Annotated in this window: 105 protein-coding genes, 2 pseudogenes and 1 other annotated feature (1 of these 108 running past the window's edge); of the genes and pseudogenes, 72 read left to right on the top strand and 35 right to left on the bottom strand. The window is 58.0% G+C overall.

Going from position 1 to position 115,343, the window contains the following annotated elements:
- The 5 genes from upp to J3353_RS01575 form a co-directional block, all read right to left on the bottom strand.
- Positions 1–168: the beginning of a uracil phosphoribosyltransferase gene (gene upp / locus J3353_RS01595; RefSeq protein ID WP_035393712.1), read on the bottom strand. 459 nt of this gene lie to the left of the window's left edge; 168 of the gene's 627 nt are visible here — the first part of the coding sequence; its start codon is at positions 166–168; its stop codon lies beyond the left edge, outside the window.
- A gap of 22 nt (positions 169–190) precedes the next feature.
- On the bottom strand, positions 191–637 hold the full coding sequence (rpiB, locus tag J3353_RS01590) for a ribose 5-phosphate isomerase B (RefSeq protein WP_005931511.1): 447 nt from the start codon (positions 635–637) through the stop codon (positions 191–193).
- 8 nt (positions 638–645) lie between these two features.
- Positions 646–1,377, bottom strand: a complete 732-nt coding sequence (gene tsaB / locus J3353_RS01585) for a tRNA (adenosine(37)-N6)-threonylcarbamoyltransferase complex dimerization subunit type 1 TsaB (protein ID WP_005931509.1) — start codon at positions 1,375–1,377, stop codon at positions 646–648.
- Positions 1,374–1,799, bottom strand: coding sequence for a tRNA (adenosine(37)-N6)-threonylcarbamoyltransferase complex ATPase subunit type 1 TsaE (gene tsaE, locus J3353_RS01580; RefSeq protein ID WP_156075920.1), 426 nt, complete (start codon positions 1,797–1,799; stop codon positions 1,374–1,376). The genes tsaB and tsaE overlap by 4 nt, the downstream gene beginning before the upstream one ends.
- A 139-nt stretch (positions 1,800–1,938) precedes the next feature.
- Positions 1,939–3,141, bottom strand: a complete 1,203-nt coding sequence (locus tag J3353_RS01575) for a hypothetical protein (protein WP_207683952.1) — start codon at positions 3,139–3,141, stop codon at positions 1,939–1,941.
- Positions 3,142–3,415: 274 nt separating this feature from the next.
- Here J3353_RS01575 and J3353_RS01570 point away from each other — a divergent pair, with 274 nt between their 5' ends.
- Complete coding sequence (locus J3353_RS01570) at positions 3,416–4,633, top strand: FtsW/RodA/SpoVE family cell cycle protein (protein ID WP_242700807.1); 1,218 nt, start codon at positions 3,416–3,418, stop codon at positions 4,631–4,633.
- A 58-nt stretch (positions 4,634–4,691) separates the two neighbouring features.
- On the opposite strand, the gene J3353_RS01565 is transcribed toward J3353_RS01570, so the two are convergent.
- Positions 4,692–5,807 carry a hypothetical protein gene (locus tag J3353_RS01565; protein ID WP_207683951.1) on the bottom strand — a complete coding sequence of 372 codons (1,116 nt, stop codon included), beginning with the start codon at positions 5,805–5,807 and terminating at the stop codon, positions 4,692–4,694.
- Between the two features lie 325 nt (positions 5,808–6,132).
- Between J3353_RS01565 and J3353_RS01560 the strand changes: the two genes are divergently transcribed.
- From J3353_RS01560 to J3353_RS01545, 4 genes are all read left to right on the top strand, one after another.
- Positions 6,133–7,014, top strand: coding sequence for a YitT family protein (locus J3353_RS01560; protein ID WP_156060574.1), 882 nt, complete (start codon positions 6,133–6,135; stop codon positions 7,012–7,014).
- A gap of 10 nt (positions 7,015–7,024) precedes the next feature.
- Complete coding sequence (locus J3353_RS01555) at positions 7,025–7,960, top strand: GTP-binding protein (RefSeq protein WP_207683950.1); 936 nt, start codon at positions 7,025–7,027, stop codon at positions 7,958–7,960.
- A gap of 131 nt (positions 7,961–8,091) precedes the next feature.
- Positions 8,092–8,553 carry a CidA/LrgA family protein gene (locus tag J3353_RS01550; protein ID WP_117504552.1) on the top strand — a complete coding sequence of 154 codons (462 nt, stop codon included), beginning with the start codon at positions 8,092–8,094 and terminating at the stop codon, positions 8,551–8,553.
- Positions 8,534–9,241 carry an LrgB family protein gene (locus J3353_RS01545; RefSeq protein WP_097773511.1) on the top strand — a complete coding sequence of 236 codons (708 nt, stop codon included), beginning with the start codon at positions 8,534–8,536 and terminating at the stop codon, positions 9,239–9,241. Before J3353_RS01550 ends, J3353_RS01545 begins: the two co-directional genes overlap by 20 nt.
- A gap of 55 nt (positions 9,242–9,296) precedes the next feature.
- Here the strand turns inward: J3353_RS01545 and J3353_RS01540 are convergent, their stop codons facing one another.
- From J3353_RS01540 to uxaC, 3 genes are all read right to left on the bottom strand, one after another.
- Positions 9,297–10,649: an MATE family efflux transporter gene (locus tag J3353_RS01540; RefSeq protein ID WP_207683949.1), complete on the bottom strand. Its 1,353-nt coding sequence runs from the start codon at positions 10,647–10,649 to the stop codon at positions 9,297–9,299.
- A gap of 107 nt (positions 10,650–10,756) precedes the next feature.
- Positions 10,757–11,482, bottom strand: coding sequence for a biosynthetic peptidoglycan transglycosylase (locus tag J3353_RS01535; protein WP_207683948.1), 726 nt, complete (start codon positions 11,480–11,482; stop codon positions 10,757–10,759).
- Positions 11,483–11,647: 165 nt separating this feature from the next.
- Entirely contained in the window at positions 11,648–13,081 is a 1,434-nt protein-coding gene (gene uxaC, locus J3353_RS01530) for a glucuronate isomerase (RefSeq protein WP_207683947.1), read from the bottom strand.
- Between the two features lie 317 nt (positions 13,082–13,398).
- On the opposite strand from uxaC, the gene J3353_RS01525 reads away from it, so the two are divergent.
- The 3 genes from J3353_RS01525 to J3353_RS01515 all read left to right on the top strand — a co-directional run bounded on the left by J3353_RS01525 (position 13,399) and on the right by J3353_RS01515 (position 17,448).
- A complete protein-coding gene (locus J3353_RS01525; RefSeq protein ID WP_156064005.1) occupies positions 13,399–14,913 on the top strand; it encodes a tagaturonate reductase in 1,515 nt (504 codons plus the stop codon).
- Between the two features lie 86 nt (positions 14,914–14,999).
- The gene (locus J3353_RS01520) at positions 15,000–16,490 is read left to right on the top strand and encodes a UxaA family hydrolase (RefSeq protein WP_097773515.1); all 1,491 of its coding nucleotides are present in this window, start codon (positions 15,000–15,002) and stop codon (positions 16,488–16,490) included.
- Positions 16,491–16,566: 76 nt separating this feature from the next.
- Complete coding sequence (locus J3353_RS01515; RefSeq protein WP_117475961.1) at positions 16,567–17,448, top strand: aldose epimerase; 882 nt, start codon at positions 16,567–16,569, stop codon at positions 17,446–17,448.
- 101 nt (positions 17,449–17,549) lie between these two features.
- Here the strand turns inward: J3353_RS01515 and J3353_RS01510 are convergent, their stop codons facing one another.
- From J3353_RS01510 to J3353_RS01485, 6 genes are all read right to left on the bottom strand, one after another.
- Positions 17,550–18,041 (bottom strand): cytochrome C, encoded by a 492-nt coding sequence (locus tag J3353_RS01510; protein WP_207683946.1) that lies wholly within the window; start codon positions 18,039–18,041, stop codon positions 17,550–17,552.
- A gap of 245 nt (positions 18,042–18,286) precedes the next feature.
- Positions 18,287–19,087 carry a gluconate 5-dehydrogenase gene (locus J3353_RS01505; RefSeq protein WP_156060602.1) on the bottom strand — a complete coding sequence of 267 codons (801 nt, stop codon included), beginning with the start codon at positions 19,085–19,087 and terminating at the stop codon, positions 18,287–18,289.
- A 62-nt stretch (positions 19,088–19,149) separates the two neighbouring features.
- A complete protein-coding gene (kduI, locus tag J3353_RS01500) occupies positions 19,150–19,998 on the bottom strand; it encodes a 5-dehydro-4-deoxy-D-glucuronate isomerase (RefSeq protein WP_005931438.1) in 849 nt (282 codons plus the stop codon).
- A 26-nt stretch (positions 19,999–20,024) separates the two neighbouring features.
- Complete coding sequence (locus J3353_RS01495) at positions 20,025–21,050, bottom strand: sugar kinase (RefSeq protein WP_098924630.1); 1,026 nt, start codon at positions 21,048–21,050, stop codon at positions 20,025–20,027.
- 93 nt (positions 21,051–21,143) lie between these two features.
- On the bottom strand, positions 21,144–22,106 hold the full coding sequence (gene eda, locus J3353_RS01490) for a bifunctional 4-hydroxy-2-oxoglutarate aldolase/2-dehydro-3-deoxy-phosphogluconate aldolase (protein WP_097770432.1): 963 nt from the start codon (positions 22,104–22,106) through the stop codon (positions 21,144–21,146).
- Between the two features lie 174 nt (positions 22,107–22,280).
- Positions 22,281–23,186 (bottom strand): Cof-type HAD-IIB family hydrolase, encoded by a 906-nt coding sequence (locus J3353_RS01485; protein WP_207683945.1) that lies wholly within the window; start codon positions 23,184–23,186, stop codon positions 22,281–22,283.
- 192 nt (positions 23,187–23,378) lie between these two features.
- Here J3353_RS01485 and J3353_RS01480 point away from each other — a divergent pair, with 192 nt between their 5' ends.
- From J3353_RS01480 to J3353_RS01440, 9 genes and pseudogenes are all read left to right on the top strand, one after another.
- Positions 23,379–24,023, top strand: a complete 645-nt coding sequence (locus J3353_RS01480; RefSeq protein WP_207683944.1) for a phosphatase PAP2 family protein — start codon at positions 23,379–23,381, stop codon at positions 24,021–24,023.
- A 137-nt stretch (positions 24,024–24,160) separates the two neighbouring features.
- Positions 24,161–24,847 carry a GntR family transcriptional regulator gene (locus J3353_RS01475; protein WP_097773519.1) on the top strand — a complete coding sequence of 229 codons (687 nt, stop codon included), beginning with the start codon at positions 24,161–24,163 and terminating at the stop codon, positions 24,845–24,847.
- A gap of 226 nt (positions 24,848–25,073) precedes the next feature.
- Positions 25,074–26,174, top strand: a complete 1,101-nt coding sequence (gene uxuA, locus J3353_RS01470) for a mannonate dehydratase (protein WP_005931401.1) — start codon at positions 25,074–25,076, stop codon at positions 26,172–26,174.
- Between the two features lie 8 nt (positions 26,175–26,182).
- Positions 26,183–27,769 (top strand): mannitol dehydrogenase family protein, encoded by a 1,587-nt coding sequence (locus tag J3353_RS01465; RefSeq protein WP_207683943.1) that lies wholly within the window; start codon positions 26,183–26,185, stop codon positions 27,767–27,769.
- A gap of 161 nt (positions 27,770–27,930) precedes the next feature.
- Entirely contained in the window at positions 27,931–28,860 is a 930-nt protein-coding gene (locus tag J3353_RS01460) for an ROK family protein (protein WP_242700805.1), read from the top strand.
- A 28-nt stretch (positions 28,861–28,888) separates the two neighbouring features.
- Positions 28,889–29,020, top strand: a pseudogene (locus tag J3353_RS01455) (DUF4160 domain-containing protein); the annotation flags it as partial.
- Between the two features lie 14 nt (positions 29,021–29,034).
- Positions 29,035–29,331, top strand: a complete 297-nt coding sequence (locus tag J3353_RS01450; RefSeq protein WP_005931388.1) for a DUF2442 domain-containing protein — start codon at positions 29,035–29,037, stop codon at positions 29,329–29,331.
- Between the two features lie 130 nt (positions 29,332–29,461).
- Positions 29,462–29,938: a DUF4430 domain-containing protein gene (locus J3353_RS01445; protein ID WP_156060610.1), complete on the top strand. Its 477-nt coding sequence runs from the start codon at positions 29,462–29,464 to the stop codon at positions 29,936–29,938.
- On the top strand, positions 29,922–30,449 hold the full coding sequence (locus J3353_RS01440; RefSeq protein ID WP_242700804.1) for a hypothetical protein: 528 nt from the start codon (positions 29,922–29,924) through the stop codon (positions 30,447–30,449). The genes J3353_RS01445 and J3353_RS01440 overlap by 17 nt, the downstream gene beginning before the upstream one ends.
- Before the next feature lie 255 nt (positions 30,450–30,704).
- On the opposite strand, the gene eno is transcribed toward J3353_RS01440, so the two are convergent.
- Positions 30,705–32,003 carry a phosphopyruvate hydratase gene (gene eno / locus J3353_RS01435; RefSeq protein WP_156060612.1) on the bottom strand — a complete coding sequence of 433 codons (1,299 nt, stop codon included), beginning with the start codon at positions 32,001–32,003 and terminating at the stop codon, positions 30,705–30,707.
- Positions 32,004–32,280: 277 nt separating this feature from the next.
- Here eno and J3353_RS01430 point away from each other — a divergent pair, with 277 nt between their 5' ends.
- The 6 genes from J3353_RS01430 to J3353_RS01405 all read left to right on the top strand — a co-directional run bounded on the left by J3353_RS01430 (position 32,281) and on the right by J3353_RS01405 (position 38,676).
- Positions 32,281–33,624 (top strand): MATE family efflux transporter, encoded by a 1,344-nt coding sequence (locus tag J3353_RS01430; RefSeq protein ID WP_207683942.1) that lies wholly within the window; start codon positions 32,281–32,283, stop codon positions 33,622–33,624.
- Positions 33,625–33,889: 265 nt separating this feature from the next.
- Positions 33,890–35,092 carry an ABC transporter substrate-binding protein gene (locus J3353_RS01425; protein ID WP_156065601.1) on the top strand — a complete coding sequence of 401 codons (1,203 nt, stop codon included), beginning with the start codon at positions 33,890–33,892 and terminating at the stop codon, positions 35,090–35,092.
- Positions 35,093–35,220: 128 nt separating this feature from the next.
- Entirely contained in the window at positions 35,221–36,099 is an 879-nt protein-coding gene (locus J3353_RS01420) for a branched-chain amino acid ABC transporter permease (RefSeq protein ID WP_005931363.1), read from the top strand.
- Positions 36,100–36,112: 13 nt separating this feature from the next.
- Positions 36,113–37,126 carry a branched-chain amino acid ABC transporter permease gene (locus J3353_RS01415; RefSeq protein WP_005931359.1) on the top strand — a complete coding sequence of 338 codons (1,014 nt, stop codon included), beginning with the start codon at positions 36,113–36,115 and terminating at the stop codon, positions 37,124–37,126.
- On the top strand, positions 37,119–37,958 hold the full coding sequence (locus J3353_RS01410; protein WP_097770421.1) for an ABC transporter ATP-binding protein: 840 nt from the start codon (positions 37,119–37,121) through the stop codon (positions 37,956–37,958). The genes J3353_RS01415 and J3353_RS01410 overlap by 8 nt, the downstream gene beginning before the upstream one ends.
- A 16-nt stretch (positions 37,959–37,974) precedes the next feature.
- Positions 37,975–38,676 (top strand): ABC transporter ATP-binding protein, encoded by a 702-nt coding sequence (locus J3353_RS01405; RefSeq protein WP_117504925.1) that lies wholly within the window; start codon positions 37,975–37,977, stop codon positions 38,674–38,676.
- A gap of 91 nt (positions 38,677–38,767) precedes the next feature.
- Here J3353_RS01405 and J3353_RS01400 read toward each other — a convergent pair whose 3' ends face one another.
- The 4 genes from J3353_RS01400 to J3353_RS01385 all read right to left on the bottom strand — a co-directional run bounded on the left by J3353_RS01400 (position 38,768) and on the right by J3353_RS01385 (position 43,947).
- Complete coding sequence (locus J3353_RS01400; RefSeq protein WP_207683941.1) at positions 38,768–42,037, bottom strand: FtsX-like permease family protein; 3,270 nt, start codon at positions 42,035–42,037, stop codon at positions 38,768–38,770.
- Positions 42,038–42,042: 5 nt separating this feature from the next.
- On the bottom strand, positions 42,043–42,747 hold the full coding sequence (locus tag J3353_RS01395; RefSeq protein WP_005931348.1) for an ABC transporter ATP-binding protein: 705 nt from the start codon (positions 42,745–42,747) through the stop codon (positions 42,043–42,045).
- 97 nt (positions 42,748–42,844) lie between these two features.
- Entirely contained in the window at positions 42,845–43,429 is a 585-nt protein-coding gene (locus J3353_RS01390; RefSeq protein ID WP_207683940.1) for a uridine kinase, read from the bottom strand.
- On the bottom strand, positions 43,426–43,947 hold the full coding sequence (locus J3353_RS01385; protein WP_207683939.1) for a GNAT family N-acetyltransferase: 522 nt from the start codon (positions 43,945–43,947) through the stop codon (positions 43,426–43,428). Before J3353_RS01385 ends, J3353_RS01390 begins: the two co-directional genes overlap by 4 nt.
- A gap of 665 nt (positions 43,948–44,612) precedes the next feature.
- Here J3353_RS01385 and J3353_RS01380 point away from each other — a divergent pair.
- The 8 genes from J3353_RS01380 (at position 44,613) to J3353_RS01345 (ending at position 52,451) form a co-directional block, all read left to right on the top strand.
- Entirely contained in the window at positions 44,613–45,191 is a 579-nt protein-coding gene (locus J3353_RS01380) for a DUF3793 family protein (protein ID WP_098924643.1), read from the top strand.
- Positions 45,192–45,595: 404 nt separating this feature from the next.
- Positions 45,596–45,811 (top strand): FeoA family protein, encoded by a 216-nt coding sequence (locus tag J3353_RS01375; protein WP_005931323.1) that lies wholly within the window; start codon positions 45,596–45,598, stop codon positions 45,809–45,811.
- Between the two features lie 79 nt (positions 45,812–45,890).
- Positions 45,891–46,112 (top strand): FeoA family protein, encoded by a 222-nt coding sequence (locus J3353_RS01370; protein ID WP_005931321.1) that lies wholly within the window; start codon positions 45,891–45,893, stop codon positions 46,110–46,112.
- A 25-nt stretch (positions 46,113–46,137) separates the two neighbouring features.
- The gene (feoB, locus tag J3353_RS01365) at positions 46,138–48,327 is read left to right on the top strand and encodes a ferrous iron transport protein B (protein WP_207683938.1); all 2,190 of its coding nucleotides are present in this window, start codon (positions 46,138–46,140) and stop codon (positions 48,325–48,327) included.
- Between the two features lie 34 nt (positions 48,328–48,361).
- Entirely contained in the window at positions 48,362–48,532 is a 171-nt protein-coding gene (locus tag J3353_RS01360; protein WP_005931317.1) for a FeoB-associated Cys-rich membrane protein, read from the top strand.
- 123 nt (positions 48,533–48,655) lie between these two features.
- Positions 48,656–49,054 (top strand): metal-dependent transcriptional regulator, encoded by a 399-nt coding sequence (locus J3353_RS01355; RefSeq protein ID WP_207683937.1) that lies wholly within the window; start codon positions 48,656–48,658, stop codon positions 49,052–49,054.
- A complete protein-coding gene (locus tag J3353_RS01350) occupies positions 49,051–50,784 on the top strand; it encodes an ATP-binding cassette domain-containing protein (protein WP_207683936.1) in 1,734 nt (577 codons plus the stop codon). The genes J3353_RS01355 and J3353_RS01350 overlap by 4 nt, the downstream gene beginning before the upstream one ends.
- Positions 50,781–52,451, top strand: coding sequence for an amino acid ABC transporter ATP-binding/permease protein (locus J3353_RS01345; RefSeq protein WP_207683935.1), 1,671 nt, complete (start codon positions 50,781–50,783; stop codon positions 52,449–52,451). The genes J3353_RS01350 and J3353_RS01345 overlap by 4 nt, the downstream gene beginning before the upstream one ends.
- A gap of 70 nt (positions 52,452–52,521) precedes the next feature.
- Here J3353_RS01345 and J3353_RS01340 read toward each other — a convergent pair whose 3' ends face one another.
- The gene (locus J3353_RS01340; RefSeq protein ID WP_097770415.1) at positions 52,522–53,367 is read right to left on the bottom strand and encodes a DegV family protein; all 846 of its coding nucleotides are present in this window, start codon (positions 53,365–53,367) and stop codon (positions 52,522–52,524) included.
- Between the two features lie 326 nt (positions 53,368–53,693).
- Between J3353_RS01340 and murC the strand changes: the two genes are divergently transcribed.
- The 14 genes from murC to J3353_RS01270 all read left to right on the top strand — a co-directional run bounded on the left by murC (position 53,694) and on the right by J3353_RS01270 (position 70,739).
- Positions 53,694–55,073: a UDP-N-acetylmuramate--L-alanine ligase gene (gene murC / locus J3353_RS01335; protein WP_035393696.1), complete on the top strand. Its 1,380-nt coding sequence runs from the start codon at positions 53,694–53,696 to the stop codon at positions 55,071–55,073.
- A 270-nt stretch (positions 55,074–55,343) separates the two neighbouring features.
- Positions 55,344–56,141, top strand: a complete 798-nt coding sequence (locus tag J3353_RS01330) for a zinc dependent phospholipase C family protein (protein ID WP_005931300.1) — start codon at positions 55,344–55,346, stop codon at positions 56,139–56,141.
- 5 nt (positions 56,142–56,146) lie between these two features.
- Positions 56,147–57,397, top strand: coding sequence for an MFS transporter (locus J3353_RS01325; protein ID WP_207683934.1), 1,251 nt, complete (start codon positions 56,147–56,149; stop codon positions 57,395–57,397).
- 308 nt (positions 57,398–57,705) lie between these two features.
- Entirely contained in the window at positions 57,706–60,459 is a 2,754-nt protein-coding gene (locus J3353_RS01320; RefSeq protein WP_242700803.1) for an insulinase family protein, read from the top strand.
- A gap of 313 nt (positions 60,460–60,772) precedes the next feature.
- Positions 60,773–61,057, top strand: coding sequence for a chemotaxis protein (locus J3353_RS01315; protein WP_207683932.1), 285 nt, complete (start codon positions 60,773–60,775; stop codon positions 61,055–61,057).
- On the top strand, positions 61,054–62,487 hold the full coding sequence (locus J3353_RS01310; RefSeq protein ID WP_156058448.1) for a phage terminase large subunit: 1,434 nt from the start codon (positions 61,054–61,056) through the stop codon (positions 62,485–62,487). Before J3353_RS01315 ends, J3353_RS01310 begins: the two co-directional genes overlap by 4 nt.
- 275 nt (positions 62,488–62,762) lie before the next feature.
- Positions 62,763–64,499 carry a hypothetical protein gene (locus J3353_RS01305; RefSeq protein ID WP_207683931.1) on the top strand — a complete coding sequence of 579 codons (1,737 nt, stop codon included), beginning with the start codon at positions 62,763–62,765 and terminating at the stop codon, positions 64,497–64,499.
- 98 nt (positions 64,500–64,597) lie between these two features.
- A complete protein-coding gene (locus J3353_RS01300; protein ID WP_207683930.1) occupies positions 64,598–65,551 on the top strand; it encodes a ribosomal-processing cysteine protease Prp in 954 nt (317 codons plus the stop codon).
- Positions 65,552–65,649: 98 nt separating this feature from the next.
- A complete protein-coding gene (locus J3353_RS01295) occupies positions 65,650–66,648 on the top strand; it encodes a N4-gp56 family major capsid protein (RefSeq protein ID WP_082210765.1) in 999 nt (332 codons plus the stop codon).
- A 134-nt stretch (positions 66,649–66,782) separates the two neighbouring features.
- Positions 66,783–66,995 (top strand): hypothetical protein, encoded by a 213-nt coding sequence (locus tag J3353_RS01290; protein WP_097770405.1) that lies wholly within the window; start codon positions 66,783–66,785, stop codon positions 66,993–66,995.
- 4 nt (positions 66,996–66,999) lie between these two features.
- The gene (locus J3353_RS01285; protein ID WP_207683929.1) at positions 67,000–67,383 is read left to right on the top strand and encodes a hypothetical protein; all 384 of its coding nucleotides are present in this window, start codon (positions 67,000–67,002) and stop codon (positions 67,381–67,383) included.
- 15 nt (positions 67,384–67,398) lie between these two features.
- Positions 67,399–69,270: a hypothetical protein gene (locus J3353_RS01280; RefSeq protein WP_207683928.1), complete on the top strand. Its 1,872-nt coding sequence runs from the start codon at positions 67,399–67,401 to the stop codon at positions 69,268–69,270.
- Positions 69,271–69,273: 3 nt separating this feature from the next.
- On the top strand, positions 69,274–69,477 hold the full coding sequence (locus J3353_RS01275; protein WP_005931258.1) for a hypothetical protein: 204 nt from the start codon (positions 69,274–69,276) through the stop codon (positions 69,475–69,477).
- On the top strand, positions 69,474–70,739 hold the full coding sequence (locus tag J3353_RS01270; protein WP_207683927.1) for a cell envelope biogenesis protein TolA: 1,266 nt from the start codon (positions 69,474–69,476) through the stop codon (positions 70,737–70,739). The genes J3353_RS01275 and J3353_RS01270 overlap by 4 nt, the downstream gene beginning before the upstream one ends.
- A 41-nt stretch (positions 70,740–70,780) precedes the next feature.
- Here J3353_RS01270 and J3353_RS01265 read toward each other — a convergent pair whose 3' ends face one another.
- The 3 genes from J3353_RS01265 to J3353_RS01255 are packed head-to-tail and all read right to left on the bottom strand — an operon-like array spanning position 70,781 to position 73,197.
- A complete protein-coding gene (locus tag J3353_RS01265) occupies positions 70,781–71,515 on the bottom strand; it encodes an ABC transporter permease (RefSeq protein WP_207683926.1) in 735 nt (244 codons plus the stop codon).
- Between the two features lie 4 nt (positions 71,516–71,519).
- Positions 71,520–72,269, bottom strand: coding sequence for an ABC transporter permease (locus J3353_RS01260; RefSeq protein WP_207683925.1), 750 nt, complete (start codon positions 72,267–72,269; stop codon positions 71,520–71,522).
- A 1-nt stretch (position 72,270) separates the two neighbouring features.
- Positions 72,271–73,197: an ABC transporter ATP-binding protein gene (locus J3353_RS01255; protein ID WP_120021016.1), complete on the bottom strand. Its 927-nt coding sequence runs from the start codon at positions 73,195–73,197 to the stop codon at positions 72,271–72,273.
- 165 nt (positions 73,198–73,362) lie between these two features.
- Here J3353_RS01255 and J3353_RS01250 point away from each other — a divergent pair.
- The 6 genes and pseudogenes from J3353_RS01250 to J3353_RS01225 all read left to right on the top strand — a co-directional run bounded on the left by J3353_RS01250 (position 73,363) and on the right by J3353_RS01225 (position 80,248).
- Positions 73,363–74,120, top strand: a pseudogene (locus J3353_RS01250) (response regulator transcription factor).
- Positions 74,117–75,481, top strand: coding sequence for a sensor histidine kinase KdpD (locus J3353_RS01245; RefSeq protein ID WP_207683924.1), 1,365 nt, complete (start codon positions 74,117–74,119; stop codon positions 75,479–75,481). The pseudogene J3353_RS01250 and the gene J3353_RS01245 overlap by 4 nt, the downstream one beginning before the upstream one ends.
- 88 nt (positions 75,482–75,569) lie before the next feature.
- Positions 75,570–76,511, top strand: a complete 942-nt coding sequence (locus tag J3353_RS01240) for an AEC family transporter (protein ID WP_207683923.1) — start codon at positions 75,570–75,572, stop codon at positions 76,509–76,511.
- 173 nt (positions 76,512–76,684) lie between these two features.
- Positions 76,685–76,879, top strand: a complete 195-nt coding sequence (locus J3353_RS01235; RefSeq protein ID WP_005931230.1) for a DUF3873 family protein — start codon at positions 76,685–76,687, stop codon at positions 76,877–76,879.
- A 72-nt stretch (positions 76,880–76,951) separates the two neighbouring features.
- Positions 76,952–79,552: a peptidoglycan-binding protein gene (locus tag J3353_RS01230; protein WP_207683922.1), complete on the top strand. Its 2,601-nt coding sequence runs from the start codon at positions 76,952–76,954 to the stop codon at positions 79,550–79,552.
- 3 nt (positions 79,553–79,555) lie between these two features.
- Positions 79,556–80,248, top strand: a complete 693-nt coding sequence (locus J3353_RS01225; protein ID WP_117504622.1) for a peptidoglycan-binding protein — start codon at positions 79,556–79,558, stop codon at positions 80,246–80,248.
- 50 nt (positions 80,249–80,298) lie between these two features.
- On the opposite strand, the gene J3353_RS01220 is transcribed toward J3353_RS01225, so the two are convergent.
- Positions 80,299–81,639 carry a D-alanyl-D-alanine carboxypeptidase family protein gene (locus tag J3353_RS01220; protein WP_207683921.1) on the bottom strand — a complete coding sequence of 447 codons (1,341 nt, stop codon included), beginning with the start codon at positions 81,637–81,639 and terminating at the stop codon, positions 80,299–80,301.
- Between the two features lie 160 nt (positions 81,640–81,799).
- Between J3353_RS01220 and J3353_RS01215 the strand changes: the two genes are divergently transcribed.
- Positions 81,800–82,483 carry a metallophosphoesterase gene (locus tag J3353_RS01215; RefSeq protein ID WP_207683920.1) on the top strand — a complete coding sequence of 228 codons (684 nt, stop codon included), beginning with the start codon at positions 81,800–81,802 and terminating at the stop codon, positions 82,481–82,483.
- A 147-nt stretch (positions 82,484–82,630) separates the two neighbouring features.
- On the opposite strand, the gene J3353_RS01210 is transcribed toward J3353_RS01215, so the two are convergent.
- From J3353_RS01210 to J3353_RS01190, 5 genes are all read right to left on the bottom strand, one after another.
- Positions 82,631–85,330: a leucine-rich repeat domain-containing protein gene (locus J3353_RS01210; protein ID WP_207683919.1), complete on the bottom strand. Its 2,700-nt coding sequence runs from the start codon at positions 85,328–85,330 to the stop codon at positions 82,631–82,633.
- A 403-nt stretch (positions 85,331–85,733) separates the two neighbouring features.
- The gene (gene argS / locus J3353_RS01205) at positions 85,734–87,548 is read right to left on the bottom strand and encodes an arginine--tRNA ligase (RefSeq protein WP_117476006.1); all 1,815 of its coding nucleotides are present in this window, start codon (positions 87,546–87,548) and stop codon (positions 85,734–85,736) included.
- Between the two features lie 162 nt (positions 87,549–87,710).
- Positions 87,711–88,184: a DUF1934 domain-containing protein gene (locus tag J3353_RS01200; RefSeq protein ID WP_370569143.1), complete on the bottom strand. Its 474-nt coding sequence runs from the start codon at positions 88,182–88,184 to the stop codon at positions 87,711–87,713.
- A 19-nt stretch (positions 88,185–88,203) separates the two neighbouring features.
- Positions 88,204–89,028: a glutamate racemase gene (gene murI, locus J3353_RS01195; protein WP_207683918.1), complete on the bottom strand. Its 825-nt coding sequence runs from the start codon at positions 89,026–89,028 to the stop codon at positions 88,204–88,206.
- Positions 89,021–90,115 (bottom strand): D-alanine--D-alanine ligase family protein, encoded by a 1,095-nt coding sequence (locus J3353_RS01190; RefSeq protein WP_207683977.1) that lies wholly within the window; start codon positions 90,113–90,115, stop codon positions 89,021–89,023. Before J3353_RS01190 ends, murI begins: the two co-directional genes overlap by 8 nt.
- Positions 90,116–90,421: 306 nt before the next feature.
- Between J3353_RS01190 and rpmG the strand changes: the two genes are divergently transcribed.
- From rpmG to rplL, 7 genes are all read left to right on the top strand, one after another.
- On the top strand, positions 90,422–90,571 hold the full coding sequence (gene rpmG, locus J3353_RS01185) for a 50S ribosomal protein L33 (RefSeq protein WP_005920501.1): 150 nt from the start codon (positions 90,422–90,424) through the stop codon (positions 90,569–90,571).
- Positions 90,572–90,587: 16 nt separating this feature from the next.
- The gene (gene secE / locus J3353_RS01180) at positions 90,588–90,827 is read left to right on the top strand and encodes a preprotein translocase subunit SecE (protein ID WP_005931188.1); all 240 of its coding nucleotides are present in this window, start codon (positions 90,588–90,590) and stop codon (positions 90,825–90,827) included.
- Positions 90,828–90,855: 28 nt separating this feature from the next.
- Positions 90,856–91,386: a transcription termination/antitermination protein NusG gene (gene nusG / locus J3353_RS01175; RefSeq protein WP_005931184.1), complete on the top strand. Its 531-nt coding sequence runs from the start codon at positions 90,856–90,858 to the stop codon at positions 91,384–91,386.
- Between the two features lie 133 nt (positions 91,387–91,519).
- Complete coding sequence (gene rplK, locus J3353_RS01170; protein ID WP_005931181.1) at positions 91,520–91,945, top strand: 50S ribosomal protein L11; 426 nt, start codon at positions 91,520–91,522, stop codon at positions 91,943–91,945.
- A 57-nt stretch (positions 91,946–92,002) separates the two neighbouring features.
- Positions 92,003–92,695 carry a 50S ribosomal protein L1 gene (rplA, locus tag J3353_RS01165; RefSeq protein WP_005931176.1) on the top strand — a complete coding sequence of 231 codons (693 nt, stop codon included), beginning with the start codon at positions 92,003–92,005 and terminating at the stop codon, positions 92,693–92,695.
- A 95-nt stretch (positions 92,696–92,790) separates the two neighbouring features.
- Positions 92,791–92,930 (top strand) — a sequence feature (ribosomal protein L10 leader region).
- 37 nt (positions 92,931–92,967) lie between these two features.
- Positions 92,968–93,483, top strand: a complete 516-nt coding sequence (gene rplJ / locus J3353_RS01160) for a 50S ribosomal protein L10 (RefSeq protein WP_005931168.1) — start codon at positions 92,968–92,970, stop codon at positions 93,481–93,483.
- Between the two features lie 70 nt (positions 93,484–93,553).
- Positions 93,554–93,928, top strand: a complete 375-nt coding sequence (rplL, locus tag J3353_RS01155) for a 50S ribosomal protein L7/L12 (protein WP_005931165.1) — start codon at positions 93,554–93,556, stop codon at positions 93,926–93,928.
- 169 nt (positions 93,929–94,097) lie between these two features.
- Here the strand turns inward: rplL and tsaD are convergent, their stop codons facing one another.
- The 3 genes from tsaD to J3353_RS01140 form a co-directional block, all read right to left on the bottom strand.
- Positions 94,098–95,105 (bottom strand): tRNA (adenosine(37)-N6)-threonylcarbamoyltransferase complex transferase subunit TsaD, encoded by a 1,008-nt coding sequence (gene tsaD, locus J3353_RS01150; RefSeq protein ID WP_005931163.1) that lies wholly within the window; start codon positions 95,103–95,105, stop codon positions 94,098–94,100.
- A 3-nt stretch (positions 95,106–95,108) separates the two neighbouring features.
- The gene (gene polA, locus J3353_RS01145; RefSeq protein ID WP_207683917.1) at positions 95,109–97,667 is read right to left on the bottom strand and encodes a DNA polymerase I; all 2,559 of its coding nucleotides are present in this window, start codon (positions 97,665–97,667) and stop codon (positions 95,109–95,111) included.
- A gap of 121 nt (positions 97,668–97,788) precedes the next feature.
- Positions 97,789–97,977 carry a ferredoxin gene (locus tag J3353_RS01140; RefSeq protein WP_005931159.1) on the bottom strand — a complete coding sequence of 63 codons (189 nt, stop codon included), beginning with the start codon at positions 97,975–97,977 and terminating at the stop codon, positions 97,789–97,791.
- 156 nt (positions 97,978–98,133) lie between these two features.
- Here J3353_RS01140 and J3353_RS01135 point away from each other — a divergent pair, with 156 nt between their 5' ends.
- Positions 98,134–98,475, top strand: coding sequence for an arsenate reductase family protein (locus J3353_RS01135; RefSeq protein WP_207683916.1), 342 nt, complete (start codon positions 98,134–98,136; stop codon positions 98,473–98,475).
- 114 nt (positions 98,476–98,589) lie between these two features.
- Positions 98,590–99,486, top strand: a complete 897-nt coding sequence (locus tag J3353_RS01130; RefSeq protein ID WP_207683915.1) for an Ice-structuring protein — start codon at positions 98,590–98,592, stop codon at positions 99,484–99,486.
- A 78-nt stretch (positions 99,487–99,564) separates the two neighbouring features.
- Here J3353_RS01130 and J3353_RS01125 read toward each other — a convergent pair whose 3' ends face one another.
- Positions 99,565–100,563 (bottom strand): glycosyltransferase family 2 protein, encoded by a 999-nt coding sequence (locus J3353_RS01125; protein ID WP_154276689.1) that lies wholly within the window; start codon positions 100,561–100,563, stop codon positions 99,565–99,567.
- Positions 100,564–100,852: 289 nt separating this feature from the next.
- Here J3353_RS01125 and J3353_RS01120 point away from each other — a divergent pair, with 289 nt between their 5' ends.
- A complete protein-coding gene (locus J3353_RS01120) occupies positions 100,853–101,551 on the top strand; it encodes a hypothetical protein (protein WP_197037321.1) in 699 nt (232 codons plus the stop codon).
- A gap of 197 nt (positions 101,552–101,748) precedes the next feature.
- Here the strand turns inward: J3353_RS01120 and J3353_RS01115 are convergent, their stop codons facing one another.
- Positions 101,749–102,768, bottom strand: a complete 1,020-nt coding sequence (locus J3353_RS01115; protein WP_207683914.1) for a SpoIID/LytB domain-containing protein — start codon at positions 102,766–102,768, stop codon at positions 101,749–101,751.
- Positions 102,769–102,952: 184 nt separating this feature from the next.
- Between J3353_RS01115 and J3353_RS01110 the strand changes: the two genes are divergently transcribed.
- The 10 genes from J3353_RS01110 to J3353_RS01065 all read left to right on the top strand — a co-directional run.
- Entirely contained in the window at positions 102,953–104,323 is a 1,371-nt protein-coding gene (locus tag J3353_RS01110; RefSeq protein WP_156058427.1) for a citrate synthase, read from the top strand.
- Positions 104,323–105,129 (top strand): hypothetical protein, encoded by an 807-nt coding sequence (locus J3353_RS01105; protein ID WP_207683913.1) that lies wholly within the window; start codon positions 104,323–104,325, stop codon positions 105,127–105,129. The genes J3353_RS01110 and J3353_RS01105 overlap by 1 nt, the downstream gene beginning before the upstream one ends.
- Positions 105,130–105,304: 175 nt before the next feature.
- Complete coding sequence (gene gap / locus J3353_RS01100) at positions 105,305–106,336, top strand: type I glyceraldehyde-3-phosphate dehydrogenase (RefSeq protein WP_097770377.1); 1,032 nt, start codon at positions 105,305–105,307, stop codon at positions 106,334–106,336.
- Between the two features lie 179 nt (positions 106,337–106,515).
- Positions 106,516–106,803, top strand: coding sequence for a tyrosine-type recombinase/integrase (locus J3353_RS01095; protein ID WP_207683912.1), 288 nt, complete (start codon positions 106,516–106,518; stop codon positions 106,801–106,803).
- Between the two features lie 346 nt (positions 106,804–107,149).
- Positions 107,150–108,304: a site-specific integrase gene (locus J3353_RS01090; protein ID WP_207683911.1), complete on the top strand. Its 1,155-nt coding sequence runs from the start codon at positions 107,150–107,152 to the stop codon at positions 108,302–108,304.
- Positions 108,305–108,374: 70 nt separating this feature from the next.
- Complete coding sequence (locus J3353_RS01085) at positions 108,375–110,690, top strand: Helicase associated domain protein (RefSeq protein ID WP_255536229.1); 2,316 nt, start codon at positions 108,375–108,377, stop codon at positions 110,688–110,690.
- Positions 110,671–112,032, top strand: a complete 1,362-nt coding sequence (locus tag J3353_RS01080; RefSeq protein ID WP_207683909.1) for a sugar transferase — start codon at positions 110,671–110,673, stop codon at positions 112,030–112,032. The genes J3353_RS01085 and J3353_RS01080 overlap by 20 nt, the downstream gene beginning before the upstream one ends.
- Positions 112,029–112,850 (top strand): glycosyltransferase, encoded by an 822-nt coding sequence (locus J3353_RS01075; RefSeq protein WP_207683908.1) that lies wholly within the window; start codon positions 112,029–112,031, stop codon positions 112,848–112,850. Before J3353_RS01080 ends, J3353_RS01075 begins: the two co-directional genes overlap by 4 nt.
- 577 nt (positions 112,851–113,427) lie before the next feature.
- Entirely contained in the window at positions 113,428–114,372 is a 945-nt protein-coding gene (locus J3353_RS01070; RefSeq protein WP_207683907.1) for a glycosyltransferase family 2 protein, read from the top strand.
- The coding region (locus tag J3353_RS01065; RefSeq protein ID WP_207683906.1) for an O-antigen ligase at positions 114,365–115,343 on the top strand (979 nt) is incomplete at its 3' end. The genes J3353_RS01070 and J3353_RS01065, both read left to right, overlap by 8 nt.

The following is a 115,343-nucleotide window of genomic DNA, read 5'->3' as shown; positions in this document are numbered from 1 at the left end:
GGTCTCGATCTCGACCTCCTCCATGGGCAGGTCACGGGTGGCCTCGTAGCACAGCAGGGTTGCGATCTCGCCGACCAGATCACGGAACTCCTTGGTACCGGTCTGCTTGTTGCGCAGGATGCTCAGCTTGTGCTGCAGCAGGGGATGCTCAACGATCATAGGGGTCATAAATACACGCTCCTTTTTATGTTTATCGGGTTTCGATTGCCATCAGTTTTGCAATGCGCTTTTCGTGGCGGCCGCCCTCAAACGGGGTGTTCAGGAACAGATCCACCAGCTGGCAGGCAAGGCCGGGGCCGACAACGCGGCCGCCCATGCACAGGGCGTTGGCATCGTTGTGGCGGCGGGTGTACTCGCAGCTGAAGCTGTCGGAGCAGCAGCAGGCGCGGATGCCCTTGACCTTGTTGGCGGCCATGCTGATGCCGACACCGGTGCCGCAGAACAGCAGGGCTTTGTCGCACTGGCCGCTGACCACAGCGTCACAGGCAGGCAGTGCCATATCGGGGTAATCCACGCTGGCAGTGCTGTGGGTGCCAAAGTCGATATACTCCAGCCCCAGCTCGTCCAGATGAGCCTTGACGGCTTCCTTCAGTTCAAAACCGCCATGGTCGGCGGCAAGCGCAATGGGTTTTGCCATGAGAAATTTCAATCCTTTCCGTTTTCCGTATCGTTGTTCCGGGCAGCGGCCTCGGCAGCAAGGCGTTCGGCGCGTTCCCGCTCGGCCTGGCTCAGACGGTGATAGTCCGGCAGCAGGGCCTCGGGCAGAACGGCTTCGCCCCGCTGGGCCATCTGCTTGGCCACCAGGGCCACGGCAGCGGCCCTGCCGCCCCGCAGCTCCGGCGGAACAGTGAGCACGCCCGGAACATTGCTGTATTTATTATAGCACAGAGATGCGCCATCACCAACAAAAAACAGGGGCTTTTTGCAATTTTCTACAAATTGGGCAAGATCGGCCACAGCCCGGGCATCATCATCCAGCAGGCGGGTGTGGGTGGCCAGGTCAAACGCAGCGCTGTACACCTGGGCACGGCGGGCATCCAGTGCGCAGAGCACGGTGCCCTCGCCGGTGTGGGCAGCGGCCAGCGCTTCCAGTGTGGAGACCGGAGCGCAGAGGGTCTCGCGGGGGAAGGCCAGCCCCTTGACGGCGGCCAGCCCGATGCGCAGGCCGGTAAAGCTGCCGGGGCCTGCGTTCACACCGAACAGGTCGATGTCTGCACAGGTCAGGCCGCACAGCTTCAGGCAGTGATCCACCAGCGGCATCAGGGTCTCGCTGTGGGTCATGCCGCCGTCCAGATAGCACTCGTACTTCAGGCGGTCGTCCTGCAGCAGGGCCACGCCCAGTGTTTTACCGGCGGTGTCTACGGCTAAGATATTCATACGCTGACCCCCTCGATGGTGATGCGGCGGGTGGTGTCATCCACCCGGTCGATGTTGATGTAGATCGGGTCTTCCGGGGCCAGCAGGTCGGCGAAGTTTTCGCTCCACTCAGCGGCCACAATGGCACCCTGATCCAGATAATCGTAGAAACCGGCGGCGCACAGGTCGTTCTCGGTAGAAATGCGGTAGAGGTCGAAGTGGGCCAGCGGACGGGGGCCGCGGTAATAGTTGACGATGGCAAAGGTGGGGCTGCTGACCGGGTCGGTGCAGCCCAGCCCCTCGGCCAGGCCCTCACAAAAGGCGGTCTTGCCCGCGCCCAGACCGCCGGTGAAGGCGATCAAGGCCCCGTCCGGCAGCACTGCCGCCAGCTTCCGGCCCAGCGCAACGGTCTCTTCTCTGGAATGTGTAATATATTCAGACATACAATGCTCCTTTATCTTGAAGCTTGAACTTTCCCGTTTTGCCAGCTGTCTGCGAAGCAGACTGAGAGGTAAATCAAAAGGGATGACAGAAGCTTCTGCCATCCCCCAGTATAATATAAATCGAGCAAAAGTGCAACGCTCAAGCGGCCTGCTGTACTTCCTGCGGGGCAGATGCCGCGTTCGGTTCGATCAGCCGGACCCCAACATCACCGAACAGCAGCGGGTAAGCTGCCGCCGCATGGGGGCGCTTGCCGCCCTGTGCATTGTACCAGACCAGATCATCCGCGCCATAGGTATCCATGGAATGCTGAACGGATTCCTGCAGGGTCTGGCCCAGGATCAGGTGGTTGACGGTATCCCACAGCATACTGCGGGAATACACGGTGTAGACGTTGTTCACATAGCCTGCCACTGCTTTGGCACCACCGGCCAGCAGGGCATCGGCCATGGAGGTATCCAGACTGCCGCTCACGCCAAGGAACTCACAGGTCTCGGAGAGCACTACGGTATCCTTGAGCTGGCCGCCCCGGTATGCCGCCCGGAAAAAGCTGGGCGTGATGCAGTACAGGCCGTTGATCTTGATGACCCGGTGGGTCAGCAGATCGATGCCGTAGTAGAGGTCCTTATAGAAATCCGATTCCTCCGTCAGCAGGATGACCGGCTCGGTACGGGTCTGCTTGAACAGAAAACCGGAGGTGTAGGTGTAGTAGGAGCCGTGGGCGCTGAGGATGCACAGCCCGTAATCGTTCATCCGTTTCAGGTCAGAGACGGTGACTGTGCTATCGATTCGGGTGTGCAGGCCCATCGCGGTCCAGAAGCCCTTCATATAGGAGTAGTACGGGTAGCGGGAGCTGTTCACGGTGTTGTCAAAGGCGTAGTAGATCATGGCGCTGCCCAGATCACCCTGCGGGGCGTTGGACATTTCGTGCAGGTCCACAGCGGGCAGTTCGGAGAGGGCGAAGGGAGTATTTTCCTCGTCCGGGTCCTCCACCAGAACGCCGCCCAGCGCGCCGCAGCTGTAGGCAAAGCTGACCATGCCGTTTTCTTCGTCCACATGGAGAGAGCGCGCCAAAACAAGCCCTTCCTCGGCCAGCTGCTGCAGCTGTGCCACGGCGGCATCCAGCCGCTGGGCACGGGTCATCTCAGCGTAAGCGTCGCTGCCGGTCAGGGCGGTCACGGCGCTGTCGGCCTGCTGCATCTCCTGAGCATCGGCAGTGGTCAGCGTGGTCTGGGCCACGCTGTCGGCTGCCTGTGCGGCAAAGGCAGAAGCAGGGAAGAGTGCGGAAATAAAAACAGCCAGTGCGCAGAGCGCGCACAGAAAGCGATGAGAGTTTGTTTTCATCTTGGAAGTTCCTCCGGAAAAATCCTGCCGAAAAGCAGGTCTCCAGCTTCCATTTTAGAAGGTGGAGGGGGCTTTGTCAAGGCTGCGGCCAATATTTTGCAGAGTTGTCACAGGATGAAAAGATCTGTGGAAAAAACTCCCGCAATCTTGCGCAAAAAAGGGCGGTGCGGTATACTGATATTACATAATGGAGCAGTTTACGCCCTCTCCGGCATTGCGGACGAGCGAAGCAGACCTGAGCGGGCGATCCAATGAAAGAAAGAGGTGTTTTCGGTTGGAAAACATTCGGCGTTACTTCAGGCGCACTGATAAAACTTACCTGCTGCTGTGCATCTTCAGCAGCGTGATGGCAGTGACAGCGCTTTCGAGCTGGGCAGCCAAGCAGGGCAATGGCTTTGCCGTGGATGAGATCACAGGCCAGATCACCGGGCTGGGCGATTACCGCCGGGCGGCGGTGCAGGCGGGTGCAGCCCTCATCGGGCTGGTCATTGCGGTGCTGCTGTCCAATATCGATTACCGCAGCCTGGTGAAGGTGTGGCCGGTGCACGTGGCCCTGACCTGGGGCATGGTGCTGCCCACGCTGGTGCTGCGCAATGTGAGCATCGGCCCGCTGACCATCGGCTATAACGCGGGTGATACCGACAACTATTCCTGGTACAAGCTGGGGGGCTTTACCCTGCAGCCCACAGAGCTGGCCAAGATCAGCTTTATCCTGACCTTTGCCATGCACCTGAACAATGTGCGGACCCGGCTCAACGAGCCGAAGGAGTTGGGCAAGCTGCTGCTGCATCTGGCAGTGCCCATCCTCATCATCCATGTTCAGGGCGATGACGGCACCGCCATCATCTATGCCATCATCGGCTGCTGCATGATGTTTGCGGCGGGCCTGAGCTGGAAGTATATCCTGGGGGCGGTCTCGGCGGCGGCAGTGGCTATGGCGACGGCGTTCGCCTTTTTCAGCGATAAGATCGGCAAGGGATACCAGTGGTACCGTATCCTTGCTGTCATCGATCCTGATAACAAGACCGGCTGGGCCCCCAGCGAGACCATCTGGAAGAACATCATCTACCAGCAGCAGCGCGGCGAGATCGCGCTGGGCTCGGGCGGCATCTTTGGCAATGGGCTGTTTGGCGGCAGTTATTACAGCGTGCCCAACGCCCACAACGATTTCATCCTGAGCTGGATCGGCAACGCGGCGGGCTTTGTGGGCTGCTGTGTGGTGCTGGGCGTGCTCTTCGCACTGGTCATCAAGACTTTCCTCACCGGTGCCCGCAGCGAGGATCTGCTGGGCACCTTCATCTGCGCCGGCATCGGCGGCGCTCTGATGGCCCAGATCGCCGTGAACGTGGGCATGAACCTGCGCGTCCTGCCCGTGATCGGTGTCACCCTGCCGTTCTATTCGGCGGGCGGCAGCTCGGTGCTGATGCTGTACATCTGTGTGGGCCTGGTGCTCTCGGTCTACACCCACAACACAAAAAAGCTGTTCGGCTGAGCCGGAACAGAACGCGGCCCCGGAGAGAAGGAAAACTCTCCGGGGCCGCTTTTGCGTGTCAGCCAAGGGTGTTGCGCAGCTTGTTGGCAAGCCGTTTCAGCAGATCTGCTTCCGTGTAAGCCCGCAGGTATTCCACATCCAGCGCACTGCCCTCCGAAGCAGGGGTGTTCTGAATGTTCAGAAAACGCAGGTCAGGAGAATGGGCAAGGATCTGTTTGCAGAACTTTGTGGTGACCCTGGTGTGATTTGTCAGGTTCAGACAGACCAGATCGGGCAGCTGGGACAGGGGCGAATAATCAATTTCTTTGTAAAGCCCGCTTTGCCCGACCCCGAGGCCGAGATCAAGAACGGCAAGATTGGTCTGAGCCAGCGGCTCCAGACTGGGAACTGCTGTGCCGGAGCTGAGGGAAAGCGACCGCAGTGCAGGGAGTTTGGTGACCGGTTCCAGCGAAACGATCCTGTCGTTTGAAGAGAGGATCAGCGATTCCAACTGGTCCAGACCTTCCAGAGGTGTCAGGTCGAGGGTGCCGCATTCGGTCAGGGAGAGTTGTTTCAGCTGGGACAGGTGAGAAAGCGGTTCCAACGTTTCGGGCCGTGCCCCGTTCACGCTGAAGCGTTCGAGATGGGACATGGTTTCAATCCCAGAAAAATCAGTGAATGCCTGATTGGCCGTCGGCGAGGTAGAATAGGAAAAGGCTTGCAGGCCGTCGAAATACTGCAGATCGTGCAGAGAGGCCAGCGCAGGAAGCGGACTTTCTTTTCCGACTGCCGATATCTCCTGTTCCAGCGTGGCATCTCCCTGCTGGGCGGTCACGGTCACGATGGTGATCGTGACCGAATCGCCCTCAAACATGGTTCGTTCGGTAATAGTCAGCGTGTTGAGATTCCAGACATCGCTGCGGCTGATGGTGCCCTCCGGGCAGTTCAACAGGAGCCGGACAGCGGCTTCCATTCCGGTATCTTCCCAGACAATAGGGGTGTCCTCGCCGTGTTTGATTTCTATGGTGGAAAGCGGTGTTTCCAGCGAAGCAAGATATTCTTTCAGAGCGGTATCATATTCCGTTTGAGGGTTGGAAATGGTGGATGCTTTGGAAAGCGAAAGGTAGTCAGAACAGCCGCAAAACAGGAACACACAGGCAGTGATGAGAGCAAAGATGTGAGAGCGGCTTTTCATACCGTTCCCTCCTTTCATGGAAACGAACAATGCGGAATGAGAGCCATTGCACTCTCTTTCGGTTTTGGAGAAAAATACCATACCATTCTGATTTTATTGTAATGGACGATGGGAGGTGCGTCAAGAAAAGAAGGAACAGTTTCCGATGGGAGAACCGCTGAAATTTGAGGGAGAATTTTGGTGGAGTTGACAGTTTTCACCCGCAAAGGACGGCGTGTGTGGAATTTGCCCTTGACCCCGGGGCGTTCCGTGTTACAATATTTCCGGTACAGCCTGTCTGTTTGGGCTGCGGAACACAAAAAAGGAGTATTGAACGGTAAATTTTATGGATACGAACGCGGAATCTTCCATGCAGAACAAGGTCATTGAATATGTCAAGCAGTATGCAATGATCACGCTGAGCATTTCCATCATGTCGGTGGGTGTGTACTTTTTCAAATTTCCCAACAACTTCGTCTTTGGCGGCGTGACCGGTATGGCGGCGCTGGCGGCCAAGCTCACCCCGCTGTCGGCTTCGGCCTTTTCCTCGGCGGCCAACATGATCCTGCTGGGGGTGGGCCTGATCTTTCTGGGCAAAAAGTTTGCCATGACCACCGGCTATGCCACTGTGGTCATGTCGCTGGAGCTGATGGTGCTGGAAAAGATCTGCCCCTTGCGCGGCCCCTTGAGCGACCAGCCCATGCTCGACCTGCTGTTTGCCATTGCCCTGCCGGCCATTGCGTCGGCTCTGCTGTTCAATGTGGGCGCTTCCTCCGGCGGCACGGATGTCATTGCCCTCATTGTGGAAAAGTATACCCACATCCACAACGTGGCAGTGGCGCTGTTCCTGACTGACCTGTTCATGGTCATTGCGGCCTGCTTTGTGTTCGACCTGTACACCGCCCTCTATTCCTTCGTGGGTCTGACCGTGAAATCGCTGGTCATTGATGCCGTGCTGGAAAAGATCAAGATGTGCAAGGCCATCCTCATCGTCTGCGACGACAGGAAGCCGATCTGTGATTTTGTCATGCGCAAGCTGGTGCGCGGCGCAACCTATACGCCCTGCTTCGGCGCATATACCGACAAGCCTCACTACATCATCTACACCACCCTGACCCGCCGCGAGGCCGACCAGCTGCAGGATTTTATCCACAAACAGCACTTGAACGCCTTCATGTCCATGCTGAGCACCACTGAGGTGTTCGGCAAGGGCTTCAACCACGCATAAGGAGGAACGTATGGTACAGGTTGATCTCATCACCGGTTTTCTGGGTGCGGGCAAGACAACGTTCCTGCGCAGATATGTTGCGTATCTGACCGCACAGGGGCATCGTGTCTGCATTCTGGAAAATGACTTTGGCGCTGTGAATGTGGATGCCATGCTGGTGCAGGATCTGCTGGGGGAACGCTGCGAGATCGAGACCATCAGCGGCGGGTGTGATTGTGATACCCACCAGCGCCGGATGCGCACCAAGCTCATCTCAATGGCTATGCGCGGGTTCGACCGGGTGGTGGTGGAGCCCAGCGGCATTTTTGATGTGGACGAGTTTTTTGATGTTCTGCGGGATGAGCCGCTGGATCGGTGGTATACACTGGGCAATGTGTTTGCCGTTGTGGATGCCCTGCTGCCCGAGAAGCTTTCCCCGCAGGCAGAGTACATTCTGGCATCGGAAGCCGCCAGCGCCGGACGCATCCTGCTCTCCCGCAGTCAGCTGGCCACCCAGGCCCAGCGGGAAAGCGCCATCGACCACCTGAAGCGTGCCCTTGCGGCCTGCAAGTGCAGCCGCACCCTGACGGAAGAAGATTTTCTGATCAAGGACTGGGCCGACCTGGAGGATGCGGATCTTGCGGCGCTGGATGCCTGTGGCTATCAGCATGCCGACTGCGAAAAGCTCTGCTTTGATGCGCACGATGCATTCGGTTCGGCGTATTTCCTCGAGCTGGGCCTGCCCTGGCAGCAGCTGGAAGCACGCATTCCCAGCCTGTTCACGGATGCCGCCTGCGGCCGGGTGCTGCGGGTCAAGGGCTTTGTGCAGGATGCCGCCGGCTGGGTGGAGCTGAATGCCACCGCCGACGGCCTGACCGCGGCCCCCATTCCGGCAGGGCAGGAGGTGCTCATCGTCATCGGCGAAGGGCTGGACAAGGAACGGATCGAAGCTGTTTTGCGGAACTGAGGGAGTGTGCGGGAAACACAGAAAAACACCGCTTTGCGGTGCATCGGCCCGGCAGATCGCGGCACGTGGGTGTGCGCTTTCTGCCGGGCCCTTTTCTTTTCCACAGTTTTTCCGGCAAAATATAACAATCCTTGTCAGATATTGCTGTTGCGCCCCCGGAGGTTTTGGACTATAATTTTGACTTAGCTGTTAGACAAGGGGGATTTTTTACGAATTATCTGTTTCAATTTGCGCGTATCCTCGCGTTTTGCTTTCTGGGGGAAGTATGTCATGCCGTACTGCCGCTGCCGGTTCCGGCCAGTGTGTACGGGCTTGTGCTGCTGCTGCTGGCCCTGAACTTCCGGCTGATCCAGCTGGAGGATGTAAAAGAGGTGGGCGTGTTCCTCACTGGTATCTTCCCGCTGCTCTTTGTGCCCGCCGCCGCAGGCGTGATGGAGCTGTGGGCGGAGATGGGGGAGATGCTGCTGCCCATCATCATCGCCATCATCCCGGTCACGGTTCTGGTCATGGTGACCGCCGGAAAGACCACCCAGGCTCTGACCAGCCGCAAAAAGAACAAGGAGACTGCTGCCAATGATGGAATTGCTGAATGAGTTCCTTTCGGGCTCTGTTGCCTGGGGTGTGCTGCTGACACTGGCCGCCTTTGCACTGGGAGCCCTCGTGAACAGAGTGACCGGAAAGGCGTTTTTTAACCCGTTGCTGCTGGGTGCGATCTTTGTGATCGTTTTCCTGTCGGTATGCGGTATCCCCTATGCCGACTACAAGGTCAGCGCCGCCCCGGTGAACTACCTGCTGCTGCCCGCCACCGTGGCGCTGGCCATTCCGCTGTATGAAAAGCTCGACCTGCTCAAGGCAAACGCCGCCGCCATCATTGCGGGCATCTCGGTGGGCACGCTGGTCAGCCTGGGCAGCGCGCTGGCACTGGCGCTGGCGCTGCACCTGACCCAGGAGCAGTACGCCACCCTGCTGCCCAAATCCGTGACCACTGCCATCAGCATGGATGTAGCTGCAGAGCTGGGCGGCATTGCGGCCCTGACCGGTGCCATCGTCATCCTGACGGGCATCGTGGGCAACCTGCTGGCCGAGACGGTCTGCAAGGCGTTTCACATCACAGACCCCATTGCCAAGGGTGTGGGCATTGGCACCTCGGCCCATGCCGTGGGCACCAGCAAGGCCCTGCAGATGGGTGAGGTGGAAGGTGCCATGAGCGGCCTGTCCATCGCCGTGGCCGGTGTGCTGACCGCAGTGCTCTGCCCGGTGTTCGTGAACCTTATTGATTGATTGCATAAAAACACCCCTCTCCATCCGTGCATCAGCACAGCGGAGAGGGGTATTTTTATGCGTTCTCTTTTTTCAGAACTCTGGTCACCATGAACACACAGTAGAGCAGTGCCAGACCCCAGGCAATGGGGTTGGCAATGCAGATGCCGAAGTAGCCCAGACTATGAACGGCCAGCCAGCCGCAGAGCGCGCGGCCGATGAGCTCGCCCACACCGGAGATAACGGCCTGCACACTGTATCCCAGACCCTGCAGGGTGTTGCGGAAGACCATCAGCAGGCCGTTGATGCAGAACAGCACGCTGATCACGGTCAGGTATTCCACAGCACCGGAAGTCACGGCAGGGTCGGCATCGCCCAGAACAAGGCCCACGGCCCAGCCCTTGACGAAGAAGAGCACCACCCAGGCAGCCGCGCAGTAGCACAGCTGGAGGATGCAGCCATCCCGGATGCCCTGCCTGACGCGGTCAGTGCGGTGGGCACCGTGGTTCTGGCCGACATAAGTTGCCATAGCCGTGCCCACGCTTGCCATGGGCACGGTGAACATCTGGCGAATCTTCTCACCGGCGGTCTGGGCGGCCACGGCGGTGCTGCCCAGCAGGTTGATGGCATCCTGCATGATGAAGGCACCGATGGCAGAAACGGAATACTCAAAGCCCATCGGAAGGCCGATATAGGCCAGCCGCCCGCAGTGCCCCGCCGAGAGGACACAGTTTTCCCGGGTGAAATGGATGCCCTCCACCCGGGTGAAGAACCACCAGGTGCAAAGCAGGCCGCTGAACAGCTGGCTGACAACGGTGGCGATGGCTGCGCCCTCCACGCCCATACCCAGCGGTACGATGAACAGCCAGTCCAGCCCGATGTTCAGGAAACTGGAGATTAGCAGGAAATAGAATGGGTGCTGGGAATCGCCCAGACTGTTCAGGACGGTGGAGGTGTAGTTGAACAGCACCGTGGCCGGAATGCCGAGGAAGATGATGCGGATGTAGGCCACCGCGTCCGGGAACAGCTCGGCCGGGGTGTGGATGAGCTGCAGCAGCGGGGCAGCAGTGAGGGTGGTGACGATGGTGAACACCACGCTCAGGACCACGCAGAGGACCGCGCCGTTGAACAGATACTTGTGCATATCCTCGCTGTCCCTTGCACCAAAGCTCTGGGCCACCGGGATGCCAAAGCCCGTGCAGGAACCCAGCACAAAGCCTAAAATGAGAAAATTCAGAGAGTAGGTGGTGCCCACCGCGCCCAGTGCATCGGTGCCCAGACAGCGCCCCACAATGACGGTGTCCACAAAGCTGTACAACTGCTGGAACAGGGTGCCCAGCACCAGTGGCAGGGCGAATTTCAAAATCTGGGTCAGCGGCCTGCCCACCGTGAGGTCGGTGGTGCCGGAACCCTTTTTGGTTTTTTCCATAAGTTTTACATGCTCCCTCCGGGTTTGATCTGCTATTAAGATACCACGGCAGCCGCCTCCGGTGTTAGCATTATTTTATGGAAAACCCGGATAAATTCTGTTTTTTCTCACCAAAGGGGCAGGGCACTGACTTCATCCCGGAGCTCCAGTGCCTGGGTGTGGGTCAGCTTTTTGGCGCGCTCCATCCGCTCCACCACCACAAGGGCGCGCCTGCGGGCCAGCTCCCCGTTGGCGGCGTAGACCGAGGGCGCGTTGGGCAGGCCGGCCAGTACCACACACTCGGCGCGGGTCAGCTCCCGGGTAGGTTTGCCAAAGTAGCCCTGCGCAGCCTGTGCCACGCCGGACCACTGGTTGCCGAAGTAGCAGCTGCCTGCGTACATCTCAAAGATCTGCTGTTTGGAGTAGTAATCCTCGATGTCCCTGGCGGCAAACATCTCCGCTGCCTTGCGGGCCATCTGCTTTTCCTGGGTGAACAGCTCGTTCTTGGCCAGCTGCTGGGTCAGGGTGCTGCCGCCCTCGGCCAGAGAGCGGGTGCGCAGGTCGGCCCAGAGCGCCCGGACAATGGCCGCCGGGTCGATGCCGTGGTGCCTTTCAAACCGGCTGTCCTCCACGGAAATGACCGCATCGATATAGGTCTGGGGCAGCTGGTCACAGCTGGCAAAGCCGGGCCGGGAGCTGATCTCATCATAGAGGCTGGCAATGGGCTTTTGCGCCGCTGTGGCGCGGTAGAGCCGCCAGCCCTGCACGCCCAGTGTTCCACCAATGACCACCAATACAAACAGCGCCGCCAGCAGCAGGCAGCTGAGCAGCCGCTTTACAAAACGTTTCAGCATCTTCACGTTCCCCTTCGGTTTTGATTCAACGTTATCCTACCCGATTTGACGACAGAATGCAAGTTACATTTTTGTGAATACGGCCGCACAAGAAAAAAGCGCCCTGCCGGGGCAAACCGGCAGAGCGCTTTTACAAGTTATGGAAAGGGGATGCAGAGGCGCTGCTTACAGAGCGAAGTAACGCTTTGCATTGTCGAAGCAGATGCCCTTGACGATCTTCTCCAGAGCCTTCTCATCGTTGGGATACTCGCCATCCTCGACCCACTGGCCGATCAGGTTGCACAGGATGCGGCGGAAGTAGTCGTGGCGGGTGTAGCTCAGGAAGCTGCGGCTGTCGGTCAGCATACCAACAAAGTTGCCCAGCAGGCCCAGGTTTGCCAGGCTCTTCATCTGGTTCTCCATGCCGATCTTCTGGTCGTTGAACCACCAGCCGGAGCCGTGCTGGATCTTGCCGGGGATCTCATCATTCTGGAAGCAGCCCAGAATGGTGCCGATCTGCTCGTTGTCAGCGGGATTCAGGCTGTAGATGATGACCTTGGGGCACTCATCGGTGTCGTTCAGGGCGCTCAGCAGAGCAGCGATCTCGCCGCCGCACTTGGCAGTGTTGATCATGTCGAAACCGGTATCGGGTCCCAGCAGGGCGTTCATCTTACGGTTGACACCGCGCAGGCAGTTGTAGTGCAGCTGCATGGCGATGTTCAGGCGGTGATACTGCTTGCCCAGGTGGATCAGGATGTAGGTCTGGTACTTCTCAGCCTCTTCAGCGGTCACAGCCTCACCGGCCATAGCCTTCTGGTAGATGGCGTTGACCTCTTCCTTGGTGGCCTCACGGTAGGGCACATAGTCCAGGCCGTGGTCAGATGCGCGGCAGCCCATCTCGGCAAAGAACTCGATGCGCTGGGTCAGAGCGTCGGTGACGCAGTTGATGCACTCCAGCTTTTCCTTGCCAACGGCCTGAGCCAGCTTGCCCATGTACTCCACGAAGCCGGGCTTCTGGATGTTGATGGCCTTGTCGGGGCGGAAGGAGGGAGCAACGGTGAACTTGATGGACGGATCTTCCTTGATCTTCTTGTGCCATGCCAGATCATCGATGGGGTCGTCGGTGGTGCCGATGAAAGCAACATTGGACTGCTCGATCAGGCCGCGGACAGTCATGCTGTCGTCGTGCTGCAGCTTGTCGTTGCACAGGTTCCAGACTTCCTCAGCGGTGTCGCCGTTCAGCACACCCTGATAGCCGAAGAACTTGCGCAGCTCCAGGTGGCACCAGTGGTACATGGGGTTGCCAACGCACATGGGCAGAGCCTCGGCAAACTTCTGGAAACGCTCGCGGTCGGGCTTGGTGCCGGTGATGTACTCCTCGGGCACGCCGTTGGAACGCATCACGCGCCACTTGTAGTGGTCGCCTGCCAGAGAGCCGTCGGGCTGGCGGCCGCCCAGCCACACCTGAGCGATGTTCTCAAAGCGGCGGTTCTCGTAGATCTCCTTCGGGGAGATATGGCAGTGATAGTCGCAGATGGGCATATCAGCAGCGTAGGTGTGATACAGATGCTGAGCCACAGGAGACTGGAGCATGAATTCCTTGTCCATAAATGCTTTCATGGGTCGAAAACTCCTTTTCATTCTAATGTACTAATATATCACTATGGGGTGCCTTTAACAGCGCCCACGCAGGGCGCGTTAAGTCTATCTTTAGTATAGCGGAAAACGATAATGTATACAACTGAAAAACTGACAAATTTTCAGACTTTTCCTTGTAAAAAACGCTGGAATTTATAAAAATGGCCTGTTTTGGGCCAAAAATCTGGCAAAAAACACTTGACTTCTTTGTATACAACAGCATACAATAGAGACAGAGTGCGGGGCACAAAAGGGTGCCCCGGAGAGAAGCAAAGCAAGCTAAAAGGAGAACACGTGATATGGAAACTCTGAATTACAAGGTTCTGTCTGAGACCGGCTACAACGGCTACATCCTCAAGGATGCCCCTGTCAAGGTCATGCAGTTTGGCGAGGGGAACTTCCTGCGCGCATTCGTGGACTATTTCTATGATATCGCCAACGAGAAGGCTGGCTACAACGGCAAGGTCAAGCTGGTGCAGCCCATCGGCAACTTCCCCCAGATGGCTGACTGGATCAACGAGCAGGAGGGCCTGTACACCCTGTATCTGCGCGGCAGCGAGAAGGGCCAGAAGGTGGATGCAAAGCGCGTGATCTCCTGCGTGTCTGACTGTGTCTGCCCCTACATCGATGGCAAGTGGGATGAAGTGCTGGCTCTGGCCCGCTCTGAGGATCTGGAAACGGTTGTATCCAACACCACCGAGGCCGGCATCGCTTACACCCAGGGCGACAGCGCGTTCGATCAGGTTCCTCCCAACAGCTTCCCTGCAAAGCTGACCCGCGTGCTGTACGAGCGCTACAAGGCATTCAACGGCGCTGCGGATAAGGGTCTGGTCATCCTGAGCTGCGAGCTGATCGACAACAACGGCAAAGAGCTGAAGAAGTGCTGCAACAACTACGCCAAGGACTGGAATCTGGAAGCTGAGTTCATCGACTGGATGAACAACGCCAACACCTTCTGCTCCACTCTGGTGGACCGCATCGTTCCGGGCCGCATCCGCGACCCCAAGGAGCTGGCTGCTATGGAAGAGGCCAACGGCTACCACGATCAGGTGCTGGATGTCGGCGAAGTCTTCGGCGTGTGGGTCATCGAGGGCCCTGCAGGTCTGGAGGACAAGCTGCCGTTCAAGAAGGCCGGTGTCAATGTCATGGTCGTGCCTGATGTTACCCCCTACAAGAAGCGCAAGGTCCGCATCCTGAATGGTGCACACACCGGCTTTGTTCTGGGCGCATATCTGGCTGGCTTCGACATCGTGCGTGACTGCATGCACAACGATACCGTCCGCGGCTTTATGAACAAGATGTTGCATGAGGAGATCATCCCCACCCTGCCTCTGGACAAGAAGGATCTGGAAGAGTTTGCTTCCGCCGTTGAGGATCGCTTCAACAACCCCTTCGTCAACCACGAGCTGATGAGCATCTCCCTGAACTCCACCTCCAAGTGGAAGGCCCGCAACATGCCTTCCTTCCTGGCTTACATCGAGGAGCAGAAGCAGCTGCCCAAGTGCCTGACCATGTCTCTGGCCGCTTACATTGCCTTCTATTCCAGTGATATCCAGGAGCGCACTGCCGACGGCCTGATCTGCAAGCGCCCCGCAGGCAACACCTACAAGATCCAGGATGACGCATGGGCGCTGGACTTCTACTATGCACACAAGGACGACACCGACGCTCAGCTGGTGCACGCCGTTCTGACCAACACCCAGATGTGGGATCAGGATCTGACCAAGATCGAGGGCCTGGAGGCAGCTGTTCTGGCTGATCTGGAGCTGATCCGCACCCAGGGTGCCGAAGCTGCCTACAAGAGCTGCCTGTAAGCTGGAATATTACCTGCACAACAAGGGGCTGCTGCTTTGGGCAGCGGCCTCCTTGTGCTTTGTAAATGTCATTAAGGAGAATAACTATGCCGCAGGCGATTCATATCAGCCCCATTGACAACGTGGTGGTTGCACTGCACCCCATTGCCAAGGGTACTCTGGTGGAGGTGGACGGCCTTGCCGTGACCGCGCTGGAGGATATCCCTCAGGGCCATAAGATGGCAGTAAAGCCCATCAAGAACGGTGAAAATGTCATCAAGTACGGTTTTCCAATCGGCCACGCGACCGCCGATGCCGAGCCGGGCACCTGGATGCACACCCACAATGTCCACACCAACCTGTCCGGTGAGGTGGAGTACAGCTATAACCCCGCCCCCGACCTGGCCCCCCTGCCCAAGGTGGAGCCTGAGACCTTTATGGGCTTCCGCCGCAAGGATGGCCGTGCCGCCATCCGCAACGAGATCTGGATCATTCCCACGGTCGGCTGTGTCAACGATATCGCCAAGAAGATGGTGAACGACAACCAGGATCTGGTCACCGGCTCCATTGAGGGCCTGTACACCTTTACCCATCCGTTTGGCTGCAGCCAGACCGGCCACGACCATGCCCAGACCCGCAAGCTGCTGGCTGCGCTGGTCCGCCACCCCAATGCCGCCGCTGTTCTGGTGCTGCATCTGGGCTGCGAAAACCTGCAGCACGACCAGTTCGTGGAAGAGCTGGGCGAGTATGACCACGACCGGGTCAAGTTCCTGACCTGCCAGGATGTGGACGATGAGTTCACCGCCGCCCGTGAGATCCTGAAGGAGCTGGCTGCTTACGCCGGTCAGTTCAAGCGTGAGCCTATCCCTGTGAGCGAGCTGGTGGTCGGCATGAAGTGCGGCGGTTCGGACGGCCTGTCCGGCATCACCGCTAACCCCACCATCGGCCGCTTCTCCGACATGATGGGTCAGCGCGGCGGCTCCACTGTCCTGACCGAGGTGCCCGAGATGTTCGGTGCCGAGGGCTTCCTGATGGATCGTTGCATCAACAAGGAGGTATTCGTCAAGGCCGAGCACATGATCAACGGCTTCAAGGAATACTTCATCAGCCACAACGAGGTGGTTTACGACAACCCCTCTCCGGGCAACAAGCAGGGCGGCATCACCACCCTGGAGGACAAGAGCTGCGGCTGTGTCCAGAAGGGCGGCACCGCTCCTATCATGGATGTCATCGGCTACGGTGACCCCGTGGTGACCAAGGGCCTGAACATGCTCTACGGCCCCGGCAACGATCTGGTGTCCGCAACGGCCATGACCGCCGCAGGCGCGCACCTGATCCTCTTCTCCACCGGCCGCGGCACCCCGTTCTCTGCCCCGGCTCCCACCCTGAAGATCTCCACCAACACCCCGCTGGCCGAGAAGAAGTCCGGCTGGATCGACTTCAACACCGGTGTCATCGCGGACGGTGAAAAGACCATCGACGAGGCCGCCCGCGACCTGCTGGATCTGGTCATCCGCGTTGCAGGCGGTGAGCAGACCAAGGCCGAGAAGCACGGCTTCCGCGAGATCTCCATCTTCAAGGATGGCGTTGTTCTTTAATTGAAAAATGGCTGCTGTGCGTGCTTTTTGCGCGTACGGCGGCCTTTTTGTATCAAATGATATGGAGGTACAACTTATGAACCAGATCACTACCCAGTACGTCACCGAGGGCGGCGCATGCTTTGAGCAGTATGTCATCACCGACCCCGTGGCAAAAACTGCCCTGACCATCACCCCCGAGCGCGGCGGCATGGTCACCGGCTTTACCCTGGACGGCGACGAGTACATCTGGACCCGCCGCCCCAATTTCAGTGAGTGCAACCGCCCCCGCTTCGGCATCCCTGTGCTGTTCCCCAACTGCGGCAAGCCCGACAACGGCGTGCACATCTTCAACGGCCAGGCCTATCCCATGGAGATCCACGGCATGGCTGACCTGTGCCCCTGGGAAGTGGAGAGCGTCGGCCCCGACGGCGTGACCCTGATCCTGGAGTCCAGCCCCCTGACCAAGTTCCTCTACCCCTTTGATTTCACTGTCCTGATGAACTACAACCTGCAGGGCAACACCGCTTCCCTGAGCATGACCGTGATCAATGAGGGCGATGTTCCGATGCCCTTCAGCTTTGGCTATCATCCCTATTTTGTGGCCTCTGCTCTGGAGAATGTGGACTTTGACATCAAGTGCGCCACCTGCTCTGAGGATGCCAAGGGCGAGCAGCCTGCCGCACCCGAGAAGATCACCCTGACCCGCAAGGAAGGTTCTGACAACTCCATCCGCCTGATGACTGGCGTGGAGTTCCCCATGACCTTTACGGATAAGGGCAACGGCCACAAGGTCACCGTGGATGCTGACGAGAGCTTTACCAACGGTGTGCTGTGGCAGCAGGATGCCGAAAACTTCGTCTGCATGGAGCCCTGGAACGGCTGGGCCAACAGCGTGAACGAAGAGGGCAAGCACGAGGTGCTGGAGCCCGATGAGGCTATGACCAGCGAGTGGACCATCACCATTGAGAAGGTCTAAGACCCCGCTGCGAAACCTTTGATACGCAAAAAACTCCCCTGCATTCCGGTAAAATGGAGTGCAGGGGAGTTTTTATGTTACAGGCTCAGGCCTGCGTTTTTTTACTGCTCCGGAGCGGTGAAGCTGATGGGGGTAGCACCTGCAGCAGCATCAACGCTCAGCAGGGAGATGGGAGCAACCTCGTAGCTCAGGGTGTCGAAGCTCTGGGTGTCGCCGCCCTCGGTGGTGAACTCCAGGACATACTCAGCGCTCTTGTCAGCGTCCTCGGGCAGAGTCAGCACAACGCTGTCGCCGTCAGCCAGGCCGTCAGCAGCCAGGTTCTCGCCCTTGTCCTCAGAGCCGGCAACGTACAGGTACAGCTCGGTGACGTTCTCGCCGGTGGTGTTGTAGACAGTGTACTCGGCGGGCTCGACCTCGGCCTCGCTGGAAGCTGCCTCAGAGCTTGCTGCCTCAGAGCTTGCAGCCTCAGAGGAAGCGGCAGCGGAAGAAGCAACGGAAGAAGCGGTGGTGGAAGAAGCAGAACCGCCGCAAGCGGTCATACCAACAGCCAGTGCCAGAGCAGCGGCAACAACAGCAACATTCTTGAGTTTCATTGTGTAATCTCTCCTTGTTCGTGACGAAAATCTTTTCTCGTGGGCAGCTCTCGTGAAAGGCTACCCACAAGCAACTATTATACAAGGATGTGTCGAAGAATACAATAACAAATCCTTTACAAAAGTGTGAAAAGTATGACAAAGACCCTCTCCGTCCTGCTGATGCCCGCCAGCACCTCCAAAAGGGAGGGGCGGCATTGCGCAGCAATGACGAAGAGGGTCTTTTCTATTTCGAGGTGCTTTACTTACTTGGGCTGCTTGCCGATGTAAGCCAGGATGCCGCCATCAGCGTACAGGATCTGGCCATTGACAAAGTCGGAAGCATGGGAGGCCAGGAACACGCAGGGGCCGACCATGTCCTCGGGGGTGCCCCAGCGGCCTGCGGGGGTCTTGGCGCAGATGAAGGTATCGAAGGGATGGCGGCTGCCATCGGGCTGGATCTCGCGCAGGGGAGCGGTCTGAGCGGTGGCAATGTAGCCGGGGCCCATGCCGTTGCACTGGATGTTGTACTCGCCGTACTCGGAGGCAATGTTGCGGGTCAGCATCTTCAGTGCGCCCTTGGCGGCAGCGTAGGCGGAGACAGTCTCGCGGCCCAGCTCACTCATCATGGAGCAGATATTGATGATCTTGCCCTCGCGCTTGGCGATCATATCAGGCAGAACCGCCTTGGAGCAGTTGAAAGCACCGCCAACGTGCACGTCGATGACGCGCAGGAAATCGGTGTGGCTCATCTCGATCATGGGCACACGCTTCATCAGACCGGCGTTGTTCACCAGAATGTCCACGGGGCCCACCTCAGCCTTGATCTGGGCGATCATGGCGTTCACGGCAGCCTCATCGGTAACATCGGCCACATAGCCGTGTGCGTCGATGCCGACAGCCTTGTAGGCGGCCAGGCCCTTTTCCAGGCTACCCTCGTTGGAGCAGTTGAAGCAGACGGTAGCGCCGCACTTTGCCATGCCCTCGGCAATGGAGAAGCCGATGCCGTGTGCGCCGCCGGTGACCAGGGCAACCTTGCCCTTCAGGTCAAATGCAGTAAGATCCATAAGTAGAACTCCTTTACTGAAAAACCCCGCGCCGGATCGCCGGTGCGGGGTCTTATTTGTGTTTAGCGCAGGTCGGTGGTAGCGATGTTATCCATGTCGTCAAACTCCATGTTTTCGCCGCCCATAGCCCAGATGAACGTATAGTTCGAGGTGCCGACACCGCTGTGGATGCTCCAGGAAGGGCTGATGACAGCATCCTCGTTGTGCATCACGATATGGCGGGTCTGGGTAGGCTCACCGCACATGTGGAACACCACCTGCCCCTCGGGCAATTCAAAGTAGGTGTAGATCTCCATCCGCCGCTCATGGGTGTGGCTGGGCATCGTGTTCCAGTTGGAACCGGGGTCCAGCTCGGTCATGCCCATGCTCAGCTGGCAGGTCTTCAGCACGTCCGGGTGGATGAACTGATTGATGGTGCGTTTGTTGCAGGTTTCCACGCTGCCCAGAGGACGATGGTTTGCATCGGCCATCTTGATCAGGCGGGTCTCGTAAGCGCAGTGTGCCGGAGCAGACACCATATAGAACTTGGCAGGATGCTCGGGATCAGCGGAAGCAAAGGTCACTTCCTTGGTGCCCTGGGTGATGTACAGGCAGTCCTTGTAGCCCAGCTCATACTTCACGCCGTCAGCCACCACGATACCGGTGGAATCCTTGCCGATGTTGAACATACCAATCTCGCGGCGCTCCAGGAAATAGTGGGTGCCGAAGTTTGCCCAGATATCGATGCCCTTGTCGATGGACACGGTCTCGTGCACCGGCATACAGCCCAGCGTGACCATGCGGTCCACATGGCTGTAAACGGCAACAACTTCATCCGCCTTGTACAGGCCGGTGATGAGCATCTCGTCCCGCATTTCCTCGGTGGTGTAGCGCTTGAAATCTTTCTGGTTGCAGGAATAACGGATATCCATTGCGGACGACCTCCTGTAACGCTTGTTTAGCGCTGGATGCGGCCGGAACCGTCGCCGCCAGCCAGCTTCTCGACCTCGGACACGGTCATCATGTTGTAGTCGCCCTCGATGGAGTGCTTCAGAGCAGAAGCAGCAACAGCGAACTCAACAGCTTCCTGAGTGCTCTTGCCGGTCAGCAGGCTGTAGATCAGGCCGCCGCCGAAGGAGTCACCGCCGCCAACGCGGTCGATGATGTGCAGGTCGTACTTCTTGGAGAAGCAGTACTCGTTGGAAGCAACGTCGTACAGCATAGCGCTCCAGCCGTTGTCGAATGCGCTGTGGCTCTCACGCAGGGTGATAGCGACCTTCTCAAAGTGGAACTTGTCAGCCAGCTGCTTGGCAACGCTCTTGTAGCCCTCAGCATTCAGCTTGCCGCCGTAGATATCGGTAGCCTCGGCCTCGATGCCGAACACGTCCTTTGCGTCCTCCTCGTTGGAGATGCAGACATCAACGTACTGGCACAGATCGGTCATGGCAGCACGAGCCTGCTCACGGGTCCACAGCTTGCCGCGGTAGTTCAGGTCGCAGCTGATCTTCACGCCGTGAGCCTTAGCAGCCTTGCAGGCCTCGCGGCAGATCTCGACAACATTCTCGCCCAGAGCCGGGGTGATGCCGGTGAAGTGGAACCAATCCACGCCCTCGAAGATCTTCTCCCAATCGAAATCGGAAGGCTGTGCCAGCTGGATGGCGCTGTTGGCACGGTCGTAGATGCAGACAGAACCACGCTGAGAAGCGCCCTTCTCGTTGTAGTAGATACCAACGCGGTCACCGCCACGGGTGATCATGCTGGTGTCAACGCCGTAGCGGCGCAGGCTGTTGACAGCGGCCTGACCGATGGCGTGTGCGGGCAGCTTAGTGACGAAAGCTGCGTCCAGGCCGTAGTTGGCCAGAGAAACAGCAACGTTGGCCTCACCGCCGCCGAAGCTGAACTCCAGGCTGTTAGCCTGGACAAAACGCTCATAGTTGAACGGCTGCAGACGGACCATCAGTTCGCCAAAAGTAACGACTTTCATTGTGGTGTACTCCTTTATAATCAGATGTGTTTTATATCACCCGCCGCAGGGTGGACCGGTGCAGCGGGAAACGCCGTGGAAATGCTCAGGAACTCAGGCCTGGACCAGGTGCATTGCAAAGCCGGCGATCTCGTCAGCAAAGTAGCAGGCGATGGTCTTGCCGTTCTTGACATTCTTACTGTCCAGATCGAACTTCACGCCGCGCTGAGACAGGTGATAGATGGCACGGTCAACGTTGTTGCAGGCGATGGCAATGTGGCCATTGGTGCCGCGGCCGGGCTTCTTCATGATCTCGAATTCCTTGTTGCCCACAAAGATGCTGGAGTTGCCGGGAGCGACCTTCATGTTCAGCAGACCGCCCAGCAGGGTGGCGACCTTCATGGCCTCTTCCTCGTTGCCGGTGTTGATGCCGACATGGTGCAGGCGCAGGCCCAGCATGGTGTCAACAGCTTCCTTGCTCTGAGCAGTGATCTTTGCCCAGTCGCCAGCCTTGATGACATCGCTCTTGCACATCCAGGTGCCGCCGACAGCGAAGATCTGGTCGTAGCCCAGGTAATCGTTGACGTTCTTTGCGTTGACACCGCCGGTGCACATCCAGCGTGCGCCCTTCAGGGCAGCACCGATGTTCTTCAGCATGCCGACACCGCCGTTTGCCTCAGCGGGGAAGAACTTCAGGGCTTCGCAGCCCATGTTCATGGCCTGCTGCATCTCGCCGGCAGAAGCGGTACCGGGCATCATAATGCCGCCCTTGTCGATCACGTGCTTGCAGACCTCGGGGTCGAAGCCGGGAGCAACGATGAAGGAAGCACCAGCTGCCATTGCACGGTCAGCCTGCTCACAGGTCAGGACAGTGCCTGCACCCAGCAGCATCTCGGGCATCTCTTCGTGGATCTTGCGGATGCACTCCTCAGCACATGCAGTGCGGAAGGTGACCTCGGCTGCGGGCAGGCCGCCCTCGGCCAGAGCCTTGCACAGGGGCAGGGCCTCGTCCACGCTGTTGAAGGCGATAACAGGGATAATGCCGATCTGATAGACCTTTTCAACGATGGGATTCATAACGCATTTCTCCTTTTTATTTGACACTCAGGGCGGGGCAGGGCCGGATGGGCACACTCTCCCCACCATACGTTCACAGTATTAGTATAAACGACCCGGCCACTTTTGGTAATGCTCAACAAGCACAATGTTTTGCATAAGAGCTTGTATACATTGCACAAAAATGCCCAACGGTCACAGTCCGAGCCGCTCAAACAGCTCTGCAACGCCATCGTGGTCATTGTCGCAGGTGCTGACGATATCCCCCAGTGCCCGGATCTCGGGCAGAGCGTTGGCCATTACGGCGGCCACACCGGCCCGGGCCAGTATGGCGCGGTCATTGTCGCTGTCGCCGATGGCAAGGGTGGCCTCCCGGGGGATGCCCAGCATATCTGCCAGGGCCAGCAGGGCCGTGCCTTTGTCCACGCCCTGGGCGGTGACCTCTACATTGTCCGGGGCACCCTGTACGGTCTCGATGCCGGGAAACGCCCGGAAACGGACGAGAGCGGCCTGTGCGATCTCGATGCTGTCGAAGAACATACAGAATTTTTCCACTTCGTGGGCGTGGCGGCTCATCCATTCGTCCAGATCCCGCACAACATGGGTACGGCCATCGTCCGGCTGTCTGGCCTCGGTGGAATGGCGCTGGATATGACGGTCCTGAAACAGGGCCATACCGGTACCGTCCAAATAAGAGCGCCCGTCCGAAAAAATGCTCAGTGGGCCATGATATTCCCGGTAGAGGGCAAACACTTCCCGGGCGGTTTCCGGGGGCAAACAATGACGCTCCAGCAGAACCGGTTCATGGGTCGGACGCTGGGGGGCATCGGAGTAACGGCTGTATACAGCACCCAGCGGGTCTGTGCCCATATCCCAGACAGCGGCACCGTTGGAGGTGATGGCGTATCGGATGCCGGGAAGCTGCGCCACCAACGGCGGCAGGCTGGCAAGGGGCCGCCCGGTGCAGGGTAGCACGATGACCCCGCGCCCGACGGCATCGGCAATGGCCTGCCGGGTGCGGGGGGAGATCTGGCTCTGGGAATCGAGCAGGGTGCCGTCCAGATCAAGGGCGACAAGACGGATCGGGGTAGAAGGTGACATAGTTTCTCCTTTGATTTAAGAACCTCTCCGGCAGCAGCGTAAACATGGCTTCCCTGGCAGGGGAGCTGCCGCAACAGGTGACAGGGGAGAGGCTGATACCCTTATTTTATCCCATAAATAATATTTGCGCAAGCGCTGGTTCTGTGTTAAAATAATCGCTATGCGGCGAGTGATTTTATAGGAGAAAAGAATATGAAGGCAAAGACTCTGCGCACGCGGCTCAAGCCCCACCTGTGGTATCAGGCTTACTGGGTGGTCTACCTCATCTGGTTCTTCTGGCTGGATCTGACCGTCACCGACCCCAAATACATCATCCACTCCCCGGTGGATGACCTCATTCCCTTCAACGAGTGGTTCATTTTCCCGTACTGCAGCTGGTTCGTGCTGTTGGCGGCGGTCACGGCCCTGCTGTGGTGGTTCGACACCGCCAGTTATGACAAGCTCTGCCTGATGATGTTTTCGGGTATGACGTTCTGCCTCATTATTTATATGGTACTGCCCAACGGCCTTGACATCCGACCCACGGCGGAAGTCATCGGCCGGGAGAATCTTGCCATGACCCTGATGCAGCTCATTTGGAAAGCAGATGCCTCGGTCAATGTCTGCCCCTCGATCCACTGCCAGAGCACGGCCTGCATGGCCATTGCCTTTTCGGGCAGCACGCTGACAAAGCAGCGCCCCTGGCTCAAAGCAGCGGCCTGGGTGTGGGCAGCGCTCATCTGCGCTTCCACCGTGTTCACCAAGCAGCATTCCATCATTGACGTGGTCTGCGGTCTGGCGCTGGCGGCTGTGTGGGGCGTGATCCTTTACGGCCCGTGGAAAAAGCGGCAGGATTGACAAGAAAAAGTTCTCAATTTTGGCAGTTTCCCAATTGACGCGGACAAAGTGTGTGGAGTACAATAAAAATGAAACTGATATATTAGTAAAACACAAAGATAACAGGCGTGCAGAAGCACAAAAGGAGCGAAGACAGTATGGCAGTTCGGAGCGCCCGCGAGGCAGCCTACGAAACCATCCGCAGCAGGATCATCACCATGGAGCTCAAACCCGGGGATGAACTGAACGACCACGAGCTGGCCCAGGAACTGGGCATCAGCCGCACCCCCATGCGGGAAGCGCTGATCATGCTCAACATTGCCCACATGGTGACCATCAAGCCCCAGAGCGGCACCTATGTGGCCCCCATTGATCTGGAGCTGATGGAGATGGAGCAGTTTGCGCGCTTCACGCTGGAAAAAGAGCTTCTGAACCATATCCGGGGCCGCCTGACCGGCGAGCAGGAGAGAGCCTACCGGCTGCTGATCGAGCAGTACCGTGTGCTGGAAAGCCACCCGGAGGCTGAAAACCGTGAGACCCGGATGCTGGATCTGGACAACGCCTTCCATCGCCGCGCCTTTGAGCTCTGCGGCATGGAGGGACACTTTGACCACATGCTTTCCACCTTTCAGCACATCGAGCGGCTGCGTAAGTTCAGCCTGCAGACGGATGAGAACAAATCGGTCTGTGGTGCCCACACCCGCATCCTGGAGGCTGTGCTCCACGGCACGGAGGAGGATGTGAGCCGGGCGCTGAGTGAACATCTGCACCGGTATAAGCTCAGTGTGGATCAGGCCCGTGCCGCCCACCCGGATTATTTTATCGGCAACGGTGATACATGGTAAAAATTTCTTTCGTCAAACTGCCCAATGCGTGTATTTTGCGGCCGGATGGGGGCAAAATCCCATGTGTGGCCGTTTCTTTGTGTAAAGTATACAAGAAAAAACATCAAAACTTGTCAAAACGTCAATTGCCAATTTGAAACTGATATATTAGAATATAAGCAAGAATGTGCCACGGCACCCGCCGGGGCATTTAAGAAGCAAAGCAACAAACAAGGAGGAACCCACTATGCCTATGAAAATGGGTTGGCGTTGGTACGGTGAGGGCAACGATCCCATCACCCTCAACGACATCAAGCAGATTCCCGGCGTGACCAGCATCGTCTGGGCACTGCACAACAAGATGCCCGGTGAGATCTGGGAGATCGACGAGATCCAGAAGGTCGCCGATCAGATCCACGCCTACGGCTTCGACATGGACGTGGTCGAGTCTGTCAATGTCCACGATGACATCAAGATCGGCCTGCCCACCCGCGACAAGTACATCGAGAACTACAAGCAGTGCATCCGCAACCTGTCCAAGTTCGGTGTCAAGGTCATCTGCTACAACTTCATGCCCATCTTTGACTGGACCCGTACCGACCTGTTCCACCCCGTCGGCGACGGCTCCACTGCTCTGTTCTACCAGAAGGACATGATCCAGGACGATTACAAGGCCATGGCCGACTACATCCTGGGCTTCACCGAGAAGTACAACATGACCTTCCCCGGCTGGGAGCCTGAGCGTATGGCAAAGCTGGACGAGCTGTTCAAGGCCTATGCCCCTGTTACCAAGGAAAAGCTGTGGGAGAACCTGAAGTACTTCCTGGAAGCTCTGATGCCCACCTGCCGCGAGTGCGACATCAAGATGGCCATCCACATGGACGATCCCCCTTGGGATATCTTCGGCCTGCCCCGCCTGCTGGTGGATGCTGAGAGCATCGACCGCTTCCTGAGCATGGTGGACGACGAGTACAACTGCCTGACCCTGTGCTCCGGCAGCCTGAACGCAAACCCCAACAACAACGTTGCCGAGATCGTCCGCAAGCACTGCGACCGCATTGCATTTGCTCACATCCGCAACATCCACCACTTCCCCAATGGCGACTTCTCCGAGGCTGCTCACCGCGACTGCTGCGGCGAGACCGGCATCATCGAGATCCTGCGCGCCTACCATGACTGCGGCTACGAGGGCTATATCCGCCCCGACCACGGCCGTCAGCTGTGGGAGGAAGGCCCCGGCAACTGCCGCCCCGGTTACGGCAAGTATGACCGTGCTCTGGGTATCCAGTACATGCTGGGTGTCTGGGACCTGCTGGATCGTCTGGATGAAGAGAAAAAGAAAGGCTGAGTACTATTATGAAGCTGTCTGATATCAAGAACGGCAATCTGTCCGCCGAGTGGGCAGAAAAGGGCTACGAGCTGCCCAAGTTTGACGTGGAGGCTGTCAAGGCCAAGACCCACGCAGAGCCCACCTGGGTGCACTTCGGCGCAGGCAATATTTTCCGTGCCTTCCCCGCTGCCATCCTGAACGAGGCCCTGAACAGCGGCAAGTATGACCGCGGTGTCATCGTTGCTGAGAGCTTTGACTACGAGATCATCGACAAGGCTTACCAGCCCTACGACAACCTGAGCCTGCTGGTCTGCCTGAAGTCCACCGGCGACATCGAGAAGAAGGTCATTGCTTCCGTGACTGAGAGCCTGAAGGCTGATTACTCCTTTGGCGAGGATTGGGCCCGTCTGGTCGAGATCTTCCAGAACCCCAGCCTGCAGATGATCTCCTTCACCATCACCGAGAAGGGCTACGGCGTTGCTCCTGCTGACCTGGAGCGCGGCCTGACCCCCGTTCTGGCCATGGGCAAGGTCACCGCTCTGCTGTACGAGCGCTTCAAGGCCGGCAAGCTGCCCCTGACCGTTCAGAGCATGGATAACTGCTCTCACAACGGCGACAAGGTCAAGACCGCTGTCCACGCCTATGCTTCCAAGTGGGTCGAGCAGGGTCTGGTTCCCGCTGAGTTCCTGGCATACGTTCAGGACGAGACCAAGATCACCTTCCCCTGGAGCATGATCGATAAGATCACTCCCCGTCCCGACGCAAAGGTCCAGGATATGCTGGCCAAGGACGGCTTTGAGGACAACTACACCATCGTGACCGAGAAGCACACCTTTACTGCTCCCTTTGTCAACGCAGAGGAGACCCAGTACCTGTGCATCGAGGATCACTACACCAACGGCCGTCCTCCGCTGGAGCTGGGCGGTGTGCTGTACTGCGACCGCGAGACCGTTGACAAGATCGAGAAGATGAAGGTGTGCACCTGCCTGAACCCCCTGCACACCGCAATGTCCATCTACGGCTGCATGCTGGGTTACACCCTCATCAGCGCCGAGATGGCCGACGAGGATCTGCGTCCCTTCATCCAGAAAATCGGTTATATCGAGGCAATGCCCGTGGTCGTTGATCCTGGTGTCCTGAACCCCTACGAGTTCATCGGCGCTGTCATCAACCGCCGCCTGCCCAACCCCTTCATGCCCGATGCTCCCCAGCGTATCGCTACCGATACCTCTCAGAAGTTGGCCATCCGCTTCGGCGAGACCATCAAGGCATATCAGGCACGCGGTCTGGACAAGTCCAACCTGGTGCTGATCCCCCTGGTGCTGGCAGGTTATGCCCGCTACCTGAAGGGAATTGATGACAACGGCAAGGCTTTCGAGATCTCTCCCGATCCGATGCTGGCTGAGCTGCAGGCCATCGTGGCTCCTCTGGAAGTCAAGGAAGGCGAGCAGGACTTCAGCTGCCTGAAGAACCTGTACAGCCGTGCCGATGTGTTCGGTGTTGACCTGTACGAGGTCGGCCTGGGTGAGCAGATCGAGGGCATGGTCAAGGAGCTGTACGCTGGCAACGGCGCAGTCCGCAAGACCCTGCACAAGTATGTTGTCGCCCGCTGAGCGCTGACACGATCCTGAATTAAGCTATCTTCGTTCCCGCGCTGCGTTTTGCTTTGCCGCAGCGTGGGATTTTTTTGTTTTCCGGCATGGCGGAGCGCATGGCTCTTTACATTTGGAGAGCGATTTGCAATAATAGAAAAAAAGCGCAGGAGGGTCTGTACATGAAAGTAATGGTTTTTGATGTGGGCGGCACCGGGATCAAGTATTCCGTGATGGATGAGCAGCTGAACCGGACCGATACGGGCAGCACGCCTACCCCGGCGGATTCGCAGGAACACTTCCTGAACACTCTGCGGGAGATCTACCTGCCCCACAAGGACGAGGTGGACGGCATTGCCCTGAGCCTGCCCGGCTTCATCGATGCCGAGCAGGGTGTGGTCAGGGGCGGCGGAGCACCCTCGCTGGCCTACAATGTGGGCACGCCTGTCGGCCCCCGGCTGGCCGAGGCCTGCGGCTGCCGTGTCTGGATCGAGAATGACGGCAAAGCGGCCGCCATTGCAGAGCTGGAGCGGGGTGTGCTGAAGGGCTGCAGGAACGCAGCAGTGTTCATCATCGGCACCGGTGTGGGCGGCGGCCTGATCATTGATGGGAAGCTGGTGCGCGGCCGGGACTGCACGGCAGGCGAATACAGCTTTATGAACACCAACGCCGATGCCTGGAGCGACCCCACAAAGAGCGTTGCCTGCCAGTGCAGTACCAGCGGCCTGTTGAGCGGCTACCGCGCCCGCAAGGGCCTGCCCGCCGATGCACCCATGGATGGACGCATCTTCTTTGAGGCGGTCCACGCCGGGGAGACCGAGGCCAACGAGACCCTGCGCAGCTTCTGCCGGGCCGTTGCCGTGCAAATCTACAACCTGAACGTTCTGCTGGATCTGGAAAAAGTGGCCATTGGCGGCGGCATCAGCAAGCAGCCCATCCTTGTGGAGACCCTGAACGAGGTGTATGAGGAGTACATCCTGCGGGGCCATCCCTTCAGCGAAGCGCAGGCCCGCTGCCTGCCCCGCCCGGAGATCGTGCCCTGCCGGTTCCTGAGCGAGGCCAACCAGATCGGTGCCTTTGCAAGCTACCAGAAGGCGTTTTGGGAAAATTGATGGACAAAACGCACGAAGCTGTGTTATCCGTGGTGCATTGCCCAGCCGCCAGTTGAAATTGATTCTGGCATGGTGTGAGCTGCATAAAGATGAGCTGATGCAGAACTGGGAACTTGCCAGGGATGCAAAGCCTTTGAATCATGTGGCACCATTGATCTGAAAGGGGAGTACAGTATGGAATATATTCCAAAAGTGTTGCAGGCTGTTGCAGGGGAGGATTTTACCATCTACCTGTATTTCAGTGATGGCTCTGTCCGGCTGTATGATGCAAAGCCCCTGTTGCAGCTGGGGGGAGTGTTCGAGCCTATGCGCGATCCGGATTATTTCCGTGACCGGCTGACGGTGCTGAATGACACGGCGGCATGGGATGTGAGCGGTGACATGGACCCTTGCAATTGCATCGACCTTGACCCGATAGAGCTGTATGAGACCTGTCCGGTGGTCGTTGACCCGTTGGAAAAGGCATCCTGAAATAAAACACAACGGCACAGCGCTGGTGCATCATCGTATCTGCGCTGTGCCTTGATTTTTTGGCGCACCCATGATATGATAGACCCTGCGCGCAGGGCGCGCGGAAAACAAACAAAGGAGTTCTTTTTCTATGAAAACCATGCATAAATTTCTGGCCGTTGTGATCAGTGCCGCTCTGGCAGCCGGGCTGCTGGCAGGCTGCGGTGCAGCTTCCAGCACGGCTTCCGGTGCCTCCTCTTCTGAGGCCGTGTCCTCTGTGGCAGCTTCCAGTGAAGCCGCTTCCTCTGAGGCTGCTTCCGGTCAGGCCGAGGATGCCAAGGTCAAGGCAGAATTTACCGTGACCGGTGCGGATGGCGAGAGCCAGACCTTTACGCTGGAAGTGACCGATGGCGAGAAGCTGAGCGATGCTCTGGTGGAAGCCGGTCTCATCAGCGAAGAGGAGGCTGCTGCAGGCTTTGTGACCACCGTCAACGGCGAAACCGCCGACTGGGATAAGGATCAGGCATGGTGGTGCCTGACCGATGCCACCGGCGAGATGACCACCGTGGGCGTGGCAGACATTGCGCTGCACGATGGCGACAGCTATGCCTTTGTCTACACGAAGTAAGGAGCCTGTGCACATCCGGGTGCTGCGGCTGGTGCTCAGCGGCCTGATGGGTGCGCTGCTGGTGGTGAGCAAGCAGGCCATGAGCGGCTTGCCCAACATTGAACCGGTGACGCTGCTCGTTATCCTGTTTGCACTGGAGCTGCCCCGGGAAACGCCGGGGGCCGTTACGGTGTTCATCCTGCTGCAGGGCGTGCTGTACGGCTTTGGGCTGTGGTGGGCCATGTACCTGTATGTCTGGTATCTGCTGGCCCTGTTGGCATGGCTGCTGCGCCGGATGGACAATGCCCTTGGATGGGCGGTGTTCAGCGGCATCTACGGTCTGTGCTTCGGCGGCCTGTGTGCGGCAGTGTATCTGGTGGCAAAGACCCCGGCCTTTGCTCTGAGCTGGTGGCTCAGCGGCCTTTCCTACGATGCCATGCACGGCATGGGGAATTTTGTTATCATGCTGCTGCTCTACCGCCCCCTGCGCAGAGCGCTGCAGACAGCCAAACGGCAGCTGAGAGTGAATTGAAAAGGAAAGCATCCTCACCCTCTCCGTCATTGCTTGCGCAATGCCACCTCTCCCGAAGGGAGAGGCAAGACATCACAGAGGACAGATGCTGCAATATCTGGGATTGCCCTTGGCTCCCCCTTTGGGGGAGCTGGCGAGCGTCAGCGAGACTGAGAGGGTGAGCCATCAAAACAGAAAGAGGGCCGCTGCACGGAGCAATGTGCAGCGACCCTCTTTTGCGGAAACAGGAAAGAAAGCAGATTGCAGCCGCGGAGATCAGCGCTTAACGTTGAAGGCGGCCATGCCGGGGTAAACGGCACTTGCACCCAGATCCTCCTCAATGCGGAGCAGCTGGTTGTACTTGGCAACGCGCTCGGTGCGGCTGGGGGCACCGGTCTTGATCTGGCAGGTGTTCAGGGCAACGGCCAGATCAGCAATGGTGGTGTCCTCGGTCTCGCCGGAGCGGTGAGAGCTGATGGCGGTGTAGCCGGCCTTGTGGGCCATTTTGATGGCCTCCAGCGTCTCGGAAACAGAACCAATCTGGTTCAGCTTGATCAGGATGGCGTTGCCTGCACCCAGCTGGATGCCCTTGGCCAGACGCTCGGTGTTGGTAACGAACAGGTCGTCGCCCACCAGCTGGACCTTGCCGCCCAGTTCCCGGGTCATCTCCTGCCAGCCTTCCCAGTCCTCTTCATCCAAGCCATCTTCAATGGAGATGATGGGGTACTTCTCCACCAGGCTCTTCCAGTGTGCGATCAGCTCGCTGGAAGTGTACTCGGTGCCGGCTTTGGGCAGCTTGTAAAAGCCCTTGCCCTTGGGGCTCTTCCACTCGGAGGAAGCGGCATCCATGGCCAGCATGAAGTCCCTGCCGGGCTGATAACCGGCCTTCTCGATGGCGGCCAGAATGGTCTCGATGGTCTCCTCATCGCTGGACAGGTTGGGGGCAAAGCCGCCCTCATCGCCCACGGAGGTGGCCAGGCCCCTGGCCTTCAGGATGGAGGACAGAGCGTGGAACACCTCGGCGCACCAGCGCAGGGCCTCTTTGAAGCTGGGCGCGCCCACAGGCATGATCATAAACTCCTGCGTGTCCACGGTGTTGGTAGCGTGTGCGCCGCCGTTCAGGATGTTCATCATGGGCACAGGCAGGCGATTGCCATTCACACCGCCCAGAAAGCGGTACAGAGGCATCTCCAGAGAAGCGGCGGCAGCGCGGCAGGCGGCAATGGAGACCGCCAGAATGGCGTTTGCGCCCAGATTGGATTTGTCCTTGGTGCCGTCGGCCCGGAGCATGGCGGCATCAATGGCATAGATGTCGGAGGCATCCATGCCCACCACCGCGTCAGCGATGACGGTGTTGATGTTCTCCACAGCCTTGGTCACGCCCTTGCCCAGATAGCGGCCCTTGTCGCCGTCGCGCAGCTCCAGAGCCTCGAACTCGCCGGTGGAAGCGCCGGAGGGGGCACAGCCGCGGGCAACCGTGCCGTCGGCCAGAGTGATCTCGGCCTCAACGGTGGGATTTCCGCGGGAGTCCAGGATCTCGCGGCCGATCACAGATTCAATTTCCAGATAGTTCATCACAGTAACCTCCCGATTTTCGATGAGATATTATATAGATAGTCAAAACTAACTAACTGCCTTTATCCTACCACGTCCTGCACCCTTGCGCAAGAGGGTCTGCGGATGTTTGCCGCTGTAAACATTGATAGGATGCCCGCCGGGGCGGGTGCGTATCCGGCAGAAAGCGGGAAAAGGATGGGGGAGTGTGTGGATTTGTGGGTTTACATTCCGAAGAGGGGACGGTAAAATGATAGATGGACAAGAGAGAACCAAAGATCGAGGAGGATTTTTTTACATGAACAAAGACCTGACCGTGGGCTCCCCGTCCAAGGTGCTGTGGCAGTTCTGCCTGCCCATGTTCGGCAGCATCCTGTTCCAGCAGCTTTACAACATTGCCGACAGCCTTGTGGCGGGCAAGCTGATCGGTGAAAACGCCCTGGCCGCTGTGGGCAACAGCTACGAGATCACCCTGATCTTTCTGGCGTTCTCATTCGGCTGCAACATCGGCGGCTCTGTCATCGTTTCCCGGTACTTTGGCGCAAAGGACTACAACACCATGAAAACCGCTGTCACCACGGCGCTCATTGGTACGGTGGTGCTCTGCGGTGCCCTGATGGCGGTGGGCCTGCTGGGCTGCCGGAGCCTGCTGGTACTCATCCGCACCCCGGCGGAGCTGATGGCCGACTCGGCAGAGTATCTGGACATCTACACCCTGGGCCTGCCCTTCCTGTTCCTTTACAATGTGGCAACGGGCATTTTTACGGCGCTGGGCGACAGCCGCACCCCGTTCCTGTTTCTGGCGGTTTCCTCCACGGCAAACATCGCGGTGGACGTGTTGTTTGTGGCTGCCTTTGATATGGGGGTTGCCGGTGTGGCCTGGGCGACCTTTCTGTGCCAGGGGGTGAGCTGCGTGCTCTCCCTGTGGGTGGTGGCCCGGCGGGTGCGTGCTGTCCCGAGTGAGGGGGAGCGGGTCTGGTTCTCCTGGAAGATGCTGGGCCAGATCGCAGTGGTGGCCATCCCCAGCATTTTGCAGCAGAGCTTTGTCTCAGTGGGCAATATCATCATCCAGAGCGTTGTCAACTCCTTCGGTGCCAGCGTGATCGCGGGCTTTGCCGCGGCCACCAAGCTGAACAATGTGCTCATTTCCTCCCTGACCACGCTGGGCAGCGGCATTTCCAACTACGCCTCCCAGAATCTGGGTGCCGGTAAGAACGAGCGTGTCAAGGCGGGCTTCGGGGCCGGTGTCAGACTGCTGGGCAGCATCTGCCTCTGCTTCACGGCCCTGTACCTGCTGGCAGGCCGCCAGCTGCTCATGCTCTTTATGAACAGCCCCACGGGCGAGGCCATCAACACCGGCCTGACCTTCCTGCAGACGATCGCTCCCTTCTACCTGCTGCTGGCCTTCAAGCTGACCTCAGATGGTCTGATGCGCGGCTGCGGCATGATGGGCCGCTTTATGGCAACCACCCTTTCCGACCTGTTCCTGCGCGTGGTGCTGGCCATCCTGTTTTCCCGCTGGCTGGGCGTGAACGGCATCTGGCTGTCCTGGCCTGTGGGCTGGTTTGTGGGCACCGTGCTCTCCATGGTGTTTTATCGTACCTCTATTTACCGGCAGGCAGAAGAAAAAACGACGCTGTAACTTTTTTGACATGGGTGAAAGCTCTTCATGTCACGATGAAACAAAGTGAACAAAATGAAAAATAACCAAAAATGACACGGTTTTTTTGGCGGCTTTCACATAAAATGCCGGAAAATGCCCGGAAAAGTATGGACGGTTTGTGAATTGCACAACCCGCCCGGCGAGACTATAATGAATACACGCACAAAGCAGGGCCGCTTTGAAGGAAGCGCCCTGCTTTGTGCATCTATCACACGAAAAACTTCCAACAGGAGGATATTGTATTATGAAAAAGATGATCTCTCGCCGCAACTTTCTGACCGCTGCCGGTGTCGTGGCTGCTGCCGGTGTCCTGACCGCCTGCGGCGGCTCCTCCTCCAGCACTGCCGCTTCTTCCACTGCCGCTGCTTCCGGTGACACCATTAAGATCGGTGTGATGGGCCCCCTGACCGGCAACGTTTCCGTTTACGGCCAGGCCGTTGTCAACGGCGCTGCCCTGTACCTGAAGCAGGTCAACGCCGACGGCGGCATCAATGGCAAGCAGATCGAGATCCTGACCGAGGATGAGCAGGGCGATGCTACGCAGGCTGTCAACTGCTTCACCAAGATGGTGGACGAGGGCATCACCGCTCTGGTGGGCGATGTCACCACCACCCCCACTCTGGCAGTTGCTGCCGAGAGCGCAGATTACAACATGCCCATGGTCACTGCTTCCGCTACCGCTGAGGCCGTTACCTACGATGCCGAGACCGACACCGTGAACGAGAATGTCTTCCGTGCCACCTTCACCGACCCGTTCCAGGGCATCAAGATGGCCGATTATGCTTACCAGAAGCTGGGCTACACCAAGGCAGCCGTCATCTTCAAAAAGGGCGCTGACTACAACGAGGGTCTGGCTGAGAACTTCGTCAACGAGTTTGAGAGCCTGGGCGGCACCATCGTCGATCAGGAGAGCTACTCCGATGGCGACGTGGACTTCAAGACCCAGCTGACCAGCATCATGGGCAAGGGCCCCGAGACCGTGTTCTGCCCCAACTACTACGAGGAGGTGGGCCAGATCCTGTCTCAGGCTGAGAGCGTCGGCCTGAATGTTCCCTTCCTGGGCGGCGACGGCTGGGATGGCCTGGAGGGCTATGCCACTGCCGATCAGCTGAAGGACAGCTACTTCTGCGCAAACTACGCAAAGGGCTCCAGCCCCGAGTTTGAGGATGCCTACAAGGCAGAGTACGGCGAGGATTACCCCAACGGCTTTGCTCCTCTGGGCTACGATGCCGCCAAGACCGTGGTTTACGGTGTGCAGGCTGCTGAGGATGCCGGCCTGGAGGCCGGTACCGATGAGTACAAGCAGGCTGTCAACGATGCCATTGCCTCCGGCACCATCGAGGGCATCACCGGCACCTTTACCTTTGATGAGCACCACGATCCCGTCAAAAAGACTGCGATCCTGACCTATGTGGACGGCAAACCCGAACTGAAGGAAATGTTCTGATCCCGCTTCTGCGCCGCGCACCGGTGTGCGGCCTGAATGCCGGAACCAGAGAATGATGTACCCTTGCGGAGGCCGCCGGAACAGGTTGTCTCCGCTTTTTTGGTAGAAAGAAAGGAAGTGTCCATCCAATGACAGTGTTCTTTAGTCAGCTGATCAACGGCTTGTCCCTTGGCAGCATCTATGCACTGATCGCACTGGGTTACAGCATGGTGTACGGCATCATCCTGCTGCTGAACTTTGCCCACGGCGATGTCATCATGGTGGGTGCATACATGTCCTGGTTCGTTATGAACCAGCTGGGCCTTGGCCCGGTGACGGCCGTGTGCGCCACCATTATTACCTGCACCCTGCTGGGTGTGGTGATCGAAAAGGTCGCCTACACCCCGCTGCGCAACGCGCCCCGCATCTCCCTGCTGATCACAGCCATTGGTGTCTCCTTCTTCCTGGAGTACACCGCTGAGCTGGTGATGGGTTCCGGCGCAAAGGTCATCCCTTCCTACTACGGCAACAAGACCTTTATGATCGGCAGTGTGCCCCTGGGCCTGACCTCCGTGATCACACTGGTGGTCACTGTGCTGTCCATGCTGGTGCTGACCTTTCTGGTGCAGAAGACCAAGCTGGGCAAGGCCATGCGCGCTGTCTCTGAGGATATGGACGCTGCCCGCCTGATGGGCATCAATGTCAACAGTACCATCTCCTTTACCTTTGCGGTGGGCTCCGCGCTGGCCGGTATCGGCTCGGTGCTGTACTGCTGCTCCTACCCGCAGGCTACCCCCACCATGGGCTCCATGCTGGGCCTGAAAGCCTTTGTTGCCGCCGTTCTGGGCGGCATCGGCTCCATCCCGGGCGCAATGATCGGCGGCATTGCCATCGGCCTGTGCGAATGCTTCGTCTCCGCCATCGGCCTTTCCGCCTGGAAGGATGCCGTCACGTTTGCCATCCTGATCATCGTGCTGCTGTTCAAGCCCACCGGCTTCCTCGGCCGCAAGGTGCAGGAAAAGGTGTAAGGAGGGCAGGAAGATGAATAAGAACCGTAAAACGATCAAAATGCCCGTGCGCTACCTGATGAACGCGGTGCTGGTGGCTCTGCTGTTCGTGGCGCTTTCCTACCTGACCCGGAATATCCTGTCCACCTACCAGAACAAGGTGCTGATGACGGTGGGCATCAATATCATCCTGGCGGTCTCCCTGAACGTTGCCACCGGCTATCTGGGGCAGCTGCCGCTGGGCCATGCTGGTTTCATGGCTGTGGGTGCCTACACCTGCGCCCTGTTCACCAAGTTCTGCCCGCTGCCGGACGGTGTCTCCTTTGCCATCGGTCTGGTGCTGGCCTGCATCGTGGCTGGTCTGTTCGGTGTGCTCATCGGCATCCCGGCCCTGCGCCTGACCGGCGACTATCTGGCCATCCTGACGCTGGGCTTTGGCGAGATCATCCGCATCACCCTGAACAATATCGACGATGTGCTGGGCTTCAAGCTGTTCTATGGCTCCAAGGGCCTGAAGAACATCCCCAAGTACTCCAACTTCACCAACGTGTTCCTTTGCGTGGTCATCACCTGCTTCCTGATCCACGCTATGATGAAGAGCCGCCACGGTCGTGCCGTATTGGCCATCCGCGACAATGAGATCGCCGCCGAGAGCTGTGGCATCCAGACCACCTACTACAAGGTCATGGCCTTTGCCTTCTCCGCTGCCTTTGCGGGTCTGGCAGGCGGCCTGTATGCCTGCTACATCGGCGTGCTGAACCCCTCCACCTTCGGCTTTATGAAGTCCATCGAGATCCTGGTCATGGTGGTTCTGGGCGGCATGGGCTCCATGCTGGGCTCCATCCTCTCTGCAACGGTCCTGACCATCCTGCCTGAGGCGACCCGCAGCTTCGACAGCTACCGCATGGTCATCTACTCGCTGGTGCTGATCCTGATGATGATCTTCCGCCCGGGCGGACTGCTGGGCAGCTACGATTTCTCCATGAGCCGCCTTGTGGAGCGTGTCCTGTTTGGCAAGAAAAAGAAGGAGGGTGCAGACCATGAGTGAGTTCCAGACCAGACTGAACAGCGTCCCCTCCGGCGGCTTCCTGACGGACCGCGATAAGGACAAAAAGCCCATTCTGGATGTCCGTGAGCTGGGCATCGATTTCGGCGGTCTGACCGCCGTGGATGGCTTCAACCTGATGATCGGCCGCAACGAGATCACCGGCCTGATCGGCCCCAACGGTGCCGGTAAGACCACGGTGTTCAACCTGCTGACCAATGTTTACCAGCCCACCCGCGGCTCCATCCTGATCGATGGAATGCCCACGGCGGGCAAAAAGACCTATCAGGTCAACCGGATGGGCGTGGCCCGCACCTTCCAGAACATCCGTCTGTTCAAGGAAATGAGCGTCATCGACAACATCAAGGTCGGCCTGCATGAGTCCATGAAGTACGATCTTGCTTCTTCGCTGATCCGCCTGCCCAACTACTGGAAAGAGGAAAAGCACTGCACCGAGCGTGCTTTTGAGCTGCTGGACATCTTCCACATGGCAGATATGGCCTATACGCAGGCCGGCAGCCTGCCCTATGGTGCACAGCGCCGTTTGGAGATCATGCGTGCGCTGGCCACAAGCCCCAAGCTGCTGCTGCTGGATGAGCCTGCCGCGGGTATGAACCCCTCGGAGACCGCTGAGCTGACCGAGACCATCCGCCGCATCCGCGATGAGTTCAACATCGCCGTGCTGCTGATCGAGCATGACATGAGCCTGGTCATGGGCATCTGCGAGGGCATCGCGGTGCTGAACTTCGGCCGCATCATCGCCAAGGGCACCCCGGATGAGATCCGCAACAATCCCCAGGTCATCGAGGCCTACCTGGGCAAGAAGGAGGGCTGAACCGATGGCAGAAACGATGCTGAAAGTTGATAACATCAACGTCTATTACGGCAACATCCACGCAGTCAAGGATGTTTCGTTTGAGGTGCACGAGGGCGAGATCGTGACCCTGATCGGTGCCAACGGTGCCGGTAAGTCCACCACCCTGAAAACCATCTCCGGCCTGCTCCACCCCAAAACGGGCGACATCCTGTACAAGGGCAAGAGCATCAAGGGCGTGCGCGCCCATAAGATCGTGGAGGCCGGTCTGGCACAGGTGCCGGAGGGCCGCCATGTGTTCCTGCACATGACCGTGGAGGAAAACCTGGATATGGGTGCCTACACCCAGCCCGCTTCCACCATTGCAGCCAACAAGGAAAAGGTGTTCACCCTCTTCCCACGCCTGAAGGAGCGCCGCAGGCAGCTGGCGGGCACCATGTCCGGCGGCGAGCAGCAGATGCTGGCCATGGGCCGTGCCCTGATGAGCAACGCCTCTATGCTGATGCTGGACGAGCCTTCCATGGGCCTTTCCCCGCTGCTGGTGCAGGAGATCTTTGATATCATCCGCGATATCCACAAGGCAGGCATGACCATCCTGCTGGTGGAGCAGAACGCACAGATGGCCCTTTCCGTGGCCGACCGCGCCTATGTTCTTGAGACAGGCCACGTGGTCATGGATGGCACCGGTGCAGAGCTGCTGACCAATGAGCGCGTCCGCAACGCTTATCTGGGCGGCTGAGACTGCAGCTGGATAGAATGCAAAACAATACGCCCGCCGGGCGGTACGAGAAGTACCACACCCGGCGGGCGTTGTTCTGTCTGTAAGGGAATTATTCCGGCGCTTTCATGCTTTCCACCATGCTGATCTGGCGGACATGGCGGCGCATGAGCAGGCAGACGGCAAAGTTGAAGAGCATGGTGAGCGCCACGCTGAACACAAAGCTGCGGGGGGCAATGGAGCGGATGAACATCATCTGGTCCATTTCCACAGTGCGGATGATGAACTGGTGCAGGGGAATGCCCACCACCAGACCCACCAGGGAGCCGATGAGAGAGAGCAGGTCGATCTCCCGGAAGATGTAGCGGTAGACCTCCTTGTCATAGAAGCCCAGCACCTTGATGGTGGCAAGCTCCTTTTTGCGCTCGCCCAGGTTGACGCTGATGAGGTTGTAGAGCACCACGGCGGCCAATGCGGCAGCGCAGACGATGACCAGCATGACCACATAGTTCAGGCAGCCGATCAGGCCATCGAACATCTGAGTGGTGTCCTCGATGAAGGAGACGGAGCTGACATAGTTGCAGGCCAGAATGGCGGAGGAGAGGGAGGCGCGGGCTGTATCGGTGGGGCAGTCGGTCTGACCGTAAACGGCGTTCCAGGCGGGCAGAGCACCGCCGTTCAGCGTTTTGAGCTGCGCCTGCGAGAGGTACAGCCGGGTAAAGACATAGTTTTCGGTGATGCCGGTCAGGGTCAGGGACCTGCGCCCGCCGTCAGCGGTCTCCACCTCAAAGCTGTCGCCCACGGAAAGCCCCAGCTTTTCAGCGGTCTTTTCGGTCAGGATGACGCTGGAATCGTCAAAGGCAATGGCCTTGTGGCCCTGCCGGGTGCGGAAGGTGAAGTATTCAGTCATCTGGCTTTCGTCATTGGCGGCAACCAGGCTGACGGTCTCTTTTTCACCCCCGGCGTTGTAGAGGGTGACGCTCTTGGTGTAATAGCGGCCCCAGCTGGTGATCCCGCTGCTGGAATCCAGCAGGTCGGCCAGACCGTTCTCCATGGTCAGCGCCTTTTCGTTGCTCAGGGAGATGGTCAGGTCGGCGTGGGTCAGCTCGGTGGTCTGCTTGGTCAGCATGGGCAGCAGGGAATCCTGGATACCGAAGCCGATGAGGAGCAGGGCCGTGCAGCCCGCCACGCCCAGAACGGTCATAAAGAAGCGCTTTTTATAGCGGAACAGGTTGCGGGCGGTGGTTTTCTGAGAGAAGCTCATCCGCTTCCACAACGGGGTGAGATATTCAAGGAGGATGCGCTTGCCCGCTGCAGGCGCACGGGGCAGAAGCAGGGCGGCGGATTTTTCCTTGAGGCTGGCGCGGCAGGCCTGCAGGGTGGCAAGGCCGATGACCGCCGCGCTGAGGGCCATGCTGCCCAGTGCCAGGCCCGGGTAGAAGTGCAGGGTAAAGGTGGGGAGGGAGAACATCATGGTGCGGTAGGCATACCAGAAGATGGTGGGGAATACCACAAAGCCCACGGCAATGCCCACGATGCTGCCCAGAACGCTGGCGGCAATGCCATAGAGTAAGTACTTGCCTGCAATGCTGGTGTTGGAGTAGCCCAGCGCCTTGAGGGTGCCCATCTGCAGGCGGTTCTCGTCCACCATGCGGGTCATGGTGGTGGAAGCCACCAGCGCCGCCACCAGGAAGAAGAACACCGGGAACACCCGGGCAATGGCGGCCATCCGGTCAGCGTACTGTTCCAGCGTGACAAGGCTCAGGGTACTGCCGCGGTCCAGCACATACCACTCGCCGTTCTGGATGTCCGCGATCTTCTCTTCCGCATCGTTGATCTGCTGCTGGCCTTCGGCGAGCTTCTGCTCCGCATCGGCCTTCTGGGTCTCGTACTCGGTGCGGGAAGCGTCCAGCTGCTCCTGCCCGGACCGGTACTGTGCCCAGCCCTCGTCCAGCTGGGCGCGGGCGGCCTCAAACTGGGTGTAGGCTGTGGCAGTACCGGTGCTCAGCTGGAGCTGGCCCTGCAGCAGCTGTACCTTCATTTTGCGCAGGGCGGCTTTGGCCTCGGTGACAAGGTCTGTGTTGGAGAGGTTGGGCGAGGAGATGAGCCCTTTGGCGTACATCTGCTGCTTGCCGGCATCCAGCTGGGCCTGATAACCGTCCAGCTGGCCCTTGATGTTATCGTAGGCTGCCTGTGCCTTGGCAAGCGCGTCCCGCAGCTCGGTGTATTCCTCGTCCTCGGGCTCGGCCTCATCCAGCGCCTTTTGGGCATTGTTCAGGGCAGTCTCGGCATAGCCCAGCAGGGGGTCAGCCACCTGTTTCAGATTGACCAGCAGCTGGATCTGCTGAAGCTGATCCTCAAATTCCAGCACCTGCTCTTCGCTGCTCACCAGCGTAGAGGCACCGCTCTGCATGGTATCGGGCAGGGCGGCCTTCTGGGCGGCAAGCTCGGCTTCGCCTGCGTCCAGCTGGGCCTTGGCGGCATCCAGCTCCCGCTGCGCGTCGGTCAGCTTCTGCTCGGCTTGTGCAAACTGGCGCTCGGCTTCGGCCTTCTGTTCGCTGTAGGTCTGTTTGGCATCGTCCAGCTGGGTAGTGGCATCCTCAATAAGCTGGGCCCGGCGGGCCACACAGTGCTCCTTGCTGATGGCATCCAGCCGGTCAGCCACAGTATCCACAGCGGTCTGGTATTCGTCGCTGTAATTGTCATACTGTGCGGCATCTGCTACTTTGAGATAACAGACGGTATAATAATCTGCGGTCAATTCACCGTTCTGCACGAACACAAGAGCATCCAGGATGCCGTCGCCGACGGTGCTGGTCTCTTGATTGGCAGAAAAATATTGAGGGTCCTGCACCTGGCCCACCACGGTATATTCGGTGCGGCGGATATCCTCGGTGTCCTCGGGCAGGGTGACCACGGTGCCCAGCGGGATGGGGTCCGCGTGGCCCAGCACCTGTACCACACACTCGTTGGCGGTTTCGGGCATCCGCCCCTCCAGCAGGGTCAGGCGGTTCATATTGGCCTCGGTATCCGCAGCCGGGTCGGCGGGAAGCTGCTGCACCCGCAGCACGGCTCCGTCGGTAGAGCTTGACCAGCGGCCCTCGGTGTCCAGATACTTCACGGGCATCACGGCGCTCACGCCCTCCGTGGCGGCAATGGCGGAGAGATCTGATTCCGAAAGGCCCAGCGTGGAGAGCACCCGCAGGTCGAACACATTTTGCTGGACATAGTACTTCTGCCCGGCGGTGCGCATACTGGGGGCAAAGCTGACCAGGCCTGTCAGCATCATCACGCCCAGCGCCACGATGCCGAACAGGGAAAGAAACCGGTTCAGATTGCTCCGGAAGTCACGCCGGATATTTTTACGATAGCTTTTCTGCATAGCGGTCACCACTCGATCTGTTCCACCGGCACCGGGTGTTCGTTGACCTTGTTGGACAGGATCTGTCCGCTCTTGACCTGGATGATCCGGTCCGCCATGGCCGTCAGGGCCGTGTTGTGGGTAATGACGATGACGGTGCGCCCTGTTTCGCGGCAGGTGCGCTGGAGCAGGGCCAGCACCTGCTTGCCGGTCTTGTAGTCCAGCGCACCGGTGGGCTCATCGCAGAGCAGGAGCTTGGGGTTCTTGGCCAGCGCCCGGGCAATGGAAACGCGCTGCTGCTCGCCGCCCGAAAGCTGGGCAGGGAAGTTGTTGAGCCGCTCGCCCAGACCCACACTTTCCAGCGTGGCGGCGGGGTCCAGCGGATCACGGCAGATCTCGCTGGCCAGCTCCACATTTTCCAGTGCAGTCAGATTCTGCACCAGATTGTAGAACTGGAAGACGAAGCCAACATCATACCGGCGGTAGGTGGTGAGCTCTTTTTCGGAAAAATGGCTCACATCTTGCCCATCCAGCCAGACATGGCCCTCGTCGCAGGTGTCCATGCCGCCCAGAATGTTCAGCAGGGTGGTCTTGCCTGCACCCGAGGGCCCCACAATGATGCAAAACTCGCCCTTGTCTACATAAAAATTCAGGTGATCGGCCGCCGCAATGCGGACACTGCCGGTCTGATAATATTTGGAAACATCCTCAAACTGCACAAAATGTTCCATATGCTGCTCCTTGCCTTGAAAAAATTATTGTTCCATCCTAACTATAACATATTTTGCAGCAGGTTTGCAGGGGCAGAGCGCTGGAATTTGCAAAAAGTTAACAGGTCGTATCAAGGATAAAGTCAACGGTCTGCTCGATCTGGAATTTTGCGAAATACCCCTCTTCCAGCGGGATCCACCGGGCGGTGAAGCCGGAATAGCGTTCTCCCTCCCGCGCCAGCAGACGGCGGGCCTGCTCTTCCTTGGAGCAGGTGACGAAAACCTTCAGATCATAACAGTCCGCAAGGGTGGGGTGGCAGCTGTAACTGCCCTCCACGATGACCAGCGGCTGGGGCGCAAAGCATTGTTCCGGCAGGTAGGCACCCGCCCGGCAGGAGTAGGCACGGTAGGGGACGGCCTGCCCGGCCCGGGCGGGGGTGAGCACCTGGGCACGCAGACGCTCCAAGTCCATGTTGGCGCAAGGGATCTGCTCCCAGTTTGCTACACGGCTGGCTGGGGGAAGATAGAAGTCATCGGTATGCACCGTGATGCTCTGGGAAAACTGCCGGGCCAGCTGTGCCGCCAGCGTGGTTTTGCCGCTGCCGCACCGGCCGTCCAGCGCCACCAGCACCGGGTGATCGGGATGGGCAGAGAGAAAATTGGAGAGTTTTTCTACGAGAGGGAAAAGGGTGGTTGAAATCATAATTCCTTCTTAAACGTCAGATTTTTGTATTCGGTCTGGGAGCCGCTTCGGCGGAAGGTTCCATTTTCAGTGGGCGTGAAACCTAGTGCACGCATCACGCCGCAGGAACCGGCATTTTCGGCGGCAACATCGGCCAGAACGGTTTTTATACCGTTCTGTGCACCGAACTGCACCAGAGCGTTTACCATTTCTTTGGCATAACCCTTGCGCCAGCAGGTAGGGTGGATGCAGTAACCGATATCCCAGCAGCTGCCGCCATCCTTGACCACAGCACAGCAGGTACCAATGGGCTGGTGGGTGACTTTGTCCTCTGCAATGACATAATAGCAGTCTGTGCTGTCGCTCAGGTTGCGGAGCAATTCCATATATTCGTTCAGGTCATCGATATCGTCCAGCACCGGGTCGGACAAATATTTTCCGGTGATGGGGTCACCCCAGATGCAGAGTGCAAAACCGGCATCCCGAGCTTCCTGCGGGCGCAGGCGAAGCCGGGTGGTTTCAAAAGGTGTGAAAGTCATGGAAAACGCTCCTTCTTGACAAATCGTTAAAAATTGACTATACTACAAATAGAAAAGGCGCTGGCCGCAAACGACTAGCCCCTTGCCAAATTAGTCAAGAAAAATGACCGCTCTGGGTTGGGGAACTTCGAGGCGGTCATTTTTTCTTGCGTTTTTTATCGCTTGTGGCGATTGTCCATGTAATCTGAAACGTTACAAAAATTGTTCCACCGATCAATGTCAGCAAAACTGCAACATCCGAAAAACTCATGGTCCTCACCCCCTTTCCGCCCTTAGGCATCCGGGGAGCGGGCAACTCTTCAAGAAACCAGCCATTCCCGGCACCTAGGTACCGGCAAGTGGGCTGCCGCCTGCGTTTTGGACACAGCGCCTTCGCCGCCTATGCGGGCGGCTGACTATACTATACCATGAATTTCGACACGCCGCAACACGCGCAAAAAGTTTGATGCAGAAAACTTGTCAAAACCCCTTGACACCACCCCAATGCTGTGGTAAGATAATGCCACGTTAGAAATAACTAACCGTGAGGCGGTCAGCAGACAAATGGTCTGTGCCGCATTCTTTTAGAGTTCGAGGTTAGAAATATCTAACTGCTGCACCTGCATAGAATGCGGAGCGGCGGGGAACGCTGTTCCTGAAGAAAACGAGAGCGGAGGAAAGCAGCCATGGAGCGTAATTTTGAGACCGTGATGATCGAACAGTGCGCGCCGGTGCTGGCAGGACTGAAACCTGCCGGGCTGTTCCGCTATGAGACCCGGGACTGTGCCGACCTGGCTGCCCGGGTGCACCGCTGGAATGACCAGCTGGGGGAGAAGGGGCTGAAGGTCCGGGTCCTCAAGGGCTGTGCTCAAACCCACCGGTATCTCATTTATGTTTACCGCGAGAGCCGCCTGCGTCAGGTGTTGGCCGATGAGGCGGTGCGGGAGTTCCTGCAACGCGAGGGCTATGCCCTGCCGGAAGATGCTTCCGATTGTGACGGTATGCTGCGGCAGCTGTCCCGGCGGCTGTGCTGCGAAGCCGATTTTCCCCATGAGATCGGTGTGTTTCTTGGTTATCCGCTCACCGATGTGGTGGGCTTTATCGAAAATCAGGGCCGCAACTTCACCTGCTGCGGCTGCTGGAAGGCTTACGGCGACCCTGATGCCGCCGCACGTCATTTTGCCCAGTTGAACAAGTGCACCAGAGTGTATCTGCGCCTGTTCCATGAGGGCACCCCCATTTTCCGCCTTGCTGTGGCGGCTTGACAAGTCATTCTCTACCAATACTCTCTTTTTATCCTGGCACCCACCGGAACAAACCACGCTCCGGCGGGAAGAAATCCTCCTTTTGACACGCGGCCGTCCGTTGCAGCCTTGACTACTGCGCCGGGCGGCTGTGTCATTTCATGGATAGAAAAAATGACGGTAAAATGTAAACAATGGCTAACTTTTGCTCAGGAATTTGAGTTAGTTGTTGTTGATTGTGATGAAAAAACTGGGATATTTGGGCAGAAAAACTGTTTGTTCATATAAACTAACTTTTAATGATGAAAAAACTATTGACAACAAAGGTTAGTAAGCGTAAACTATCCATGCTGATAGTTCCGACTGACTAACCGCTCCGGTGCATCAGCAGCCCACAAACAGTATGAAAAAGGGAGTGGAATGTTATGATGCCTCTGACAATGGCGAAGGCGGGCGAGACCGTCACCATCAAGAAGATTACCGGCAAAGATGAAGTCCGCCTGCATCTGGCAGAGCTTGGTTTTGTGGTGGACAGCGAGGTGACCGTAGTCAATGAGATCGCAGGCAACCTGATCGTACAGGTCAAGGAAAGCCGTCTGGCACTCGACAGGACGATGGCAAATCGCATTATGATCGGCTGAACAGCGCAGCACGCTGTTTGGGACCTGCTCCGACACTGGAATGGTCTCTGAATAAAGACAAGTAGAGGAGGAAATTTGCATGAAAACTCTGAAGGACGTGAAGGTCGGCGAGACCTGCACCGTGGCTCGCCTGCATGGCGAAGGCCCGGTCAAGCGCCGCATCATGGACATGGGCATCACCAAGGGTGTTGAGATCTATGTCCGTAAGGTGGCACCTCTGGGCGACCCCATGGAGCTGACCGTGCGCAACTACGAACTGAGTGTGCGCAAGGCCGACGCTGAAATGATCGAAGTGGTTTGATTCCAAAGAGAGGAAAGGACACGCAATGAGTATTAAAATTGCACTGGCCGGTAACCCGAACTGCGGCAAGACTACCCTGTTCAATAACCTGACCGGCTCCAACCAGTACGTTGGCAACTGGCCCGGCGTTACCGTGGAAAAGAAGGAAGGCAAGCTGAAGGGCGATAAGGATGTCATCATCCAGGACCTGCCCGGTATCTACTCCCTGTCTCCCTACACGCTGGAGGAGGTCGTCTCCCGTACTTACCTGGTCAAGGAGAAGCCCGATGCCATCCTGAACATCATCGATGGCACCAACATTGAGCGCAACCTCTACCTGACCACCCAGCTGATCGAGCTGGGCATCCCCGTTGTTATGGCGGTCAACATGATCGATCTGGTCCGCAAGAACGGCGATAAGATCGACCTGAAGAAGCTGAGCAGCGAGCTGGGCTGCCAGGCAGTTGAGATCAGCGCACTGAAGGGCGAGGGCACCGAGGCTGCTGCCAAGGCTGCGGTTGCCGCTGCCCAGAAGCAGAAGGCCGGTGAGTTGCCCCATGTCTTTACCGGCAGTGTGGAGCATGCCATTGCACACATCGAGGAGTCCATCCAGGGCAAGGTCGATGACCGCTTCCTGCGCTGGTATGCGGTCAAGTTGTTCGAGCGGGATGAGAAGGTCGTGGAAGAGCTGAAGCTCGACAAGGCTCTGGCTGACCACATTGATGAGCACATCAAAGACTGCGAGAAGGAGATGGACGATGATGCGGAGAGCATCATCACCAACCAGCGCTACTCCTACATCAACGGTGTCGTTGACAAGGCCGTCAAGAAAAAGGCCCGTGTGGAGCACCTGACTGCTTCTGACAAGATCGACCAGATCGTGACCAACCGTGTGCTGGCTCTGCCCATCTTCGCGCTGGTCATGTTCCTGATGTACTCCCTGTCCATGGGCACCTCCATTGCAGATGGCGGCTGGGCTATCGGCACCTTTGCGACCGAATGGACCAACGATGTCCTGTTTGGTGAGATCGTGCCGGGCGCGCTGGGCGGCTTCCTGGAGAGCATCGGTGTGGCAGGCTGGCTGTACGGTCTGATCATGGACGGTATCGTGGCCGGTGTCGGCGCGGTGCTGGGCTTCGTTCCCCAGATGCTGGTTCTGTTCTTCCTGCTGTCCATCCTGGAGGATGTGGGCTATATGTCCCGTGTCGCCTTCATCATGGACCGTATCTTCCGCCGTTTCGGCCTGTCTGGTAAGAGCTTCATCCCCGTGCTGGTTGGTACCGGCTGCGGCGTGCCCGGTGTTATGGCTTCCCGTACCATCGAGAACGAGCGTGACCGCCGTATGACCATTATGACCACCTGCTTCATCCCCTGCGGCGCTAAGATGCCCATCATCGGCCTGATCGCAGGTGCAATGTTCGGTGGTTCCTCTCTGGTTGCTGTTTCCGCTTACTTCATCGGCATGGCTGCCATCATTTGCTCCGGTGTTATTCTGAAGAAGACCAAGCTCTTCGCTGGCGACCCCGCACCCTTCGTTATGGAGCTGCCCGCTTACCATGTGCCTGCATGGGGCAACGTTTTCCGTGCCACCTGGGAGCGCGGCTGGTCCTTCATCAAGCGCGCCGGTTCCGTCATTCTGGCAGCTACCGTTGTGCTGTGGTTCCTGCAGGGCTTCGGTTTCGAGAATGGTGCCTTCGGCATGGTCGAGGATCAGGACAACTCCGTCCTGGCCGCTATCGCTACCAAGATCGCCTGGATCTTCGCTCCTCTGGGCTTCGGCAACTGGCGTGCAACCGTTGCTTCCGTCTCTGGTCTGATCGCAAAGGAGAACGTGGTTGGCACCTTCGGTGTTCTGTATCACTTCGGCGGCGAGCTGTCTGAGAACGGTGATGAGATCTGGGCAGCAGTTGCGCAGGATTACACCGCTCTGTCCGCTTACGCCTTTATGATCTTCAACCTGCTGTGCGCTCCCTGCTTTGCCGCTATGGGCGCGATCAAGCGTGAGATGAACAACGGCAAGTGGACTGCCATCGCCATCGGTTATATGTGCGCTCTGGCTTACTGCGCGGCTCTGGTCGTGTACCAGATCGGCGGCCTGATCACCGGTGAGGTTGGCTTCAACTTCTTCACCATCGTGGCAATCGTGATTTTTGCCGCATTCCTGTACCTGATGTTCCGCCCCAACAAGTACGTTGGCGACAACGAGGTCAAGATCGACGTTTCCAAGATCAAGTAAAATCATCTGTCCAGTTTGAAAGGGTGTGTTCTGTATGATGGAATTCCTGGCCACGAACTTTAATCTGCCTACCATTATTGTAGGTGCTATCGTGTTTGGCGGTGTGGGCTGGGCCACATGGCACTCCCACAAGCATGGCGGCTGTGGGGGCTGCGGCGAAGGCGGCTGCAATGGCAATTGCGGCGGCTGCAGCGGCTGCCACTGATCGGTAAAAACCGCTGGGCGCGGGTCGAACATCCAATCGGCCCGCGCCCTTTTTTAGAATGAAAAAAGTTAGTTTTGGATAACACTGGAAGCGGCTTACATTATTATAGAAGAGAGTGATACTATGGAACTGACAGCAGCCCATCTGCGGTATCTCCTGGCCATCTATGAGGTCTCCCAGACGCATCTGGATATCTGCTCCCGCAGCATTGCCGAAAAGCTGAACGTGACTAAGCCCAGCGTGGTGCGTATTATGAACCTGCTGATGGATCGGGGAATGATCGTGAAGGAACACTATGGCAAGATCTATCTGACCGATCGGGGCATCTTTGTGGCAAAGGCGGTCAGGGCTCAACTGGAAACGGTGCTGACGCATTTTCCGCCTGTGCGCATCGACATGACCGAGGAGGAACGCTATAATGCCGCTTTGGCCCTGACTTCGGCCCTGCCCGAACGGGCTTTTACCGGCGAATATGACCGCTTGTTCGGCCTGGATGAATCTGAAAAGGAGAACGTTTCGTGATCAACAAGAAACTGCTTTCCTTCGATCGGAAGGCCCTGCGCTATGTGGGGCTGAACGTGCTGTTCCAGTGGCTGGGGATGCTGTGCAATGTGGTGCTGGTGATGACGGTATCCCGCCTCATCGGCGGCGTGTTTGCGGGCAGCCTGACCGGCAATGCCCTCTGGCAGGGGATGCTGCTCTGCCTGCTGACTGTGCCGGTGCGCTATGGCCTTACCCTCTGCGCCTCCGATATGAGCAACCGGGCTTCCAAGGATGTCAAGCGCACCCTGCGCAGCAGCATCTATGCAAAGCTCACCCGGCTGGGGGCCGGTTACAGCGAGACGGTGGCCACCAGTGAAGCCGTGATGCTGACCAGTGAGGGGGTGGAGCAGATCGACACCTACTTTGCAAAGTATCTGCCCCAGCTGTTTTACAGCCTGCTGGCCCCGGTGACCCTGTTTGTGCTGCTGGTGGGCGTGCACGCGCGCTCGGCCATCCTTCTGCTGTGCTGTGTGCCGCTCATCCCCCTATCCATTGTGGCGGTGCAGAAGTTTGCAAAGAAGCTGCTGACGAACTACTGGGGCGAGTACACCACCCTGGGCGACAGCTTTCTGGAGAATATCCAGGGCCTGACCACCCTGAAGATCTATCAGGCAGACGGCTGGAAGCACGAGGAGATGAATGCCCAGGCCGAGCGGTTCCGCAAGATCACGATGAAGGTGCTGACCATGCAGCTGAACAGCGTGACCCTGATGGACCTGATGGCCTACGGCGGTGCGGGTCTGGGCATCATCAGCGCGGCATCGGCCTTTGCCAAAGGCCAGCTCAGCCTGACCAGCGCCCTGACCATCCTCCTGCTGGCGGCGGATTTCTTCCTGCCCCTGCGCCTGCTGGGCAGCTACTTCCACATTGCCATGAATGGTGCGGCTTCGGCTGAGAAAATCTTCAGGCTGCTCTCTGCCCAGGAGCCTGAAGATGGCGAAAAGACTGCCGACCCGGCCGACAGCACCCTTGCGCTGGAGCATGTCACTTTTGGTTACGAGAAGGAGCGCACCATCCTGCACGATGTGTCCCTGACCATCCCGCAGGGCAGCTTTGTCTCGCTGGTGGGCGAAAGCGGCTGCGGCAAGAGCACCATAGCGGCCATCCTGTCCGGTGCCCGCACCGCGACGGAGGGAAAGGTCACGCTGGGCGGCATCCCGGTCAGCGAATGGAAGCAGGCCGACCGCCTGCGCCTGCTGACACTGGTGCCCCACAATGCGGCCATCTTCAAGGGCACGGTGGAGGCCAACCTCCGGATGGCCCGGCCCGATGCAGCCGAAGCCGAGCTCTGGGCGGCCCTGGAGCAGGTGAACCTTGCAGACTTCTGCCGCAGCCAGAGCGGCCTTGCAACGGCGCTCCACGAAGGCGGCTCCAACCTGTCCGGCGGGCAGCGCCAGCGCCTTGCCATGGCCCGTGCCCTGCTTCATGATTCACCCATCTATGTGTTCGACGAGGCAACCTCCAATGTGGATGCCGAGAGCGAGAACGATATCATGAAAGCCATCCACAGCCTGGCGGGAAAGAAAACAGTGATCCTGATCTCCCACCGTCTGGCCAATGTGGTGGACAGCGACTGCATCTATGTGCTGGAGGCAGGCCGCATCGCCGAGCAGGGAACGCACAACGACCTGCTGGCGGCACAGGGGGTGTACAGCCGCCTGTACAACGCCCAGAAACAGCTGGAAGACCTTGGGGAGGTGAGCGCATGAACAACACAAAACACCGCAGTCCGTTTGCCATTGCCGCACGGCTGATCGTGCTGGTCCGGCCCATGCTGCCCATCATGCTGGCAGCCATTGTCATGGGGGTCATCGGCCATTTCTGCGCCACCTTTATCACGATCTTCGGCGGCTTTGCCCTGCTCACGGCGGCAGGCCTGCCCAGCCCGCTGGCAGGCGTGGGCACGGCATTTGTCTGCATCCTTGTCTTTGCCCTGCTGCGCGGCGTGCTGCGCTACGCAGAGCAGGCCTCCAACCACTATATCGCCTTCAAGCTGCTGGCCCTCATCCGGGATAAGGTGTTCGGCGCGCTCCGCCGCCTGACCCCCGCCAAGCTGGAGGGCCGTGACCGGGGCGACCTGATCTCCCTGATCACCGCCGACATCGAGCAGCTGGAGGTGTTCTATGCCCACACCATTTCGCCGGTCTGCATCGCAATCCTCTGTGTGACCGGCATGACCTGCTTTACGGCCAGTTATCATATTCTGCCCGCACTGGTGCTGCTGGCAGGCTATCTGCTGGTGGGCATTGCTCTGCCGGTGTGGTCTGCCAGACGGGGCGACAAAGCCGCCCGCGAGTACCGGCAGGCCCTGGCCGACACCAACAGCTATCTGCTGGAAAGCCTGCGCGGCCTGCGGGATATTCTGCAGTACCAGAACACCGCCGCGCGCGCCGAGGGCATCACGGCCCACAGCGAGACGCTGGGGGAGAAGCAGAAGGCCATGAAGTACCGCGAGGGCGTGACCGTGGGTGCCGCCAACACCCTCATCGTACTGACGGCGCTGGCTGTGCTGGGGGTGAGCATCCGGCTGTATCAGAATGGCCAGCTGGGCGCGGAGGGGGTGCTGGTCTGCACCCTGTCGGCCCTGAGCTCCTTTGGCCCGGTGGTGGCGCTGGCCAACCTCGGTGCCAGCCTGACCCAGGTGTTCGCCAGTGCCGACCGTGTCCTTGACCTGCTGGACGAGGACCCCGTGACTGCCGATGTGACCGACGGCGCGGATACCACCTTTACCGGTGCACAGGCTGAACATGTCAGCTTTGCCTACGCCAAGGAAGAGGTGCTCCACGACCTGAGCCTGACCATCCCGGAAAAGAAGATCGTGGGCATCACGGGCCGCTCCGGCAGCGGCAAATCCACCTTTCTGCGGCTGCTCATGCGCTTCTGGGATGTGAGCAGCGGCACCATCCGGTTTGGTGAACGTGACATCCGCACCGTGAACACTGCCGCCCTGCGCGCCCAGGAAAGTCTTGTGACCCAGGAAACGGAGCTGTTTGACGATACCATAGAAAACAACATCCGGATCGCCCGGCGCGATGCCACCCGTGCCGAGGTGGAGGCTGCCTGCAGAAAGGCCGCGCTGGATGGCTTTATCAACAGCCTGCCCAAGGGATATGATACCCCTGTGGGCGAGCTGGGCGGTGCACTCTCCGGCGGTGAGCGCCAGCGCATCGGTGTGGCCCGTGCCTTCCTGCACGATGCACCCTTTCTCCTGCTGGACGAGCCTACCTCCAATCTGGACAGCCTGAACGAAGGAATCATCCTCAAGGCCGTGCGGGATGAGTGCAGGGAAAAGACTGTCCTGCTGGTCTCCCATCGCAGATCCACCATGGCCGTGGCCGACCTGAGCTTCTCGGTAGAGAGCGGACGGCTGAGCTGAGAAAACCGGATATCATGCAAAAAAGACGCGCTCTGTGATGAGCGCGTCTTTTTTGTGTGCAGGGAGAAATTTACTGCTTGCGTGCGAACACGATGCCGATGGTACCGGGGCCGGAATAGCCGCCGATGGTGGTGCCGATGTCGGTCTCGTAAACATTCTCAAAATTGCCGTACTGCCGCAGTCCGGCCTTGATGGCCTCCATGCAGCCGGGCTTTGCCTGGGTGGAAGAGATGAACACCATGCTGCGGTCGATGTCCTCCCGGTTCGCCAGCTGGTCGGTGATGTACTTGCCCACGCAGATGGGCAGACTGCCCCGGTACTTCCGCACGACTTTCAGTTCACCATCGATGACGGCCAGGCTGGGCTTGATGCCCAGAATGTTGGCCCCGAAGGCCAGCACGCCGGAGCAGCGGCCGCTTTTGGCCATGTAGTCCAACTGGTTGAGTACAAAGCTCAACTCGACCCGCTTGGCAAGGCCCTGTAAGCGCATGGAAATGTTCTTGGGCGGCAGGCCGTCAGCGGCCCACTTGGCTGCCTGCAGGACGAGATAGCCCTGCCCGGTGCAGATATTCTCGCTGTCCACAACATAGACGTTGCCGAACTCCTGCGCCGCCAGCCGGGCGTTCTGGAAGCAGGAGGAGAATTTGGAGCCGACATTGATGTGGATGACGGCATCGTAGTCTCTGGCAAAGGGGGCGAGGAAGTCGGTGTATTCCACCAGATTGGGGGCGGCGGATTTGGGCATTTTGCCGCCGTTCTGGGCATGGGCGAATACATCGGCGGGGTGGATGGTAACGCCGTCCAGATAGCTTTCCTCCCCCATGAGGATGTGCATGGGGATCAGGCTGATGTTCCACTGCCGGAGCAGCGCTTCGGACAGATCGCAGGTGCTGTCCGCAGTGATCTTGATGTTCAAAATGAGATTCCTCTTTTCCAGCCGCGCGTCCGGCGGCAGCGTGATAGTTCAAAATTTACAGCTATCATACCACAAATGCTTCAAAATTGTTAGCTATCAAGCCGATAAAAAATGTAAATCTTTTATGAAGTGTGCAAAAGGGGCGAAAATCCATGGGATATCTGTACAGTTGTCACAAAAATGTGCCGGAGTTTCTGGTTCTTTCCGAAAATTCGCTCGGAACTGTTTATTTTGTCGGCCAAAAATTATATAATAAGTAGTACACAAGAATTAAGATGGATTCGGTCTGCCTTGCGGCCGTTTGTTTATTGGAGGTTTGCCTGCTTATGTTCGTTACTGATTATACCATGCATCTGCTGGATCATGTAAAAAAGATCCACTTCATCGGCTGCGGCGGCAGCGGTATGTATCCGCTGATCCAGATCCTCACTGCCAAGGGATATGATATCTCCGGCAGCGATGTGCTGGACGGCAGCATCATCCGCTCGGAGCGGGAGATGGGCGTGAAGGTCAGCCTGGGTCATGCTGCGGACAACGTGATCGGCTCTGATCTGGTGGTCTACTCTGCCGCCATTGCCAAGGACAACGTGGAGCTGAACGCCGCCGCTTCCTATGGCATCCCCACTGTGGAGCGCAGTGTTCTGCTGGGCTATGTGAGCCGCCTGTACAAGGACAGCATCTGCGTTTCCGGCACCCACGGCAAGACCACCACGACTTCCATGATCACCACCGCACTGGAGCTGGCAGGTCGTGATCCCTCTGCAGTCATCGGCGGCAAGCTGCCCCTCATCGGCGGCTACGGCAAAGCCGGCAAGGGTGATGATATCGTCATCGAGGCCTGCGAGTTCTCCGAGACCTTCCTCAAGCTGACCCCCTATATGTCCGTGGTGCTGAACATCGATAACGACCATCTGGACTATTACGGCAGCATGGGCGAGCTGAAGTTTGCCTTCAAGCGCTTTGCCCTGATGACCCATTTTATGATCTTTGCCAATGCGGACGACAAGAACACCATGGATGTCATGTACACCCTGGACCGCCGCGTGCGTACCTTTGCCATTGACAATGCGGCCGACTATCGTGCTGTCAACGTGCAGGAGTACAAGCCCGGCTTCTTTGAATTTGATCTGAAGGAGTGGGATACCAATGAGCTGGGCCACATCCGTCTGGCAGTGCCGGGCCGCCACAACATTTACAATGCACTGGCCATGTGTGCTGTCTGCCGCTCTGTGGGCCTGACCGTGGAGGAGTGCGCCAACGCTGCCCTGAACTTCAAGGGGGCAGGCCGCCGTTTTGAGGTCTACGGCGAGTGCAACGGCGCAGTGGTCGTGGACGACTACGCCCACCATCCCACCGAGATCCGCGCGACCCTGAACACCGCCAAGGAGCTGGGCTACAATCGTGTCATCGCAGTCCATCAGCCGTTTACATACAGCCGGACCAAGATGCTGTTCAACGACTTTGTGGATGTGTTCAAGATCCCTGATATCACGGTGATCACCCCCATCATGGGTAGCCGCGAGCCCAACGACCCCACCATTACCAGCGCAAAGCTGGCGGCGCAGATCCCCAACTCTGTGCTGGTAGACAGCCTGGAGGCTGCCGCTGACTGGGTCAAACAGAACGCCCGGGAGGGCGATCTGGTCATCACTCTGGGCTGCGGCGATATCTATAAGGCCAGCAAGATGATGGTGAAAAAAGACTGATCGTAAGGACTGATTGTTTGGAATAGCTGAAAGCCGCCGGGTCAAAAACGCTCGGCGGCTTTTGGCTGCCGGACGTTTCACAGACCGAACTGGTCTGCAATACCACCCTGCGAAAGCGCCCTGCCGGGAGACCGGCGGGGCGTTTTTGCGCTATGGGATGGGCGTGATGAAAAATATCTCAAAAATTTTACACAAATCAGACCCGGAAGGGTGGCGGCTGGGGTGGGATTCTGCTATACTGATTCTGGTACGAAAAGGAGGAGAGAGGATATGCCATCTACGTATGCACACCGCCGCTTTGGTGCGGATGTTCTGGTGCAGCTGCCCAGGGAGCTGCGGGAAAAGATCACCCCGTACCGGCCGCTGTATGATATGGGCCTGCACGGGCCTGACCTGATGTTCTACTACCGGGCATTGCAGTCCAACCCCGTGAACCGGCTGGGCAACGCCATGCACGAGCAGCCGGGCCGGGTGTTCTTTACCCGGGCCCGGGGCGTGGTGAACACGGCCCGCAACAAGAATGCCGCGTTGGCCTATGCGCTGGGGTTCGTCTGCCACTTTGCACTGGACAGCACCTGCCACCCCTATGTGGAGCGCTACACCCGGGAAAGCGGTGTGAGCCACTGTGAGATCGAGACGGAGTTTGACAACCAGCTGATGCGGGAGGACGGGCTTGACCCGATGCACTTTTTCACAGCGGGGCATATCCGCCCCAACCGGGAGTTTGCAAAGATCATTGCGCCGTTCTACGAAAATGTCACGGCAGACGAGACCTACGGAGCCATGCGGGGCATGGTGCGGGTGCACCATCTGCTGCAGGCTACCAGCCCGGTCAAGCGCTGGGTGGTGTTGACGGCCCTGAAAGCGGCAGGTACCTATGATGTCATGCACGGGCTGGTGGCGAACCTCCAGCCCAATCCCCGGTGCGAGGCCAGCGACAAAGAGCTGGAAGCGCTGTATCAGCAGGCTCTCCCGCTGGCGGTGCGGCTCATCACGGAATATGTGGAAGGGCTCTCCAACGGCGCACCGCTGGACAAGGCCTATGACCACACCTTCGGAGAATTTTGAGAGGGATGCAAATGAACGAAGCAAAGCAAAAATTTCGCCTGACCGGCCTGGAACGGGCGTGGATCTTATACGATGTGGGCAACTCGGCGTTTGTGCTGCTGGTGGCAACGCTGATCCCCATCTTCTTCAACGCACTGGCTGAGGGGGGCGGCTTGAGCTCGGTGGAGTATCTGGCCTACTGGGGCTATGCCGCCTCGGTGGTCACAGTCATCACGGCGGTGCTCAGCCCGATCCTTGGCACACTGGCCGATACCCGCAACTTCAAAAAGCCCATCTTCACCTTCTGCGTGGCAGTGGGTGTGATCGGCTGCTGCGCCATGGGGATGGCAAGCACCTGGCTGCCGTTCCTGCTCATCTTCATCTTTGCCAAGGTGGGCTTTTCGGGCAGTCTGGTGTTCTATGATTCCATGCTCAGTGATGTGACTGTGCCGGACCGGATGGATGAGGTCTCCTCCAAAGGCTATGCCTGGGGCTACATTGGCAGCTGTGTGCCCTTTGTGATCTGTCTGGCGCTGGTGCTGGGGGCCGGGAGCATCGGCATCTCCCAGATGACGGCGCTGAACCTTGCTCTCTTTATCACCGCCGCCTGGTGGCTGGTGACCACCCTGCCCCTGCTGCGCCAGTATAAGCAGGTGCACTTTGTGGAGGTGCAGGAACATGCCATCCGGCAGAGCTTTGCCCGCATCGGTCACACCCTCCGCCACCTGAAAGAGGACAGGCAGGTGTTCTGGTTCCTGCTGGCCTTTTTCTGCTACATCGATGGTGTGTACACCATCATCGATATGGCCACGGCCTACGGCACGGCCCTGGGGCTGGACACCACCGGCCTGCTGCTGGCGCTGCTGGTCACCCAGATCGTGGCCTTCCCCTCGGCACTGGTGTTCGGGCGGCTGAGCGGGCAATACCCCTCGGGCACCCTTATCCCGGTCTGCATCGCGGCCTACGCGGGCATTGCGCTGTTTGCCTTTTTCCTGAAGCACCAGTGGCAGTTCTGGGTGCTGGCCGTTGTGGTGGGCATGTTCCAGGGCGGCATCCAGGCGCTGAGCCGGAGCCATTTTGCCAAGATCATTCCGCCGGAAAAATCGGGCGAGTACTTCGGCCTGTTCGATATCTGCGGCAAGGGCGCATCCTTTCTGGGCACCATGATCGTCAGTGTGGGCAGCCAGCTGACCGGCAGCGCCAATGTGGGTGTGGGCAGCCTGATCGTGCTGTTCATTGTGGGATTCGTGCTGTTCCGGGTGTCGGATCAAAAGTAAAAACAACCCTCTCAGTCAAAGCCTTCGGCTTTGCCAGCTCCCCCGAAGGGGGAGCCTTTTTCATGTCCCCGGAAGCTGGCTCACCCTCTCCGTCAGCGCTGGCGCGCTGCCACCTCTCCCGAAGGGCGAGGCCTTGGCAGTGATTGCAAAGTCTGTGGTTTCGTCAGAAGCTCCCCCTTTGGGGGAGCTGGCGCGAAGCGCCTGAGAGGGTGAGGACGCTCACCTTTTTTGTTCGTTGCGTCTTACCGGAAGGCGTGGTACAATAGGGCCAAACACTTTGAAAAAATATGACCCAAAGGAGAAACAACATGAACTATCCCGGTTATACGCTGGTGCGCCGCGAGGACTGCCCGGAGCAGCACGGTGTGCTGACGGTTCTGAACCACGATGTGAGCGGGGCCACTGTCCTGCTGGTGGAGAACGAGGACACCAACAAGGCGTTCGGCATCGGCTTCGGCACCTTCCCCTCCGACGACACCGGTGTGTTCCACATTCTGGAGCACTCGGTGCTGGCGGGCAGCGAGAAGTACCCCGTGACCTCGCCTTTTTTGCAGCTGCTCAAGAGCAGCATGGCTTCCTTCCTGAACGCCATGACCTTCCCGGACAAGACCGTGTACCCCTTTGCCACCCCCAACGAGACCGATTTCAAGAACCTGATGGATGTGTACCTGAACGCTGTGTTCTGCCCGCTGGCCATGGTGGACAAGGCCGTGTTCGAGCAGGAGGGCTGGCACCGGGACGCGGACGGCACGGTGAGCGGTGTGGTCTACAATGAGATGCAGGGTGCGCTGGCCTCCCCGGACGCGCAGCTGCAGAACGCGCTGGAGCGGGCCATGTTCCCGGATACGGCCTACGGCTTTGTGTCCGGCGGCGACCCGGCCTCCATCCCGGCCCTGACCTATGAAAAATACCAGCGGGTGTACCGCCGCCATTACAGCGCCGACAACTGCTGCATCACCCTGTACGGCAAGATGGATATGGCCGAGAAGCTGGCGTTTCTGGATGAGCACTACCTGAGCAGGATGCCCAAGGGAACCAGCCACCCCCGGCTGACGGTGCAGGATCAGCAGAACGGCGTGCGTGTGCACATCCCGTACTACACCGAAAACCCCGAGCCGGATCAGGTGCAGTGTGCGCTGGCCTGGTACACCGGCGCGTTTGCTGACCGGGAGCGCCAGCTGGGCGTGGAGATCCTGCTGGATGCCCTGCTGGGCACCAACCAGTCCCCGCTGAAGGCAGCTCTGCTGGAGCAGAAGCTGGGGGCGGATATTGACATTGGCTTTGACGACAGCACCCTGCAGCCCACGCTGGAGTTGGTGCTGCGGGGAGCCACCGCAGAGACTGCCCCCAAATTTGCAGCTGGCGTGAAACAGGCTGTGACCGACCTGCTGGCAGGGGGCATCCCCGAGGAGCTGCTGCTGGCCAGCCTGAACGCCATGGAGTTTGCCTCCCTGGAGCGCCCGGGCAGCCTGCCCGACGGTGTGCTGGATGCCATCTATGCCGCCACCGGCTGGCTCCACACCGGAGACCCGGCCCTGCTGCTCCACACCGACAAGCTGTTTGCTTCCCTGCGGGAGAAGCTTTCTACCGGCTGGTTCAATGACCTGCTGAAGGAGCTGCTGCTGACCGAGCCGGTGCAGGTGATCCAGACCCCGGCCCTGCCCAAGAAGGACGAAGAGGATGCTGCCCCTGCCCGCAACGACGGCAAGCTGGTGCTGGACCATCCGCTGACCGTGGCCGACCTGGGCGATGGTGACAAGAGCGCTGCCGGTACGGTGGAACCGCTGGCCGGTGCGGAGCTGCTGCACCACCCCTCCAAGGGCAGCCTGTATCTGAATTTCTACTACGATCTGGGCGAGTGCACCCCGGAAGAGGTGCAGTATCTTGACCTGCTGACCGATATTCTGGACGAGCTGGATACCCCCGAGCACACTGCCCGGGAGCTGCAGACCCAGCGCGCCACCTGGCTGGGCAACAGCATGGCCTGCATCAGCTTCTGGACCGGGCGGCAGGAGGGCAACCCCTGCCACGCAAAGCTTACCTGGAACATGAGCCTGCTGGAGCGGAATCTGGACAAGGCCATTGCGCTGGGCAGTGAGTACCTCTATAAGACCTGCCTGACCGGCCCCAAGGCCGAGGAAGCCTTTGCCCGGGTGCTGAGCCAGCAGAAGCTGAACATGGAGCAGCAGTTCATCCGGCAGGGCAACCAGTACGCTGCCGTGCGTGCCGCCGCCCACTACTCAGTGGAGTATGCCCTGAGTGAGCGGTGCAGCGGCGTGACCGGATACCACTTCCTGTGTAACCTGCTGGAACGGGCCGACTGGGCCGCCATGGGCAAAAAGCTGGAGGCGGTGCGGGAAAAGGTGCTGAACCATGCAGCCCTGACCGTCAGCCTGCATGGCAGCGAGGAAGCGCTGGAAAAGCTGCGTGCCCTGCTGCCCGGCAGTGCCTTTGCTGCCCAGGGCCGCACCGCTGCCAAGCCCTACACAGAGGTGCTGACGGCCCCCGTGAACGAGGCATTTATCATTGACGGCGGAGTGAACTATGATATCCTGACCTGGCCCATGGAGCGGCAGGCCGACCGCCGGGTGCTGGCCCGCATTATGAGCTACGAATACCTGTGGCACAACATCCGTGAGGTGGGCGGCGCTTACGGCACCGGAATGCTGACCCGTGCCCAGACCGAGGGACTGTACACCTACCGTGACCCCCACCTGACCGAGAGCTACGAGACCTTTGCCAAGGCCCCCGAGGTGCTGGCAGGCCGGGAGTACACCGAAAAAGACCTGACCGAGTTCATCGTGGGTGCGGTGTCCGAGATGGATTCGCCCAAAAAGCCCAACGCTGAGGCCAAGGAGCTGGACCGCCGGTACTTCTGCGGCATCACCGATGTCATGCTGGCCGCGGACCGCAAGGCCATGTGCAGCGTGACAGCTGAAACGATCCGGGCAGAGGCCGCAGACCTTGCAGACCGGATGGCAAACGCCACCCGTGTAGCCTTTGGCAGCAAGGACGCTGTGGAAGCAGGCAAGCAGCTGTTTGACCGCATCGAGACCCTGTAAGCAGAACCGAAACTGAATCTGTAACGAAAGCAGGCACTCTGCCTTTGCCCCGGACGGGGCGGGCGGAGTGCCTGCTTTTTTGCGCAAAAGGCGCTTCACGCACCTGATGTGTCTGCGCGTGAAAAATCCGGAAGAAAAACGGAGATTTCTGCACGGCGCGATACAGCGATGAAAAATGAGAAGTTATTTTATACGGATTGGATTCTATGACGCTAAAAGTACAAAACGGCCCTGAGAAAGTGCGCGCTGTTGCAGGGGACGAAAAGCTGGTATCCTTGTGCCAAGCCAAACAGAAAGGATGTGAGAACACAGGATGGCGCAAGCAAAACAGCCGGGCAGGGACAAGAGCCTTGCCAGCCTGCACAAGGCCACCGACACCCTGAGCACCATGCTGGCGCAGGAGGTCAAGGAACTGAACGCCCGGCAGAAGGTCCAGCGTGCCGATGGCTCCGACCCCGCCCTGATGAAGGGACTCAAGGAGGCCACGGCGGTGCTGAAGGATCTGGCCGCGGTGGCCAAGACCCTGAACGATCAGGGTGCGGATGCCGAGGCCCGGGCGTGCGGTGTGGTGCTTCTGCCAGCCGTGGAGGACGTATGAATGCAGAGATCGTATGGCGGCCCCAGCCCCGGCAGGCGGAGTTCATGCGCCGCCCGGAACCAGAAGCCCTGTACGGGGGCGCGGCAGGCGGCGGCAAGAGTGACGCGCTGGTGATCGAGGCCCTGCGGCAGGTGCACATCCCCCACTATCGGGGGCTCATCCTGCGCAAGACCTACCCCCAGCTCAGTGATCTGGTGGACAAGAGCATGGCTTACTACAAGCGGGCTTTTCCTACGGCGCAGTACAACGCCACCAGCCATGTGTGGGTGTTCCCCAGCGGGGCAAAGATCTACTTTGGTTCCATGCAGTACACCAAGGACCGCACAAATTATCAGGGCAAGGCCTTCGACTTCATCGGGTTCGATGAGCTGACCCATTTCGAGTGGGAAGAGTACAGCTATATGATGAGCCGCAACCGCCCTACCGGCCCGGGCACCCGGGTCTACCTGCGGGCCACCACCAATCCCGGCGGTGTGGGGCACGGCTGGGTGAAAGCCCGGTTCATCACGCCTGCCCCGCCCGGCACCCCCATTGTGGAACAGTTCCCGGTGCGGATGCCGGACGGAACCGAGAAGGTGCTGGAGCGGGCAAGGGTGTTTATCCCGTCCAGCGTGTTCGACAACCCCGCCCTGCTGGAAAATGACCCGGACTACCTTGCCAGTCTGGCAAGCCTGCCCGAAGCGGAAAAGCAGGCCCTGCTCTATGGCAGCTGGGACAGCTTTTCGGGGCAGGTGTTCACCGAGTGGCGGAACGACCCGGGGCATTATCAGGACCAGCGCTGGACCCATGTCATTGCGCCCTTTGCCATCCCCAGACACTGGAAGATCTACCGGGGGTACGATTTCGGTTTCTCGAAGCCGTTCTCAGTGGGGTGGTACGCGGCGGATGAGGAGGGCAGGCTTTACCGCATCAAGGAGCTGTACGGCTGTACGGGCCGCCCCAACGAGGGCCTGCGCATTGATCCGGTGGAACAGGCAAGGCGGATCCGGGAGGCAGAGCAGAACGACCCGATGCTCAAGGGCCGCACCATTCTGGGGGTGGCTGACCCCGCTATCTTTGATGAGAGCCGGGGCGAGAGCATTGCCGCCATGATGGAGCGGGGCCCCCATTTTCTCCACTGGGTCCCCGGTGACCACACCCGCCTGGCGGGGAAGATGCAGTTCCACTACCGGCTGGCGTTCGATGGGGAGGGGCGGCCCATGTTTCAGGTGTTCAGCACCTGCAGGCACTTCATCCGCACCCTCCCGAACCTGGTCTATGACGAGAGCAATGTGGAGGACATCGACACCCGGCAGGAGGATCACATTTACGACGAGTGCCGGTATGTGCTGATGGAAAATCCCATCTCCCCGCCCCGGCAGACCGTGCAGCCTCCGGTGGGGGATGACCCGCTGGAGCTGCACCGGAGGGCGAGATTTTACAGGGTATAGGCGGCTCACCCTCTCCGTCAGCGCTGGCGCGCTGCCACCTCTCCCGAAGGGCGAGGCCTTGGCAGTTATTGTAAAGTTTGCAGTTTCGTCAGAAGCTCCCACTTTGGGAGCAACGACGACGACCGCCGCCAGCGGCGGATTGAGGGAGGAGTTGTTGGGGCAGCGGCCAGCAAGGATGCGAACAGAGTGAAGCAGACGCTGGGAGCCGCAACCCGGCTGTGGGCGAGCGGAGCGAGACTGAGAGGGTGAGGAAGCTAACAAGAAAGGAGTAAGCAATGATCGATGAAAAGCCCCCCATCGGGGCAGAAGAGGTGGCCGAAGCCACTGCCATTTTACAGAAATACAAGGCTGGAAAAGCCGCGCTGGACAAACGCATTGTGGACAACGAGCTGTGGTTCCGGATGGGACACTGGAAGAACTACCAGAACCCCATGATGGAGGGCAAGCCCCAGCCTGCCAGTGGGTGGCTGTTCAACAGCATTGCCAACAAGCACGCCGATGCCATGGACAATTACCCGGCCCCCAACGTTCTGCCCCGGGCGGCAGACGATGCGCAGACCGCACAGGTGCTTTCCAGCATCCTGCCGGTGGTGCTGGAGCAGGCAGACTATGAGCAGGTGTACAGCGACACCTGGTGGCGCAAGCTCAAGCAGGGCACCGGGGTCAAGGGCGTGTTCTGGGACCCGGAGGCCCGGGGCGGCGTGGGAGAAATCGCCATCCGGCCCATGAACCTGCTCATGCTCTACTGGGAGCCGGGCGTGGCGGATATCCAGGCCTCGCCCCACTTTTTCTCCCTGAGCATGGAGAACAGCAAACAGCTGGAAAGCCGCTGGCCCCAGCTGAAGGGCCACAGCGCCAGTGTGCTGGATGTACCCCGTTTTCTCCACGACGGCGGGCTGGATACCACCGAAAAAAGCGTGGTGGTGGACTGGTACTACAAAAAGCCGGACGAGGCCGGACGCACCCTGCTCCACTACTGCAAGTTCTGCAACGGCGTGGTGCTCTACGCCAGCGAGAACGACCCGGCCCTTGCCGGGCGGGGCTTCTACGACCACGGAAAATATCCCTTCGTGTTCGACCCGCTGTTTATGGAAGAGGACAGCCCGGCGGGCTTTGGCTATATCGATGTGATGAAGGAATGCCAGACCGCCATCGACAGGATGAACCATGCCATGGATGAAAATGTCCTGCTGGCATCCAAGCAGCGGTATGTGCTCAGCGACACGGCGGGCGTGAACGAGGAGGAACTGGCAGATCTCAGCCGGGACATCGTCCATGTGGCCGGGCGGCTGGGAGACGAGAGTTTCCGCCCATTGCAGACCGCCGGTTTGCAGGGGAACAGCCTGAGCTACCGCAACAGCCGCATTGAGGAGCTGAAGGAGATCAGCGGAAACCGGGATATGACCCAGGGCGGCACCGCAGGCGGCGTGACGGCGGCAAGTGCCATTGCGGCCTTGCAGGAGGCGGGCAGCAAGCTCTCCCGCGATATGCTCAAGAGTGCCTACCGGGCCTTTGCAAGGGAGTGCTACCTCATCATTGACCTGATGCGGCAGTTTTACGATGAGGAGCGGGTGTTCCGCGTCATCGGGCCTGCCGGAGGCAGGGAGTTCGTGCCCTTTTCCGGGGCAGCGCTGCGTGCCCGCCCCATGGGGCTGATGGGCGGCGTGGAGCTGGGAAGCCGGGAACCGGTGTTTGATATCGTGGTGAGCGCTGAGAAGAAATCCACCTTCAGCCGCCTTTCCCAGAATGAGACGGCGAAGGAGTGCTACCAGCTGGGTTTCTTTGCACCCCAGAATGCCGACGCGGCCCTGGCGGCACTGGAGATGATGGACTTTGAGGGCATCGAAAAAGTGCGCCAGAGGGTGCGGCAGAACGGCACGCTGGCACAGAAGCTGACGGCGGCCCAGATGCAGATCGCGCGGTTCCACGAGAAATTGAGCGGCGCGGAGGAAAATCTGAGCACACGAGCATTGGCGAAAAACCTCTCCGGCGCTTTGCGCCAGCTCTCCTGACAGGAGAGCCAGGTTCACGCTGCTGCTGGCTTGTCTCCCCTATGAGGGGAGGTGTCACCGCAGGTGACGGAGAGGTTTTACATGAGAAGGAGGCAGAAATGATCAAGGTGAATTATACGGAATTGGACGGCCCTTACGGCCCGGCCATGCGTCTGGAGGCGGCGGGCCATGCAGGCTATGCCCCGGCAGGGCAGGATATCGTGTGTGCCGGTGTCAGCACCCTGATGCAGGCACTGGTCAGCCTGCTGGCGGGCGAGGAAAACGCCCACAGCGATGCTTTTGACGAGCCCGATGGCCCCCGCCTGACGGTGACTGCCGCCCGGCCCTGTACCGCATGGGTCGAGGGGGCCTTTGAGCTGGCCAAGGCGGGCTTTGCCCTGCTGGCCGAGCGCTACCCGGACAATGTACGCTTTGCCGACCGGAGTGCCCGGGGCAAGCAGGAGATGATGGACCTGCAGCTGTTTGCTGACGGCGGCGAAGCGGCTGCCCCTGCCCTGAGCGCGGCCCAGGAACAGCAGGCTGTGGCATCGGGTACCATGAAGCCCGGTGAGAAAGCGGACGCAAGGCAGGAGACGACCGCCCCGGAGGGGGAGAAGGAGGTGAAAGAGACCGAACCGGTCAAGGCAGAAGAAGGGCAGGAACAGGAACCGCCCCGCCCTGCGCTGCCAAAACGTTTCCCGGGAAGCCAGGCTGTGGATGCCCTGCACCGGCGCTGGGCTGCGGAGGAGGCCATGATGCGCCGGGCAGTGCCGGAGTTTTCCCTGCAAAAGGAGCTGGCAGACCCCGAGATGCGCCGCCTGATGCAGCTGCCCGGGATGCGGATGCTGGATGCCTACCGGCTGGCCCACTACGGGGATGCCATGCGCCAGACTGCCCGCACCGTGGAGCAGGGCGTGGTGGAGCGTATCCGCCAGCGCGGGGCGCGCCCTGCTGAAAACGGCACCCACCCCGGCAGCGCCGCCGTGACCGGTGCGGATGTGAACCGGATGACCCGCAGCCAGCGGGAAGCGCTGGAACGTCAGGCACTCCATGGTGCAAAGATCAGTTTTTGAGGAAAAACCCTCTCACCGCTTCGGTCTGGCTTTGCCAGCGCCTTGCGGAGCTCCCCCGAAGGGGGAGCTTGAAATCAATGAAAGAAAGGATAATGACTATGAACAACTTCAACATTCAGCTGTTTGCCGAAACTCCCCTGAACTCCACCACCACCATGACCCCGGAGATGAAGACCTTCTACGAGAAGCGCCTCATCGACCAGGCAGAGCCCCGGCTGGTGCATGACCAGTTTGCGGATTACTATCCTGTGCCCCAGAACGGCGGCAAGACCATCGAGTTCCGCAAGTACGACAGCCTGCCCAAGGCTTCCACTCCGCTGACCGAGGGCGTGACCCCGGACGGTCAGGCCCTGAACGTGACCACCATCACCAGCGACCTGCACCAGTATGGCGGCTGGACCCCGCTGACTGACGTGCTGCAGATGACCGCCATCGACAACAATGTGGTGCAGGCCACCCGTGTGCTGGCAAGCCAGGCGGGCCGCACCATGGACAGCATCACCCGTGATGTGCTGGCGGGCGGCACCAATGTGCTGTATGCCCCCAAGCAGAATGCAGACGGCACCGAAACGGAGGTGAAGAGCCGCAAGGAGCTGGACAAGACCTGCACCCTGACCCCGAAGCTGTTCTTCCGGGCGGCGGCGCAGCTGGGTGCCATGAACGCGGATCCCATCGGTGACAGCTACATTGCCATCATCCACCCCTATGCCGCCTATGACCTGAAGACCTGCAGGGAATTCATTGAGGCGCACAAGTATGCTGACCCTGAGACCATGTACCGCGGCGAGATCGGCAAGCTGGGCAACATCCGCTTTGTGGAGACCAGCGAGGCCAAGATCTGGAAGGACACCACCTGTCCCAGCGGTCTGGCCGTGTTCGGCACGCTGGTGCTGGGTGCCCATGCCTACGGTGTGACCGAGCTGGAGGGCGGCGGCCTGGAACACATCGTCAAGCAGCTGGGCTATGGCGACGACCCGCTGAACCAGCGCGCTTCCGTGGGCTGGAAAGGGATGCGCGCCGCCGAGCGTCTGGTGGAGCAGTACATGGTGCGCATTGAGAGCGTATCCAGTTATTCGGAGAATGCGAGTGCCAACTGAACCTCTCAGGCGCTTCGCGCCAGCTCCCCCAGTAGGGGAGCCCTTGGCAAACCGGGCAAGCCCTGCTGGATGAACGAAACTAGGCGAGGCGTAAAAGGCAGTGCCCCTGCGACAGAGGGCAGAAAGGATGAAAAATGGACAAGAAAAACGTAAGGATCCGGCTGTTCAAGGACAACAGCCGGTACAAAGGCGACCTGTTTGTGAGTGTGAACGGCGTGAGCTATAAGATCCGCCGTGGCGTGGAGGTGGAAGTGCCGCCCGAGGTGGCAGAGGTGCTGGAGCACAGCCAGGTGCAGGATGAGCGCACCGCTGCCCGCATTGCCGCCGCCGAGAAGATCGCGGGGTGAGCGCATGACAGTGGGACAGGCTCTGGAACGGGCCGAGGAACTGCGGCCGGGCTGCAAGGTGGACGGCTGCACCCGGCAGCGCTGGCTCTGTGAGGAGGACGGGATGCTGCGGGCCCTGCTGTTCTCCGCCTGCGGGCTGCGGGCCGGAGTGGGGGCAGACCTTGCCTGGCCTGCGGAGGGCGGTCTGGACGATGCCGTAGAGCTGCTGGTACCCGTGCCTTTTGATGCGCTCTACCCGCATTACCTCTGCGCAAAGCTGGATGCTGCCCTGGGCGAGACGGAACGTTACGCCGGGGAGCAGGCCCGGTATAACAGCATTCTGGCCGAGCTGAGCGCCTGGCTGCGGCGGCGGGCAAAGCCGAAACGCGGTGCGCAGTGGCGGTGGTGAAAGGGAGGAAAGTGGATGCTTCTGACAAATCGGACCGGTGTGAAGAACACCCGGGATCTGCTGCGGGCCTTTGGCGGCCTGAACGAGACCTACGGCTGCACCGAGGCTGAGTACAGCGGGGGAATGAATTTTTCGGCCCGGGATTTCCCGGCCCTGAGCACCCGGCTGCCCCGCCGCAGGCTGCAGGAGCTGGCCGGGCTGAACGGGATGTATCACCTGAACGGTCTGCTGACCGTCTGCGGGCAGGACCTGGTTTATACCCCGGACGAGGCCCCGGCCCAGCCCGTCACCGTGAAAAATGCCGTGGCAGACAGCCGCAAGACGATGGTGGGCATCGGAACAAAGATCCTGATCTTTCCGGACAAGGTGGCGTTCGATACGGCTGACGGCAGTGCGGCCCCGCTGGGTGCTGCTTGGGAGGCGGGAAGCCTGAGCGTGAGCTTTGCGCCCTGTGATGCTTCGGGGAATACCTACGAGGTGAAGGACAAGGGCACGAAGGAGCCGGAACACCCGCAGGACGGCCAGCTGTTTCTGAAGCTGAACGAGCCGGACAAGCCCTATTCCGCAGAGAACACGCTGGAGGTGTACAGCGAGGCTTCGGGCAACTGGACGGTGATCCCGCTGGACTACTGCCTTGTGACCGCTGAGGGCATCGGGGCGGAGTTCCGGGTGTGGGATACCGTGACCCTGACCGGTACGGGGGCTGAACAGGCAGGCCAGTGGGCCGGGCTGGACGGCGACCGCATCGTGTACGGTGTGACCGAGACCACCCTGCGCCTGCGGGCTGACCCGGGCGGCGAACACTTTTACGGCAGACTTGTCCACAATGGCAGCAGTGCTGTCTGGGTGAGCATGGACGGCACACAGCGGGAAGAGCATTTCCCGGCGGAGGGTGTGAAGGTGGAGCGCCGGGTACCCGACCTTGAGTACCTGACCGAGTGCGACAACCGGGTGTGGGGCTGTTCCAGCAGCGAGAATGTCATCTACGCCTGCAAGCTGGGCGACCCCACCAACTGGTTCTCCTACCGGGGCATTGCGGCAGACAGCTATGCCGTGACCGTGGGCAGCGACGGCCCCTTTACCGGCGCGGCCACCTGCATGGGCTATGCGCTGTTCTTCAAGGAAAACACCCTGCACAAGCTCTACGGCTCCAAGCCCTCGGATTTCCAGCTCAGCTCCCTGCGCTGCCGGGGCGTGGCCAGAAACGCGGCCCGCAGTCTCTGCGTGCTGAACGAGACGCTGTACTATCTCTCGCCCGACGGCGTGATGGCGTGGGACGGCAGCATCCCGGCCAAGGTGTCGGCGGCGCTGGATGCCGGGCGGCTTGCCAATGTGAAGCAGGCTGTGGGCGGAGCGCTGGATGGCCGGTATTATCTGCATGTCAGCCGGGAAAACGAGGTGCGTCTGCTGGTCTATGATACCGAGCGGGGCCTCTGGCACGAGGAGGATGTCTGCTCCTTTGAGATGGCCAGCACCGGCGGGCAGCTCTATCTTTGGGATGGCCGGGCGCTCTGGGCCGCTGATCCCAGCCGGGAAGCGGCAGGTCAGAGAAGCGAGGGAACGGAACAGGGCGTGGAGTTTGCCCTGACCACCGGAGATCTGGGGTTGGACAGCCCCGAGGAGCGGTACCTATCCCGGCTGACGCTGCGGCTGGATGCCGCCTGCAGGAGCCGGGTGACTGTGGAAGTGAGCTATGACGGCGGCCCCTGGGAGAACGCCGCTGCCCTGACAGTGGAGGGCCCGCGCCGCAATTGTGATTTGCACCTTGTGCCCCGGCGGTGCGCCTCGCTCCGGCTGCGGCTGTGGGGCTATGGGCAGATCACCCTGCGGAGCCTGGCCAAGACCTTCAGCGGGGCAAAGGGAAACTGGATGGAACTGGAGGGATGAACCATGGCAAGCATTGCGGGCCTGGGCAAGATCGGCCTGCCCAGGCTGAGTGAGAATATGGACCCGGAGGATGCCCGGGCCCTGCGGAATTATCTGTACCAGATGCAGGAGCAATTGCAGTATGTGCTCTGCAATCTGGACACGGAGAATTTCTCGGAGGAGCTGCGGGGCAGGCTTTCCGGCAGTTTGGGAAAGGAGGAGACATGAGCGAGAAAAAGAAGCAGGAGTACACCACAGGCGGGCTGAAAAACCGGCAGGATGTGGAAAACGCGCTGGCTTCGGCAGAGTACCGGCCCTCGCAGGAGGTGACGGACGCGGCCAGCGACCTGAAGCAGTGGCAGGCCAACCGCCCCGGCGATTACGAGAGCGCCTATCAGGGCCGCATTGACGGCCTGATGGAGGATCTGCTGGACCGGAAGGAATTCAGTTACAGCTATGGTGCCGACCCACTGTACCGCCAGTACGCCCAGCTGTACACCCAGAATGCCCAGAACGCCAGTGCCGACGCGGCGGCGCAGGCCGCTGCCCTGACCGGCGGCTATGGTTCCAGCTACGCGGCCAGTGCGGCCCGGCAGGCATACCAGCAGCAGATCGGTGCACTGAGCGAGGCCATCCCCACGCTGTACCGGCTGGCGCTGGATACCTACCAGAGCGGCGGCGATGCCTTGGTGGAGCAGATCGACCAGCTGAACGGGCAGGAGCAGAATGCCCAGCAGAAGTATGAGCGGGAGCTGGCGGATTACTACACCCAGCTGGAACAAAAGGGCGATGCCTACAACACGGCTTACACCCAGGATTACGGGCGCTATCAGGATTATCTGGGCCAGTTGGACAGCCTGTACGGTTACTACGCGGCACAGGAACAGCAGGAGGCGGCCCGCCGCCAGCAGGGCTTCAACAATGTGATGACCGTGCTGGGCCTTCTGGGCGATGCGGCCCAGCTGGCCATCACCGGCACCACGGGTCTGGGCAGCATGGCAGGCAGCCTGCTGAACACCGGGTACAACATCTATGCAGGCAACCGAGCCTATGAAGCCGAACGGGCCGACACGGCGTGGAAGCAGAAAATGCAGGAGCAGCTGCGGCAGGATGAGCTGGCACAGCAGCAGTACAAAAACGAGCAGGCGCAGCAGGAATATCAGGACAAACTCCGCCAACAGCAGGTCAGCAATGCCCTTGCGGCAGAGCGGCTGGACCTGAGCAAGAGCCAGTGGGCAGCCAAGCAGGAAAAGGCCAGCCGGACTGCCGAAAAAGCCAGCGCCGATGCAGCGGCGAAGCGCGGCAGCCTGACGGGTGACACCGGCCTGAAGGTGGGCAAAAGCGGCGTTTCCAGCGGCGGCACCGTGCCGTACAGCGCGGCGAGGATGCGCAGTCAGGGCCGCAGTGATACGGCCATCCGCACCCAGCTGCTCAAGGAGGGATACTCCAGCAGCGAGGTCAGGAAGATCATGCAGCAGCTGAACAGCTGAAAAAAGGGGAGGGCAACCGTGAAGGTGCTCTCCCCTTTGCGCTATGCCCGGACATCCCGTTTTTTCAGCAGGAGCCATGCCAGAAGGAACATCGTCCCCAGCCAGAAGATGCAGCTGAAGGCAAACAGCCCGTAGCTGCCAGCCAGAGCATCCGCACTTTTGTTGGAGTTCATACCCAGCTGCATCAGAGAATAGGGCCACAGGATTCCAAAGCCTTTGGAGCTGATAAAGATGCCGGTAATGCCGCCCAGCAGCCCCAGAAAAATGGGCACGGCAAAGCTGCGGATGACCATGGCCAGCACCAGCTGTGCGGTAATGACAGCCAACGCACCCAGCAGTCCCCGCAGTAAAAACAGAGGTAATGTGACCGGCGGCAGCCCGGGCAGATGGGCAAATACCTTGCCGCAGAACACGAACAGCGCAAACACAAAGCCATGGGTCAGCAGCGCCAGCTTTGTCACCACCGCAAACTTTGCTGCAAACAGGTCCAGCGGCGGTACGGGGCTTGCCATGATCAGGTTCCAGTTGTGCCCCAGATGTTCCAGCCGCCACAAGTAGGCAGCATAGGTGGCTACCATGGCAGGGAAGAAGAGCATGGAATAAAACAGGGTGTGCTGGGTCCACAGGCTATACCAGCCGTCGGTGAGGATCTCAAGATTTTGCAGATAATTGAAGGTGCCATAGGTGGCCGAAAGAATGGGCAGCACAAAGAACATTGCCCAGATGGGGGATGCGTGGAGTTTGCGGTTCTCCGCAAGAATACAGCGTTTCAGCATGGTTTTATACCTCCTCGTCCTGTACCTTGCGCCACGCAAGGGCAAACAGCACAGCGGCCAGCGCAAGGGTGAAGGCCAGCAGCACCCAGTTGAAGGGGCGGGTGCCGTAGGTGACGGTGTGGGTGGCCTTGTCCCAGTTCGCCACTTCGTAGGCGCTCAGAGGGATGTAGTACCCAAAGGGCACAAAGTAACTGGCAAGCGGCGGCATAAAAGCAGAAAACAGCCCCACCAGCGCCCCGACAATGCCCACGCAGAGCGCCGGCAGGGGATTGCCCACCCACAGCATCAGCAGAAATTCCCCAAAGAAGAGCATTGCGTCCACAGCCAGCGTGCAGACGAACAGATAGCATAGCTGCCCAGTGGGAAAGGCTTCGGTATAACCATGAACGCGCCCCAGCACCGGAACGCAGGCCAGCTCCAGCACCGTGACCAGAAGAACTTCCAGCACTCCAAAGACCGCCTTGCCTGCAAACAGGCTGCGGCGGCTCTGCAGGGTGTAGAGCAGCTTTGTGGTGTTGCCTTTGATCTCCATATCCCACAGCCGGGAGGCCAGCACTGCCATCATTACCGGCATCAGAATGGCTTCAATGACGGGCAGGCTGTAAAGCAGGGCGCTGTAACCGTTGGCAAGCTCCTCCGGGTCTGCCGGGGCAAGGCCGCCCACCCACAGCACGACAATGCCGGGGATGAGCAGGCAGAGAGCAAGGTCGTGCCGATGGTGGGCTTTTTGCAGTTCTGCACGGAAAGCTGCCATCTTACGCCACCTCCCCGCTGGTCTGGGTCAGGCTGAGGAAGATATCCTCAAGGCTCTTTGTCTGGGCCGTCAGGCCAACCACACCCACGCCGCTTTCGGCAAGAGTACAGACCAGCGCCGCCAGCGCTTCGTCCGGCAGCGGGGGCAGCTGCAGGGTGTCCGGCTGATCTGCCGGTGCAGCGGCTTTTACTCCCTGCTGCTGCAGGACGGCTGCGGCTTTGGGTGCGTCCAGCACCCGCAGCAGAATGCCGCCCCGGCTGTGCTTTTGCAGTTGCTGCAGAGAACCCTCGAACAGCAGCCTGCCGTGGTTCAGGATGCCCACCTGATCCACCATCTGCTCGATTTCGCCCAGCAGGTGGCTGGAGATCAGCACGGTGGCTCCGGTGGTCTGGGGCATGGAAGCAATCAGACTGCGCATCTCCTGAATGCCTGCCGGGTCCAGTCCGTTGGTGGGTTCATCTAAAATCAACAGTTTGGGGCTGCCCAGCAGCGCCATGGCAATGCCCAGCCGCTGTTTCATGCCAAGGGAATACTGCCCCACCTTCCGGTCAGCGTCTTTGGTCAGGTGCACGATCTCCAGCACCCGGCTGATGTCCTTTCGGTCCACATCCTTCAGGTCAGCCACGATGGAAAGGTTTTCCCGGGCGGTCAGGTGCAGGTAACCGGAGGGGGATTCGATCAGACTGCCGGTCTGCCGCAGCAGGGCAATGCGGTTTGCTTCGTTCAGGGTGTGCCCCAGCAGTTCCACACTGCCGCCGGTGGGGTGTACAAGCCCCAGCAGCATCTTCATGGTGGTGGATTTGCCCGCACCGTTGGGGCCTAAAAAGCCGTAGACACAGCCCTCCGGGACAGTCAGGTTCAAATGATCCACCACCGGACGGCCATGGTAGCTTTTGCAAAGGGCATGGGTCTCAATCACAGGTTTCATAAATGGTCTCCTTTCGCATTCACGGTTTTCGGAACGATGCCAGAATACACCCGCTGCCTTAAACTGACCGGAAGCGCAGCTTAAATTCCCCTTAAATTTGCAGGCGTTTTCCGCTGCTGCATAAAAAGTGTGGTATAGTAAAGGCGGGAAAGGAGAACTGCCCTTATGGATACCATTTATGATGCAAAGCTCCTGCTTGTGGACGACAACGCCGAGCTGCTGGCACTGCTGTGTGAGCAGCTGCGGGGCGCAGGATATGGCCATATCAGAACTGCCCAAAGCTGCACCGCTGCCCGCGCCTGTTTTGCGGCAGAGCAGCCGGAGCTGATGATCCTGGATATCAACCTGCCGGATGGGGATGGATTTTCGCTGTTCCGGGCGCTGCGGGCAAAAGCGGACGTTCCGGCGCTGTTCCTCTCCGCACGGGATGCGGATGCCGACCGTCTGTTCGGGCTGGGTCTTGGCGCAGATGACTACCTGACCAAGCCTTTTCTGATGCAGGAACTGCTGCTGCGGGTGCAGCATATTTTGCAGCGGGCGTACCGGGCAGAGCTGTCCCGTACAAAACCGGCACCTTTGCAGCTGGGGGAGCGGTGCGTAGACCTGAATGATGCCATTGTTACCCTGCCGGAGGGCAAAACACTGGCGCTGACTGCTACCGAGCTGGCGCTGCTGCGGAAATTGGCAGAGAACCGGGGACATATCGTTACCTACGATGCCCTTTGTGCGGCGGTCTGGGGCGCAGATTACTATGGCTACGAGAACAGTCTGGGGGTACATATCCGGACTATGGCTACGAGAACAGTCTGGGGGTACATATCCGGCATCTGCGGGAGAAGCTGGAAGCCGAACCCGGTGCGCCGCAGTTTCTGCGGACGGTGCGGGGCATTGGCTATAAGCTGACAAAGGGGGAAGAAGCATGAAAACCTTTGTGCGCCTGATCCGGCGGTATGTGCTGGCGGCGGTGGGCATCGTTCTGCTGCTGCTGTTTTCCGGTGTGGCAGTGCTGGGCTGGCTGGGTTGGCAGGAGGGCTGCCGCCTGCCGCAGCGGGAGTACTCCTCCAGCGAGATCGCAGATTCCATGGTGGAGACCGCCGAGGGGCTTGCCTTTGGGGCAGAACGCACCCCGCAGGAATGGATGAACGGCTACGAGTGGGCGATGGTGCTGGACGATGTGGGAAACATCCGCTGGAGCTACGGCCTTCCGCAGGATCTGAACCATGCCTACACTCCCGGCGATATCGCCAAATTTTCCCGCTGGTATCTGGCGGATTACCCGGTGTTCTGCTGGACAGAACCCTACGGACTGTTCGTCATCGGGCTGCCAAAGGGGAGCCTGTGGAAGTACAGCATTTACAGCTCACCGGATTTTGCTCTGAGCATGGTGCGGGTGCTCCCGGCGGCAGCGCTGGGATTGCTGCTGCTGGGTCTGGTTCTCTGCTTCTGGCTGAGTTGGCGGGGGGCAAAGCGGCTGGAGACCGTGGCAAACGGTCTGGATGAGCTGGCGCAGGGGCAGACTGTTCAACTGCCTACGGATGGTTTTGCCGGGGAACTGGCAGAAAAGCTGAACCAGACCGGGGCGCAGCTGCAAGCCAAAAATGAGATGCTCTCCCGGCGGGACAACGCCCGCACCCAGTGGATCGCAGGGGTCAGCCATGACGTGCGCACCCCGCTGGCGCTGATCTTAGGCTGGGCGGAGCAGCTGGAACAGGACGCACTTTTGCCGGACAGCTCCCGGCAGAAAGCGGCCGGCATCCGCACCCAGTGCGAAAAGCTGCGCACCCTCATTGATGACCTGAACCTGACCAGTAAGCTGGAATACGGTGCCCAACCCCTGCGCCGGAAAGACCTCCGGGCAGGGCCGCTGTTCCGGCAGCTGGTGGCGCAGTTTTGCGAAAGCCCGCTGGCAGAGCACTGCGGGATCACGCTGGAACAGGAAGAACCGGCAGAGCAGACGGTGCTTTCGGTGGATGAGGCGCTGATGGCACGGCTGCTGGAAAACCTGCTGAACAACAGCGTCCGGCATAACCCAAAGCCGGTGAACATTACCGTGTACACCCGGCGGGCAGGGGGGCGCTTCTGCCTGACCGTGGCAGATGACGGCATCGGCTATCCCCCTGCCGTTCTGGCGGCGCTGAACGCTGCGGAGCCTGCCGAAAACGCACCCCATATCCTCGGCCTGTATGTAGTGCAGCAGATTGCCGCTGCCCATGGCGGCAGGGCAGTGTTCGGGCAGAACACCCCCCACGGTGCCAAAGCGGTGGTGTACCTGCCGCTGGGCTGAAAAGTTATCGGAATCCTTGCTTTTCCCGGCCGGATTTCTTATACTTTGAACAAAGAAGTCTTTTTTGGTGCAAAACACAGGAGGAATCATGGCTGAAATTTCAAGTCTGCTGACATTGCAGGGCCAGCTTGCGCTGCTGACCCTCATTGGCTTTTTTCTGGCCCGCAAGGGCATCATCAATGCGCAGGGACGGAAGTGCCTGACCGACCTGCTCATCAATGTCATCCTGCCCGCGAACATCATCCAGTCGTTTCTGGTGGAGTTCAGCTGGGATGTGCTGAAGAGCAGTGCGTCGATCCTTGTGATCTCGCTGGCGCTGCAGATCGGCTGTGTGGTGCTGTGTGCTCTGGGCTACAACTGGCTGCCCTTTGCAAGGCGGAGCGTTTACCAGTATGGAACGGTCTGCTCCAACGGCGCGTTTCTGGGCAGCGCACTGGTGGACGGCATCTGGGGCAGCAGCGGCCTGCTGCTCAGCTCCATCTACCTTATCCCCCAGCGCGTGGCAATGTGGTCGGTGGGCGTGAGCTACTTTCTGCAGGACGAAAAGCCCGCTTCCAAAGAGGAGATGCGGGCAGACCGCAGGGCCGTGCTGCGGAAAACATTCACCCACCCCTGCATCCTGGCAGTCGTGGTGGGCATGGTGCTGATGGCCTCTCAGCTGCCGCTGCCCGGCTTTTTGGGCCGCACCGTCAAGAGCCTGAGCAATTGCAACATGGGTGTTTCCATGATCCTGATCGGTGCCATCATCGGCAGCAGCCGGATGGGCAGACTCTGGGATAAGGACTGCTTCCTCTACTGCCTCATCCGGTTGGGGCTCATCCCGGCGGCGGTGCTGCTGGGATGCAGACTCTGCGGCGCGGAGAGCCTTGTGACCGGTGTTTCCGTGGTGCTGGCCGCCATGCCCATGGGCGGTGTGACCGCCGTTCTGGCGGAAAAGTACGGCGGGGATTCCGCCTTTGCCAGCAAGTGCGTGGCGGTCTCCACGGTGCTCTCCCTCATCACCACACCGCTGTGGTGCATGGTCGTGTAAGGGTGAATGTGAAAAACGCCTTGTCAATGGCAATCATGGCCGAAGAATCACGGTTCTTTTTGTCCAATCGGCGAATAGCCTTTGCCGCCGGATGGTGATACAATAGGCAAGGTGTTGCGCGGCGGTGCCGCAGAATGCCGTAACATGACAAAAATAAGGAGAGCGCGTGGAAAATGGAACCATTTTATCTGATGCCCGGGCAGGAACGCTGTGAACAGTTTAAGGATGCGAACGGTGTGCCCAAAGTCCGCTACTCCTATTGTTCGCTGAACGGGGCGCTGTTCCGCTGTGTGAGCCGCAGCGTGGAAGAAGCCGAGCGCCTGTGCGAGGACTGGCTGGTGGGTCAGGACCGCTGCTACATCAACTGAAAAATGCACCCTCTGCTCCTTTGCGGAATAAGCTGTAAGAGAATCAGCTTATCGGCAAAGGAGTTTTTTTATATGATGAATGGCATCCTGCGTATCCAGACCTATCGGCCCCGGCAGTCGGCTCCGGTGGAGGGAGTGACGGTTGTGATCACCGGCAGCGGCTTCACGGCTCACCGCATCACCGATGCCGAGGGCAATGCCGAGGATGTGGCCATCTGTGCCCCGGCCTGTGCCCTCTCGCTGGACGAGAACAACACCACGACCCTGCCCTATGCCGTGTGCAGCCTGACGGCCAGAAAGCCGGGCTACCGCACCGTCCGCATCCAGGGCATCCAGATCTTTGCCGGGCAGGTCACGCTGGCCCGGCCTGAGATGATCCCGGACACCGAGGAGGGAAAAGACATTGCCAACCCGCCTGTGATCATCCCCACCCACGCTTTGTTTGCGGGGAACGGCGGCAGCGGCCCGTCCCCCACCGAGCACTGCACCGGCAGCCGGGTGCTGGACCGTGTCATCGTACCCAAAAATATTACGGTCCATCTGGGCAGGCCCGCCGCCTCGGCCCGGAACGTGACGGTGTCCTTCCGGGATTATATCGCCAATGTGGCTTCCAGCGAGGTCTACCCCACTTGGCCCATTGAAGCGTTGAAAGCGAACATCCACTGCCAGATCTCGCTGGCGCTCAACCGTATTTACACCGAGTGGTATCCCAGCAAGGGCTACACCTTCAATATCACCAACTCCACCAGCTACGACCAGTATTACGTCCATGGCCGCACTGTGTTCGATGTGATGGTAAAGCTGACGGATGACATCTTCAACACCTACATCCGCAAGACCGGCACCGTGAATCCCTACTACTCCGAATACTGTGACGGAAAGTCCGTTACCTGCCCGGGGCTCAAGCAGTGGGGCACGGTCACGCTGGCAAATCAGGGCTGCAATGCCCTGAGCATCCTCAAATATTACTACGGCAGCGATATCGAGATCGTCCGCACCAGCAACATCCAGTCCATCCCCAGAAGCTATCCGGGCTCTCCTCTCCGGCAGGGAGACCGGGGCACGGCGGTGTTCACCCTGCAGCGGCAGCTGAACCGCATCACCAAGGATTACCCCTTCCTCGGCCTGCTGACCGTGGACGGAGTCTTTGGCAGCAGGATGACCGAGACCGTGAAGAGATTCCAGAAGCAGTTCAACCTGACCGCTGACGGCGTGGTGGGGCGGCAGACCTGGTATAAGATCAGCTATATCTATGTCTCGGTGAAAGACCTTGCAGAGCTGACCAGCGAGGGCGAAACGGCTGCCGGAACCCTCTCGGACGGCACCTGGGGCGGCACCATCCTGCGCGTCGGCTCTTCCGGCAGCGCCGTGGAACAGCTGCAGTTCTGGCTGAACACCCTGGCCCAGTACGAGAGCAGCATCCCCTCCGTGACAGTGGATGGCGTGTACGGCAGCGGCACCGCCGGTGCGGTCCGGGCCTTCCAGCGAAGATACGGCCTGTCTGTGGACGGCGTGGTGGGCCGCGCCACCTGGACAGAACTCTACGATCAGTTCCGCAGCATCCAGTCCGACAACGGCAGGCCCAACGCCTACCCGGGCACGGCCCTGCGGCAGGGCAGCAGCGGGCAGAACGTCCGGCTGGTGCAGTTCTGGCTCAAGATCGCCCGCACGGTGTATCCCAGCCTGAACACCCTGACCGTGGACGGAAAATTCGGCGCAGGCACGGCGGCGGCAGTGCGGAGATTCCAGAGCTACTTCGGCCTGACCAGTGACGGCGTGGTGGGCCGCACGACCTGGAACAAGCTGTATGAGGTCTACAACGATATCGCCAACCGGCTGCTCACGGCCAGCCTGCGCCCTGGTGAGTATCCGGGCGTTCTGCGCCGGGGCAGCACCGGAACGGCAGTGCGGGAGCTGCAGTTCTACCTCTACCTGATGAGCGCCTACGAGAGCAGCATCCCCGTTGTTTCCATCGACGGCAGCTTCGGTGCGGCGACCGAGAATTCCGTGCGGGCCTACCAGCGCTTTGCGAAGCTGACGGTGGACGGTGTAGTAGGGCGGACGACCTGGAATTCTCTCTACGGTAAAGCAAGCATCCTGCGGGTGTCCGGCCCGGTGGTCACGCTGAAGCGCCTGCCTTACCCGGGCACACCGCTGGCAGTGGGGGCCACGGGGGATGCGGTGCTCTACTACAACCTCCTTTTGCAGCGCATTGCCTACTATTTCGACAGCGTGGAAAGCCCGCCCCTGTCTGACCGGTATACCGACGAGACGGCAGCCTCTACCCGCAGTGCACAGGCCCTGCTGGATCTGCCCGAGACCGGGGTCGCGGATGCAGAGACCTGGACGGCGGTGGAGGCCCTGAGCCTGCAGCTGGCCGCCGTTTCCCCCAACCCTGACCGGGATGCCGGGCAGGCCGATGCTTACCCGGGCCGCGCCATGAAAGAGGGGAGCGTTGGCCCGGATGTGGGGCAGATCGAACAGTGGCTCAATGGACGCTATATGCGGATCTGCGGCGAGGACTATGTGACCGAGAACTTCCGCTTCGGCCCGAAGGAAACAGAAGGTGTCCGGGCAGCACAGGAGCGGGCGGACCTGCTGGTGACGGGCACGGTGAACGAGGAGACCTGGGCTGCGCTCCGTGCCCAGAGCTGCGAATGCGAGGAGGGATGACGGATGGCACGGCTGCTGATCTACGATGCCTATGAGAACAAGGTGTACACCTACAACAGCCTGAACGAAAACGACCCGATGCCTTACAGCACCGAGCGCACCCTGACATTGCGGGAGTTCCGGGGAAAATCGGGGAGCCCGGTGCTCTGGACGACCATCGCCGCCATGGAGGCATGGAACCTGACCCGCCGCAAGTACGGCAAGGGCATCCCGGTGGGGTATGCCTTCCGGCGCATCTGGGAAGGCGGCCACGGCACCCGCAGCCAGCATTACGCCGGCGTGGCCTTTGATGTGGGCCAGAGCCTGACCCAGAGCCGGCGCACGGCCATCTATAGGGCCGCCCGGTCCACCGGAGCATGGGGCTATGTGGAGCCCCTGAGCCAGACCCCCACCTGGGTGCACTTTGACCGCCGCTACGGTACCCCGGCCTGCAGCGGCACCACAGCGGGCTACCCCACCCTGCGGCGTGGGAGCCGGGGCTGCTATGTGATGATCCTGCAGGACGCGCTTTCCACACTGGGGTACCAGACCGGCAGCCGCATCGACGGCCTGTTCGGCACCCGCACCGAGGAAGCCCTGAGAGGCTACCAGCGCCGCACCAGCCTGACGGTGGACGGCGTGTGTGGCTGCAACAGCTGGAAAAAGATCACGACAGCAGTGCTCGGCATCGGCAGAACAAAAACGACGATTGACTAAAAACAACCCTCTCCGTCATTGCGAAGTAATGACGGAGAGGGTTGTTTCTGTTATCTTCTATGGATCTTTCGGTTCGGTCTGCGCCCGTTCCACAGGTTGATGAACACCCACAGGCCGTAGACCGCCAAAGTGAGCAGGGAGAGGACGATGACCACCTTGAGATACAGGCTGTGGAAGAAGGCTTGCACCTTGGAGACCGTGAAAAGCAATGCGTTCTGGTGGACATCCTGCCCGGCAATGAGGTTCACCACGCCGATGGTCTCGCCTGCCAGCTTGAGCTCCACAGTGCCCACCACGTCGCCCTGCTGGATGGGGGCCGTGGCGTAATCGGGCAGGTGGAAATATTTCTGCGTCACCGAGCCATCCCCCGTGGAGGGCAGCAGGGTCATCATGCTGTCGGCGGGGTAGAGCTGCAGGGTGTCGGTATCGGAGGAGTATTTGACCGGGATCTCCGCCAGCGCCTGGTCGGTGTCCAGCGCGGCCTGGATGGAAAAGCTCTCGAACACCCAGTCGATGAGCTTGGTGGTCTCGCACAGCGCCGGGCGGCGGTTGGAATAGCCGTAATCATCGCAGGTGTCGGGGCTTTGCATGATGCAGAAGATGTAGGTGGCCCCGTCCTTGTTGGCCCACGAGACATAGCTCTGATCGCCGCTGTCGTTCTTGTAGGCCACCACGTCGCACATGCCGCCCTGCATGGCGCTGCGGTAGAACCTGCCGCCGCTGGTCTTGTTCAGGGCCACGTTCTGGCTCAGCAGCACAAAGCTCTTGGCATGCTTTTCCTTGGCCGGCATCGTGAAGGTGGGGGCGGCGGAGATCTCCTTGAAGGCATCAAAGCTCATCAGGTAGCGCAGGATCAGGTACATGTCCACGGCGGTGGTGGTGTTGCCGCTGTCCAGTCCGCAGGCATCTGTCCAGGTGCTGTTGGTGGTGCCGATGCGCTGGGAAAGGGCGTTCATCTGGCTCACCCAGCCCGCCAGATCGCCGCCCGAGAGCTCGTAGGCCAGACCCATGGCGGCCTCATTGGCGTTGCGCGTCACCATGGCGTAAAGGGCTTCCCGGTAGGTAAAGGTCTCGCCCGAGCGCATGTCGGCGTTGTCGGTGTTGTGGACATAGTCCGAGATGGCAAAGGGCATCGTGAATGTGTTGTCCAGCTGGTCGGCATAGTTGGTCAGCACCAGCGCAATGGTCATATATTTCGTCAGGCCCCCGGCGGACACCTGCTTCTCGCTGTCTTTTTCATAGACGATGATGTTGGTGTCGGTGTTCACGATATAGGCGCTCTGGGCTTTGACATCGTAGACCGTGCTGGGGTCGAACATGGCTCCGGCCGTCACGGCAAGGCAGCTGAACAGGACGGCAAGGGATAAAAGCAGTGCAAAAATACGTTTCATGTGGACAATTCCTTCAAAAAGCGATAATATATAAAATACGGGCGCTGCGCCCGGAAATGACAAAGAATGGCGAACAAAGATTCGCTCCTTTAATAATAACAGGTTTGCCGCGCAGAGACAAGGGTTTTGCCACGGTTTCACAAAGCGGCAGGAGGGGACTATGGTATATCTGACAGGCGACACCCACGGCGAGCTTGACCGCTTCAAGCACGGCAGGCTCCGCTGGCTGGGCAAACGGGACATTGTGGTGGTGCTGGGCGATTTCGGCTTTGTGTGGGATGGCAGCAAGGAGGAACAGAAAAAGCTCGACTGGCTGCGCAAGCGCCCCTATACCCTGCTTTTCCTTGATGGTGCCCACGAGAATTACGATCTGCTGGCCCAGTACCCCGTCGAGGAGCGGTTTGGCGGCAGGGTCCAGGCTTTGGGCGGCAATGTGTACCATGTCTGCCGTGGCAGCGTGCTGGAGCTGGAGGAAAAGAAATATCTCTGTTTCGGCGGCACTGAGAGCCCCGATAAGGAAGAGAGGGAGGCCGGATACAACTGGTGGCCGCAGGAGATGCCCAGCGATGAGGAATACGCCGCCTGTGAGGCCAATCTCGAAGCAAACGGCTGGCAGGTAGATTATGTGCTGACCCACGATGCTCCAAGCAGATTCCTTGATTTTACTTCCCTCGCGGTGGGCGAATCCAACCGCCTGCACCTGTTTCTTGATAAGGTCCTGCTGAAGCTGACCTACGAAAAGTGGTTCTTTGGCTGCTACCACAAGGATGTGGCCCTTTCCACCAAGAGCCGGTGCGTCTTTTGTGATGTCATCCCCATGGGCGAGCGCCACGCGAAGCGGTAAAAAGAAAAGGTGCCCATGACTTTCAGGCCGGTGGTGTACATCATAAAAAGACGAAGAAGATCGTGAACACTCTATTGGGTTCACCAATAAACAGCAGGAAGCCCCCTTGACAGTGTAATCGTCAGGGGGCTTTCTGCCTGCCAGGGGTTAGTTCTTGAGTGTCTGCGCCTTGCGCCAGATCTGGATCACTTCCCAGTAACTTACAGGAGCATCTGCAGTTTTATTGGAGGGAAGCAGCTGGTTCTCAGAAGCCCAGGTGAGAGCCTTCTGTGCGTCAGTGGCATCCGTGTCCAACGCAGCAGCGGGAACAGGCTTGCCGGCATCATCCCACACCAGTTCGGCAAGTTCGGTGGCATTGGCGGGGATCGCTGCGCCATCGGGGAGAATACGCTTCAGATAAAGCTCCGTACCGATTCGGCAGCCCTGCCATGTCAATACGGCGGCAGCACCAATGAACATAACGGTGCCCAGAATGCCAGAACCACCATCTTCGATGGAAGCGTCTTTTGTCATGGCTTCCATTGTTACACCCTTTTCACCTGCGGGCATTTGAAAGCGCAATGGATTTTGTTTGACATCAATCGAATCGTCCAAACCGCTGACCAACCATTGATCGAACGCAATGGCATCGCTGTGGCTGATGTAGGTGACAGTTACACTGGCGTTTTCAGGCACCTTTGCAACCAGATCACCAATCTCGTTTCTCTCAGCATGGATCTCTTCGCCATCATGCTCAATGAGAACGGCAGCATTCTTAATGGTCAGGGGATAAAGCTCTGCAGTGGGAACAATGGAAGCAGCTTTTTGATGAATTTCAAACGTGCCTCCGTCCACGATGGCAGAGATCAGATTGGGACTATTGGAGTGGATCTTTACCTTTACGGTATACCTGCCTGCTTTTGTGGGGGCAACGACTTCTTCTCCCATATCGTTGAGATAGACAAGCTCAAGTTTGATCTCGTCAGATTGTAAAAGAGCATTCAGCCTGCTGTCCGCCCGGACAGTCACTGTGGCCGTATGATCATTGCCTTCCTCTTCCACAGCGTCCTCTGGCAGGGTGACAGTGAGTTCGTTCTGGAAAGTATCATTGGTGATGGTGACGGGGTGGATCGTGATCTTTTCCGGAATGTCGATTCGGACGGTATCACCCTGAATGATTCGCAGGGTGTATGTTCCGGCATCTTTTGGAAGCTCATTGAATTCTTCTTCGTTTGAGGTGCCTGCGTTCCTGACATATCTTACAATGTAATCTGTGATGCGTGTATCCTTGGGCTCGATCCTGATATCGATATTGTCCCCATAGGAATAGTCCGCTAGACCGCTGATGGTGAAATCACCGGTGTCATAATTTGTGTGTTCGACAGTGGTCAGAGTTACGGCTGTATCATCCTGACCTGCAACAAAAGTATAGGTGGTATTGTCTGCACTCACAGTGCCGCTGCCCCCTGCCCAGGTATAACGATCTCTGTACTGAGGATCGCTGACGGTCAATTCCACTGTTTTACCGATTGTGACAATGAATTTGCCATCGTTGATGGGAACGCTGCTGCTATCAACTTTGGCGGTAACGGTACGGATGTCGCTGGTTACCGTAACATCAATAGAACCAGGTGCTACATGGACATTTTGTAGGCCAGAATCCGTGAAAATAGCGTTCCATTGAGAACGAGAGCCTGAATACTCTATGTTATTCAATGCTGTGCAATTGGAAAATGCTGACTCGGGAATTTTGGTTACACTGCTGGGAATCGCGATCCGTTCGAGCTGCTCGCAGCCAGCAAAAGCATCATCGAGGATCTGTGTTATACCCTCCGGGATATCGATGCTCTTTAAACTGATACAACCTGCAAAAACTGATTCCGGAAGTTCCGTTATCCTGCTTGAAAATTCAATGTCTTGCAGAGCTGGACAATTCATAAAGGCACCGGTTCCAATAGAGACCACGGAGTCTGGCATCTTCACAGATGCCAGATACGCACAAGAGTCAAAAGCATGAGTTTCAATTCGTGCCACACCATTGGGTATTTTGAAAGCAGGATCTTCCCTTTGAGAAGGATAACGAATTAAGGCGTAATCGCCATTTGCTGATTTTTCGTACAACACATTGTCTATTGCCGGATAGCTTTCGCTGTCTGATGTGATTGCTGAGAGAGCGAAACATTCAGAAAATGCATCGGTTCCGATCTGTGCCACATTGGCAGGAATATGAATTTGAGTCAATGCAGTTCCGGTAAAAGCCCGCTCTTCAATGGCAGTTACGCTGTCTGGAAGAGTAACGGTGTGCAAGCTGTAACAATAACGGAACATGCCGTCTGCAACGGATGTTACACCCTCTGGAATGGTGACAGTATCTAATTTTTCGCAGTGATGAAAAGATTCTGAACCGATCTCTGTTACAGAATCAAGAATGGGAATATCTGTCAATTCGCTGCAAAACATAAAGGCCTGGCGGCCAATCTTTTTCACGCAGGATGGTTTATTGTCATGAATAGTAACGCTTTTCAGTGAGGTGCAATTATAAAAAGCATTGCTGCCAATTTCTGTTACAGTGTCGGGGATCTGGACACTTGTCAGGACGTACTTGTAATTGCAGAACACCTGGTCTCCGATTTTTGATACAGGATATATGTAAGCACCATGTGTTACCTGAGCAGGGATCGTGATCCTATGTTCATTGCCCGTATACTTTGTTATTGTTGCAGTATTGTCAGCATTGAGGATAAACTGATAAGAACCATCTGTATATGCCATAGGGGAATCGCTTGCAAAAACAGTGACAGTGCCCACAGGGAAAAAGGTCAGCAGCATACTGAATGTCAGAAATAAGCTGAGTAGACGCTTTTTCATAAAAAAATCCTCCTTTGCATTTCGTAAAAGACTTGTCCGATGTGCGTCATAATGCGAATGAATATGACGCTTTATACAAAATATTTTACAGTAGATGAAAATATAAAGTCAATATAATGGGACATGCTTTGTGAGAGAACACAAAAACTGAGAATTTTTTTATACGGAAGATACAAAAAGAACCGAGTCCTGTGATATATATGGGCTTTTGCGCACTTCCCAATCAGGGATTCACGGGCATTGGGGGAGTGATTGGTACGTGCAGAGCTTTCCTGGAGCCTGTTGCAGCAGGTTCATTGAAGGCTCAGCATACAATAAAAAAATGAGATAGGCACCCCTTTCGGGGAAGTCTATCTCATCTTTTCATTGGCACTGTTTTGCAACAGCCCCTTCTCATTCTCTTTTACATTTTTTCGGGGACGTTGATCTTGAACATGGTCAGCACATTGAAGATAACGTTCTTCACACCGATGCACAGGGCCAGGCGGGCCTGCTGCACGGCGGGGTCTGCACCCTGGATGCGGCAGTTGCCGTAGAAGCGGTGGAAGGCGCTTGCCAGATCAATGACAAAGCGGTTGATGCGGCTGGGGTCGTACTTCTCGGCAGCCATAACGATCTCCTGCGGGAAGGCGGCCAGCATCCGGATCAGGTCCATCTCGCTGGGGTCGGTCAGCAGGGTGGCATCTACCTGCTCGGCACCGGCAAAGGCCACGCCCTCGCTCTCCATCTTCTTGAGGATGGAGCAGATGCGGGCGTGTGCGTACTGGACATAGTACACGGGGTTGTCGTTGTCGGTCTTGACGGCCTGGTCCAGGTCAAAGTCGATGCCGCTGCCTGCGTCGTGCATGTTGAACAGGAAGCGTGCGCTGTCGATGGGCACTTCCTCCAGCAGGTCGGTCAGGGTGATGGCGTTGCCGGTGCGCTTGGACATCCGGACAGGCTGACCGTCACGCATCAGGTTGACCATCTGCATCAGCACAACATCCAGATCGTTGCCGTTCAGGCCGATGGCATCCATGGCACCCTTCATGCGGGCAACGTGGCCGTGGTGGTCGGCACCCCAGACATCAATGGCCTTGGCAAAGCCGCGGGTGGCCAGCTTGTTGTAGTGGTAGGCAATGTCGGCGGCAAAGTAGGTGGGGATGCCGTTTGCGCGGACGAGGACTTCGTCCTTGGCTTCCTCCTCGGTGCCGTCCTCGGTCTTTTTCTTGTTGACGGTGCCGTACTTGGCGGCGTACTGGGCGCTGCGGTACATGATGGCACCATCCTCGGCCTTGTAGCAGGCTCCCAGCTCCAGCAGCTTGTTCACAACATCCAGGACAGCGCCGGATTCGTGCAGGGTGCTCTCGTGGAACCAGACATCGTAATCGATGCGGTACTTGCCCAGGTCGCGCTTGAGGGCCGCAATGTTCTTGGGCAGGGCGTAATCCACCAGGGCGTTCTTCAGGGTCTCAAAGGCTTCGCTGGCAAAGAGGGCCTCTTCGTCCAGCCCAGAGCAGGCTGCAACGTACTTGTCGCCGTTGATCTCGGCAAACTCACCGGCCAGCACCTTGATGTCGCCGCCCTGATAGCACTCAGCGGGCAGGGGATAGGCTTCCTCGCCGCAGAACTGCTGCAGATAGCGGACGGCCAGGCTCTTGCCGAATTTCTGGATCTGGTTGCCTGCATCGTTGATGTAGAACTCGCGGGTCACATCATAGCCGGACCAGTCCAGCACAGCGGCCAGGCAGTCGCCCAGAGCGCCGCCGCGGGCGTTGCCCATGTGCATGGGGCCGGTGGGGTTGGCAGAAACGAACTCCACATTGTACTTGGCACCCTTGCCGTGGTCGGTGCGGCCGTACTCCTTGTTGGAGCAGGCACCCAGCACCACGCTGGCCCAGAAGGAGGGCGCGAGGAACAGGTTGATGAAGCCGGGGCCGGCCACTTCCACCTTGGCAAACACGCTGTGCTCGATGGAAGGCAGGTGGGCCAGAAGGGCATCGGCAATCATCTTGGGGGCCTTGCGCCAGGTGCGGGCACCGGCCATGGCCAGATTGGAAGCGATGTCACCGTTCTTGGTGTCGGCAGGGATCTCCACGATAAAAGCGGGCAGCTCGGCCTCGGCCAGAGTGCCGTCGGCCATGGCGGCCTTGGCAGCCTCAGTCAGCAGAGCGCGGGCCTCAGCCAGTGCCGCTGCCCGGGGGTTGTAGTTCTGATAGGTCTTTTCAAAGTCTGTCATAATTTTTATCCTTTCACGGGCTCACCCTCTCAGGCCGCTTCGCGTCCAGCTCTCCCAAAGGGCGAGCTTTTGACAAAACCACAAACTCTATAATTTCTGTCAAGACCTCCCACTTTGGGGGAGGTGGCATCGCGCAAGCGATGACGGAGAGGGTGAGGATGTTCAGTTGATGTGCTCGACCTGGATCTCAAGCGTTGTCCGATTGATGAGCGCCGTGGGGTCATCGGCATCCAGCAGATAGCTGAACTTTGCCGTGCCGCCCGCAGGCTCCGAGAGGTCGCACGCGATGCCGTCGCCGGTTACGCCCAGCGTAATGGGGCCGACCTCGGTCTCGTAGTAGCAGATGTTCCGGTAATCCCGCTGGATGACCAGCTGAGTGTTGATCTTGCCAAAGCGGAGCAGGGCCACCCGGCTGCCGTCCTCGGCGATCTTGATGGTGGTGGTGCAGCCCGCAAAGCCGATAGTCTCCGTCTCCTTATAGCTAATATAATAGGAACCGGCTTTTTTCAGGAAGCTGCCATAGGTCATCAGCTCGATCTTGTCTGTCTCCTCGGCGGGGAGGGGCTCCGTGTGCTCGAACTGCTCCGAGACGCTCCGGATCAGGATGCGGTAATCTTCGTTGTGTGCAGTGCTCACAGTTTTGTGTTCCTTCACTTTAATATTTGTCAATGGCGATCTGCTCCACCTCGCCGCCCTTGTACTCGCCCAGGAACAGGTCGGCTGTCTGCACGAACCCGTCCGGCGCGTCACTGACATAGAAATGGGCCTGCCCGGCGGGGTGGTCGGCCTTGAGCCCCCGCTCGCTCAGGATGCGTTCCAGATGGTGGGCGGCAGTTTTGGCCGGGTCCACCAGCACCACGTTCCGGCCCATGAACTCACCGATCATGGTCTTGATCAGGGGATAGTGGGTACAGCCCAGGATCAGGGTGTCCACCCCGGCATCCCGGATCTCCGTCAGGTACTGGGCAATGACCAGCTTGGTGATCTCCTGCTTGTCCGGGGCACTGTGATCCACATAGCCCGCTTCCACCAGCGGCACAAAGAGCGGGCAGGGACGGGCGGTGATCTCCACACCGGGTACCAGCCTGCGCAGGAGCGTCTCATAGCTACGGGAGCGGATGGTGGCTGCAGTGCCGATGACACCGATGCGCCGGTTCCGGGTGGAAAAGGCAGCCTCCCGGGCGGCGGCATCCACCACGCCCAGATAAGGCACCGGGAGCTTTTCGGCCTCAGCGGCGGGGTAGGTGCTGGACACCGTGCCGCAGGCCGCCATGATGCACTTGACATCCTTGGAGAGCAGGAACGCGATGTCCTGCCGGGCATATTGCAGGATGGTCTCCGGGCTGCGGCTGCCGTAGGGCACCCGGCCGGTGTCGCCAAAGTAGACGATGTTTTCGTGGGGCAGCCGCCTGCGCAGCTCCCGCACGCCGGTCAGGCCGCCCAGGCCGCTGTCAAATACGCCGATGGGGCGGTTATCCATGCTGCTTTTCCGTCCTTTCCAGCGCAAGTTCGATCAGGTGATCGATCAGGGCGGGCACGGGAGTGCCCTCGTGCTCCATGAGCTTGGGGTACATGCTGATGGGGGTGAAGCCGGGGAAGGTATTGATCTCGTTGATCATCACCCGGTTGGTGCCGTGCTCTACAAAGAAGTCGCAGCGGGCCAGGCCCTCGCAGTTCAGGGCGGTGTAGGCCATGGCGGCGTAGGTCTTGACCTCGTCCAGCTTTTCCTCGCTGAGTCTGGCTGGGATGACCACCTGGCTGACCCCGTTCTTGTACTTGTCGTCGTAGGTGTAAAACTCGGCACCGGCCAGGATCTCACCCGGGCGGGTGGCCACGGCAGGGTCAGAGCCGATGACGGCGCACTCGACCTCGTGGCCGTCCACAAAGGCCTCGAACACCACCTTGTGGTCGTTTTCAAGGGCCAGTGCAATGGCCTGCTTGAGCTCATCCCGGTCGTGGGCCTTGGTGATGCCCACGCTGGAACCGGCGTTGGCAGGCTTGACGAAGATGGGCCAGCCCAGCTTGGCAATGGCACCGTCACACACGCCGTCCAGGTCGCTCTCGATCTCCCAGCGGCAGGCGCTCAGCCACTTGGTGTGGGGGATGCCGGCGGCATCAAACAGGGCGTTGGCCACGGCCTTGTCCATGCAGACAGCGCTTGCCAGCACGCCGCAGCCCACATAGGGGATGCCGGCCAGCTCCAGCAGGCCCTGCACGGTGCCGTCCTCGCCCCACAGGCCGTGGAGCGCGGGGATGACCACATCCACGTGCAGCTTTTCCACCTGACCGGACGAGGTGAACAGGATCATGCCGTGGTCGGCGCGGTCGGGGCTGATGACGCAGGGCATGTTGCCGGGCAGCTCTTCCCAGCTGCCGTCGGCCATCTGGGCGCTGGTGGCCTCGGTGCACAGCCAGCGGCCCTCCCGGGTGATGCCCACGGTCAGCACCTCGTAGCGGGCGCGGTCCAGGTTATCCACAAAGGTACCGGCGGACACGCGGCTGACCTCGTGCTCGCTGGACATGCCGCCAAACAGCACGACGACACAGAGTTTATCTTCAGATTGCATCATGATCTCTCCTGATCTTATGGCCGGAAGGGGCGCTTTGCCCGGGGCCGGATTTTCTATAAGCAGTTATAGACACTTTATTATACTATATCTATGCGGCGGATTCAAGGCGTAGGCCAAAACAGGCAGGAGAGAAAAAATTCAAAAAAGTCTCAAAAACGCAAAAAATCCGCTTGACGAATGGCAAAACGCGTGATACAATGATATCACCTCTTTTGCGGGGTTATTAAGTGCGCCCTGTTTTTAGGGCGTGCACCGCAAGCCGAGGGAGGTTCAAAACAACCGTTATAATGGAGGTGTCAACAAATGACCGTTAAAATCACTCTGGCCTGCACCGAGTGCAAGCAGCGCAACTACAACACCACGAAGAACAAGAAGAACAACCCCGATCGTCTTGAGATGAAGAAGTACTGCCGTTTCTGCAAGAAGCACACGGTTCACCGCGAGACGAAGTAAGAAAGGCGGACGCATCATGGCAGACAAAACCGAGAAAAAGCCGGGCTTTGTAGCCAGAATGAAGGGCTTTGGCGCAAACATCGCCAAGTTCTTCCGCGACACGAAGAGCGAACTGAAGAAGGTCGTGTGGCCGTCTAAGGCGGACGTTAAGACCAACACCATCGTCGTGCTCGTGACCGTGGCGATCGCAGCCGTCGTGATGATTGCGCTGGATGCCATTTTCGGCGGCATCCTGGGCCTGATCATCGGCGCATGATTCATCTTGAAACGGAGGCTTAACCAAAATGGAAGAACAGACCAATGAGGCCCTTTGGTATGTAGTCCACACCTATTCCGGTTACGAGAATAAGGTTGCGAACGACCTACAGACCATGGTGGAAAACCGCCATCTGCAGGACCTGATCTGTGATATCAAGGTTCCTACCGAGATGGTGCCTGAGATCAAGGACGGCAAGGAGCGTATGGTGGAGCATAAGCTGTTCCCCGGCTACGTTCTGGTCAAGATGGTCATGAACGACGATACCTGGTATGTGGTGCGCAACACGCGCGGCTGCACCGGTTTCGTCGGTCCCGCATCCAAGCCCGTTCCCCTCTCTGCTGAGGAAGTGGAGAAGATGGGCGTTGAAAAGGCGGCTCCGCTGACCGTCGATTTCAATGTCGGCGATACCGTGCAGATCACCGCCGGCCCGCTGGAAGGCTTTATGGGCCTTGTGGAGGGCATTGATACCGAGAGCTTCAAAGTCAAGCTCAAGGTCAACATGTTTGGCCGCGAGACACCCGCAGAAGTGGATATCGCGCAGGTCGAGCTGCCGTAACCAACCGGCATCCGTTTACCAAGGTAAGACCGCAGTGCGGTTCTTATAGAGCGTGTGCATCGTGTACGCGCTCGTGGGAGGCGTGGGGAGACCACGCCGCAACTCACCACAGATTTTTGGAGGTGCATTTACTATGGCACAGAAAGTTACTGGCTACATTAAGCTGCAGATCGAGGCCGGCAAGGCGACTCCGGCTCCCCCTGTTGGCCCTGCTCTGGGTCAGAAGGGCGTTAACATCATGGCCTTCACCAAGGAGTTCAACGAGCGTACCAAGAACCAGATGGGTTATGTTATCCCCGTCGTCATCACCGTTTACGCTGACCGCTCCTTCAGCTTCATTACCAAGACTCCTCCGGCTGCCGTTCTGATCAAGAAGGCTGCTGGCATCAACACCGCTTCCGGCAAGCCCAACAAGGAAAAGGTTGCTACTCTGACCGCCGCTCAGGTGGAAGAGATCGCCAAGACCAAGATGCCCGACCTGAACGCCGCTTCTCTGGAAGCTGCATGCAGCATGGTCCGTGGCACCTGCCGCTCCATGGGCGTTACCGTCGAGGGCTGAGACACAAACAGTGGGAGGGCATAACACTGCCCGCATGACCACATAGGAGGATATACAATGAAACATGGCAAGCACTATGTCGATGCTGCTAAGCAGGTCGATTTTTCTAAGCTGTATGATATGAACGAGGCTCTGGAGCTGGCTTGCAAGACCGCTTCCGCCAAGTTCGACGAGACCGTTGAGCTGCACGTCCGCCTGGGCGTTGACGGCCGCCACGCTGACCAGCAGGTCCGCGGCGCTGTTGTTCTGCCCAACGGCACCGGCAAGACCGTCCGCGTCTGCGCCATTGCTAAGGGCGCTGCTGCCGCTGCTGCTGAGGCAGCCGGCGCTGACATCGTGGGTGATGACGAGCTGATCGCACGCATCGCCGGCGGTTTCATGGACTTCGACGTTGTTGTCACCACCCCCGACATGATGGGCCGCGTTGGCCGTCTTGGTAAGGTTCTGGGCCCCCGCGGCCTGATGCCCAACCCCAAGGCCGGTACCGTTGCTCCCGACCTGGGCAAGGCTGTTACCGAGGCTAAGGCTGGTAAGATCGAGTACCGTCTGGACAAGCAGAACATCATCCACGTTCCTGTGGGCAAGGCATCCTTTGGCGCTGAGAAGCTGTACACCAACCTGGATACCGTGATGAGCGCTATTGCAAAGGCAAAGCCCGCTGCTGCAAAGGGTACCTACTTCAAGAGCGCTACCATCGCCACCACCATGGGCCCTGGCATCCGTCTGAACACCCTGAAGTACGGTGTCTAATTTGAAGCTTTGATGTTTTTTCTGTCATCCTGACGGATGACAGAAAAAATCTTTAAAAATTCAAAAAAGCGCTTGACAACACCGCGCGTTTGCGGTAAAATAATGATGCTGTTTTTGAGACAGCAGGTGCTGGAGTCCAGCGTAAGGTACAAACCGCCTGCCGAGAAACGCGCGTAAAGTTGTTTTATGCCTCTTTCTCGACACAGTGCGGGAAAGAGGCTTTTTCGTTGCTCCGGCTTTCGATACAAGTTTTTGAAATGAGGTGAAACCGAATGCCCAGTGCAAAGATTCTTTCTGAAAAGCAGGCTTATGTCGCTGATCTGAAGGCAAAGTTTGAGAGTGCGGTTTCCGGCTGCGTCGTCGCTTACGGCGGTATCAACGTCGAGAACGACACCAAGCTCCGCAAGGAGCTGCGTGAGGCAGGCGTTGATTACATGGTCGTGAAGAACACCATGCTGCGTCTGGCTGTCAAGGGTACCTCCCTGGAGGGCCTGGCTGAGAACTTCAAGGGTGACACTGCTGTTGCCTTTGCTCACGAAGAAGACCCCATGTCCGCTGCCCGCATCCTGTGCAAGTACCAGGATGGCGATAAGTCCAAGAAGTTCGTCGTGAAGGCTGGCTTCATGGAAGGCAAGGTCATGGACGCTGCCGAGACCAACGCCATCGCAAAGCTGCCCAACCGCGAGGGTATGCTGTCCATGTTCGCAGGTGCTCTTACCAGCACTCTGTCCGGTCTGGCTGTTGCTATGCAGGCCTACGCCGACAAGCAGGAGGAGCCCGCTGCCTGATGGCTGCGTGACCGCTGCTTAACACAAAACTGAAACAAACAAAAACCATTGATATTGGAGGGTTATTACCATGGCTTCTGAGAAGATTACTGCCATCATCGAGTCCGTTAAGGGCCTGACCGTTCTGGAGCTGAAAGAGCTGATCGACGCTTACTGCGAGGAGTTCGGCGTTTCTGCTGTTGCTGCTGCTGCTCCCGCTGCTGCTGGCGCTGCTGCTGCCGCTGAGGAAGAGAAGACCGAGTTCGACGTTATCCTGGCTGAGGCTGGCGCTACCAAGATGCAGGTCATCAAGCTGGTCAAGGAGATCACCGGTCTGGGCCTGAAGGAAGCAAAGGCTATCGTTGACGGCGCTCCCAAGGCTGTCAAGGAGAAGGCTTCCAAGGCTGAGGCTGAGGACATCAAGAAGAAGCTGGAAGAGGCTGGCGCTAAGGTCGAGATCAAGTAATTTGATCCCTTCTGAACGTTCTTTCTTGAATTCTTATTCTTGAAACAAAAGGCACTCTCGCTGAAAGGCGAGGGTGCCTTTTTGGCTGTGCGCCCGCAGCAGGGCAAAAAGCTCCCGGAGCAGTGGCACTGAATGCCGCACCGCTCCGGGAGCTTTGGTTTTGCTTCGTTTATTCGTAGTCGATGGGCAGGGTGGGCAGACCGTTCAGATCAAGGCCCGCCGTGTGGCCCGCCATGTACTGGTAGTAGCCCTGCGCCGCGATCATTGCGCCGTTGTCGCCGCAGAATTTCAGCTCCGGCAGATAGACCTTGGCCCCCAGTTTCTGGGCACCATCGTTCACCAGCTGACGCAGGCGGCCATTGGCGGCCACACCGCCCGCCAGACAGACCTGCTTGGCCCCGGTGTCGGCAGCAGCCAGCAGCAGCTTTTCGGCCAGAATGCCCGCAATGCGCTCCTGAAAGCTTGCCGCCAGATCAGGCACGTTGATCTCCTCGTTCTTCATCTGGGCCTTGTTTACCTCGTTCAGCACGGCGGTTTTCAGGCCGGAGAAGCTGACGTTGTACTTGCCGTCCACATGGGGTACCGGCAGGCGGTAGGCCTTGGGGTCGCCTGTTTTGGCGGCATTTGCCACGCTGGGGCCGCCGGGATAGGGCAGACCCAGGGTGCGGGCAACCTTGTCAAAGGCTTCGCCGGCGGCATCGTCCACGGTGTGGCCCAGAATGTGGTAGTGGGTGTAGTCCTGCACCTCCACGATATGGCTGTGGCCGCCGGATGCCACCAGACAGAGGAAGGGCGGCTTGAGCTCCGGGTGGGTCAGGTAGAGGGCCGCAATGTGGCCCCGCAGGTGATGCACCGGAACCAGCGGCTTGTTGGCAGAATAGGCCAGCCCCTTGGCAAAGTTCACGCCCACCAGCACCGCGCCAATCAGGCCCGGCGCAAAGGTGACAGCCACCGCGTCCACATCGTCCATGGTCTTGCCTGCGTCCAGCAGAGCCTTTTTGACCGTGGCGCTGATGAACTCGCAGTGGCGGCGGCTGGCGATCTCAGGGACCACGCCGCCATAAAGAGCCTGCTCCTTGACGCTGGTGGAGATGACGTTGCTCAACAGGCGGCGGCCATCCTCCACAAGGGATGCGGCGGTCTCGTCGCAGGTGGATTCGATTCCTAAAACGATCATAGTTCAGTGGGCCTCCAGCCAGTTTTTGCCAGTATGCACATCGGTGCTCAGGGGCACCGCGTAGTGCACGCAGCCTTCCATTTCCTCCCGCAGGATCTGCGCGGCCTTTTCGGCCTCCGCCTCCGGGGCTTCCACGATCAGTTCATCGTGGACCGTCAGGATCAGGCGGCTTTCCATCTTTTCGTCCCGCAGCCGCCGCCAGACACGCACCATGGCCAGCTTGATGACATCAGCAGCCGTGCCCTGAATGGGGGTGTTGCGGGCCATCCGCTCGCCGCTGGCCCGGATGTTGTGGTTGTTGCTGTTCAGCTCCGGCAGGGCGCGGCGGCGGCCGAACAGGGTGGAAACGTAGCCGCACTGGCGGGCATCCGCAATGGTCTTTTCCATATAACCGTCGATATTGGGGAAGGTGGCCAGATAGGTCTGCAGGAAGGCCTCTGCTTCCTTGACGCTCACGCCGATGTCCTTGGAAAGGCTGTAAGCGCCCTTGCCGTACATGATGCCAAAGTTGATGGCCTTGGCGCTGGAGCGCAGGCGGGGCGTGACATCCTCAGGCCGGATATTGTAGATCTTGGCTGCGGTGCTGCGGTGGATGTCGGCACCGGAGAGGAAAGCCTCCTGCATGTGCGCATCGCCGGTGACATGGGCCAGGATGCGCAGTTCGATCTGGCTGTAATCGGCATCCACCAGCACGCAGCCGGGCTTTGCCACAAAGTAGGCGCGGAGCTTGCTGCCCATCTCGGTGCGGATGGGGATGTTCTGCAGGTTGGGATTGTCAGAGGAGAGCCGCCCGGTGCGGGCCTCGGTCTGGTTGAAACGGGTGTGGATGCGGCCGTCCTCGCCGATGACCTTGAGCAGACCCTCCACATAGGTGGAGTTCAGCTTCTGGCAGGCACGGTACTGGAGAATGTCCTCCACCAGCGGGATGTCCCGCAGCTTTTCCAGTGTCTCGGCATCGGTGGACCAGCCGTTCTTCGTCTTTTTGCCATGGGGCAGGCCCATGGTATCAAAGAGCAGGGTGCCCAGCTGTTTGGGGCTGTTGGGGTTGAAATCGGAGGTGCCTGCCTCCATCTCGATGCGGGTCAGCACCTGGTCCAGCTCCTGCCGCAGCTGCACGCCGAAGGCTTCGATGCCCTCACGGTCTACAAGGATACCGGTGCGGGTCATATCGGCCAACACCTGTGCCAGCGGGAACTCAATGTTGTTGTAGAGCTCGTCCTCGCCGTTTTCGGTGATCTCCGCCTTCATTCTGGCGAAGAGGTCTGCCAGGAAACCGGCATCGGGGTACTCCTCACAGGAGAACGCCGATTTTGCATGGTAGCTGGTGGCAAGGGTGGTGAGCAGATAGTGGGAAGCGGAAGCATCCAGCAGGTAGGCGGCCAGCTTGCCATCCCAGACGATGCTGCTGCCCCAGCTGCCTGCGGCCATGGCTCTGGCGTAGAGGGGGGCGGAATCAAACACGTCCAGCGTTACCTTGGGGTCGTCCAGCAGGGAGACCAGCTCCTCCTCGGAGAGGGGATACACGGTGGTGTCCTGCACAGCGTACCAGGCCTCCGGCTGCACGACCGCGCTCTTTTTGCCCAGAACGGCGGGGCGTGCGGCCACCAGATAGTGGCCGGAAGGCTCTGCGGGCAGGGACGCAATGGCTGCGTCCACCTCCGGCAGGGTATCGGGGTCCTGTTCCGGAACGATGCCGTCCAGCCCGAACCGGGTGATGAGGGTCTGGATCTCCAGCTCCTGCATCAGACGGACAGCGGCGGGCTTGTTGCCCTCGGTCACCTTGTAGGCCCCTTCCGCTGTGTCGATGGGAGCATCGGTGCGGATGGTGCCCAGCGTGTGGCTGAGGTAAGCATCCTCCCGGCAGGCCAGCAGGTTTTCCCGCTGACGGGGCTTGATGATCGGGCTGTCCAGATGGTCGTACACGCTGTCCAGGGTGCCGAAGTTCTTGACCAGGGTCATGGCGGTCTTTTCGCCGATGCCCTTCACGCCCGGAATGTTGTCGGAGGTGTCGCCCATCAGGCTCTTCACCTCGATGAGCTGCTTGGGCTCGATGCCGTACTTTTCGTGGATGGCATCCAGATCCATGGTCTCCGTTTTGCTGCGGCCCATGGCGCTGGTGGCCAGCAGCACGGTGGTGGTCTCGCTCACCAGCTGCAGGCTGTCGCGGTCTCCCGTGGCCAGAAAGCAGTCGTCCCTGCGGGCCTCGCAGGCAGCGGCCAGCGTGCCCAGAATGTCGTCGGCCTCCCAGCCCTTTGCCGATACCTGACGGTAGCCCAGGTCGGTGAGCAGTTCTTTCAGGATGGGCATCTGCTGGGCCAGCTCGTCCGGCATGGCGTGGCGGGTGCCCTTGTAGCCGTCATACATTTCGTGGCGGAAGGTGGGGTGCTTCAGATCGAAAGCAACGGCCACCTCGTCGGGCTCACACTCCCGGAGCAGGGAATTCATAATATTCAAAAAGCCGAAGATGGCATTGGTATAGCGGCCGTCCTTGGTGGTCAGCAGCTTGATGCCGTAAAAGGCACGGTTGGCAATGCTGTTGCCGTCAATGACCAGTAAACGCATAGTCAGTCTCCTCCATTGCATTATAACTCAATTTATAGTATAACACAAAATGGGGACCAGCGGGGGATTTTTGCAGAAAAAACAAAAATGCCCTCCCGTGTTGGGAAGGCAGGTGAAGGTGTTACTCCGAGATGGTGATGGCGCTCACCGGGCAGGCCTGTGCGGCTTCCACGGCGGTGGGTACGGTGTCGGGCGGCAGCTCGCCCGGCACAGCGACGGCCAGGATACCTGTCATCTGGAACACCTCGGGGCAGATCCCGGTGCACTGGGTGCAGCCGATGCAGAGATCGGGGTCAACGAATGCTTTCATGGGAAGTTCCTCTCTTTCTGAAATGGCCCGCCCTTCGTTCAATCTCAGGGGCGGCTTGTGATAAAGCAAGTATGGACGGAAAGAAGATGAATTATCCCTAGGTTTTTTCCGGCAGATATGATACAATAGAGCACACAGGATCCAGGAGGAAAAACGATGAACATTCAGATCTTTGGCACCAGCAAGTGCTTTGATACCAAAAAGGCCCAGCGCTATTTCAAGGAGCGGGGCATCAAGTTCCAGATGATCGACCTGAAGGAAAAAGAGATGAGCCGGGGCGAGTTTGAGAACGTGGCCCGCGCGCTGGGCGGCTGGGAGCAGCTGGTGAACCCGACGGCAAAGGATAAGCAGACGCTGGCCCTGCTGGATGCACTGGTGGATTGGCAGAAGGAGGACAAGCTGTTCGAGAATCAGCAGCTCTTCAAAACGCCCATCGTGCGCAACGGCAAAAAGGCCACCGTGGGCTACCAGCCTGAGATCTGGAAAACGTGGGAATAAATCGCGCTTTCACAAAAAATCCACGCCTCGGGTTTTGCACCGGCGGGCAGTTTGTGGTATACTGAAAGCTGGTATTTCCCCAAAAGATGACCTGATTTAGGAGACGATAACGATATGAAGACCTATATGACCCCGGAAGAACACGCCCGGCTCCACCGCCGCCGCGCCCGGCAGACCCTTGGCCTGCTGATCGCCGTGCTGGCGCTGGTGGGCATTGTAACGGTCGTGCGGGCCGGTGTGAAGGGTGTGGCCACCCTGTTTGACGACACCCAGCAGAAAGCGGAATATGAGGACCGGCTGGAAGGACTGGTCCTGTTTGACCCGCTGCCCTTTGACGGCATCGAGAACATCGATGACCTGACCCTGCGCGAAGCCGCCGTCTGGGGCTGCGTGTACAGCATCCAGGAGACCCAGGGAAGCTTTGATAACTACAACACGGACCCCGACACCGAACAGCTGCTGCTGCCCTCGGTGGATGTGGATGCCTATCTGGCAAAGCTGGTGGGCCCCAGCTTCAAGCTGACCCACAAGAGCTTTGAGATGGACGACATGACTGTCGAGTTCGATGAGACAACCCAGTGCTATAAGATCCCCGTCACCGGCAGCGTGGGCACTTTCCGCGCTACCGTCACCAGACTGTTCAAGAAGGACGGCCTGCTCCACGTTACCGTGGGCTATATCCCCACCCAGAGCAGTGATGACAGCATCCTGAACACCTCGTCCGACACGCCCACCAAGTATATGGATTACCTGTTCAGCCGCCAGAGCGGCAGCTGGTACCTGACCGGCCTGACCGACAGCGAGACCAAGCCCGAATCTGCCGACAGTGCAGTCTCTGCCGCGGAGCCTGCCCCGCTGGCCGAGAGTGAGGTCAACGATGCCATCCTTGCAACCGCAGGCGATTCTGCCGCCGCCAGCGCCGTTGCTGAGGAGGCTGCCCCGGTGGAAGAGGCGGCGGAGAGCACCCCGGCTGAGAGTACCGAGGCTTCCTCTGAGAGCCCGGCGGCATAACCGAAAACCGAAATCTGACAGAACACCCCTGTACGGAATGTGTGAAGCATTCCACGCAGGGGTGTTTTTGTTTCCTGATTACTTCAGATCAAACCTGACCACGACCAGACGATACCACAGGTAGGGCACCATGTTCCAAATCATCCACAGCTCCATGAGGATATAGTTGGGCAGGTCCTTCAGGCGGAAGGGGCGCTTGCCGAGCCGTCCCTCTTTGAGCAGGGCAAAGGCTTCGTGCATTCCCTTGTCCCAGGCTTCGCCAAAGCCCTGCTTGTGGAACTTGTAGCATTTGAGCAGATAGCCCAGCGCCAGCGGAAGAAAGTTCAGGATGAGCATGAGCAGCGGCTCGTTCTTGAGGGGGAGCAGGATGCTGTTCCGGCCGCTCTGCTGGCTCTTGAAGGCGTTGTACTTCACCGCGCCGGTGCTGGCACCGCAGATGTGGTAGCATTTTGCGGTGGGGCAGAGGACACACTTGTAACCTGCGTTGTTGGCGCGCCAGCTCAGGTCCACATCCTCAAAGTAGGCGAAGAAGTTCTCGTCAAAGGTGCCGATCTCCTCCAGAATGCTCTTGCGGTAGAGCGCCGCGCCGCCGCAGGCCGAGAAGATGCGCTTCTGTTTGGTGTAGCGGCTGGCCCGGCGGCCGTCGCCGGTCTTGCAGGCAAAGCCCATCCAGGTGACGTAATCACCGGCATCGTCGGCCAGCTCCCGTTCAAAGTGGCGGAGCATCAGGCTCTGCACGGCAAAAATTTTGGGATCGGTCTCGGCGGTGCGGATGAGCTCGGCCAGCCAGTTCGGCTCGGCAAAGGCATCGTTGTTGAACATGACCACATACTCGCCCTTGGCCCGGGCAATGCCCTGATTCACGGCGTGGGAGAAGCCGGTGTTGGTGCCGTTTTCGATCAGGGTGAAGTTGGGGCGGCCGCAGTAGCTGCGGGCCTGCTCCAGACTTTCATCGGTGGAACCGTTGTCCACGATGATGAGCTCAAAATCCTGCTCTGTCTGGGCATAGACCGACTCGATGGAGTCCTTGAGCCAGCCTTTGCCGTTGATGTTGGGGATAACGATGGTTGCTTTCATATATAAATGCTCCTGAAAATTCAACTTCAGGGCAGATTATACCATAATTGCGTTGAAAAAGAAACCGGCAGTTGGGAAGAAAAGCGGAAAGCACAATGAAAAACTTTTCCGGACTTTTGTAGCAAATAACCAACCACTTCACTGCACGGTTGTGCAATCTGCCCTTGAATTGTGACCAAAGCGTGTAAATATTGAGAAAATGGCTGCAAAAGTGTTTACAAAAGAGTAACAGGATGATATACTTTACACCAGTGAATGAAACGCTCTTTTGTGAAGAAAGGATACTGACGTGGAAACAGCCAAGCACTTTGGAAGCAAACTTCGGAAAACTCTCGCTGCCCTGCTTGCAACGATGGCCCTGATGGCCGTGCTGCTCCCCGGGGCACTGGCCGTGGACCTGAACGTTGATGTTGGGTTCTACTTCAAACAGAGCCGGGGTGGAACCTGCACCCTGGCCTCTGCCGCAATGATGCTTCGCCGCCGGGCCTATCTGGACGGGATGGACAGCTGGGTGGATGTGACCGAAAACGGCATCAAGAGCACGGCCTGGTCGGGTGGGCTCTCCCACAGCTTTACATACAACGATATGCATGTGGGTTATGCGACCCTGCCCTCGGGCAAGGCGGCCAAGACGGAAGCGCTGGTCTCCATTCTGGCAGAGCATCCGGAGGGCATCGTGCTGTACGACCGCACCAGACCCCATGCCGTGCTCCTGACGGACTACACCGACGGCGTGTTCTACTGTTCCGATCCTTCCAACGGGGTTGCCTCCGGCCGTGTGCCGCTGTCTGCCGCCAGCATCTCCATTGGCGGCGCGTCCTGCTACTGGTACATCACCGAGGATGGCAATGACGATGGTCTGGAGCTTCTGGAAGAGGCTGTGCAGGCGGAGGAAGCCGCCGCGGAAACTGAGACTGCGGCAGAGACTGAAGCCGCTGCTGGCGAGGAAAGCAGCAGTCAGGATTGGTGGACGAGCCTGTTTGGCTGAATATTGATCTTCTGGGCAGCTGGCCGTTGGGTCAGCTGCCTTTTTTGTTAGCATCCTCACCCTCTCAGGCCGCTTCGCGTCCAGCTCTCCCAAAGGGAGAGCTTTTGACAAAACCGCAAACCTTGCATTTACTGCCAAGGCCTCCCACTTTGGGGGAGGTGGCATCGCGTAAGCGATGACGGAGAGGGTGAGCCCGTTCACCTCCGCAGCTCTGTCCCCGGGAAATAGTGCGCCAGAATTTCTTCCGCGCTCTGTCCCTGCTCGGCCAGCGCCTTGGCACCCCACTGGCTCAGCCCCACACCGTGGCCATAGCCCTTGGTGGTGAAGAGAAAGCTGCCCTCCTGATACTGTACCGTGAAGCAGGCGCTCCGCAGGCCAAGCGCCTTGCGCAGGGCCGGGCCAGTGACGCTCTGCCCGCAGACAGGCAGGGAGGCTACATAGCCCGAAGGGGTGAGCGCGGCCTCTCCGAACCAGCTGGCAGGTGCGGCAGGGTCAGGGAGCAGGCCCAGCCCGGTGAGAGTCTGCTGCATCTGTTCGGTGGTGAATTGGACGGTATAAAGGTAGTTGTCCGCATTGAGGTCGGTGGAGCTGTCCACGGCCACAAGATAGGGAAGGGCAGTGCCCCAGACGTTTTCGCTGGCTTCAGTCATGCCGTTGGAGATGGCAAAGTAGCTTGTCCCGGCGGGGGCGCTGCCATAGTAGAGCACATCGGTCATCACACTGTCCACCAGCGCCGAGAGGCGGGCATAGTTCTCCTCATAGGCGGTGCCCCAGTAGCTGCGGAGGACTGCATCTGTTAAGTATCCCTGCCGCCGGACGGGATCCACGCTCAGCCAGCCGGAAGCCGGTTCGGCGGCATGGTCGCGGCAGTAGAGGGCATAGCTGTGGGCCGCGATGGCCTGCGCCTTGAGCGCCTCGTCCGGCCAGCTGATGGGCATTTCCGCCGCCACGGCACCGATCAGATAGTCCCGCCGGGGTACCGAGACTACGGCCCCGGCGCTCTGGTCGGCCAGCAGAAAGCTCTCGCTGTCCTGATCGGAGGGCGGCACGGCGGCGCTGTCCGGGGCGGTTTCCGAAGCCGCAGTGCCCGGCAGGGGAGCGGAAGAAGCCCCCTGTGCCGGGCCGAACACCGCCAGTGTCAGCCGGTAACCGGCGATCGGCAGGAGTGTGCCCAGCACCAGCAGCAGGGCGCAGAGGAGAAAGAATGTCTTTTTCATCGTAGTTTTCCCTCCCGGACAGGCATTTTTCTGGGCCCAGTGTACCAGCCCGGCAGGGTGAAAAAGCGCACATTTCATCCAAGACTTGAATTTACTTCACAAAAGCGCTATCATAAGGGTGTGCCATCATGGTGGATGGCAGGAAAGTATATAAGAGAGAAATAAGAGAAAGGGGAATTCGCGCATGAACTATACCCATGCAGAAGTAGCGTCGCTGGACTCGCAGACCATGCGGACGCTGTGTGAAGAGTATCTGGCAAACAACTACATCGACCCGGAGACGAGTGAGCGTCTCGGTGTCAAGCGCGGCCTGCGCAACCCGGATGGCACCGGTGTGCTGGCAGGCCTGACCAATGTCTGTGACGTTGTGGGCTACAAAAAGGATCAGGAGGGGCATGTCATTCCCATTCCGGGCCGTCTGATCTACCGCGGTGTGGACATCAACGAGATCGTGAATGAGGCCTACCGCAACGACCGCTTTGTGTTTGAAGAGGTCATCTGGCTGCTGCTGTTCGGCAGCTTGCCCACCCAGGAGCAGCTGGACGATTTCTGTGAGCTGCTGGCAGAGCACCGCGCCCTGCCCGATGGCTTTATGGATACCATGAATGCTCCTTCGCCCAATATTATGAACAAGATGCAGCGGTGCGTGCTGGGCTTGTATTCCTACGACGAGCACGCCGAGGACCTGACGCTGGAGAATATCCTGAACCAGAGCATCAACCTGATCGCCAGTATGCCCACCATGATGGTGAACGCTTACCAGATGAAGCGCCGCTATTATGACAAGCAGAGCATGTTCTTCCACATGCCAAAGCCCGGCCAGAGCACGGCGGAGCACATCCTGAGCACCTACCGCCCGGACCAGAAGTTTACCCACGAGGAAGCCAAGCTGCTGGATATGTGTCTGCTGGTCCACGCCGACCACGGCGGCGGCAACTGCTCCACCTTCACCGCCCGTGTGCTGTCCTCCTCGGGCACCGACACCTACTCGGCCATTGCAGCCGCCATTGGCGCGCTGAAGGGCCCCAAGCACGGCGGTGCCAACCTGATGGTCAACCGCCAGCTGCAGGATATCCTCAAGCATGTGGAGCACCCAGAGGATGACGACGAGGTGCGCGAGTATCTGCGCCGCATCCTGCGCAAGCAGGCGGGCGACGGCTCCGGCCTGATCTACGGTATGGGCCATGCGGTCTATACCATGAGCGATCCCCGTGAGGTCATCCTGAAGGAGCGCGCCAAGCACCTGGCCTACGAGAAGGGCTTTGAGGAAGAGTACAACATGCTGTGCAGCATCGAGCGGCTGGCTCCCGATATCTTTGCCGAGGAAAAGGGCAGCAGCAAGCCGGTGTGCGCCAATGTGGACCTGTTCAGCGGCCTGATCTACAACATGCTGGGCATCTCTGAGGATATCTACACCCCGCTGTTCGCCATTGCCCGTGTGCCGGGTTGGTGCGCACACCGGGTAGAGGAAGTCATTTTTGCCAACCGGATCATCCGGCCCGCCTATAAATATCTGGGCGTGCGCCAGAAATATAAACCGATCGAGGAACGCTGATGAACGCTTTATTTGTGCTGATTTTCACCTGTGGTGGTGCCCTTGCCATTGGGCGCGGGCTTGATCTTGCCTTGTGGACGGACTGGAACACCGGCCTGTGCACGGCGGGCTCTGTCTGGCTGCGGTACGGCAGCCTGTGGGCGGCGCTGGTCGTTGGCATCATCGCAGCCCGGAAGCTGGCCCGCCAGCCCCTTGTTTTGCGCAGTGCGTGCAGGCCGGTGGGAGTTACATCGGTGCTGGGCGGCGTGTGTGTCGGCCTGGCCGGTGCGGTGCGTCTGGCAGTGGGCATGACCGGCGTTGGCGCGCTGGTGCGTGCCGTGCTGGAGCTGGTGTGCGCTGTCTGGCTGATCCGACTGGGCCGCAGCTGGACGCATAAGGGAAAATACCGTCTGCCCGGCCGGAGCATGACTCCGGCGGTGCTTGGCACGGCGGTGTTCTACTGGGGGGTGCTGAGCCGCTTTATGGAGAACAGCTCCAGCTGGCACCGGGTGGAGCCGACTGCCATGGTCTGGCAGATGCTGGCTGCGCTGGTGTTTCTTTCGGCGATGATCCGCGCCCTTTGGCTGCCGGAAACGTCCAACGGCTGCCAGCTGTGCGAGGCCGGGATCTGCACGTTCCTGCTCTGCTTCTGCTGGGAGCTGCCCCGGGTGCTGGTGCTGCTGTTCCACGGCATCACGGCGGCTGACCTGCCCGAGGTGCTGTTTGGCTTTGGCATGTGCTGCATCGGCGCGCTGGGGCTTTTCACTGTGGCGCGGGTGGCAGGAAGTGACGGAAGGCCTGCAATACCCCGACACGCCGTTGGTTGAATTGCTGAAAAGATTCCCATAAAAGCTGTGAAAATCGTTCAAAAACAAAAAAGTGTGAAATTACCTTGTTAATTTTTTGGCGGGCACTTGAAGGTTTCCGCAATTTGGTCTATAATAAAGCTACCGTGATTATTATCCGATAAAAGGGTAAGAACATTTAGGAGGTACTATTAACATGGCTGTTAGAGTTGCTATCAATGGTTTTGGTCGTATTGGCCGTCTGGCTTTCCGTCAGATGTTTGATGCTGAGGGTTACGAGGTCGTTGCAATCAACGATCTGACCAGCCCCAAGATGCTGGCTCACCTGCTGAAGTACGATACCGCTCAGGGTTCCTTCTGCGGCAAGATCGGCGAAGCCAAGCACACTGTCGAGGCTACCGAGGATTCCATCATCGTCGACGGCAAGGAGATCAAGATCTACGCTGTTAAGGACGCAAAGGATGCTCCCTGGGGCGAGCTGAACGTTGATGTCGTTCTGGAGTGCACCGGCTTCTACACCAGCAAGGAGAAGAGCATGGCTCACATCCAGGCTGGCGCAAAGAAGGTCGTTATCTCTGCTCCCGCAGGCAACGACCTGAAGACCATCGTCTTCTCCGTCAACGAGAAGACCCTGACCGCTGAGGATCAGGTCATCTCTGCTGCTTCCTGCACCACCAACTGCCTGGCTCCCATGGCTGACACCCTGAACAAGACCTACCCCATCGTTTCCGGCATCATGACCACTGTTCATGCTTACACCGGCGACCAGATGATCCTGGATGGTCCTCAGCGCAAGGGCGACCTGCGCCGTGCTCGTGCTGGCGCACAGAACATCGTTCCCAACAGCACCGGCGCTGCTAAGGCTATCGGCCTGGTCATTCCCGAGCTGAACGGCAAGCTGATCGGCTCTGCTCAGCGTGTGCCCGTTCCCACCGGTTCTACCACCATCCTGGTTGCCGTTGTCAAGGGCAAGGATGTCACCAAGGAGTCCATCAATGCTGCTATGAAGGCTGCTACCTCTGAGTCCTTCGGCTACAACGAGGATCCGATCGTTTCTTCCGATGTCATCGGCATGCGTTACGGCTCTCTGTTCGACGCTACCCAGACCATGGTCGCTAAGATCGACGACGACACCTATCAGGTTCAGGTCGTGTCCTGGTACGACAACGAGAACTCCTACACCTCTCAGATGGTCCGTACCATTAAGTACTTCGCTGAGAACTGCTGATTGCGTTCTTGCGCTCAAAAGTGCTTGAGGTGTCGTGCTGAGTAACAGCTTGTGTTGACCTTTCTGGTACGAACATGCTGCGATTGGTACGACAACAGGATATTGAGTTCAACACCCTTCCTTTTGCGGGTTTCCGTGAGAGGAAGGGTGTTTTTTTATGTGTTTGAAGGATCTCCGCGATGAATTTCTGTATTATATTACTATTCGACACCGGGATGCGCTGCAATGAGATGATCCTGATGGAGCCGGAAGACATCAAACCGGACTATATTCTGGTCAAGCATGGCAAGGGCAGCAAGGAACGTGTGGTGCCAAAGTCGCCTGCGTTGTCCAAGCAGCTGATGAAGTATCGTACCCTACGGGATGCCTATTTAAAGGAATATCCCAGTCGCCACAAGAACCTGTTTCTCAGCAAGAACGGGAAGCCTTTGACGGATGAAGCAGTTGCCCGGATGCTGAAACATTAAAATCTATCAACAGAAGGCCTCTGCCTTTCACAGAAATGTGATGGGCAGGGGCCTTTTTGCGTTAAGAAGAAGGTTGCTCAAAAAAGAAAAAAGTATCCTTCACATGGAAAATGGAGGATACCGTTCCTTTGACATCGTTGTCTATAATCTCATCTTATTTTATCATGGTTATATCTGGGATTCAATAGAAATCATCATAAATGTATCACATTTGACCCTGAAAAAACATCGCGAAGGCCGGATTGTTTTTGTGTCATGCCCAGTTTTGTATAATAATTCCAGCTGTAAACGAAGATTGAGAAAATAAGGGGTCAGATGAGGGTCTAAACAGCAGGAGGAAACAGCGATGGCGCGACGGGGAGAAAACATTCGCAAGCGTAAGGACGGTCGGTGGGAAGGCAGGTACATCAAGGCGCGCACACCGGAGGGGAAGATCCAGTGGGGTTACGTTTACGGAACGGCCTATGCGGAGGTCAAACGGGTACTAATCCAGAGAAAAGCGGAGGCGGGGTTCTACAACCTGAATCAAACCGGCCTAACCTTTGAAGTACTGTCCGAGGTGTGGCTGTGCTCCCTGAAAAACGCTATAAAAGAATCCACCTATGCGCATTATTCGTACACGCTGCACAAATATCTTCTTCCGGTTTTGAGCAAGGTGCCCGTTGCATCCCTTGAGGAAAGCTTTCTGGAACAGGCCATGCAGCAAATCATCACGCCCACAGATGCGGCACACAAGCCACTGGGAAACTCCTCCGCCCGGGAATGCCTCTCGATGCTGCGACGTATCTGCAAATATGCCGCTCATTTACGTTTGATTCGTCCAATGGAGCTGGAAGTTGCGCTGCCAAAAGCCATCGACAAAATTTCTACGCCTCTCTCCCCGGCGGAACAGCAGCGACTTCATCAATATGTACAGGCGAACCCCACGCCTCGCAAAATCGGCTTACTACTGGGGCTGGAATTGGGGCTTCGAATTGGTGAGATCTGCGGCCTGCAATGGGGCGATTTTGACCTGAAACTCGGCACGCTGAACATCAATCGGACGGTCTGCCGAATTTCCTGTGGAAACGGTCATACAAAGGTAGTCATTCAAACGCCTAAAACCCGCACCTCCCGCCGGGAAATTCCAATCCCGAAACAGCTGCTTATTATGCTGAAAAAGCTGCGCGGAAGTGCCAGCAATGCTGCATGGTTCCTGTCCGGCAGCGAGTCCAAGCCAACCGAACCCCGCTGCTATCGGAAAAGCATCAAAGCGTATCTGAAGCAGGCGACTGTCCGTCAAGTGCGCCCGCACGCGCTGCGCCACACCTTTGCTACCACCTGTCTGCAGGCTGGGTGCGATGTAAAGACCCTCAGCGAATTGTTGGGACACGCCAACGCCAACATCACCTTGCAGCGCTATGTGCACTCTGACCTGACCCGAAAGCGCAGGGAGATGAACCGAATATTCTCCCATCAGGTGTCAATGAGGAGTAGGAAAACGCAAAGTCTAATGGAATAACGTTATATTTCGCTCATGGCCCTCAATTTTCCATGTGAAGGATACTCCTTTATTGCGGAAAGGGGTGAATATGGTGGCACTGTGTCTGTTTGAGCACAACGAGAAAGCATATCATGCGGCAGTCCGGATGATGGAGCAGTATGGCAAGGCCGCCATTGTTCATCCCACTGGCACCGGAAAGAGCTACATTGCGTTTAAGTTGATCGAGGATAACCCGGAGAAGGTCGTGATCTGGCTTTCTCCCAGTGAATATATCTTCAAGACACAGCTGGAGAGCCTGAAAAGGAACGACTCGGACTTTCCGCTGGCGAACGTCCATTTTTACACCTATGCGAAGCTGATGTGCTGTACCGAAGGCCGGCTTGCAGAAATCGCAGGACTTCAGCCCTCTTATATCATATTGGACGAATTCCACCGTGCCGGCGCGGAATGCTGGGGCGAAAGCACGGTGGCTTTGTTAAAGTTATGTCCGGAGGCAAAACTGCTGGGCTTAACAGCGACAAACATCCGATATCTGGATAATAACCGCGACATGGCCGAAGAGCTTTTTGATGGCCGTGTTGCGAGCGACATGACCCTTGGCGAAGCAATCGTCAGGGGTATTTTGCCTGCTCCAAACTATGTAACAACGGTCTACCAATATCAGAAAGACTTGGCACGTTATCAGACAAGAGTGGATAATCTGCATTCTCCCGGCATTCAGGATGTGAATCAAAAATATCTGGATGCCCTGCGCCGGGCGCTGGAACAGGCGGATGGATTAGATAAGGTTTTCGCTCATCATATCACGAACAAGTCTGGAAAGTACATCGTGTTCTGCGCCAACAAGGAGCACATGGACGAAATGATCTCTCATGTGCCGGAGTGGTTTGCAAAGGTGAATGCGGAAGTGGCGGTCTACGAAGCCTACTCGGATGACCCCGGTACAGACAAGGCTTTTGCCGACTTCAAGGCCAATGAAAGTGACCGCCTGAAGCTGCTGTTTTGCATCGACATGCTGAACGAGGGCGTTCATGTAGAAGGCATTTCAGGTGTCATCCTGTTCCGGCCCACCATTTCACCCATCATCTACAAGCAGCAGATTGGACGCGCTTTGACCGCTGGGGAAAATTCTACGCCGCTTATCCTTGATGTAGTCAACAACTTCGAGGGTCTATGCAGCATTGCGGGATTGCAGGGCGAGATGCAGGAGGCGGTCCATCGGCTCTATGCCAACGGTGAGGGCGATAGGATCGTCACCGAACGGTTTGAAGTTGTCGAGCAGGTGCATGACTGCCGGGTGCTGTTTGAGCGGCTGCAAGCAAGCTTGTCCTCTAGTTGGGACCATTATTTTTCGGAAGCAAGCATTTACTATGCGGAGCATGGCAGCCTGAATATTCCAAAGCGTTATACCACACCGGCGGGATTGAGCCTTGGCGAATGGCTGACGACCCAGCGCCGTGTTCGTGCGGGACAGATTCCGGGGAACTTGACCGAACAGCAAATAGCACGGCTGGACAGCATCGGGATGGAGTGGGGCAACCGCAACGATGCCGCATGGGAACGTGGTCTGGAAGAAGCGAGAAAATTTCGGGAACAGTTTGGGAATTTGCAGGTCCCGGCGAAATACAAAACGAAAGATGACTATCCTCTGGGAAAGTGGATCAACAATGCGCGGAAACGCCGAAACGATGGAAAACTGATAGAAGAACGCATCCGACAGTTGAATCAGTTGGGGATGGCGTGGAAGGTATTTGATGTCCGATGGGAACAGGGGTATGCACTTGCGGCAGTCTATGCGCAGGAGTATGGAAATCTGGATGTTCCACGAGATTATAAAACAGCAGATGGAAAAACGCTTGGCCGCTGGATTCAAAATCAAGAACTAGCCTATGAGCAGAAAAAGTTGTCTGCGGATCAGATCAAACGACTGGAAACCATAGGAATGCAGTGGGGCAGTCGCTATGACCGACAGTGGAATGAGGTTTATCAGGCAGCGAAACGATATTTTGAGGCAAATGGAAACCTTGACATTCCGGTGGCATATATTTCGCCGGAGGGCTATGCTCTTGGAAAATGGGTGCGGCGGCAGCAGTATGCATATCGGAATCCGGAGAAGAGCAATGCAATCTTATCACACGAGCGCATTGAGTTGCTGGATGCCATCGGAATGCAGTGGGAGAAACCTGACCCGTGGCAGCACCGGTACGAGCTGGCGCAGGAGTATAAAAGATGCCATGGAAATCTGGATATTTCAGCAAAATACAAGACTGCGGATGGCATTTGGCTTGGCCGGTGGATATACAACCAGAAGCGGTTGCTGCAAGACGAGTCGGAAAAGTTAAGTAAAAAACAAAAAGAACAACTAAAGGAGTTATTGGGGTATTATGTCAAAATTTCAGCATGATGTGATGTTGAAGATCGTAAAAATCATCGATTTGGTAATGATCACAATTCCGTTTGCACTTTGTTGGGAATTGTACTATTCATATCAGGTCTATGCAAAGTTTGGCTGGAAGGGCAATTGGGCCATGATCGGTCTATTTGCGGTACTGTTCTTCCTGCTGGGAAAAGTTTACGATGCGTTCTGGATGTCTTTGCAGCGCATTTCGGAATTGATTTATGGGCAGGTGCTGGCAGCCATGGCAACCGATGGCATTCTGTACATTGTCATCTGCCTGATGGCCCGGCGGCTCTGCAATCTTCTGCCGGGCATCGCAGCGATTGCCGGACAGATTCTGATGGCCTCAATCTGGGCGAAGTTGGCGCATGGATGGTACTTTAATACATTCCAGGCCCAGCCGACTGCAGTCGTTTATGATGTTCGTCATGGATTGGAAAAGCTCATCAATGAGTACGGTCTTTCAAAAAAATACGATGTCAAGATGACATTGAACGTGGAAGAATGCCTGAACGACCTGAGCCTACTGGATGGAATGCAGAGCGTGTTCATCAGCGGTGTTCACAGCCATGAGCGCAATATCATCCTGAAATACTGTGTGGGACAGGGCATCAATGTGTTTGTGATCCCTCGTGTGGGCGATGTGATTATGAGCGGTGCCCAGCCGATGCATATGTTCCATCTGCCCATGCTGCGTGTGGGCCGCTACATGGCAAGCCCGGAGTTCTTGTTTGTCAAGCGTGCCATGGATATTGTGATCTCGCTGGTGGCACTGGTTATCCTGAGCCCGGTGTTTCTGATTACGGCTATTGCAGTCAAATCCGATGGTGGTCCTGCTTTTTATAAGCAGGTTCGCCTGACCAAAGACGGTAAGCAGTTCGAGATTTTGAAGTTCCGATCCATGCGTGTGGATGCCGAAAAAGACGGTGTGGCGCGTCTTTCCACTGGTGACAAGGACGAACGTATCACGAAGGTCGGTCATATCATCCGCGCCTGCCGTCTGGATGAACTTCCTCAGCTTTTAAATATCCTCCGGGGAGACTTGTCCATTGTGGGGCCCCGCCCGGAACGCCCTGAGATCGCCGCCCAGTATTGCGAGGAGATGCCAGAGTTTGCGTTGCGGCTTCAAGCAAAGGCTGGCTTGACCGGTTATGCACAGGTGTACGGTAAATATAATACCACGCCCTACGATAAGTTGCAGATGGATTTGATGTATATTGCACATCCCAGCCTGATCGAGGATCTGAAAATCATGCTGGCGACGGTGAAGATTTTGTTCATGCCGGAGAGCACCGAGGGCGTGGCAGAAGGCGCAACTACGGCGATGGGGCAGGAGACGGAAGAATGATGCAGAATTACAGTGTCTTGATGTCCGTTTATTATAAGGAAAAGCCAGAATACCTCGAGCAAGCAATTGAAAGTGTTCAATCACAGTCGTTCCCAACTGATGATTTCATACTGGTATGTGACGGACCATTGAATGATGCGCTGGACAAGGTAATTGCCAAAAAGCAGCAAGAGATGGGGATAACTTTAAATGTCGTTCGCCTTGCTAAGAACGGTGGACTTGGCAATGCACTGAATGAGGGCATCAAGCACTGTAAAAATGAGCTGGTTGCTCGGATGGATAGCGATGATATTGCATATCCGAATCGCTGTGAAAAACAGATGGCGGTATTCAACGCACATCCTGAAGTAAGTATCTGCTCCGGCATCGTGGAGGAATTTACTACTGATCCGAGCACTGTTGATGCGATGCGAGTACCACCGGAGTCGAATGCGGAAATTGTGGAGTTTGCAAAGAAACGCTGCCCATTTAACCATCCGTGTGTGATGTATAAAAAATCAGCAGTCGAGGCGGTAGGCTCTTATCAGGATTTTTATCTGCTGGAAGATTATTATCTCTGGCTTCGGATGCTGATGGTGGGGTATCAGGGTTATAACATTCAGGAGCCGCTGCTCCATATGAGGGCCGGCTCGGAAATGTATAGACGACGTGCGGGTTGGAAGTATGCAAAGACGCAGGCAAGGCTGTTTAAGTTTATGAAGAACCAAGGCTTTATTGGCGAAGGGCAGTACATAAAGAGCTGTGTGATTCGTAGCGGATCAGCGTTGGCTCCAAATTGGCTGCGGAAGTTTATGTTTGAGAAAGTATTGAGGAAGTAAAGCGAACATGAAAATTGCAATTTTGATTCAATATCATAAAAATCCGAAACAGATCAATCTTCTTCTGGAGAGGTTGAATCACCCGGATATTGATTGCTAACCTAATATCGATAAGAAAGCTAACGTTTCCGATAATGTCGTTTACAGAGAAAATGATTGCGTTGCCAGATGAACAGCATGTTTCGGTGAAGCTAGCACAGAGTGTGCAGGCTACTGCAACCCTAAACCTTTTGAACACTGTCCTCTATAGTGGATTATGACTATTGCGGTTGAGTATTGGACAGGATTGATCTCTTTACTTAGCTGATGCGATTATAGAAAATATTTGAGAAAGTTAAGAAGATTTTTGTCCATTATTGGAATAGCTGGAATCATGGTACACATAGGCAAAACAATTTAAAATCAAATTTGTTTCCGCACTGATTTATTGAAAGAAAAGTGTGACAAAAGGTTATCAAGAAAGAGCGGGATGCGCTGACAGGTGGCTGCAACAGAACATGGAAAGTGATTGCAAGCTTACAAGGCGAAAAGTTGATATGAACATTGATAATAGTTTATTGAGGTGTGAAATAGTTGTATGATTTATAAAGATACACCCATAGATGTGACAGTTTTGATGTCCACATATAACGGAGACAGGTTTCTGAGAGAACAGTTGGATAGCATTTTTTCTCAGGAAAAAGTTCATGTGAGACTTATTGTAAGAGATGATGGCTCATCAGACAGAACACTTGATATATTGAGAGAATATCAAGCCGCTCATAGTGATATGCTGATTATATCCGATGGGAATAATATGCGAGCGTGTGCATCGTTCCTATATTTAATTCGTACTTATACTGAAGGATCATATTTTGCATTATCCGATCAAGATGATGTATGGGATACTAACAAGCTGATCTCTGGCATTCAAGCCATTCGAAATGAAGAAAAGAGGATGCCGAATATACCAATCCTATACTATTCTAATCTGAGAATCGTAAATGAAGATAATGAGTTCTCAAGAATATCTCATACGTCTCCGCACATTTCAAATAATAAATATGCTGCTTTGATAGAAAATTTGGCAACAGGATGCACAATAGTGTATAACCAAAAGCTGGCAAAAATGGCACAACTGGTAAAACCGATGGAGTATTCAATGCATGACGTATGGTTATATAGAGTGGCTAGCCTTTTTGGCAAAACGATATATGATTTTGAACCACGCATTAATTATCGGCAACATACAGGGAACGTCGTCGGAGCATCTTTGAGAAGACTAGGACTTGGTAAAATAAAAAATGAATTATTTTGGATATTTGATAGAACAAAGAATAGTTGGTATACAGACATTCAAATACTATATAGACAATTTAATGGTGTAATGAGTGAAGAAGACAGGAGTATCTCTCTTGAAATATTAGAATCTAGCAGAAATATGAAGACGAGATGGTGCGTGATGACAGATAAACGGCTTAAATCAAATAGCATATATCGAAATATCAAGTTTATGATAAAGGTATTATTTGGAAATGAATAAAAAGATAAGAGTAGCCTTAGTTTTTTGGGTGTACTGTGCAATACTCATTACGTTTAATGAGTTTATTGGGCTGTTTGTATCAAAAGCATTTATGCGTGTTGGCTATATATTTCTGATGGTGCTATTCTTCGGAACAACACTGGATAGATACAATTTTAAAGTGAAATTATCCAAAACTGACTGGATAGTTTTGACATATATTGCGTATACGTTTTTTAGGGGCTTATTACAACTAGTGAGTGGAAATGCTATAATCGGGACCGTCATGACGTGGGGGCAAAACTGGATTCCCGTATGTTCCTATTTTATAGCACGTGATTTGAAGGATACGGAAAGAAAAACTATTGAGTATTTATTTGTCTTGTTGTCAGCAATTAGTGTGACCATGGGCTTTCTTAACACCAAAATTAATTTTCTCCCAAAAGAGGGAGCGTTTGCTGGAGGCCTATACGCTGATACTGGAAATGGCTCGCTACAATTAAGAGGATACTCAATGGCAGGAATTGCATTGATAACCGGCTTTATCTGTGGATATTCATTGTGCCTTCTTTTAAATCTTAAAATAGAGAAGAAACAAAAAATAGCACTAATTGTTGTTAATTTGTTTGGATGTCTTAATTCTTTATCTCGAGGTGCAGTAGCTTTTGTGGTGATTGCAGCTGGAATATATTTACTTATCTTAATGCCTCGGAAGAAAAAGTATATCCTAAAAAGGAAAGTAATCGATATTGTGATGATATCGCTGATAGGAATTGCATTTATAGCAATGAAAATTGACGAAATAACAAGTTCGAAGTTTTTTGGTAGATTTTTCACGGCAGGCATATCAAGAACAGAAGGCAGCAATTTCTATAGAACAGAATTTCAACATAATGCGTTTAATATGTTTATGCAGTCTCCTGTTTTCGGAAAAGGATATGGATTTACAGGATATCAAGCTATAAGTGCGGGTGTTGAAGGAACGATAAATA

It is taken from the genome of Faecalibacterium sp. Marseille-Q4137, assembly GCF_017377535.1.
Taxonomy (GTDB): Bacteria; Bacillota; Clostridia; order Oscillospirales; family Ruminococcaceae; genus Faecalibacterium; species Faecalibacterium duncaniae.
Note: the sequence above shows the minus strand (reverse complement) of the source record. Positions and strands in the feature narration are given on the sequence as shown.

Excerpts from the sequence above, each read along its gene's own strand:
- rpiB (WP_005931511.1), bottom strand. The coding sequence starts at position 637 with ATGGCAAAACCCATTGCGCTTGCCGCCGACCATGGCGGTTTTGAACTG.
- tsaB (WP_005931509.1), bottom strand. The coding sequence starts at position 1,377 with ATGAATATCTTAGCCGTAGACACCGCCGGTAAAACACTGGGCGTGGCC.
- tsaE (WP_156075920.1), bottom strand. The coding sequence starts at position 1,799 with ATGTCTGAATATATTACACATTCCAGAGAAGAGACCGTTGCGCTGGGC.
- J3353_RS01575 (WP_207683952.1), bottom strand. The coding sequence starts at position 3,141 with ATGAAAACAAACTCTCATCGCTTTCTGTGCGCGCTCTGCGCACTGGCT.
- J3353_RS01565 (WP_207683951.1), bottom strand. The coding sequence starts at position 5,807 with ATGAAAAGCCGCTCTCACATCTTTGCTCTCATCACTGCCTGTGTGTTC.
- J3353_RS01560 (WP_156060574.1), top strand. The coding sequence starts at position 6,133 with ATGGATACGAACGCGGAATCTTCCATGCAGAACAAGGTCATTGAATAT.
- J3353_RS01555 (WP_207683950.1), top strand. The coding sequence starts at position 7,025 with ATGGTACAGGTTGATCTCATCACCGGTTTTCTGGGTGCGGGCAAGACA.
- J3353_RS01545 (WP_097773511.1), top strand. The coding sequence starts at position 8,534 with ATGATGGAATTGCTGAATGAGTTCCTTTCGGGCTCTGTTGCCTGGGGT.
- J3353_RS01540 (WP_207683949.1), bottom strand. The coding sequence starts at position 10,649 with ATGGAAAAAACCAAAAAGGGTTCCGGCACCACCGACCTCACGGTGGGC.
- J3353_RS01535 (WP_207683948.1), bottom strand. The coding sequence starts at position 11,482 with ATGCTGAAACGTTTTGTAAAGCGGCTGCTCAGCTGCCTGCTGCTGGCG.
- uxaC (WP_207683947.1), bottom strand. The coding sequence starts at position 13,081 with ATGAAAGCATTTATGGACAAGGAATTCATGCTCCAGTCTCCTGTGGCT.
- J3353_RS01525 (WP_156064005.1), top strand. The coding sequence starts at position 13,399 with ATGGAAACTCTGAATTACAAGGTTCTGTCTGAGACCGGCTACAACGGC.
- J3353_RS01520 (WP_097773515.1), top strand. The coding sequence starts at position 15,000 with ATGCCGCAGGCGATTCATATCAGCCCCATTGACAACGTGGTGGTTGCA.
- J3353_RS01515 (WP_117475961.1), top strand. The coding sequence starts at position 16,567 with ATGAACCAGATCACTACCCAGTACGTCACCGAGGGCGGCGCATGCTTT.
- J3353_RS01510 (WP_207683946.1), bottom strand. The coding sequence starts at position 18,041 with ATGAAACTCAAGAATGTTGCTGTTGTTGCCGCTGCTCTGGCACTGGCT.
- J3353_RS01505 (WP_156060602.1), bottom strand. The coding sequence starts at position 19,087 with ATGGATCTTACTGCATTTGACCTGAAGGGCAAGGTTGCCCTGGTCACC.
- kduI (WP_005931438.1), bottom strand. The coding sequence starts at position 19,998 with ATGGATATCCGTTATTCCTGCAACCAGAAAGATTTCAAGCGCTACACC.
- J3353_RS01495 (WP_098924630.1), bottom strand. The coding sequence starts at position 21,050 with ATGAAAGTCGTTACTTTTGGCGAACTGATGGTCCGTCTGCAGCCGTTC.
- eda (WP_097770432.1), bottom strand. The coding sequence starts at position 22,106 with ATGAATCCCATCGTTGAAAAGGTCTATCAGATCGGCATTATCCCTGTT.
- J3353_RS01485 (WP_207683945.1), bottom strand. The coding sequence starts at position 23,186 with ATGTCACCTTCTACCCCGATCCGTCTTGTCGCCCTTGATCTGGACGGC.
- J3353_RS01480 (WP_207683944.1), top strand. The coding sequence starts at position 23,379 with ATGAAGGCAAAGACTCTGCGCACGCGGCTCAAGCCCCACCTGTGGTAT.
- J3353_RS01475 (WP_097773519.1), top strand. The coding sequence starts at position 24,161 with ATGGCAGTTCGGAGCGCCCGCGAGGCAGCCTACGAAACCATCCGCAGC.
- uxuA (WP_005931401.1), top strand. The coding sequence starts at position 25,074 with ATGCCTATGAAAATGGGTTGGCGTTGGTACGGTGAGGGCAACGATCCC.
- J3353_RS01465 (WP_207683943.1), top strand. The coding sequence starts at position 26,183 with ATGAAGCTGTCTGATATCAAGAACGGCAATCTGTCCGCCGAGTGGGCA.
- J3353_RS01460 (WP_242700805.1), top strand. The coding sequence starts at position 27,931 with ATGAAAGTAATGGTTTTTGATGTGGGCGGCACCGGGATCAAGTATTCC.
- J3353_RS01450 (WP_005931388.1), top strand. The coding sequence starts at position 29,035 with ATGGAATATATTCCAAAAGTGTTGCAGGCTGTTGCAGGGGAGGATTTT.
- J3353_RS01445 (WP_156060610.1), top strand. The coding sequence starts at position 29,462 with ATGAAAACCATGCATAAATTTCTGGCCGTTGTGATCAGTGCCGCTCTG.
- eno (WP_156060612.1), bottom strand. The coding sequence starts at position 32,003 with ATGAACTATCTGGAAATTGAATCTGTGATCGGCCGCGAGATCCTGGAC.
- J3353_RS01430 (WP_207683942.1), top strand. The coding sequence starts at position 32,281 with ATGAACAAAGACCTGACCGTGGGCTCCCCGTCCAAGGTGCTGTGGCAG.
- J3353_RS01425 (WP_156065601.1), top strand. The coding sequence starts at position 33,890 with ATGAAAAAGATGATCTCTCGCCGCAACTTTCTGACCGCTGCCGGTGTC.
- J3353_RS01420 (WP_005931363.1), top strand. The coding sequence starts at position 35,221 with ATGACAGTGTTCTTTAGTCAGCTGATCAACGGCTTGTCCCTTGGCAGC.
- J3353_RS01415 (WP_005931359.1), top strand. The coding sequence starts at position 36,113 with ATGAATAAGAACCGTAAAACGATCAAAATGCCCGTGCGCTACCTGATG.
- J3353_RS01410 (WP_097770421.1), top strand. The coding sequence starts at position 37,119 with ATGAGTGAGTTCCAGACCAGACTGAACAGCGTCCCCTCCGGCGGCTTC.
- J3353_RS01405 (WP_117504925.1), top strand. The coding sequence starts at position 37,975 with ATGCTGAAAGTTGATAACATCAACGTCTATTACGGCAACATCCACGCA.
- J3353_RS01400 (WP_207683941.1), bottom strand. The coding sequence starts at position 42,037 with ATGCAGAAAAGCTATCGTAAAAATATCCGGCGTGACTTCCGGAGCAAT.
- J3353_RS01395 (WP_005931348.1), bottom strand. The coding sequence starts at position 42,747 with ATGGAACATTTTGTGCAGTTTGAGGATGTTTCCAAATATTATCAGACC.
- J3353_RS01390 (WP_207683940.1), bottom strand. The coding sequence starts at position 43,429 with ATGATTTCAACCACCCTTTTCCCTCTCGTAGAAAAACTCTCCAATTTT.
- J3353_RS01385 (WP_207683939.1), bottom strand. The coding sequence starts at position 43,947 with ATGACTTTCACACCTTTTGAAACCACCCGGCTTCGCCTGCGCCCGCAG.
- J3353_RS01380 (WP_098924643.1), top strand. The coding sequence starts at position 44,613 with ATGGAGCGTAATTTTGAGACCGTGATGATCGAACAGTGCGCGCCGGTG.
- J3353_RS01375 (WP_005931323.1), top strand. The coding sequence starts at position 45,596 with ATGATGCCTCTGACAATGGCGAAGGCGGGCGAGACCGTCACCATCAAG.
- J3353_RS01370 (WP_005931321.1), top strand. The coding sequence starts at position 45,891 with ATGAAAACTCTGAAGGACGTGAAGGTCGGCGAGACCTGCACCGTGGCT.
- feoB (WP_207683938.1), top strand. The coding sequence starts at position 46,138 with ATGAGTATTAAAATTGCACTGGCCGGTAACCCGAACTGCGGCAAGACT.
- J3353_RS01360 (WP_005931317.1), top strand. The coding sequence starts at position 48,362 with ATGATGGAATTCCTGGCCACGAACTTTAATCTGCCTACCATTATTGTA.
- J3353_RS01355 (WP_207683937.1), top strand. The coding sequence starts at position 48,656 with ATGGAACTGACAGCAGCCCATCTGCGGTATCTCCTGGCCATCTATGAG.
- J3353_RS01345 (WP_207683935.1), top strand. The coding sequence starts at position 50,781 with ATGAACAACACAAAACACCGCAGTCCGTTTGCCATTGCCGCACGGCTG.
- murC (WP_035393696.1), top strand. The coding sequence starts at position 53,694 with ATGTTCGTTACTGATTATACCATGCATCTGCTGGATCATGTAAAAAAG.
- J3353_RS01330 (WP_005931300.1), top strand. The coding sequence starts at position 55,344 with ATGCCATCTACGTATGCACACCGCCGCTTTGGTGCGGATGTTCTGGTG.
- J3353_RS01325 (WP_207683934.1), top strand. The coding sequence starts at position 56,147 with ATGCAAATGAACGAAGCAAAGCAAAAATTTCGCCTGACCGGCCTGGAA.
- J3353_RS01320 (WP_242700803.1), top strand. The coding sequence starts at position 57,706 with ATGAACTATCCCGGTTATACGCTGGTGCGCCGCGAGGACTGCCCGGAG.
- J3353_RS01315 (WP_207683932.1), top strand. The coding sequence starts at position 60,773 with ATGGCGCAAGCAAAACAGCCGGGCAGGGACAAGAGCCTTGCCAGCCTG.
- J3353_RS01310 (WP_156058448.1), top strand. The coding sequence starts at position 61,054 with ATGAATGCAGAGATCGTATGGCGGCCCCAGCCCCGGCAGGCGGAGTTC.
- J3353_RS01305 (WP_207683931.1), top strand. The coding sequence starts at position 62,763 with ATGATCGATGAAAAGCCCCCCATCGGGGCAGAAGAGGTGGCCGAAGCC.
- J3353_RS01300 (WP_207683930.1), top strand. The coding sequence starts at position 64,598 with ATGATCAAGGTGAATTATACGGAATTGGACGGCCCTTACGGCCCGGCC.
- J3353_RS01295 (WP_082210765.1), top strand. The coding sequence starts at position 65,650 with ATGAACAACTTCAACATTCAGCTGTTTGCCGAAACTCCCCTGAACTCC.
- J3353_RS01290 (WP_097770405.1), top strand. The coding sequence starts at position 66,783 with ATGGACAAGAAAAACGTAAGGATCCGGCTGTTCAAGGACAACAGCCGG.
- J3353_RS01285 (WP_207683929.1), top strand. The coding sequence starts at position 67,000 with ATGACAGTGGGACAGGCTCTGGAACGGGCCGAGGAACTGCGGCCGGGC.
- J3353_RS01280 (WP_207683928.1), top strand. The coding sequence starts at position 67,399 with ATGCTTCTGACAAATCGGACCGGTGTGAAGAACACCCGGGATCTGCTG.
- J3353_RS01275 (WP_005931258.1), top strand. The coding sequence starts at position 69,274 with ATGGCAAGCATTGCGGGCCTGGGCAAGATCGGCCTGCCCAGGCTGAGT.
- J3353_RS01270 (WP_207683927.1), top strand. The coding sequence starts at position 69,474 with ATGAGCGAGAAAAAGAAGCAGGAGTACACCACAGGCGGGCTGAAAAAC.
- J3353_RS01265 (WP_207683926.1), bottom strand. The coding sequence starts at position 71,515 with ATGCTGAAACGCTGTATTCTTGCGGAGAACCGCAAACTCCACGCATCC.
- J3353_RS01260 (WP_207683925.1), bottom strand. The coding sequence starts at position 72,269 with ATGGCAGCTTTCCGTGCAGAACTGCAAAAAGCCCACCATCGGCACGAC.
- J3353_RS01255 (WP_120021016.1), bottom strand. The coding sequence starts at position 73,197 with ATGAAACCTGTGATTGAGACCCATGCCCTTTGCAAAAGCTACCATGGC.
- J3353_RS01245 (WP_207683924.1), top strand. The coding sequence starts at position 74,117 with ATGAAAACCTTTGTGCGCCTGATCCGGCGGTATGTGCTGGCGGCGGTG.
- J3353_RS01240 (WP_207683923.1), top strand. The coding sequence starts at position 75,570 with ATGGCTGAAATTTCAAGTCTGCTGACATTGCAGGGCCAGCTTGCGCTG.
- J3353_RS01235 (WP_005931230.1), top strand. The coding sequence starts at position 76,685 with ATGGAACCATTTTATCTGATGCCCGGGCAGGAACGCTGTGAACAGTTT.
- J3353_RS01230 (WP_207683922.1), top strand. The coding sequence starts at position 76,952 with ATGATGAATGGCATCCTGCGTATCCAGACCTATCGGCCCCGGCAGTCG.
- J3353_RS01225 (WP_117504622.1), top strand. The coding sequence starts at position 79,556 with ATGGCACGGCTGCTGATCTACGATGCCTATGAGAACAAGGTGTACACC.
- J3353_RS01220 (WP_207683921.1), bottom strand. The coding sequence starts at position 81,639 with ATGAAACGTATTTTTGCACTGCTTTTATCCCTTGCCGTCCTGTTCAGC.
- J3353_RS01215 (WP_207683920.1), top strand. The coding sequence starts at position 81,800 with ATGGTATATCTGACAGGCGACACCCACGGCGAGCTTGACCGCTTCAAG.
- J3353_RS01210 (WP_207683919.1), bottom strand. The coding sequence starts at position 85,330 with ATGAAAAAGCGTCTACTCAGCTTATTTCTGACATTCAGTATGCTGCTG.
- argS (WP_117476006.1), bottom strand. The coding sequence starts at position 87,548 with ATGACAGACTTTGAAAAGACCTATCAGAACTACAACCCCCGGGCAGCG.
- murI (WP_207683918.1), bottom strand. The coding sequence starts at position 89,028 with ATGGATAACCGCCCCATCGGCGTATTTGACAGCGGCCTGGGCGGCCTG.
- J3353_RS01190 (WP_207683977.1), bottom strand. The coding sequence starts at position 90,115 with ATGCAATCTGAAGATAAACTCTGTGTCGTCGTGCTGTTTGGCGGCATG.
- rpmG (WP_005920501.1), top strand. The coding sequence starts at position 90,422 with ATGACCGTTAAAATCACTCTGGCCTGCACCGAGTGCAAGCAGCGCAAC.
- secE (WP_005931188.1), top strand. The coding sequence starts at position 90,588 with ATGGCAGACAAAACCGAGAAAAAGCCGGGCTTTGTAGCCAGAATGAAG.
- nusG (WP_005931184.1), top strand. The coding sequence starts at position 90,856 with ATGGAAGAACAGACCAATGAGGCCCTTTGGTATGTAGTCCACACCTAT.
- rplK (WP_005931181.1), top strand. The coding sequence starts at position 91,520 with ATGGCACAGAAAGTTACTGGCTACATTAAGCTGCAGATCGAGGCCGGC.
- rplA (WP_005931176.1), top strand. The coding sequence starts at position 92,003 with ATGAAACATGGCAAGCACTATGTCGATGCTGCTAAGCAGGTCGATTTT.
- rplJ (WP_005931168.1), top strand. The coding sequence starts at position 92,968 with ATGCCCAGTGCAAAGATTCTTTCTGAAAAGCAGGCTTATGTCGCTGAT.
- rplL (WP_005931165.1), top strand. The coding sequence starts at position 93,554 with ATGGCTTCTGAGAAGATTACTGCCATCATCGAGTCCGTTAAGGGCCTG.
- tsaD (WP_005931163.1), bottom strand. The coding sequence starts at position 95,105 with ATGATCGTTTTAGGAATCGAATCCACCTGCGACGAGACCGCCGCATCC.
- polA (WP_207683917.1), bottom strand. The coding sequence starts at position 97,667 with ATGCGTTTACTGGTCATTGACGGCAACAGCATTGCCAACCGTGCCTTT.
- J3353_RS01140 (WP_005931159.1), bottom strand. The coding sequence starts at position 97,977 with ATGAAAGCATTCGTTGACCCCGATCTCTGCATCGGCTGCACCCAGTGC.
- J3353_RS01135 (WP_207683916.1), top strand. The coding sequence starts at position 98,134 with ATGAACATTCAGATCTTTGGCACCAGCAAGTGCTTTGATACCAAAAAG.
- J3353_RS01130 (WP_207683915.1), top strand. The coding sequence starts at position 98,590 with ATGAAGACCTATATGACCCCGGAAGAACACGCCCGGCTCCACCGCCGC.
- J3353_RS01125 (WP_154276689.1), bottom strand. The coding sequence starts at position 100,563 with ATGAAAGCAACCATCGTTATCCCCAACATCAACGGCAAAGGCTGGCTC.
- J3353_RS01115 (WP_207683914.1), bottom strand. The coding sequence starts at position 102,768 with ATGAAAAAGACATTCTTTCTCCTCTGCGCCCTGCTGCTGGTGCTGGGC.
- J3353_RS01110 (WP_156058427.1), top strand. The coding sequence starts at position 102,953 with ATGAACTATACCCATGCAGAAGTAGCGTCGCTGGACTCGCAGACCATG.
- J3353_RS01105 (WP_207683913.1), top strand. The coding sequence starts at position 104,323 with ATGAACGCTTTATTTGTGCTGATTTTCACCTGTGGTGGTGCCCTTGCC.
- gap (WP_097770377.1), top strand. The coding sequence starts at position 105,305 with ATGGCTGTTAGAGTTGCTATCAATGGTTTTGGTCGTATTGGCCGTCTG.
- J3353_RS01095 (WP_207683912.1), top strand. The coding sequence starts at position 106,516 with ATGAATTTCTGTATTATATTACTATTCGACACCGGGATGCGCTGCAAT.
- J3353_RS01090 (WP_207683911.1), top strand. The coding sequence starts at position 107,150 with ATGGCGCGACGGGGAGAAAACATTCGCAAGCGTAAGGACGGTCGGTGG.
- J3353_RS01085 (WP_255536229.1), top strand. The coding sequence starts at position 108,375 with ATGGTGGCACTGTGTCTGTTTGAGCACAACGAGAAAGCATATCATGCG.
- J3353_RS01080 (WP_207683909.1), top strand. The coding sequence starts at position 110,671 with ATGTCAAAATTTCAGCATGATGTGATGTTGAAGATCGTAAAAATCATC.
- J3353_RS01075 (WP_207683908.1), top strand. The coding sequence starts at position 112,029 with ATGATGCAGAATTACAGTGTCTTGATGTCCGTTTATTATAAGGAAAAG.
- J3353_RS01070 (WP_207683907.1), top strand. The coding sequence starts at position 113,428 with ATGATTTATAAAGATACACCCATAGATGTGACAGTTTTGATGTCCACA.